101 protein-coding genes and 1 tRNA gene are annotated in these 105,886 nt (G+C 35.8%); 68 read left to right on the top strand and 34 right to left on the bottom strand.

Annotated features, from left to right (window positions below; all coding sequences use genetic code 11):
• Positions 1–250: 250 nt before the first annotated feature.
• From C8D70_RS19140 to C8D70_RS19130, 3 genes are all read right to left on the bottom strand, one after another.
• Positions 251–2,494, bottom strand: coding sequence for a CocE/NonD family hydrolase (locus tag C8D70_RS19140; protein ID WP_110368349.1), 2,244 nt, complete (start codon positions 2,492–2,494; stop codon positions 251–253).
• A 9-nt stretch (positions 2,495–2,503) separates the two neighbouring features.
• Positions 2,504–2,674 carry a hypothetical protein gene (locus C8D70_RS20945; RefSeq protein ID WP_168801995.1) on the bottom strand — a complete coding sequence of 57 codons (171 nt, stop codon included), beginning with the start codon at positions 2,672–2,674 and terminating at the stop codon, positions 2,504–2,506.
• Positions 2,675–2,800: 126 nt separating this feature from the next.
• Complete coding sequence (locus tag C8D70_RS19130) at positions 2,801–4,525, bottom strand: helix-turn-helix domain-containing protein (RefSeq protein ID WP_110368348.1); 1,725 nt, start codon at positions 4,523–4,525, stop codon at positions 2,801–2,803.
• A gap of 338 nt (positions 4,526–4,863) precedes the next feature.
• Here C8D70_RS19130 and C8D70_RS19125 point away from each other — a divergent pair, with 338 nt between their 5' ends.
• From C8D70_RS19125 to C8D70_RS19090, 8 genes are all read left to right on the top strand, one after another.
• Positions 4,864–5,136, top strand: coding sequence for a hypothetical protein (locus C8D70_RS19125; RefSeq protein ID WP_136521035.1), 273 nt, complete (start codon positions 4,864–4,866; stop codon positions 5,134–5,136).
• A gap of 162 nt (positions 5,137–5,298) precedes the next feature.
• A complete protein-coding gene (locus C8D70_RS19120; RefSeq protein WP_136521036.1) occupies positions 5,299–5,826 on the top strand; it encodes a hypothetical protein in 528 nt (175 codons plus the stop codon).
• Between the two features lies 1 nt (position 5,827).
• Positions 5,828–6,721: a hypothetical protein gene (locus tag C8D70_RS19115; protein ID WP_076597209.1), complete on the top strand. Its 894-nt coding sequence runs from the start codon at positions 5,828–5,830 to the stop codon at positions 6,719–6,721.
• A complete protein-coding gene (locus C8D70_RS19110; protein WP_110368347.1) occupies positions 6,636–7,613 on the top strand; it encodes a hypothetical protein in 978 nt (325 codons plus the stop codon). The genes C8D70_RS19115 and C8D70_RS19110 overlap by 86 nt, the downstream gene beginning before the upstream one ends.
• Complete coding sequence (locus C8D70_RS19105; protein WP_110368346.1) at positions 7,606–8,283, top strand: ATP-binding cassette domain-containing protein; 678 nt, start codon at positions 7,606–7,608, stop codon at positions 8,281–8,283. Before C8D70_RS19110 ends, C8D70_RS19105 begins: the two co-directional genes overlap by 8 nt.
• Before the next feature lie 19 nt (positions 8,284–8,302).
• Complete coding sequence (locus tag C8D70_RS19100) at positions 8,303–8,839, top strand: hypothetical protein (protein WP_110368345.1); 537 nt, start codon at positions 8,303–8,305, stop codon at positions 8,837–8,839.
• 11 nt (positions 8,840–8,850) lie between these two features.
• Complete coding sequence (locus C8D70_RS19095; protein ID WP_076597205.1) at positions 8,851–9,177, top strand: thiol-disulfide oxidoreductase DCC family protein; 327 nt, start codon at positions 8,851–8,853, stop codon at positions 9,175–9,177.
• Positions 9,152–10,045: a GLPGLI family protein gene (locus tag C8D70_RS19090; RefSeq protein WP_228408066.1), complete on the top strand. Its 894-nt coding sequence runs from the start codon at positions 9,152–9,154 to the stop codon at positions 10,043–10,045. Before C8D70_RS19095 ends, C8D70_RS19090 begins: the two co-directional genes overlap by 26 nt.
• Before the next feature lie 146 nt (positions 10,046–10,191).
• Here the strand turns inward: C8D70_RS19090 and C8D70_RS19085 are convergent.
• Together C8D70_RS19085 and mce are read right to left on the bottom strand one after the other, a co-directional pair.
• Positions 10,192–10,265 (bottom strand) — tRNA-Ile (locus C8D70_RS19085).
• Between the two features lie 62 nt (positions 10,266–10,327).
• Positions 10,328–10,726: a methylmalonyl-CoA epimerase gene (mce, locus tag C8D70_RS19080; RefSeq protein ID WP_110368344.1), complete on the bottom strand. Its 399-nt coding sequence runs from the start codon at positions 10,724–10,726 to the stop codon at positions 10,328–10,330.
• Positions 10,727–10,819: 93 nt separating this feature from the next.
• Between mce and rbfA the strand changes: the two genes are divergently transcribed.
• From rbfA to C8D70_RS19040, 8 genes are all read left to right on the top strand, one after another.
• A complete protein-coding gene (gene rbfA / locus C8D70_RS19075; protein WP_034693455.1) occupies positions 10,820–11,179 on the top strand; it encodes a 30S ribosome-binding factor RbfA in 360 nt (119 codons plus the stop codon).
• Positions 11,180–11,182: 3 nt separating this feature from the next.
• Positions 11,183–12,388: an ABC transporter permease gene (locus C8D70_RS19070; protein ID WP_076597203.1), complete on the top strand. Its 1,206-nt coding sequence runs from the start codon at positions 11,183–11,185 to the stop codon at positions 12,386–12,388.
• Between the two features lie 79 nt (positions 12,389–12,467).
• Positions 12,468–14,261, top strand: coding sequence for an endonuclease (locus C8D70_RS19065; protein WP_110368343.1), 1,794 nt, complete (start codon positions 12,468–12,470; stop codon positions 14,259–14,261).
• A gap of 61 nt (positions 14,262–14,322) precedes the next feature.
• Positions 14,323–15,060, top strand: coding sequence for a shikimate dehydrogenase family protein (locus C8D70_RS19060; RefSeq protein WP_076597201.1), 738 nt, complete (start codon positions 14,323–14,325; stop codon positions 15,058–15,060).
• Between the two features lie 74 nt (positions 15,061–15,134).
• Positions 15,135–16,934, top strand: coding sequence for a DUF349 domain-containing protein (locus tag C8D70_RS19055; protein WP_076597200.1), 1,800 nt, complete (start codon positions 15,135–15,137; stop codon positions 16,932–16,934).
• A gap of 63 nt (positions 16,935–16,997) precedes the next feature.
• Positions 16,998–18,047, top strand: a complete 1,050-nt coding sequence (ribD, locus tag C8D70_RS19050) for a bifunctional diaminohydroxyphosphoribosylaminopyrimidine deaminase/5-amino-6-(5-phosphoribosylamino)uracil reductase RibD (RefSeq protein ID WP_110368342.1) — start codon at positions 16,998–17,000, stop codon at positions 18,045–18,047.
• A gap of 40 nt (positions 18,048–18,087) precedes the next feature.
• Positions 18,088–18,270 carry a bacteriocin-like protein gene (locus C8D70_RS21350; protein WP_076597198.1) on the top strand — a complete coding sequence of 61 codons (183 nt, stop codon included), beginning with the start codon at positions 18,088–18,090 and terminating at the stop codon, positions 18,268–18,270.
• Positions 18,271–18,389: 119 nt separating this feature from the next.
• Entirely contained in the window at positions 18,390–18,995 is a 606-nt protein-coding gene (locus C8D70_RS19040; protein WP_110368341.1) for an IMPACT family protein, read from the top strand.
• Here the strand turns inward: C8D70_RS19040 and C8D70_RS19035 are convergent.
• Complete coding sequence (locus tag C8D70_RS19035; RefSeq protein WP_174525207.1) at positions 18,992–19,702, bottom strand: zinc metallopeptidase; 711 nt, start codon at positions 19,700–19,702, stop codon at positions 18,992–18,994. The genes C8D70_RS19040 and C8D70_RS19035 overlap by 4 nt on opposite strands.
• Positions 19,703–19,806: 104 nt before the next feature.
• On the opposite strand from C8D70_RS19035, the gene C8D70_RS19030 reads away from it, so the two are divergent.
• The 18 genes from C8D70_RS19030 (at position 19,807) to C8D70_RS18950 (ending at position 38,457) form a co-directional block, all read left to right on the top strand.
• Positions 19,807–20,934 (top strand): GNAT family N-acetyltransferase, encoded by a 1,128-nt coding sequence (locus C8D70_RS19030; protein WP_110368340.1) that lies wholly within the window; start codon positions 19,807–19,809, stop codon positions 20,932–20,934.
• Positions 20,935–20,985: 51 nt separating this feature from the next.
• The gene (locus tag C8D70_RS20940) at positions 20,986–21,162 is read left to right on the top strand and encodes a hypothetical protein (RefSeq protein WP_168801911.1); all 177 of its coding nucleotides are present in this window, start codon (positions 20,986–20,988) and stop codon (positions 21,160–21,162) included.
• A 272-nt stretch (positions 21,163–21,434) separates the two neighbouring features.
• Positions 21,435–21,806: an NADH-quinone oxidoreductase subunit A gene (locus tag C8D70_RS19025; protein ID WP_034693436.1), complete on the top strand. Its 372-nt coding sequence runs from the start codon at positions 21,435–21,437 to the stop codon at positions 21,804–21,806.
• Between the two features lie 104 nt (positions 21,807–21,910).
• Positions 21,911–22,471: an NADH-quinone oxidoreductase subunit B gene (locus C8D70_RS19020; protein WP_002983540.1), complete on the top strand. Its 561-nt coding sequence runs from the start codon at positions 21,911–21,913 to the stop codon at positions 22,469–22,471.
• Between the two features lie 6 nt (positions 22,472–22,477).
• On the top strand, positions 22,478–22,972 hold the full coding sequence (locus C8D70_RS19015; protein WP_076597194.1) for an NADH-quinone oxidoreductase subunit C: 495 nt from the start codon (positions 22,478–22,480) through the stop codon (positions 22,970–22,972).
• A gap of 75 nt (positions 22,973–23,047) precedes the next feature.
• Positions 23,048–24,271, top strand: a complete 1,224-nt coding sequence (gene nuoD / locus C8D70_RS19010) for an NADH dehydrogenase (quinone) subunit D (RefSeq protein ID WP_076597193.1) — start codon at positions 23,048–23,050, stop codon at positions 24,269–24,271.
• Positions 24,272–24,362: 91 nt separating this feature from the next.
• Positions 24,363–24,872 carry a complex I 24 kDa subunit family protein gene (gene nuoE, locus C8D70_RS19005; protein WP_076597192.1) on the top strand — a complete coding sequence of 170 codons (510 nt, stop codon included), beginning with the start codon at positions 24,363–24,365 and terminating at the stop codon, positions 24,870–24,872.
• Between the two features lie 102 nt (positions 24,873–24,974).
• Positions 24,975–26,333: an NADH-quinone oxidoreductase subunit NuoF gene (nuoF, locus tag C8D70_RS19000; RefSeq protein WP_002983547.1), complete on the top strand. Its 1,359-nt coding sequence runs from the start codon at positions 24,975–24,977 to the stop codon at positions 26,331–26,333.
• A 5-nt stretch (positions 26,334–26,338) separates the two neighbouring features.
• Positions 26,339–27,250: a hypothetical protein gene (locus C8D70_RS18995; RefSeq protein ID WP_110368339.1), complete on the top strand. Its 912-nt coding sequence runs from the start codon at positions 26,339–26,341 to the stop codon at positions 27,248–27,250.
• 41 nt (positions 27,251–27,291) lie between these two features.
• Positions 27,292–28,290 (top strand): 2Fe-2S iron-sulfur cluster-binding protein, encoded by a 999-nt coding sequence (locus C8D70_RS18990; RefSeq protein ID WP_076597191.1) that lies wholly within the window; start codon positions 27,292–27,294, stop codon positions 28,288–28,290.
• 177 nt (positions 28,291–28,467) lie between these two features.
• On the top strand, positions 28,468–29,532 hold the full coding sequence (gene nuoH, locus C8D70_RS18985) for an NADH-quinone oxidoreductase subunit NuoH (RefSeq protein ID WP_076597190.1): 1,065 nt from the start codon (positions 28,468–28,470) through the stop codon (positions 29,530–29,532).
• A gap of 124 nt (positions 29,533–29,656) precedes the next feature.
• The gene (locus C8D70_RS18980) at positions 29,657–30,214 is read left to right on the top strand and encodes a NuoI/complex I 23 kDa subunit family protein (RefSeq protein WP_040996950.1); all 558 of its coding nucleotides are present in this window, start codon (positions 29,657–29,659) and stop codon (positions 30,212–30,214) included.
• Positions 30,214–30,711 (top strand): NADH-quinone oxidoreductase subunit J, encoded by a 498-nt coding sequence (locus C8D70_RS18975; protein ID WP_034693417.1) that lies wholly within the window; start codon positions 30,214–30,216, stop codon positions 30,709–30,711. Before C8D70_RS18980 ends, C8D70_RS18975 begins: the two co-directional genes overlap by 1 nt.
• 4 nt (positions 30,712–30,715) lie before the next feature.
• A complete protein-coding gene (gene nuoK / locus C8D70_RS18970) occupies positions 30,716–31,045 on the top strand; it encodes an NADH-quinone oxidoreductase subunit NuoK (protein ID WP_002983557.1) in 330 nt (109 codons plus the stop codon).
• Positions 31,046–31,047: 2 nt separating this feature from the next.
• Positions 31,048–32,961 (top strand): NADH-quinone oxidoreductase subunit L, encoded by a 1,914-nt coding sequence (gene nuoL, locus C8D70_RS18965; RefSeq protein WP_110368338.1) that lies wholly within the window; start codon positions 31,048–31,050, stop codon positions 32,959–32,961.
• Between the two features lie 2 nt (positions 32,962–32,963).
• Positions 32,964–34,457, top strand: a complete 1,494-nt coding sequence (locus tag C8D70_RS18960) for a NuoM family protein (RefSeq protein ID WP_076597187.1) — start codon at positions 32,964–32,966, stop codon at positions 34,455–34,457.
• Positions 34,458–34,473: 16 nt separating this feature from the next.
• Positions 34,474–35,853, top strand: a complete 1,380-nt coding sequence (locus C8D70_RS18955) for an NADH-quinone oxidoreductase subunit N (protein WP_110368337.1) — start codon at positions 34,474–34,476, stop codon at positions 35,851–35,853.
• A gap of 291 nt (positions 35,854–36,144) precedes the next feature.
• Positions 36,145–38,457: a GAF domain-containing protein gene (locus tag C8D70_RS18950; protein ID WP_110368336.1), complete on the top strand. Its 2,313-nt coding sequence runs from the start codon at positions 36,145–36,147 to the stop codon at positions 38,455–38,457.
• 118 nt (positions 38,458–38,575) lie between these two features.
• Here C8D70_RS18950 and C8D70_RS18945 read toward each other — a convergent pair whose 3' ends face one another.
• The gene (locus C8D70_RS18945) at positions 38,576–39,751 is read right to left on the bottom strand and encodes a Pycsar system effector family protein (protein ID WP_076597184.1); all 1,176 of its coding nucleotides are present in this window, start codon (positions 39,749–39,751) and stop codon (positions 38,576–38,578) included.
• A 26-nt stretch (positions 39,752–39,777) separates the two neighbouring features.
• On the opposite strand from C8D70_RS18945, the gene C8D70_RS18940 reads away from it, so the two are divergent.
• Together C8D70_RS18940 and C8D70_RS18935 are read left to right on the top strand one after the other, a co-directional pair.
• Positions 39,778–43,494 carry a metallophosphoesterase gene (locus C8D70_RS18940; protein ID WP_110368335.1) on the top strand — a complete coding sequence of 1,239 codons (3,717 nt, stop codon included), beginning with the start codon at positions 39,778–39,780 and terminating at the stop codon, positions 43,492–43,494.
• A gap of 318 nt (positions 43,495–43,812) precedes the next feature.
• The gene (locus tag C8D70_RS18935) at positions 43,813–44,535 is read left to right on the top strand and encodes a hypothetical protein (RefSeq protein ID WP_076597182.1); all 723 of its coding nucleotides are present in this window, start codon (positions 43,813–43,815) and stop codon (positions 44,533–44,535) included.
• Between the two features lie 83 nt (positions 44,536–44,618).
• Here C8D70_RS18935 and C8D70_RS18930 read toward each other — a convergent pair whose 3' ends face one another.
• The 6 genes from C8D70_RS18930 to ruvX all read right to left on the bottom strand — a co-directional run bounded on the left by C8D70_RS18930 (position 44,619) and on the right by ruvX (position 49,013).
• Positions 44,619–45,434, bottom strand: a complete 816-nt coding sequence (locus C8D70_RS18930) for a hypothetical protein (RefSeq protein WP_110368334.1) — start codon at positions 45,432–45,434, stop codon at positions 44,619–44,621.
• A gap of 26 nt (positions 45,435–45,460) precedes the next feature.
• Positions 45,461–46,336 (bottom strand): SdiA-regulated domain-containing protein, encoded by an 876-nt coding sequence (locus C8D70_RS18925; RefSeq protein WP_110368333.1) that lies wholly within the window; start codon positions 46,334–46,336, stop codon positions 45,461–45,463.
• A 56-nt stretch (positions 46,337–46,392) separates the two neighbouring features.
• Positions 46,393–47,160: a nucleoside triphosphate pyrophosphohydrolase gene (mazG, locus tag C8D70_RS18920; protein WP_076597179.1), complete on the bottom strand. Its 768-nt coding sequence runs from the start codon at positions 47,158–47,160 to the stop codon at positions 46,393–46,395.
• A 232-nt stretch (positions 47,161–47,392) separates the two neighbouring features.
• Complete coding sequence (locus C8D70_RS18915) at positions 47,393–47,953, bottom strand: DUF5606 domain-containing protein (RefSeq protein WP_076597178.1); 561 nt, start codon at positions 47,951–47,953, stop codon at positions 47,393–47,395.
• Positions 47,954–48,027: 74 nt separating this feature from the next.
• Positions 48,028–48,600 carry a peptide deformylase gene (def, locus tag C8D70_RS18910; protein ID WP_076597177.1) on the bottom strand — a complete coding sequence of 191 codons (573 nt, stop codon included), beginning with the start codon at positions 48,598–48,600 and terminating at the stop codon, positions 48,028–48,030.
• Positions 48,597–49,013 carry a Holliday junction resolvase RuvX gene (ruvX, locus tag C8D70_RS18905; protein WP_076597176.1) on the bottom strand — a complete coding sequence of 139 codons (417 nt, stop codon included), beginning with the start codon at positions 49,011–49,013 and terminating at the stop codon, positions 48,597–48,599. The genes def and ruvX overlap by 4 nt, the downstream gene beginning before the upstream one ends.
• A 115-nt stretch (positions 49,014–49,128) precedes the next feature.
• Between ruvX and C8D70_RS18900 the strand changes: the two genes are divergently transcribed.
• Positions 49,129–49,605 (top strand): SixA phosphatase family protein, encoded by a 477-nt coding sequence (locus C8D70_RS18900; RefSeq protein WP_062675602.1) that lies wholly within the window; start codon positions 49,129–49,131, stop codon positions 49,603–49,605.
• Positions 49,586–50,479 (top strand): archaemetzincin, encoded by an 894-nt coding sequence (locus tag C8D70_RS18895; protein ID WP_110368332.1) that lies wholly within the window; start codon positions 49,586–49,588, stop codon positions 50,477–50,479. Before C8D70_RS18900 ends, C8D70_RS18895 begins: the two co-directional genes overlap by 20 nt.
• Positions 50,480–50,584: 105 nt before the next feature.
• On the opposite strand, the gene C8D70_RS18890 is transcribed toward C8D70_RS18895, so the two are convergent.
• A complete protein-coding gene (locus tag C8D70_RS18890) occupies positions 50,585–52,129 on the bottom strand; it encodes a serine hydrolase (protein WP_110368331.1) in 1,545 nt (514 codons plus the stop codon).
• A gap of 88 nt (positions 52,130–52,217) precedes the next feature.
• Here C8D70_RS18890 and C8D70_RS18885 point away from each other — a divergent pair, with 88 nt between their 5' ends.
• The 5 genes from C8D70_RS18885 to C8D70_RS18865 all read left to right on the top strand — a co-directional run bounded on the left by C8D70_RS18885 (position 52,218) and on the right by C8D70_RS18865 (position 55,232).
• The gene (locus C8D70_RS18885; protein WP_136521046.1) at positions 52,218–52,685 is read left to right on the top strand and encodes a hypothetical protein; all 468 of its coding nucleotides are present in this window, start codon (positions 52,218–52,220) and stop codon (positions 52,683–52,685) included.
• Between the two features lie 58 nt (positions 52,686–52,743).
• Positions 52,744–53,241 carry a metallophosphoesterase family protein gene (locus tag C8D70_RS18880; protein WP_110368329.1) on the top strand — a complete coding sequence of 166 codons (498 nt, stop codon included), beginning with the start codon at positions 52,744–52,746 and terminating at the stop codon, positions 53,239–53,241.
• Positions 53,242–53,344: 103 nt separating this feature from the next.
• Positions 53,345–53,839, top strand: a complete 495-nt coding sequence (locus C8D70_RS18875; RefSeq protein ID WP_076597171.1) for a Smr/MutS family protein — start codon at positions 53,345–53,347, stop codon at positions 53,837–53,839.
• Between the two features lie 18 nt (positions 53,840–53,857).
• On the top strand, positions 53,858–54,574 hold the full coding sequence (locus tag C8D70_RS18870; RefSeq protein ID WP_110368328.1) for a DUF3822 family protein: 717 nt from the start codon (positions 53,858–53,860) through the stop codon (positions 54,572–54,574).
• 85 nt (positions 54,575–54,659) lie between these two features.
• Positions 54,660–55,232: an RsmD family RNA methyltransferase gene (locus C8D70_RS18865; RefSeq protein WP_110368327.1), complete on the top strand. Its 573-nt coding sequence runs from the start codon at positions 54,660–54,662 to the stop codon at positions 55,230–55,232.
• Here the strand turns inward: C8D70_RS18865 and C8D70_RS18860 are convergent.
• Positions 55,229–55,576 (bottom strand): winged helix-turn-helix transcriptional regulator, encoded by a 348-nt coding sequence (locus C8D70_RS18860; RefSeq protein ID WP_076597168.1) that lies wholly within the window; start codon positions 55,574–55,576, stop codon positions 55,229–55,231. The two genes, C8D70_RS18865 and C8D70_RS18860, sit on opposite strands and share 4 nt — an antisense overlap.
• Positions 55,577–55,661: 85 nt before the next feature.
• Here C8D70_RS18860 and C8D70_RS18855 point away from each other — a divergent pair, with 85 nt between their 5' ends.
• Positions 55,662–56,261, top strand: coding sequence for a nitroreductase family protein (locus tag C8D70_RS18855; RefSeq protein WP_076597167.1), 600 nt, complete (start codon positions 55,662–55,664; stop codon positions 56,259–56,261).
• Between the two features lie 81 nt (positions 56,262–56,342).
• Here the strand turns inward: C8D70_RS18855 and murI are convergent, their stop codons facing one another.
• The 5 genes from murI to C8D70_RS18830 all read right to left on the bottom strand — a co-directional run bounded on the left by murI (position 56,343) and on the right by C8D70_RS18830 (position 61,700).
• The gene (gene murI, locus C8D70_RS18850; RefSeq protein WP_110368355.1) at positions 56,343–57,173 is read right to left on the bottom strand and encodes a glutamate racemase; all 831 of its coding nucleotides are present in this window, start codon (positions 57,171–57,173) and stop codon (positions 56,343–56,345) included.
• Positions 57,174–57,232: 59 nt separating this feature from the next.
• Positions 57,233–58,357, bottom strand: a complete 1,125-nt coding sequence (hemW, locus tag C8D70_RS18845) for a radical SAM family heme chaperone HemW (RefSeq protein ID WP_110368354.1) — start codon at positions 58,355–58,357, stop codon at positions 57,233–57,235.
• A gap of 99 nt (positions 58,358–58,456) precedes the next feature.
• Positions 58,457–59,407, bottom strand: a complete 951-nt coding sequence (locus tag C8D70_RS18840) for a PorP/SprF family type IX secretion system membrane protein (RefSeq protein WP_076597165.1) — start codon at positions 59,405–59,407, stop codon at positions 58,457–58,459.
• A 51-nt stretch (positions 59,408–59,458) separates the two neighbouring features.
• Positions 59,459–60,532 carry an RluA family pseudouridine synthase gene (locus C8D70_RS18835; RefSeq protein ID WP_170872093.1) on the bottom strand — a complete coding sequence of 358 codons (1,074 nt, stop codon included), beginning with the start codon at positions 60,530–60,532 and terminating at the stop codon, positions 59,459–59,461.
• A 76-nt stretch (positions 60,533–60,608) separates the two neighbouring features.
• Entirely contained in the window at positions 60,609–61,700 is a 1,092-nt protein-coding gene (locus tag C8D70_RS18830) for a PASTA domain-containing protein (protein ID WP_110368326.1), read from the bottom strand.
• 156 nt (positions 61,701–61,856) lie between these two features.
• Between C8D70_RS18830 and C8D70_RS18825 the strand changes: the two genes are divergently transcribed.
• From C8D70_RS18825 to C8D70_RS18810, 4 genes are all read left to right on the top strand, one after another.
• Positions 61,857–62,840: a D-alanine--D-alanine ligase gene (locus tag C8D70_RS18825; RefSeq protein WP_110368352.1), complete on the top strand. Its 984-nt coding sequence runs from the start codon at positions 61,857–61,859 to the stop codon at positions 62,838–62,840.
• 89 nt (positions 62,841–62,929) lie between these two features.
• Positions 62,930–63,394 carry a pantetheine-phosphate adenylyltransferase gene (coaD, locus tag C8D70_RS18820; RefSeq protein WP_076597162.1) on the top strand — a complete coding sequence of 155 codons (465 nt, stop codon included), beginning with the start codon at positions 62,930–62,932 and terminating at the stop codon, positions 63,392–63,394.
• A gap of 124 nt (positions 63,395–63,518) precedes the next feature.
• On the top strand, positions 63,519–64,151 hold the full coding sequence (locus tag C8D70_RS18815; protein ID WP_076597161.1) for a trimeric intracellular cation channel family protein: 633 nt from the start codon (positions 63,519–63,521) through the stop codon (positions 64,149–64,151).
• Between the two features lie 4 nt (positions 64,152–64,155).
• Positions 64,156–64,692 (top strand): hypothetical protein, encoded by a 537-nt coding sequence (locus C8D70_RS18810; RefSeq protein WP_146212903.1) that lies wholly within the window; start codon positions 64,156–64,158, stop codon positions 64,690–64,692.
• 35 nt (positions 64,693–64,727) lie between these two features.
• Here the strand turns inward: C8D70_RS18810 and C8D70_RS18805 are convergent, their stop codons facing one another.
• Complete coding sequence (locus tag C8D70_RS18805) at positions 64,728–65,297, bottom strand: hypothetical protein (RefSeq protein ID WP_076597159.1); 570 nt, start codon at positions 65,295–65,297, stop codon at positions 64,728–64,730.
• A gap of 148 nt (positions 65,298–65,445) precedes the next feature.
• Positions 65,446–65,943, bottom strand: coding sequence for a dihydrofolate reductase (locus tag C8D70_RS18800; protein ID WP_110368324.1), 498 nt, complete (start codon positions 65,941–65,943; stop codon positions 65,446–65,448).
• Positions 65,944–66,016: 73 nt separating this feature from the next.
• Here C8D70_RS18800 and C8D70_RS18795 point away from each other — a divergent pair, with 73 nt between their 5' ends.
• The 5 genes from C8D70_RS18795 (at position 66,017) to C8D70_RS18775 (ending at position 70,460) form a co-directional block, all read left to right on the top strand.
• Positions 66,017–66,622, top strand: a complete 606-nt coding sequence (locus C8D70_RS18795) for a LemA family protein (RefSeq protein ID WP_076597157.1) — start codon at positions 66,017–66,019, stop codon at positions 66,620–66,622.
• Between the two features lie 2 nt (positions 66,623–66,624).
• The gene (locus C8D70_RS18790) at positions 66,625–67,053 is read left to right on the top strand and encodes a TPM domain-containing protein (protein WP_170872092.1); all 429 of its coding nucleotides are present in this window, start codon (positions 66,625–66,627) and stop codon (positions 67,051–67,053) included.
• Positions 67,034–67,849, top strand: coding sequence for a TPM domain-containing protein (locus tag C8D70_RS18785; protein WP_110368323.1), 816 nt, complete (start codon positions 67,034–67,036; stop codon positions 67,847–67,849). The genes C8D70_RS18790 and C8D70_RS18785 overlap by 20 nt, the downstream gene beginning before the upstream one ends.
• Positions 67,850–68,045: 196 nt before the next feature.
• The gene (locus C8D70_RS18780) at positions 68,046–68,567 is read left to right on the top strand and encodes an NAD(P)H-dependent oxidoreductase (RefSeq protein ID WP_076597154.1); all 522 of its coding nucleotides are present in this window, start codon (positions 68,046–68,048) and stop codon (positions 68,565–68,567) included.
• Positions 68,568–68,570: 3 nt separating this feature from the next.
• Positions 68,571–70,460, top strand: coding sequence for a monovalent cation:proton antiporter-2 (CPA2) family protein (locus C8D70_RS18775; RefSeq protein WP_110368322.1), 1,890 nt, complete (start codon positions 68,571–68,573; stop codon positions 70,458–70,460).
• Position 70,461: 1 nt separating this feature from the next.
• Here C8D70_RS18775 and C8D70_RS18770 read toward each other — a convergent pair whose 3' ends face one another.
• Entirely contained in the window at positions 70,462–71,283 is an 822-nt protein-coding gene (locus C8D70_RS18770; RefSeq protein ID WP_110368321.1) for a GIN domain-containing protein, read from the bottom strand.
• A gap of 255 nt (positions 71,284–71,538) precedes the next feature.
• On the opposite strand from C8D70_RS18770, the gene C8D70_RS18765 reads away from it, so the two are divergent.
• Both C8D70_RS18765 and C8D70_RS18760 read left to right on the top strand, forming a co-directional pair.
• Positions 71,539–73,680 carry a M3 family metallopeptidase gene (locus tag C8D70_RS18765; protein WP_110368320.1) on the top strand — a complete coding sequence of 714 codons (2,142 nt, stop codon included), beginning with the start codon at positions 71,539–71,541 and terminating at the stop codon, positions 73,678–73,680.
• A gap of 147 nt (positions 73,681–73,827) precedes the next feature.
• Positions 73,828–74,205 (top strand): YchJ family protein, encoded by a 378-nt coding sequence (locus C8D70_RS18760; protein WP_076597150.1) that lies wholly within the window; start codon positions 73,828–73,830, stop codon positions 74,203–74,205.
• A 209-nt stretch (positions 74,206–74,414) separates the two neighbouring features.
• Here C8D70_RS18760 and C8D70_RS18755 read toward each other — a convergent pair whose 3' ends face one another.
• The gene (locus C8D70_RS18755) at positions 74,415–74,915 is read right to left on the bottom strand and encodes a peptidylprolyl isomerase (protein WP_076597149.1); all 501 of its coding nucleotides are present in this window, start codon (positions 74,913–74,915) and stop codon (positions 74,415–74,417) included.
• A gap of 138 nt (positions 74,916–75,053) precedes the next feature.
• Positions 75,054–75,308, bottom strand: coding sequence for a VF530 family DNA-binding protein (locus tag C8D70_RS18750; protein ID WP_110368319.1), 255 nt, complete (start codon positions 75,306–75,308; stop codon positions 75,054–75,056).
• 122 nt (positions 75,309–75,430) lie between these two features.
• Between C8D70_RS18750 and C8D70_RS20935 the strand changes: the two genes are divergently transcribed.
• From C8D70_RS20935 to C8D70_RS18740, 3 genes are all read left to right on the top strand, one after another.
• The gene (locus C8D70_RS20935; RefSeq protein WP_168801912.1) at positions 75,431–75,583 is read left to right on the top strand and encodes a hypothetical protein; all 153 of its coding nucleotides are present in this window, start codon (positions 75,431–75,433) and stop codon (positions 75,581–75,583) included.
• A 144-nt stretch (positions 75,584–75,727) separates the two neighbouring features.
• Positions 75,728–76,933 (top strand): exonuclease SbcCD subunit D, encoded by a 1,206-nt coding sequence (locus tag C8D70_RS18745; protein WP_110368318.1) that lies wholly within the window; start codon positions 75,728–75,730, stop codon positions 76,931–76,933.
• Positions 76,934–76,936: 3 nt separating this feature from the next.
• Positions 76,937–79,972, top strand: a complete 3,036-nt coding sequence (locus tag C8D70_RS18740) for an AAA family ATPase (RefSeq protein WP_110368317.1) — start codon at positions 76,937–76,939, stop codon at positions 79,970–79,972.
• A 73-nt stretch (positions 79,973–80,045) separates the two neighbouring features.
• Here the strand turns inward: C8D70_RS18740 and C8D70_RS18735 are convergent, their stop codons facing one another.
• Both C8D70_RS18735 and C8D70_RS18730 read right to left on the bottom strand, forming a co-directional pair.
• Positions 80,046–81,071, bottom strand: coding sequence for an LLM class flavin-dependent oxidoreductase (locus C8D70_RS18735; RefSeq protein ID WP_110368351.1), 1,026 nt, complete (start codon positions 81,069–81,071; stop codon positions 80,046–80,048).
• A 222-nt stretch (positions 81,072–81,293) separates the two neighbouring features.
• On the bottom strand, positions 81,294–83,432 hold the full coding sequence (locus C8D70_RS18730; RefSeq protein WP_110368316.1) for a S9 family peptidase: 2,139 nt from the start codon (positions 83,430–83,432) through the stop codon (positions 81,294–81,296).
• Between the two features lie 445 nt (positions 83,433–83,877).
• Between C8D70_RS18730 and C8D70_RS18725 the strand changes: the two genes are divergently transcribed.
• Together C8D70_RS18725 and ygiD are read left to right on the top strand one after the other, a co-directional pair.
• Positions 83,878–84,390 (top strand): YceI family protein, encoded by a 513-nt coding sequence (locus tag C8D70_RS18725; RefSeq protein ID WP_062675631.1) that lies wholly within the window; start codon positions 83,878–83,880, stop codon positions 84,388–84,390.
• Positions 84,391–84,469: 79 nt separating this feature from the next.
• On the top strand, positions 84,470–85,297 hold the full coding sequence (ygiD, locus tag C8D70_RS18720) for a 4,5-DOPA dioxygenase extradiol (protein WP_110368315.1): 828 nt from the start codon (positions 84,470–84,472) through the stop codon (positions 85,295–85,297).
• A 73-nt stretch (positions 85,298–85,370) separates the two neighbouring features.
• Here ygiD and C8D70_RS18715 read toward each other — a convergent pair whose 3' ends face one another.
• The 4 genes from C8D70_RS18715 to C8D70_RS18700 all read right to left on the bottom strand — a co-directional run bounded on the left by C8D70_RS18715 (position 85,371) and on the right by C8D70_RS18700 (position 90,078).
• Positions 85,371–86,852 (bottom strand): S8 family peptidase, encoded by a 1,482-nt coding sequence (locus C8D70_RS18715; protein WP_076597143.1) that lies wholly within the window; start codon positions 86,850–86,852, stop codon positions 85,371–85,373.
• 91 nt (positions 86,853–86,943) lie between these two features.
• The gene (locus tag C8D70_RS18710) at positions 86,944–87,390 is read right to left on the bottom strand and encodes a GNAT family N-acetyltransferase (protein WP_076597142.1); all 447 of its coding nucleotides are present in this window, start codon (positions 87,388–87,390) and stop codon (positions 86,944–86,946) included.
• Positions 87,391–87,458: 68 nt separating this feature from the next.
• Positions 87,459–88,946 carry a histidine ammonia-lyase gene (gene hutH, locus C8D70_RS18705; RefSeq protein WP_110368314.1) on the bottom strand — a complete coding sequence of 496 codons (1,488 nt, stop codon included), beginning with the start codon at positions 88,944–88,946 and terminating at the stop codon, positions 87,459–87,461.
• Between the two features lie 121 nt (positions 88,947–89,067).
• A complete protein-coding gene (locus tag C8D70_RS18700) occupies positions 89,068–90,078 on the bottom strand; it encodes a helix-turn-helix domain-containing protein (protein ID WP_110368313.1) in 1,011 nt (336 codons plus the stop codon).
• A 334-nt stretch (positions 90,079–90,412) separates the two neighbouring features.
• On the opposite strand from C8D70_RS18700, the gene C8D70_RS18695 reads away from it, so the two are divergent.
• From C8D70_RS18695 to uvrC, 5 genes are all read left to right on the top strand, one after another.
• The gene (locus tag C8D70_RS18695; RefSeq protein ID WP_317043160.1) at positions 90,413–90,850 is read left to right on the top strand and encodes a transposase; all 438 of its coding nucleotides are present in this window, start codon (positions 90,413–90,415) and stop codon (positions 90,848–90,850) included.
• Positions 90,814–91,167, top strand: coding sequence for a hypothetical protein (locus C8D70_RS18690; RefSeq protein ID WP_076597138.1), 354 nt, complete (start codon positions 90,814–90,816; stop codon positions 91,165–91,167). The genes C8D70_RS18695 and C8D70_RS18690 overlap by 37 nt, the downstream gene beginning before the upstream one ends.
• Before the next feature lie 27 nt (positions 91,168–91,194).
• The gene (locus tag C8D70_RS18685) at positions 91,195–91,785 is read left to right on the top strand and encodes a hypothetical protein (protein ID WP_110368312.1); all 591 of its coding nucleotides are present in this window, start codon (positions 91,195–91,197) and stop codon (positions 91,783–91,785) included.
• 40 nt (positions 91,786–91,825) lie between these two features.
• Positions 91,826–92,938, top strand: a complete 1,113-nt coding sequence (locus C8D70_RS18680) for a hypothetical protein (protein WP_136521066.1) — start codon at positions 91,826–91,828, stop codon at positions 92,936–92,938.
• 147 nt (positions 92,939–93,085) lie between these two features.
• On the top strand, positions 93,086–94,879 hold the full coding sequence (gene uvrC, locus C8D70_RS18675; RefSeq protein WP_076597135.1) for an excinuclease ABC subunit UvrC: 1,794 nt from the start codon (positions 93,086–93,088) through the stop codon (positions 94,877–94,879).
• A 412-nt stretch (positions 94,880–95,291) separates the two neighbouring features.
• Here the strand turns inward: uvrC and C8D70_RS18670 are convergent, their stop codons facing one another.
• From C8D70_RS18670 to C8D70_RS18660, 3 genes are read right to left on the bottom strand one after another with little or no spacing between them, the layout of a single operon-like run.
• Complete coding sequence (locus C8D70_RS18670; protein ID WP_110368311.1) at positions 95,292–96,038, bottom strand: hypothetical protein; 747 nt, start codon at positions 96,036–96,038, stop codon at positions 95,292–95,294.
• Positions 96,039–96,048: 10 nt separating this feature from the next.
• Positions 96,049–97,131, bottom strand: coding sequence for a PorV/PorQ family protein (locus C8D70_RS18665; RefSeq protein WP_076597133.1), 1,083 nt, complete (start codon positions 97,129–97,131; stop codon positions 96,049–96,051).
• 13 nt (positions 97,132–97,144) lie between these two features.
• Entirely contained in the window at positions 97,145–98,023 is an 879-nt protein-coding gene (locus C8D70_RS18660; RefSeq protein ID WP_076597132.1) for a DMT family transporter, read from the bottom strand.
• A gap of 387 nt (positions 98,024–98,410) precedes the next feature.
• Here C8D70_RS18660 and C8D70_RS18655 point away from each other — a divergent pair, with 387 nt between their 5' ends.
• The 3 genes from C8D70_RS18655 to C8D70_RS18645 all read left to right on the top strand — a co-directional run bounded on the left by C8D70_RS18655 (position 98,411) and on the right by C8D70_RS18645 (position 105,197).
• Positions 98,411–100,039 carry an acyl-CoA carboxylase subunit beta gene (locus tag C8D70_RS18655; protein ID WP_076597131.1) on the top strand — a complete coding sequence of 543 codons (1,629 nt, stop codon included), beginning with the start codon at positions 98,411–98,413 and terminating at the stop codon, positions 100,037–100,039.
• Between the two features lie 338 nt (positions 100,040–100,377).
• The gene (locus tag C8D70_RS18650; RefSeq protein WP_110368350.1) at positions 100,378–103,518 is read left to right on the top strand and encodes a SusC/RagA family TonB-linked outer membrane protein; all 3,141 of its coding nucleotides are present in this window, start codon (positions 100,378–100,380) and stop codon (positions 103,516–103,518) included.
• A gap of 23 nt (positions 103,519–103,541) precedes the next feature.
• A complete protein-coding gene (locus tag C8D70_RS18645) occupies positions 103,542–105,197 on the top strand; it encodes a SusD/RagB family nutrient-binding outer membrane lipoprotein (RefSeq protein ID WP_110368310.1) in 1,656 nt (551 codons plus the stop codon).
• The last annotated feature ends 689 nt before the right edge of the window (positions 105,198–105,886 follow it).

Raw genomic sequence — 105,886 nt, 5'->3', positions numbered from 1 at the left:
GGTTAAGTCTTCTCCATTTTTAAAGGACTTATAGAAATCCTTGTTGTTTAATAAGTCTTCTTTGTCTATCATAACTATGTAATGGTTAAAAATAATAAAAAGTTATTTCCGTAAAATTTTTTGAGCTATGAGGGCTCAAAATTTTCCAGAATAACTTTTTAACTTACACAGTTAGTGAGACACTACCTTTCTGTGAGACCTTCTGGTTGCAAATCATGTGCTCTAAAGGTATCTGTAATTTTTCAGATAATTATTCCTTAATAACAGGAACATCTATATAGCTATCATTATAAAATTTTATTTCCAGTGGTTCCTTTGCATCAAGAATAGTTTCATCACTTACATCTTTTCCCGAACCATAATTTATTTGATAATATGGGGTTTTCATAACGCCCACTATCGCAACGAGCTTACTTCCTTTTTCTATTTTTTTACTTATAAATTTATTATTTGATATAGATATTGTTTCCTTTTTATTAGGGGTAAGTAAATTTCGTTTTTCGTTATTTTTATTATAACTAGCTCTATCCATATAACTTGATAATAAAAAATATTTTCCGTCGGGCATTAGCTCATATAAATAAACATAGACATCTACATCTTTTTTGTTGATTGAAAATTTAAATTTTCCAGAAAAATTACCTGACAATTCAAAAGATTTATCAAGTGGATTAGTTGTGAATATTAGACTATTTTTAGTGTATATTTTATTTTCAACTATTTCATTCTTTAATTCTAATAATTCATCCGCATCAGAACGGTCTTTTAAATCTACTTTCAGTAATGAAAAACTTTTATCACTTATTTTTACATCTGATAGTAAACCATTATTCTCTAAATAAAATCTTAGGGTATTTTTACTAATGTTCTCTAAGGAATTTACATTTTTCCATTGATTAGTGCCCATAACCTGATAATTAATCTTATTCTTCAAGAAAGATGGTTTTTTACCATTTTTTAAAATATAATCAAACCATTCAATCCAAATCGTGTTAAAATCTATATTAGCCACAGAATCAATTGTATATCCTTTTAGTTCGTTCTTTATATATCCCTGCGCACCGGAATGGTCATAAGGGCCAATAATCAGATAGTGATCGGCATTTTTATTGTATTTATAATGATTTTTAAGATAATATAACGCTCCTAACTGGTCAGCATCAAAATACCCAGTAATAGTTAAAACAGGAATATTAATATTAGAAAAATCTTTTTTATAAGGAATCATATTTTTCCAGTAATCGTCAAAACTGGGATGATTAAGCCATCTCTGAAAGATGATATTAGATTTTCCACTGATAGAGTCTAGTTGTCTAAATGGTTTCCCTGTGATATACCATTGTTTGTAGGTGGAATTCCATTTTTTAACATCACTAAAATCTGCATAATCAGTCATTTTTGAATTCACTACATAATTTAACCACCTTATAGCATAGGACGTAAATATATTATTATTCATAGGAAAATCTTCTGTACCAATTCCTACCGCAGCTTGTGGTATTATGGTTTTTAATGCCGAATGGAGTTTTTTTGTAGCCGCCCATTGGCTGAATCCTAAATAGCTTCCTCCAATCATTCCCACTTTTCCGTTACTCCAAGGTTGCTTTATAATCCAATTAATCGCTTCATTGATATCTTCAACTTCATGTTCAAAAGGTTCTATACTATTATTGCTTAAATATTTTCCTCTTGTATTTAAAATAACTCCGGCATAATTATCCGAAGCTAACTTCTTAGCCTCATTAATATTTTTAAGATCTGAATATATGGTATTTAGAAGTATTGTACTTTGAGGTTTTGGAGCTTTATTATTTACTACAACACTTAATGTAAGAATTCCATTATCTTTTGTAGTAACTTTTATACTATCATATATTGTAAATACCTCTTTTTCGAAATTTTTAAGTAACTGTGCTCCTAATTTGAATGTTTTATTCCCTACATCATATATATTGTATTTTCTACATAATTTTATAGCATCTGAAATGTCAATACTATCATGTTTTATATTACTCGTAATGATTTCACTAATATCTTTTTTTAACGCTATTGGATCATAAGTAAAATATTGGGATAAAATAATTTGTGATTTTAAAGGTAATTTTTCATACTTTTTTTTGAATTCTTCTTCATATATTTTGTCAAAATTGTTCTTATTAGGTGCTCGTTTAATAGTATTAATATAAATTTCAAATTGACTTCCCATTGCGCCAGCTGTTACGGAATTATTTCTCATTGTAATATTTCTAAGAGAATCCAGCTGTGAAAGTGATAAATTATAATTTTCATTAATAATATTTATTCTGAAAATATCATCATAATAAGTACCTGTAGCTTTGTTTTTCATATATCTGTCTTTAAGCTGACTGGCTAGATATTTTACAATATTTTCTGTATTTGCCACATTTTTAGGAGCAATTTCCCGCAAACTTATTTTTTGGCAAAAAGCAAACTGTAAACAAAAGACAAAATATATAAAGAAGAATTTTTTCATTCAAAAAGGTTATCCGTTATTACTACCCAGAGTCTGTTCTACAATTGTTTGATTATCATCTCCTAACACTGCTACATGAGCAATATTTCCTCCCTTGATAGAATTCAAACCGTTTGTAATTTTAACCAATTGTAATTTCTTCAACGACATTTTTTTTTCTGCTTTTTGCTGTTTTTTCATCAGGTATAAATAATTAATAGTTAAGATTGCAAATAAACTATCTTTGTTTCTTTTATCAAAAATAATAATCTCGAAATTGATCAATTTCTTATACGAAATATCACAAAATACTTATTATCAGCTAACTTACTTTTCAGTTTGTCCTTGTAATAATTTAATATAATAAGAAGGTAAAGTTCCGGTGATTTTCTTAAAAGCATTTGCAAAAGACTCAGAATTATTATAACCTATCTCATTGGCAATAGATGAAATTGTATATCTTCTTAATTTTTCGTTATCCTTTAATTCCTGTACAATATAGTTAATTCTTAGCTCATTCAAATATTGCGAAAAATTCTTTCCTTTTAATTCATTTACTGATTTTGAAAGGTAATCCCGATTTGTTCCTAAATCTTTAGCTAAATTATCTACAGTAATATTTTTATGTAGAAATTTTTTATTTTTTTCAAACTGCTCTAATTTTGTTTTGAGGCTCTGTAATTTTTCATCAGATAATAAGCTTTTAGACTTTTCTTCTGAAGGAACTTTTGGATTTCTGATTACAGCAGGAGGAGTCGGTAAAACTTCGGAAGATTTTGATTTTTTAATTAATAAGTCTGCCTGTTTTTGATATTCTTTAATTCTTCTTTTATATACATATATTAAAGAAAAAATAAACAAAATACCACCTCCTAGAAACCAGTATAATATTGAATTTTTATTATTCAAATCAGATATTATTCTTTCTTTATCCTCTAGCAGAATAGGAGTATCGTATTTTTTATAAATCTCCTTGGATAAATATTGCTTGTTATTATTGATAATGCTGTCTGCATAAAAGAGTTTATTAATGAATTTTAGTTGCTTTTTTTCATCCCCGTTTTTTTTATAATAATCAATTAAAATTTCATATTGATCTCTCACTATTGGTACAAAGTCGTTTGACCTGAATGATAATGAATCCGATTTTATAAAATATTGTATTGCCTCTCTTTCTTTATCAAGCTCGTAATTAATCTTCCCTAAATAATAATATAAAACTGATAAATTAACATGATTTTTATTTTTTTGAAGGTCTTTTTCGATTCCTGCCAGATGCTTATAAGCAATAGCATAATTTTTAAGATAATATTCTGCTATACCTTCAGACATAATAAAATAAACATATTGGCTATAATCATTATATTTTTCACACTCGGAAAGACCTATTTTATTATAGAGTTTGCTTTGTTGGTATTTTTTATTTTTACTATAGGAATTTGATACAGAAAAAATTGAACCTATGTAACTTTTAATGTCTTTATCATTGGTTTGCATTTTTTTCTTTTCATATTGGTAATATTCTAAGAAAAGAGGAAGTGCTTCTTCATTTTCATCAGTAGCAGTCTTTAAAATGCCCACCAGTTTTTTCACATAATAAAATTGATCTAAATTTTTATTCCTGGATAAGTTCTGTGCTTTTATATAGTAATTTAGCGCCTCTTTATATTTAAATTCATTATTCAGTAAAATTCCTTTAATGATATATGCTTTTGCCGGATATTCTTTTGTATTAACTTTTTGTGTTATTTTTATTAAAGAGTCCGCATAAGGATGTCCATCTTCGGAATTCAGTCCTTTTGCATGAGCCAACTTATAATAGCCATCATATATATAGTCATTATTTTCTTCTTTTTTGGCTTTACTAAGAATACTATTTGCATACAATTCTGCCTTCTCATTATCTATTCTTAAGACTTTATTATAACAGCTGATCAATTGTTCAAAACTTTTTTTTCTTAAAGAATCTGGAATATGAAAACCTTTTATATTCTGAGAAAAGAATAAATTCTGACAAAGAAAAACGATAAATAAGAAATATTTTTTTTGCATTACATGTTTACTGTCACAAAAATACAAATTCTATTATTTATTTTTCATTACAAATGATTAAATACACATAATTAACTCATAATCAAAAAATTAACATTATTTCTATTTTACCAAATTTGACCAATTTCGTATAGTAGCATTGTTAAATTTGATCAATTCCGATATGCTTTTCTTGTATCAGCAAAAAAGCCACTGCATCTTTGCTACAGGTAAAAACACAATGATATTTTATTTTTTGTATGTGTACAGTACAAAAACTTAAATATAAAAGCTGATCGGCAAAACCCCATGCCAGGGATTATATGGCAAAATTAATTATCATAAAAAACAAAATTATCATGAACAAAAAAATCAGAAACTCAGTTTTCGCAGGTGGAATGGCATTCGTATTTGCATTAAATTTTTTAGTACCTAATGTAGTTAAAGCACAAGGTATCGCCTATGGAGATCAAGTACAGTCTTCTAACACTTCACGCCAGGCGCTACCTCCGGGTTCAAGTGTATCTGCTGTTGCCGCTAGCGTTCTTCTTGCTGTAATGGTTGTTTCAGCTATAGTAGATGGTCTTCACGCTACAGATGATGTTTCAGCAAACGTCCAGAACTTAGACTAATAATGATTTAATGGCTCATTGTATTAATGAGCCATTTTTTTCCTGCCAGTTATGAAAAAAGCAATTAAAATATTTATCGTTACCTGTGTATCAATTTATTGGCTTTTTACATTTTTATATAATTCACCCAATAATTTTATAAAGATTGAGTATCAAAAAGAAATGAAAATATTTTCTACTTTTTTTGCTCAGAAATGGAGTTTTTTTGCACCTCCGCCGCAATTTAACTACAAACTTTATTTTACTTATCTGGATGAGAATAAAAATGAAATTGCAGCTTTCGAAGTCTATTCTTCAATTATAGAATCAAAACGAAATACAAGGCCATTTAATGGCAGAGCCGAAATGGTAGATTATACAATTTATGGATCTATAGAAGGTATCGTTAATACAATAGTGAAAGAAAGAACTGAAATAAACACCCAACAACCCGAGCTAAGTCTTAACAATGCCAATCTTCTGGCAGTACAAAAACTCAATGAAGCTCCTGAACAAGTTCAGGGTTTTCTTCTCTTGAAAGACTATGCGAAGATTGTTGGAAAAGATAAAATGTCTGCAGATAAGTTAAAGTCAGTAAAATATGTAACAATAAATATAAATTCCGAGGAAATTAAAAAGTTTGCTAACAGAGAAAGTAAAAAGCCAAATGTTGAATCTAAAGTAATTGCTTTCAGCCCATATCCTTTTTAAAATGAAAAAACTATTCCATTCAAATCACTATATATATCTTTCGATTTTCAGGATACTGATATCAATACATGTATTTAAAAAATATTTACAATTATTTTTCAATAAGGATCTCATCACCGATGCTACATTTTTGAAAGCAGCACCTGTTAATCCCATATTTCAGATATTTGGAATTCAGCAATCCACTATTTTTCAAAACATTAACATTATTCTTAGTATTATAATGTTGCTAAGTATTTTATTTGCCTTTGGGATTTTCAGATATTTCACTCCCTTATTGTTATATATTTCCGTTGAAATTGTTCAAAGAGCATATCCTTTTATATTAAATGGTGGTGATAATTTATTGAAATTTCTCTTACTGTACATGATTTTTACGGATTGCTACCGATATTTCACATTAAATAACAGTACCGGGCAAAAAAAAGACAGTATCAGCTATTTTGTAAATCAAATATCTGTTTTATCTATAAAAATTCATTTATCTTTGATTTATTTCGTTTCTGCCATATTCAAACTCAATGCTAAAGTCTGGTTCAGTGGTGTTGCCACTTATTATACTTTACAATTAGAAAGATTTAAGGGAACTGAAATGAATAATATACTAGCAAAAAATGGAATTTTTGTGACACTCTCTACCTATATTACTTTAATCTGGGAGTTAGCATTTCCTTTTCTTGCATGGCATAAAACCGGCAAATATGTGGTGTTCGCTCTTGGAATAATGATTCATCTGGGGATATACATTTTTATGATGATCCATGATTTTGAGATCCTATTTATGATGTGTTATGGTTTTTTCATAAGTGATGAAGAATGGAAAAAGGCTGGAGCCTATTTTCAAAAAATTACATTGCTATTCAAAAGAAAAATATTTAGTAAAGAATATGCTTAAGAGATATCTGAAACTGAGATTAAAATTATTATTTAAAGCATCAAACCAGAGTATGGATATTGGTGTTTTAGTGAGTATAATGCTTTTATTTTTATTTTTATTTAAAACGAATCATAATGGCTATTATGCATTAATTTCATCAACAGTTTTATTTATCATTCATTTTACACGAAAGGATATTAATTTTTTAAAAAATATTTTAGGAAAGCAATTCTATATAAGCCTTGCATTAGAATATTTGATAATTTGGGTTTTTATAAATTTATTTTTCGTTTTCAAAGAAAATAACTTTCTCTTTTTAGGAAATGTTTTTATATGTTTTGTTTTACCTTTTATAAAGCTAAAAAAATACATCGCAAATCCAGGATTTATTAACAAAATCCCTAATGCATTATTAGAGTGGAAAGCCTATATACGAAAGAATATTATAATTTTCTTTTCCTTTGTATTACTTTCCGGTTTCTTAGGATATCATCCTGCAACTTTGATAATATTAGGATTATGCTGGTTACATATTCTTTTGCATGTTTATTCGCTACAGGAAAATAAAGAAATTCTCATTCTGCAATTTTCAAGATTAAGATTAGAAAAAAAAATCATATACTCTTTTCTGATGTGCCTGATGATCTCAATTCCTGCTGTAATCAACTTTGCGTTTTTAAATCCTTTGCAAAAAGATTATATAATTTATTTCATTCTTTATGTTTTTCTTTCAAATTATGTTATTGTTATTAATAAGTATGTAAATTATAATGAAAAAGTAAAGGTAATCCATGTTAATGATGCAGACTTTTTCAAATTTACACTTATTATTGGATTACTAATTCCAGCAATAATTTATATAATACACAACAGAAAATCAGCCTTAAAGAAAATTGCAAAGTATGTTTAGTATACAAAATATCACATTGAATTATAACTCCAAAAAAGTTTTAGACAACCTTAGTTTAAATATAAATGAAGGGAACATATTTGGTGTTCTAGGAAGAAATGGGGCAGGAAAAACAACTTTATTTGAATCTATTTTTCAAAATACAAAATACAATGGACAAATATTATTACAAAACCAACCTATAAATAAAAGAGATATTTCGTATTTGGAATCTGAAAATTACTTTTATCCTTATCTGTCAGTTAACGATATTTTAAATCTGTTCATTCATGAGAACGAAGATGAAAAGGTAACAAAACTTACAAGTTTCTTTAATATTCCAACAGACTCTATTGTTGAAAAACTTTCATTAGGAACAAAGAAGAAACTTGCCATCCTTTGTAATATTTTAATTGATAGACCCATATACTTATTTGACGAGCCATTTAACGGACTTGATTTTGAAAGTGTCGAAAAGTTCTATTTTATCATTGATGAACTAAAAAAAAGAAATAAGATCGTTTTAATAAGTTCTCATATTATGGAAACTCTTACAAATTGTTGTGATCATATCGGACATTTACAAAATGGAAAATTCGCTAAAATTTATCTTTCAGAAGAATACCATTTAATAAGAACGCATCTTACAGAAGATATTCAGAAAGATTGGGTCTCTTACATCAACATTTAGCATTTAAAAACTAATTTCTATGGACAACAACCTTCTTTCATTGGAGTATATTTTTATTACTTCAATAGTGATCGCTTTATCCTTTACAGGATGTATTTATGGCATTGCATACTCTATTTCTTATGATAATTTTAGTATGACTGCCGTTGCTTTTTTTCCTATTCTTTCAATGTTTATTGCCTTTGTGCTTGCTGCTACTATTTTGTTTCTGTCATTAAAGAAATATAAGAATGAAAAAAAAGTAAATCATATCGCCAATTTTTATTATGTGACTTGTACATTTATTCTTAGTGGCATCATGATTTTTTTGATCGATGTTTTCGTGTATGCTTTAATTGATAAAACTTTATCTTTAAAATATGCTGAAACTTTGCAAATGATATCCAGACAATATGCGGTAACCTCAAAAAATATTGATTACGTGAAAAAAATTCCATTTATTCTTCAAAGTGGAATCATGATATTTACAGGCCTGTTGGCAGGGTCATTTTCGTCGTTATTCATTTTATCACAATATAAAAGCCTAAAAAAACAGCCAGACTTACAATCCATTTAAAAATTCACAAAATGAAAGTTATTATTTATGATTCTGAATGTAAGTTTTGTACGAGGTTTTCTCAATGGAGCCAATCTCATGTTAAAACGCTGGAAATTATTTCTGTAAGAAGCAAAGAAGCAAGAAAAATTCTTCGTGATAAAGGAATAAAGTTTATAGATCTCCAAACAATCTATTTTGTGAATGATAATGAAGTTTGGGTACGGTCAAAGGCAATATTTGAAATATTTGCACACTTTACTTCTCCCTGGAAAATTATTTCTTTTTTCTCTTTTTTACCTAATTCTTTCACGGATTTCTGGTATAAAATTTTTGCAAAATACAGATACAACTTTTAAAAATAAACCTATGAAATACTTATTGATACTACCGTTATTCTTTTTAATAACTATCAAAACCAAAGCTCAGGAGATCAATCGTTTTTTCTATGAAGTACAATATAAACCTAAAAAAGATTCTACAAGAAATGAAACTGCAATGATGGTTTTAGATATTAAAAAAGATCAATCGATCTTTAAAGATTATCAATTAATCGTTTCAGATTCAATCTCCAACGAAGTATTTAAAAAAATGCAAAAAACAGGCATTTACGAAAATCAGTCAGCACCTCCGAATGTCAGATTTACCTATTCGGTAACAAAAAAATATCCTGATATGGAAGTTCAATATACTGAAGATATTATGAACGGATTAACTCCTCTTACCTTTGGTTATCAGGAAAAAATAAATTTTGATTGGAAAATTCAGAAAGAAAAGCAAAAAATCGGTGAATATAATGCCCAAAAAGCAATGTTAAATTTTGCGGGAAGAAAATGGATTGCCTGGTTTTGTCATGATCTTCCTTTTAATGATGGTCCCTATAAATTTAATGGTTTACCTGGACTAATTGTAAAAATAGAAGATGATCAAAACAATTATTCATTTACCTTAAAAGGAAATAAAAAAGCGAAAGATAACAGTGAAGATTCCCTTATTAAAAAGTTCACTAATGGTAATGTGAAAATAGTAGAAAAAGTAAAATTTACAAAAACATTCGAAAATTACAAACAAGACCCTTTAGCTGCTATGAGAAATGAGTTAACTCCTCAATTATTAAGTATGACAATGCCTGGAACTGATATGAAGGTAAAAGACTTCATTGAGAAACAAGGGAAAGAAATAAAAGAATCTTACAAGCTAAACAATAATCCTATTGAAAAAGAATAATAAAGTATTTAATAAAAATTATATGAAGGGCAGTATTGCCCTTCTTTTTTTAAAGAAGCTTTTATTAAACCTGATTCTATACTCAGTGCTATGATTTTTGGAAACAAAAAAGCACCTACATTTCTGTAAGTGCTTGATTTAAAAAGTGGTCCCACCTGGGCTCGAACCAGGGACCACCTGATTATGAGTCAGGTGCTCTAACCAACTGAGCTATAGGACCTCAAAACTTGGTTAAATTTTGTGTTTGCAAAAATAGTAAAATTTCTTTCACTACAAAACTTTTTATTGCTTTTCTTGGCAAAGTTCTACCAGCACGCCGTTGGTAGACTTAGGATGAAGAAATACAACTAATTTGTTATCAGCACCTTCTTTCGGTTCTTCGGAGATAAACTGAAATCCTTCTTTTTTTAATCTTTCTACTTCCTCAAGGATATTTTCAACCCCAAATGCGAGATGATGGATACCTTCTCCCTTTTTATCAATAAATTTAGAGATCGGACTTTCTGGATTACTGGCTTCTAGAAGCTCAATTTTACTTTCTCCTGTTTCATAAAAAGAAGTAACCACACCTTCCCTTTCTACGGATTCTTTTTTATAGAATTCTTTTCCTAATAATCTGGCAAAAAGCTCATCAGAAATACCTAAAGACTTTACAGCAATACCAATATGTTCTAGTTTCATAAATACTAATCAATATAATTAAATCGTAAATTTGATACTGTAGTTGAATTTCAAAGTATCAATTCAAACAAAAGTACTAAATTTGCAGAAATTATGGAAAGTAACAGACAAAGAAAAGTAGCACAGATCATTCAGGAAGACTTCGCGGAGCTTTTCCGCAAACAGGCTTCAGAAAGCAAACAGAGCATATTGGTATCTGTTTCAGATGTAAAAGTAACTGCCGACTTAGGAATTGCCAAGATTTATTTAAGCATTTTCCCACAGGAATTCCGTACCGCTGTGATGAAGGAGATTGAAGAAAACAAACCTCAATACAGAAACTTCATTGGCCAGAAAATGGCAAAGCAGGTTCGTATTATTCCACAACTTAACTTTTACCTGGATACCGCTCTTGATGATGTTGAAAGACTGGAAAGAGAATTAAGAGGCGAAGGCGACAATCCTGTTTTATAGATCTTGAAGAATATTGCATTTTACATAGCGTCCAGATACCTTTTGGCTAAAAAAGGGAGTACTGCCGTTACGTTCATTACGTGGCTGGCAGTAGGTGCCATGACGGTTGCTGTGGCTGCAATGTTCGTCATTATTTCGGTTTTTTCAGGACTTGAAGGCCTGAACAAAGACCTTATTTCCAATCTTCATGCTGACCTTACTTTAAAAAGCACTTCCGGAAAAACGATCAAAAATCTTGATAATGTTGCTAAAATTCTGACCAGCAATAAAGAAATCAGCAGCTTCTCCCGTGTTATTGAAGAAAAAGTATACATCAGTTTCAACGGAAAGGGTGACATTGCTTACTTAAGGGGGGTAGATTCTGCCTATGTGAAGGTAAATCCTATTAATAAAGAGGTATTCTATGGAACTTATCCAAGTTTCAAATACTCCAATGAGGTATTAATGGAGAATAGTCTTGACAACAGGCTTTCAATTCCTGTAGATTCTTCCAATCATTATGCAACAGTCTTCATGCCGAAACCGGGAACGGGGATTATCAGTAAGGAAGAAGACATCTATAATAAAAGAGATATTCTGGTAACAGGTGTATTCCCTGGGAAAGACCAGCTGGACAGTTATATTGTTTCTCCTATTGAGCTTACAGAAGAATTGCTTAATCTTCCTAAAAAGTCAGCTTACCAGATTGTTATTAAACTGAAAAATCCGGAAAATGCAGATGCAGTAAAACAAAGCCTGCTTTCTTCACTCGGAAAGAATATCGAAATCAAAACCAAGGAAGAGGAAAATGCCGCTTTCTGGAAAATGATTAACACAGAAAAACTTTTTATTTACCTGATCTTTGCATTGGTCATCTTTATTACCACCTTCAATCTTGCCGGAGCAATTATTATCCTTCAGCTTGATAAAAAAGAGCAGGCAAAATCATTGATATCACTTGGTTTTCCTTTAAGCCATTTGAGAATGACCTATTTCTATACCGGACTCCTGATTGTTATTTCAGGTGTGATTACCGGATTAATTCTCGGAACAGCACTTTGCTACTTCCAGCTTTACACAGAATTCTTCAGAGCCAATGAGGTTCTGCCATTCCCAGTGAAAATTGTAGGAAAAAACTATCTTATCGTAGCCCTTACAGCTTCCCTGTTTGGAATCACTATTTCATGGTTTTTTTCAAAAATCAGCAAGGAATATATTACTAAAAACTAATATACCGACTTTATATATTACATACAATTAACATACTTCAGTTTCATTTTTTCGTATCTTTACGCCCCAATTTTAAAAAATGAAACAACTTTTATCTTTCTTTCTTTTAAGCGTGACATTTATTGGCGCTTTGGCACAGGCTCCGGCAGGATATTATAATCAATCGCCAAGCTTAACAGGTGCAGCTCTTAAAACAGCCCTTAAAACCATTATCAGTAATGGACACATAGACAATGGTTATGGTGGCCTATGGACAGGATACGCTACCACAGACCGCGATTATTTCTATGAAAATGACGGAACAATTCTGGATATTTATTCTGAAAATCCAAATGGGCCGGATCAGTATAATTTCACATATGGCCCTACAGATCAATGTGGATCTGCAGGATATTCTAATGAAGGTGACTGCTACAACAGAGAGCACGTTATCCCTCAGAGTTTATTTAGCAGTGCTTCTCCTATGGTAGCTGATATTCATTTTATCCGGGCTACAGATGGAAAAGTAAACGGAATGAGATCCAACTACCCTTTCGGAATTGTTGGTAACACTTCTTTCACCTCTAAAAACGGATCAAAGCTAGGCACATCTGTATCTGCAGGATATGCAGGTACTGTATTTGAACCCATTGATGCTTTCAAAGGTGATATTGCAAGAATGATTCTTTATTTTGTAACAAGATATGAAGATAACCTTCCCGGTTTCTCTACGGGTGATATGCTTGGCAGCACAGCATTTCCAGGGCTACAGCCTTGGGCACTTAACCAGTATTTAATCTGGAATGCAATGGATCCGGTATCTCCGGAAGAAATTGCAAGAAACAATGCTTCTTATACTTATCAGGGAAACAGAAACCCTTTCATTGATCACCCTGAATATGTTACCCAGATCTGGGGCGCTCCGGTTGTTGATAACCAGGCTCCTACAGCAGCAACCAACCTTGTTGCCAGCAATCCAACTTCAAACTCTATTGCTTTAAGCTGGACAGCCGCTACGGATAACGTGGGAGTAACTTCGTACCAGATTTACGCCAACGGAACATTAAAAACTACAGTTTCAGGTACTACAACGTCTACTATTGTTTCAGGGTTATCACCACTTACTCAATATACATTCTATATAATTGCTAAAGATGCTTTCGCAAACTCTTCTCCACAAAGCACAACAGCTACAGAAACCACTCTTGACACACCTGCCGGAGGAGGAAGCTGCGGAACTGAAAATTTTGAAATGATCACCGGCCCTGTAAATACATACATGACAGTAAACTGGACCAACAATGGAATTTCATGGACTGCTACGGACGCAAGAGTTGACCAGACCATCAATAATAAAGCTATTACCATAAAAAATGGAACTTTAACAAGTTCAACTTTCTCAGGTGGAGTTCAGAGTTTAACATTAACAACTCAATTGAAATTCTCCGGAAGTGCAGGATACTTTAATGTTCTTGTAAATGACGTCAATGTAGGAACTATTCCTTACAGTAATGTTGTTACTACAACTACCATTAATAATATAAATGTAAGCGGAAATGCTGTCATTAAACTGACCAATTCTTCTCTTACCAACAGAGTTGCTCTGGATGATCTTAGCTGGACATGTGCTACAACATTAGCAACGGCAGAAACTAAAAATGACAAATCAGCATTTATTATTTACCCCAACCCGGTAAAAAATAATGAATTATCTGTAAAAGGAGAAAACCTTGGCAAAATTTCAAAAGCTGATATCTATGATCTTTCCGGGAAATTAATTGAAACAATTACCAACCCTTTCAGACATTCAAACAAGATCAACCTTAAAGGTTTGGCTAAAGGAATTTACATTCTGAAAACAGATAATTTCTCTACTAAATTTATCGTAGATTAATTATTAAAAAATATTTCAAACCAAGGCCGGATTTTTCCGGTCTTTTTTTTACTTTTGATCTATGGATTCCAATAAAAAATTAGGATTGATAGGCAGAAACATTTCCTATTCTTTTTCTAAAAAATTCTTCGAAAACAAGTTCCAGAAGCTCATGCTGAAGAACTTCTCCTATGATATTTTTGATCTGAACGAAATCAGTGAAGTAGAAAAACTTTTTGCTTCTCCGGATCTGTTAGGATTCAATGTAACCATTCCTTATAAAGAGAAAATAATTGATTATCTGGATGAATTAAGTGATGAAGCTGAGAAAATAGGTGCCGTAAACTGCGTTCTTATTCAGGATGGAAAAAAAACAGGTTACAATACGGATGCGTTCGGTTTTGAAAAGACGCTTCTTTTACACAAAAAACCCACACAGGATAAAGCTTTAATCTTAGGAAACGGAGGCGCTGCAAAGGCAGTAAAATATGCATTAGACAAACATAATATTCCATCTGTAACCATTTCCAGAAGTACAGAAATCAATTTTGAAAATCTTGATCACGAAACCGTTGCTGAGCATAAAATTATCATCCAGTGTACACCGGTAGGTACTTTCCCGAATGTGAAAGACTGTCTGAATTTTCCTTTTGACGGACTTTCTCCAGATCATCTGGTTATCGATCTGATTTACAATCCCAACTACACCCAATTCATCATCAATGCCTCTGAAAAAGGAGCAAAAACCGTGAATGGATACTATATGCTTGAACAGCAAGCAGAAAAAGCCTGGGAAATTTGGAATTTTCAAAAAAAATAACATAAATTAGTGCTTTAATTGGCCTTTCAGCTATATTTAAAGGATATTAACGCCACTCACATAAAAGATTTGCTATGACTACAGAAAACAATCTTTCTGAAAACGAAGAAAAGAAAAATCCAAACGAAGTATCTCAGGACCCATCAGAAAACACCGTTTCTCATGATGCAAACCAACATGAGGATGATGCTGAGCACCTGGATGAACATGAAGAAGAAATCTCCCTTGCCGATGCTTTAAAGGAAATGGAAAAAATCATCAACACTCCCAACGCCGGAGAGAATTTCAAAAGATTCAACCAACTGAGGGAAAAAGCAAGTCATTACATCCATGATGAAGTGGAGGACAAAAAGCATGAATATGTAGAAGCCGGAAATCCTGCCGAAAATTTCAGCTATGAACACCCTTCTCAGGCTAAGTATTCTGCACTGGTCAATATCTTCAGAGAAAAACATGACGACTTCCAGAAAGGACAGGAAGAAGAGCAAAAGAAAAATCTTGACCATCGTCAAAACATAATCGAAAGACTTAAAAATCTATACACCAGCTCTGAACCAGGAATTAATCTTTTCAGATCTATCCGTGAGATTAAAGAAGACTGGTCAAAAGCCGGACAGGTTGCCAAGTCTGAATTCAAAATTCTTAACAATAACTATTTCCACCACCTGAATCAGTTTTATCAGATGCTGGATCTGAATAAAGAGTTTTTGGAACAGGAATACAGCCACAACCTGGAAAAGAGAGAGCATATCATTGCCCGTGCTAAAGAACTGGAAAACGAACCGGTAATTCAGAAAGCGTTAAATGAGCTTCAGTATCTTCATAAACTATGGAAAGAAGAAGCGGAACCTGTGGCTGAAGAGTTCCGTGAAAAGACATGGGAAGAATTCAAAGAAATTTCCAATAAAATTCACGAAAGAAAATCTGAACTTTCTGCTTCTATTGAAAAAGAGCAGACGGTTAACCTTGAAAAGAAGAATGAAATCATCGCTGAAATCAGGAAACTGTCTGAACCTTCGGAAACACCTAACCACAATTACTGGCAGAACGCCATTAAAAGAGTGGAAGATCTGCGTTCTGAATTTCTGAAGACAGGAAGTGTTCCAAGAAAACTTTCCAACCAAAACTGGAATGATTTCAAAACAACTTTAAGAGGCTTTAATACAACGAAAAACAATTACTACAAATCGTTGAAAGGCTCTCAGCAGACCAACCTTGAAGAAAAATTAAAGCTGATCCAGACGGCACAGGACAATATGAATAATGAGGAATGGGATATTGCCGTTCCGTTATTCAAAAAACTTCAGGAAGACTGGAAAAAAATCGGCCACGTTCCCAAAAGCATGACCAATAAAATCTGGGATGAATTCCGTGATGCCTGTAATGCATTCTTCAACAACTACAGAGAGAAAAGCAATACTTCTACAGACAACTGGAAAGAAAACTATAAAAACAAAAAAGCACTTCTTGATGAATTGAAAGAGGTTTCCAATGAAGAAGGCAGCATCGAAAAAATCGAACAGATCAAGACTTCATGGAATAACATAGGAAAAGTTCCAAGAGATAAAATTTCAATCAACTCTGAATTCAACAAAACATTGAGAGAGAAATTGAAAATAAACAAGATCAACGAACTTGAACTGAAAGAAGAAGGCCTATCTGAAAATCAGCTAACCGATAAAGCAAGAAAGATCAAAAATCAAATCTCTGATCTTGAGGCAGAAATCGTCAAACTGGAAAACAACCTTTCTTTCTTCAACAAACCGTCCAGAGAAAATCCTCTGTTAAAAGACACTTACAATACCATTGATGAGAAAAAAGCTCATCTGGAAACGTTAAAACAAAATCTTCACAGCATTATCAGTGGAGATTAACAGATAACAAAATAAATAAAGGCGGAGCAAAGCAATTTGTCTTCGCTTTTTCTTTTTATACATATGAACAACGACGAATTTTATATTAAAAGATGCATCGAGCTGGCCCAAAAAGCTCTTGGCAACACCTACCCTAACCCTCTTGTTGGAAGTGTGATTGTTCACAACGGAGAGATCATTGGCGAGGGATATCATCACAAAGCAGGAGAAAATCATGCGGAAATCAATGCGATCAATTCCGTTAAAAATAAAAAACTAATCCCGGAATCAACAATTTATGTATCTCTGGAACCCTGTGCGCATTATGGAAAAACTCCGCCCTGTGCTTTAAAAATTAAAGAACTGGGATTTAAAAAAGTGGTGATTGGCGCTATGGACTCTCATGATAAAGTGAATGGCAAAGGGAAGAAAATCATTCAGGATGCAGGCATTGAAGCCGTTTCAGGAATGCTGGAAAAAGAATGTATTGAACTCAACAAGAGATTCTTCACTTATCATGAAAAGAAAAGACCTTATATCATTTTAAAATGGGCAGAATCCGGTGATGGCTTTCTTGATAAAGATTTTAAACCTACTGCCGTTTCCAATACACTGGTCAATCAGTTCGTTCATCAATTGAGAGCCGACGAACATGCTATTTTAGTGGGAACTCAAACTGCTTTAAATGACAACCCAAGCTTAACAGTCAGAAATATAGAAGGAACAAATCCAATCAGGATTTTAATTGATTTTGATCTGAAAGTTCCTGCCAGCTTTAATATTTATAACAATGAAGCAAGAACATTGGTTTTAAATTCTGTGAAAGAAGGCACTGAAGGACACGTTCAATTCATTCAAATCAATAAAGATCATTTTCTGCCAGAACTCATGGAAGCACTGTATAAAGAACAGATACAGTCTGTCATCATTGAAGGTGGCCGCTTTACTCTGCAGCAGTTTATCAATGCTAATCTTTGGGACGAAGCCATTGTAATTAAAAATGAGAATTTGATATTAGAAAATGGGACAAAAGCCCCGGAATTTAATTATAAAGTAACAAAAACAGAAGTATTCAGAGATAATATCGTTTCATTTTACAATTTAAAACAAAACTATTCTATCACCGATAAATGAAATAAATTCTTTACATTAGTTTTACCAAATTAAAACTACCATGAAAAATTTGAAAAAATTATCAAGAACCGGTTTAAAAACAATCCAGGGGGGAGTTTTTGTAATATGTACACTCCCTAATGGACAACCTACCAGATGCAGAGATCAATGTCCTCAGGATTTTTGCGGTACAACAAGTTATATGTGCCTGATCCCGATGGATCTTTGCGGAGATCAAATGTAAGACCGTAATTTTATATCAAAAAACAGATAAGCCGTCAAGATTTGACGGCTTAATTTATGATTATGGTGCAGAATAGTAAAGCATTTAATATTTTTGCATAAACAAAGCAGGAACCTCCAATGACGTTTGAATACAAAACCATAGAAAAGCCTATAGAAAATACTCTTTTAAAAGAAAAAGGAAGCAAATTCATCGGATTTGCTTACCCGGTAAATAATGAAAAAGAACTAAAAGCAGCCTTGGAAAAGATAAGAGAAGAACATCCGAAAGCTACTCATCACTGCTATGCTTTCAGAATGGGATTAAATGGTGAGAATTATCGCGCCAATGATGACGGTGAGCCTTCCGGAAGTGCGGGATTACCTATTTACAACCAGCTTCTGGCTCATGAAATTACAAATGTTCTTGTCATTGTTGTTCGTTATTATGGAGGAACTAAATTAGGTGTTTCAGGGTTGGTGAAAACCTATAAGGAATCTGCCAGGATCACATTGGAAGAGGGCAGTATTATCACCAGAGAACTGGAAACAGAAGTAGAGATTCAATTTAAATTCAATCAGCAGAATACGATTTTCACCCTGCTTTCAAAATTTGATGCTAAAGTTTTGAACTTCGATGCTCATGAAAACTGTATTCTTACTGCATCCCTGAAACTGGCTCAAAAAGAAAACATCTCAGAAAAACTTTCTGAGATGCAATATGTTTCATTTGAATTTAATGATTAATCCCTTCGTCCACCAAGAAGCAAAGATCCCCAGTAAAGAAGCTGTGCCAGAGAACCTAATGCGGCTACCACATAAGTTCTTGCTGCCCATTTCAAACTATCCTGTACTCCTACGAATTCTTCTGCAGTTACAGTTCCCGTATCCTTAAGCCACTTCATTGCTCTGTTACTCGCATCGTATTCCACGGGAAGTGTTACAAAAGCAAAAAGCGTGGTCATTGCAAACATCGCTACGCCAATGGCAAGAACAGTTGTATTTCCATTTGGATTCTCAATTGTTCTGGACGCAGCCATTACCGCGATACCCGCGATAAGAACAAACTGCATCAGATTAGAACTTATATTCACAATAGGAACCAACTTTGATCGTAAATTCAACATGGAATATCCTACTGCATGCTGCACTGCATGTCCGCACTCGTGAGCTGCTACTGCTGCCGCCGCCGCGTTTCTCTGCATATAAACTCCTTCAGAAAGGTTCACTGTTTTATCTGCCGGATTATAGTGGTCCGTCAATTGTCCGGGTACCGATATTACCTGAACATCATTTATTCCGTTATCTCTCAACATCTTTTCCGCCACCTCTTTGCCCGAAAGGCCATTTCGAAGGTGTACATTGGAATAATATTCAAATTTCGATTTCAATCTGGACGAAACCCACCAGCTCACCAACATCGAAATACCAATAATGATATAATAACCCACCATTTTATATAAATTTTGTGTTTAATTTTACCCATAATCATATAAAAACTGTGCCAAAGTATACAATATTATTATTTATATTTGTCCTTTAATTCCTCTCAAAAAACATGTCTACAGTTTCAATTATTGAAGTAAAAACAGCGGGTCAGCTCAAGCAATTCGTAAGATTTCCAATGGATTTGTATAAAAACAATCCCTACTATGTTCCGTCCTTTATCAATGACGAAATCAACATCTGGAATGCTGATGAAAATCCTGCGCTTCAATATTCTGAGGCAAAGCAGTATCTGGCCTATAAGAATGACAAGCTTGCAGGAAGAATTGCCGTTCTGATTAATCATAAGGAAGAAAGAGAATTAGGCATTAAAAAGGTACGTTTTGGATGGATCGACTTTATTGATGATGCTGAAGTTTCAAAGGCATTAATTCAAAAAGCAGTTGATTATGCCAAAGAAAAAAATATTGATAAAATTGAAGGACCTATGGGGTTCACCAATCTTGACAAAGCCGGGATGCTGGTAAAAGGTTTTGATCAGCTGGCAACTATGATTGGGATTTACAACCACGAGTACTATCCAAGACATCTTGAAAACCTGGGGTTAATCAAAGAAAAAGAATGGGTGGAGTTTGAAATCATTTTCCCTGAAACCTTGCCTGAAAAAATCCACAAGTTCAATCAGCTTATTTCTGAAAAGTATAAACTGAAGGTTTTAAAATTCAAAACAAAAGAAGAGATTATTCAGTATGTAGATCCGATGTTTGATCTTCTGGATGAAACGTACAAACACCTTTCTACCTACACGCCTATTTCAGATGAGCAGCGTAAGACCTACAAAGAGAAATATTTTAAGCTCATCGATAAAGATTTTATTGTATGTATCGCTGATGAACACAACAATTTGATCTCATTTGCTATTACCATGCCTTCTTATTCCAAAGCACTGCAGAAATCCGGTGGAAAGCTGCTTCCATTCGGCTGGTGGCATTTCCTGCAAGCAGGTAAGAAAAATGACAGGGCTAACTTCTACCTGATCGGCATCCATCCCGACTATCAAAGAAGAGGAGTTACTTCTATTATTTTCAAAGAAATCTGGAATATCTTCAGAAAAAAGGGCGTAAAATACCTGGAAACCAACCCGGAACTGGAAGAAAATAAAAGCATTCAGCTCTTATGGCAGGATTACCATCCGGTGAATCATAAAAGAAGAAGAACGTATTCAATGGAAATCAAATAATTGATACTGTAATTTGTACAACGTAAACTTAAAATCTAAACTTTGAATTTTATGAAACCACAACTTATCATATTTGCTGTTTTAATCGCTGGATTTATCAGTTACAATGTCTTTTTCCAGTCACCTGATGACAAAACAAACACCGTAATCAATATTCTTTTTGCGAGTATTCTTTTTGGATACATCTCCTTTATGGCCTACACTCTTCTTAGAAAAATGAAAAAATAAGACCATAAAACAGCATCAGTGCGTGGTTTGATATGAACCTCTATTCAGTTTCAATGAATTCAAAATATTCCAAATGCAGAGTATGAGGGCCCATTTTTCCACAGTTTCTATAAAAAAAGGGGAAAAAGACGCTAAAAAAATAATCATAAAAAGCTAATTTTTATTGATTCTAAATTACCGATTTAACTCATTTTCATCCGACTTTTAAGCTGATAAATTTCATGCTTTCTTGTTTATTCGCTAAATTTGCAAATTGAGATAATAATGCAAAAATGAATTTACCTGAAAGTTATATTCCAATCCTTATCCAGGCTGGTGTAGCAGTAGGATTTGTAGCTGTTTCTTTGCTTGGGGCACATTTCTTAGGCCCACAGCAGAAAAAAGGAAACTCTGTAAAAAACCAAAGCTGGGAATGTGGGGTTCCTGTAGAAGGAAATGCCAGAACACCGTTTTCTATCAAGTACTTCCTGACTGCGGTATTGTTCGTACTATTCGATATTGAAATCGTATTCTTTTATCCTTATGCTGTTAATTTCAGAGAGTTCGGTATGGAAGGATTCCTTGCCGTACTTACATTCGTTGCAATTTTCTTCGTAGCGTTTTTCTACGTCTGGAAACGCGGTGCGCTGGATTGGGATAAATAAAGTAATTATAAATTTTAAATTAAACATTTTAGATGGTGATTTTAAGTTATACCGGTAAGAATTAATTTAAAATCTAAAATTTAAAATCTAAAATCATCTACAAGATGTCAGATAAAAAACCAGTAATAAGAACAGATGCACCTGCTCCCGAAGGCTATGAAGGAGAAGGGTTTTTCGCAACAAAACTGAGCAGTGTAATCGGGATGGCAAGAAAGTTTTCGCTTTGGCCGTTACCATTTGCAACCTCTTGTTGTGGTATCGAGTTTATGGCTACCCTGAACCCTACATATGATGCTTCAAGATTTGGTATGGAAAGAAACTCTTTCTCTCCAAGACAGGCAGATATGCTGATGGTTTGCGGAACTATATCAAAGAAATTAGGACCTGTCCTGAAAGAAGTGTACACTCAGATGGCTGAGCCGAAATGGGTGGTAGCAGTGGGAGCTTGTGCTTCCAGCGGTGGTATTTTTGATACATATTCTGTACTCCAGGGAATTGATAAAATTATTCCGGTAGACGTTTACGTTCCCGGATGTCCTCCAAGACCTGAACAGATCATTGAGGGCGTAATGCAGGTACAGGCTCTTGCAGAAAGTGAAAGCATAAGAAGAAGAGACATGCCTGAATATCAGAAATTATTAGATTCTTACAACATAAGCAACTAAACGGAAATGACAAACGAATTTGTATTAGAAGCAATCACAAGAGAATTTCCGGAATCTGTTATTTCAAGTTCAGAACCTTATGGAATGCTGACCATTGAAGTGAAGAAAGAAGATATCAAGAAGATTATTCATTATCTGAAAGATTCATCACTGGAATTTAATTTCCTTACGGATATCTGCGGTATTCATTATCCTGAATTCCCTGAAAAGGAAATTGGTGTTGTCTACCATTTGCATAATATGATGGCCAATTTCAGATTACGTCTGAAAATCTTCATGTCCAGAGAAAATATTGAAGTAGATTCTCTTGTAGATCTTTATGTGGGAGCCAACTGGATGGAAAGAGAAACGTATGATTTTTATGGGATTAAATTTAAAGGACACCCGGATCTGAGACCTATTCTGAATATGGAAGACCTGGGATACCACCCAATGTTGAAGGAATATCGCCTTGAAGACGGTACAAGAACCGACAAGAACGATAGCATGTTCGGAAGATAAAAAATAATGCAATAAGCAGTAAGCAGTAAGCATTTAGCTTAAAGCCTATAGCCTATCGCCTAAAGCATTTAAATTATGAAAGATAACTCATTATCTAATATACTAAACCAGTACGAAAGTAAGGAACAGATTGACGGACAATTATATACCCTGAATCTGGGACCTACCCACCCTGCTACGCACGGGATTTTCCAGAATATCTTAACGATGGACGGAGAGAGAATCCTTCACGCTGAGCAAACAGTAGGATACATCCACAGAGCATTTGAGAAAATTTCCGAAAGAAGAAACTACTCTCAGATCACTACCCTTACGGACCGTATGAATTACTGTTCTGCACCCATCAATAACTTAGGTTGGCACATGACCGTAGAAAAACTGATTGGCGTAGAAGTTCCCAAGCGTGTAGACTATATGCGTGTTATCCTGATGGAGCTTGCCAGAATCGGTGACCACCTGATCTGTAACGGGGTAACCGGGATGGACTCAGGAGCAATTACAGGTCTTACTTATATGTTCATCGAAAGAGAACGTATTTATGATATGTATGAGCAGATCTGCGGAGCCAGAATGACTACCAATATGGGAAGAATCGGAGGATTTGAAAGAGATTTCACGCCTAAGTTTCATGAGTTGTTGAAAGACTTCTTAAAAACTTTCCCGCCAAGATTCAAAGAATTCTGTACTTTATTAGAAAGAAACAGAATTTTCATGGACAGAACCATCGGTACAGGAGCTATCTCTGCCGAACGAGCTTTAAGCTACGGTTTCACAGGTCCAAACTTACGTGCAGCAGGTGTAGATTACGATGTTAGAGTTGCACAGCCTTATTCTTCATACCAGGATTTCGACTTCATTATTCCGGTAGGAACTTCAGGAGACACTTACGACCGTTTCATGGTTCGTCAGCAGGAAGTCTGGGAATCCATCAAAATTATCAAACAAGCATACGAAAATCTTCCGGAAGGGCCATTCCATGCGGATGTTCCTGATTTTTATCTTCCTGAAAAGGCAGATGTATATCAGAAAATGGAAGCATTGATCTACCATTTCAAAATTGTAATGGGAGAAACCGATGTACCGAAAGGAGAAGTTTACCATGCTGTAGAAGGTGGAAACGGAGAATTAGGTTTCTATCTTGTGAGTGACGGAGGAAGAAGCCCTTACAGACTTCACTTCAGAAGACCATGCTTCATCTACTATCAGGCATACCCTGAAATGATTACAGGTTCTGTAATCTCAGATGCTATTGTAACGATGTGTAGTATGAATATTATTGCGGGAGAATTAGACGCATAACTGGAATTATAAATTTTGAATTATAAATTATAAATTGATTTTAGACCGTTATTCAGTTAGAATTTAAAATCTAAAATCTAAAATTTCAAAAATGAGCGAAACAATAGCTTTTAAACCGGAAAGTTTAGCACAGGTACACAAAATTATCGCAAGATATCCTGAAGGAAGACAGAAATCTGCTCTTCTTCCTGTACTTCACCTGGCACAGAAAGAATTCGGAGGATGGTTAGATGTTCCTGTGATGGATTATGTTGCCGGACTATTAAGTATCCAACCGATCGAAGTATATGAAGTGGCTACTTTCTATACGATGTTCAATATGAAGCCGGTAGGTAAATATGTTTTGGAAGTCTGCAGAACCGGACCTTGTATGGTTTGTGGAAGTGAAAAAATCCTGAATCATATCAGAACCAAACTGAACATTAAAGACGGAGAGACTACTGAGGACGGTATGTTCACTTTAAAACCAGCTGAATGTCTTGGAGCATGCGGGTACGCACCCATGATGCAGCTTGGAAAATTCTTTCATGAAAATTTAACGATAGAAAAAGTAGATGAAATCCTTGATCTTTGCAGACAGGGACAAGTTGCTTTAGACTAATAGAAATTTTAAATTCTAGATTTTAGATTTTAAATTATTCACTTAACGTTTAATCATAATTAATGCAAAAAGCCCAAAGCTAATTGCAATAAGCAAATAACAATGAGTAAAAAACTTTTACTTAAAGACGCACATATAGAAGGTATCCGCTACTTTGAAACCTACCGTAAACAGGGAGGTTACACAGCTGCTGAGAAAGCCTTGAAAATGACTCCTGACGAAATTCTTGAAGAAGTAAAAGCTTCAGGACTAAGAGGTCGTGGTGGAGCTGGATTCCCAACAGGAATGAAATGGAGCTTTTTGGCAAAGCCTGAAGGCGTTCCAAGACACCTTGTTGTGAATGCGGATGAATCTGAACCCGGAACATTCAAGGACAGATATCTGATGGAGTTCCTTCCTCATTTATTGATCGAGGGAATGCTGATTTCTTCTTACTGTTTAGGTTCCAATACTTCTTATATCTACATCCGTGGAGAATATTCATGGATTCCGGATATCCTTGAAGAAGCTATTGAAGAAGCCAAAGCAGCAGGATTTTTAGGTAAAAATATTTTAGGAACCGGTTTCGATCTTGAAATCTATGTACAGAGAGGTGGTGGAGCATATATCTGCGGTGAAGAAACTGCTTTGCTTGAATCCCTTGAAGGAAAAAGAGGTAACCCAAGATTAAAACCGCCATTCCCGGCTGTAAAAGGTCTTTGGGAAAGACCAACGGTGGTAAACAACGTTGAATCTATTGCAGCAGTAGTTCCGATCATTGATATTACAGGTGCTGAGTATGCTAAAATCGGAGTGGGAAGATCTACAGGAACGAAATTAATTTCTGCTTGTGGAAACATCAACAAACCGGGGGTATACGAAATCGATATGACGATCACTGTGGAAGAATTCATCTATTCTGATGAATATTGCGGTGGTATTAAAGACGGTAAAAGATTAAAGGCTTGTATTCCCGGAGGAAGTTCTGTTCCGATTGTTCCGGCAAACTTATTGTTGAGAACAGTAAACGGAGAGCCAAGATATATGAACTATGAATCATTGGCAGATGGTGGTTTTGCTACCGGAACCATGATGGGTTCAGGAGGTTTCATCGTTTTGGATGAAGACCAGTGTATTGTAGAACATACCATGACCTTGGCAAGATTCTACAACCACGAAAGCTGCGGACAATGTACTCCTTGCCGTGAAGGAACGGGATGGATGTACAAGATTTTAAAGAAAATCGAGAAAGGAGAAGGAAAAATGGAAGATATCGATCTGCTTTGGGATATCCAGAGAAAAATCGAAGGAAATACGATCTGTCCATTAGGTGATGCAGCGGCTTGGCCAGTTGCAGCAGCCATTCGTCACTTCAGAGATGAATTTGAGTGGCATGTGAAAAACCCGGAATTGTCTCAGACACAAAACTATGGATTGGCACATTATGCAGATCCTATCCCGGCTGTTGAAAAGAACGCATAGGTAAGATGAAAAAATTATTGGTTGTCGGCTTAATGATGTCGAATTTTGTATTTGCACAGAATAAGAAAACTGATACTGCAAATTATAACAGATCTGTTGAAGAGGATTTGTCATATTTAGTGAACGAGAAAGAGCAGATTAAAGCTGAGAGAAAGGAAAAGCCTTTACCATTAAGCAAAAAAGGTCAGGTTTTCGTATTTTACGGATGGAACAGAGCGGCTTACAGCAATTCTGATATCCACTTTAGCGGAAACGGATACGATTTTCAATTGAATAATGTAACCGCAAAAGACAGACCTACAAAATTTGGAATTGTCTATTTTGATCCAAGCTGGTTTACCGTAACACAGTATAATTTCAGAATAGGATATTTCATTAAAGACAATTTAGCATTGGTACTGGGGATAGACCATATGAAATATGTAATGGATCAGAACCAGACTGTAGGTTTCAAAGGTCATATTTCAGATCCAGAATATGCAGCAATGGTTCAGAATGGGCAGGTTAATCTTGCAGATGAGAAGTTCCTTACTTTCGAACATACTGATGGACTTAATTATGAAAACTTAGGTCTTGAGAAATACAAAAACCTTGTTCATAAGAAAAATATAGATTTAGTATGGTCTTATGGAGCCGGAATCGGGTTTATGTTTCCGAAAAGTAATGTAAAACTTTTTGGTAACGAAAGAAGTGACCGCTTTCACGTTGCTGGTATGGGAACCGATATCAGATCCAGTCTTAACTTGGTATTCTGGAAAAACTGGATGCTGAGATTAGAAGGAAAAGCAGGTTATATTAATATGTGGGACATTAAAACCACTTTGAATAACAAGCCGGACAAAGCACGTCAGGATTTTGTTTTCGGACAGGTTCTTGGAGGAATTGGATATACATTTAATACAAAGAAATATAAATAACAAAGCCTATTGCTTAACGCATAAAGCTTAAAGCATATCATATGAGCGAAGAAGTTAAAAAATTCAAAATAACTATAGACGGACAGACTACTGAAGTTTTGCCTGGTACTTCTATTCTGGAAGCTGCAAGACAAATCGGTGGTAAATCTGTACCTCCTGCAATGTGCTACTACAGCAAGTTGGAAACCAGTGGAGGAAGATGCAGAACTTGTCTGGTAGAAGTTTCTAAAGGATCTGAAGCAGACCCACGTCCTATGCCAAAATTAGTAGCAAGCTGCAGAACTAATGTAATGGACGGGATGGAAGTAAAAAATCTTACTTCTGAGAAAGCTCAGGAAGGAAGAAAAGCGGTTACCGAATTCCTTTTGGTAAATCACCCGCTGGACTGCCCTATCTGCGACCAGGCAGGAGAATGTCATCTTCAGGACTTAGGATATGAGCATGGTGTGGAAAACACAAGAACAGAATTCGAAAGAAACACTTACGAAGCTGATGATCTTGGACCGAACATCAAACTAAATATGAACCGTTGTATTCTTTGCGCAAGATGCGTACTGACAGCCAACCAGCTTACAGAAACACGAGAACACGGTATCCTTTTCAGAGGAGATCACGCTGAAATTTCAACGTATTTAAATAAAGCTTTAGACAATGACTTCATCGGAAACGTTATTGACGTTTGCCCTGTAGGAGCATTAACAGACAGAACAGCCCGTTTTGCAAGCAGAGTCTGGTTTACAAAACCTATGAATGCTACTTGTAAGTGTGATAAATGTTCCGGAAAAGCTGTAGTCTGGATGAAAGGTGACGAAATTGTAAGAGTTACCGCAAGAAAAGACCAATGGGGAGAAGTGGAAGAATTCATCTGTGATACATGTCGTTTTGAAAGAAAAGCTTTATCAGACTGGAACATCGAAGGTCCTAGACATATTGACAGACATTCTGTAATTTCATTGAATCACTACGAAAAGCCAAAAGATGAGCTAAGAGTTTTAGACAATCCGATGGCTAAAGAAATCAGTGAAAAAGACGAAAAATAGAATAGTTGGAAGTTAGGAAGCTGGAAGCTGGGAGTTTAATAAATCCCCTAAATTTCAGTTTTAATTTTAGCTGTTTTAATAAAATATAAAAAATTTGGTAATGTGATGAAGAGTTGATGCCACGACGTGATAAACTTCCAGCTTCCAGCTCCCATCTTCAAACATTTAAAATAAAAAATGGATTTACTTACATTTAAACTTATACTTGTACTAGCGCTTTTCCTGCTGTCACTTACGATTGCAGCCTACTCTACATGGGCAGAAAGAAAAGTTGCCTCTATCATGCAGGATAGAATTGGTCCCAACAGAGCCGGACCTTTCGGATTGCTGCAGCCTCTTGCTGACGGTGGAAAATTCTTCTTTAAAGAAGACTTTACGCCTGCCAATGCAGAAAAATTCCTTTTCGTATTAGGGCCGGCTTTGGTGATGTTTATTTCATTGATTACAGGAGCTGTGATTCCTTGGGGTAAAAGTTTAAATATTGCAGGTACTTCTTTTGATCTTCAGGTAGCTAATATTGACGTTGGTGTACTTTTCATCATCGGTATGGCTTCCATAGGGGTTTACGGAATTATGATCGGAGGTTGGGCTTCGAACAACAAGTATTCATTATTAGGTGCTATCCGTGCTTCTTCTCAGATGATTTCTTATGAACTGGCAATGGGACTAGCACTTCTTTCAATCATCATGATGGCTGGAAGTTTAGACTTGAAAGAAATTACTGAAAGTCAGACTACCGGAAAATTATGGGGCGTTATTCCTTGGGTTTCAGGATTGAACTGGAACATTTTCTACCAGCCGATCGCTTTCCTTGTTTTCTTTGTAGCAGCCTTAGCTGAAACCAACAGACACCCGTTCGATTTACCTGAGTGTGAATCTGAATTGGTAACAGGATACTCTACAGAATACTCTTCCATGAAGTTAGGTTTATATATGTTCGGAGAATATGTGAACATGTTTATCTCTAATGCTTTCATGGTCGTTCTTTTCTTCGGAGGGTACAACTATCCTGGTATTGAATGGGTAACTCAGAACTGGGGAGAAAACACAGCAGGAATTTTAAGTATCGTAGCATTCCTTACGAAAACAGTAATCGGAATTCTGATCTTTATGTGGATCAGATGGACACTTCCAAGATTCAGATATGATCAGTTAATGCACTTAGGATGGAAAACTTTAATCCCAATGGCATTGGTAAACCTATTAATTACAGGAGCTGTAATTTTAGCGTTTGGAAATTAAATTATCTAAACCTAACAGATTTTTGAAACCTGTTAGGTTTGTGTAAATATTGAATATTAAAAATTAAGATAACAGACAAGATTAGTCTAAAATCTGGTGTCTAACATCTAATATCTATAATTAAATGAAACTTACAAACAGATCAAAAGTTGTTTCCAATAAAGAAATGACCCTTGCTGAAAAAATCTACCTTCCTGCCATCTTTACAGGAATGGGGATTACATTTAAGCATGCTGTAAGAACCGTGATAAAGGGTGCTCCCGCAGTATATTCGTATCCGGAAGTACAGAAACCAAGAACGACTATCTGGAGAGGCCAGCACGTTTTGAAAAGAGACGAGGAAGGCAGAGAAAGATGTACAGCTTGCGGACTTTGTGCGGTAGCTTGTCCTGCAGAAGCCATTACAATGACTGCTGCTGAAAGAACTAAAGAGGAAAAAGGTCTTTACAGAGAAGAGAAATATGCATCAGTATATGAAATCAATATGCTAAGATGTATCTTTTGCGGTATGTGTGAAGAAGCCTGTCCTAAATCGGCCATCTATCTTACCGACAGATTGGTAGACGTGGAAACCAACAGAGGTTCTTTCATTTACGGAAAAGATAAATTAGTTGAAAAAATAAATGAAAGGATTGATATCACAACAAGACAATCCGAGAAACAAAAAAATGCGGTAAAATAATGGATCAGTTTTTATTTTTCTTGGTGGCGTTTTTAGCAGTGGCAAGTGCTGTTTACTTTGTATTTGCAAGAAATCCTCTTTATGCTATTTTGTCATTAATTGTTACGATGTTTTCAATTGCCGGAATGTACATTCTTCTCAATGCACAGTTCCTGGCAATCATCCAGATTATTGTTTACGCAGGTGCTATCATGGTACTTTTCCTTTATATCTTAATGATGCTTAACCTTAATAAACAAGACGAAAGTAAGAAGAACAATACTTTAAAATTTGTTGGAGTTTTTACGGCAGGTCTTCTTTTGGTAGGTGTATTGGGAGTTTTCAGAGGAGTAAAAGACAATCACATTGTTGTTGAAAATGTAGACAGAGGGGTTGGTCTTACCAAAAATCTGGGTAGACTTTTGTTTAATGAATATGTTTTACCGTTTGAGCTTGCTTCCATCCTAATTCTGGCAGGTATTGTAGGTGCGGTATTAATCGGTAAAAAAGATTTATAAAATTATGGGAGAAGTAAATACATTTATACAAAGCATCCCTTTGGACTACTTCATCATTCTTTCCTCAGTATTGTTCTGTCTGGGAGTAATGGGAGTATTGCTTAGAAAAAATGCTATTGTGATTCTGGGCTGTGTAGAGCTTATGCTGAATTCTGTAAACCTTTTATTGGCAGCTTTTTCAGCATACAAAGGCAACGGCGATGGACAACTTTTAGTTTTCTTCATTATGGTGGTAGCAGCTGCTGAAGTAGCAGTAGGTCTGGCAATTATTGCGATGCTATATAGAAACACCCGTTCTGTAGATGTGAGTATATTTAATAAATTAAGAGGATAAGAATGGAGAATCTAGTATATGCAATAGTACTTTTACCACTTTTAGGGTTTCTTATTAACGGGCTGTTCGGAAAAAATCTTCCCAAAATATTGGTAGGATCTTTGGCTACAGCTATGGTTTTCGGATCTTTCTGTATTGCGGTAAGTATTTTCATGAATTTCAATTCTGAAAGCCAGCCTGTTATTGTAAAAGCTTTTGAATGGTTTAGAGTAAACGGAGTTCAGATTAATTTTGGATTCCAGATAGATCAGCTTTCTTTAATGATGGTGATGATCATTACGGGTATCGGTTCACTGATCCACTTATACTCTATCGGATATATGAGTCATGATAAAGGATTCTACAAGTTTTTTACTTATCTGAATCTTTTCATCTTCTCGATGTTACTTTTAGTAATGGGAAGCAACTACCTTATCCTGTTCATCGGATGGGAAGGTGTAGGTCTGTGTTCTTACCTGTTGATCGGATTCTGGTATACCAATGAAGAATACGGTAAAGCGGCAAGAAAAGCTTTCATCATGAACAGAATTGGTGACCTTGCGTTATTGATCGGTATCTTCATGATCGCTTCTCAAACCAATGCTGTAGATTATCTTTCTGTAGCAGAAAATGCTTCAAAATTTGAATTGGACGGAACAGTGATCATCTTTATCACAGCGAGTTTATTCATCGGTGCTACCGGTAAATCTGCTCAGGTTCCATTATATACATGGTTACCGGATGCGATGGCCGGGCCAACACCAGTATCAGCGTTGATCCACGCAGCAACAATGGTAACAGCGGGTATCTATTTAGTAGTAAGATCCAACTTCTTATTTACTTTAGCACCTACTGTGCAGGGAGTAATTTTATTCATCGGATTCTTAACGGCTGCTTTAGCAGGATTCTATGCTCTTCGTCAGAACGACATCAAAAAAGTATTGGCATACTCTACCGTTTCACAGCTTGGATTTATGTTTATCGCTTTAGGTCTGGGAGCCTATACAACAGCTATGTTCCACGTAATGACACACGCATTCTTTAAGGCATTGTTATTCTTAGGTGCAGGTTCAGTAATCCACGCTATGAGCAACGAACAGGATATGCGTTTCATGGGAGGTCTTAAGAAATATATTCCTCTCACCCACGCTACATTCCTTATCGGAACATTAGCCATCTCAGGTTTCCCTTTATTATCAGGGATGATCTCTAAAGACGAAATTTTAGTAGCAGCTTTCGCTAAAAACCCTGTTTACTGGGTAATCTTATTTGTTTTAGCGGCAATGACTGCAACCTATATGTTCAGACTTTACTATTTGACATTCCACGGAGAATTCAGAGGTACTGAAGAACAGAAACACCACTTACACGAAAGCCCGTCTAATATGACATTACCATTGATCGTATTGGCTATTCTTTCTGTAATCGGAGGTTTTATCAACCTGCCACACTTCATCGGTCACGGGCATTATGCTAAACTGATGGAATGGTTAAAGCCAGTTCTTACAGAACAAAGCTACAGCCAGATGGAAGCTACTCTTTCAGGAGTACCTTTTAATACTGAAATGATATTATTAGCAGCAACAATCCTGATGTTCTTCACTGTATGGTTCATCGTTAGAAATACTTATATAAGTAAGAAAAAGATGGCTGTTGCAGAGGAAAACTATACCGGATGGGAAAAGCTTTCTGCTAAGAAATTATACGTTGACGAACTTTACAACGCATTGATTGTAAAAACTGTTGAAGGATTAGGACGCGGAGGAAAAATGTTTGATAAGGGTATCTTAGACCGTTTTGTAAACTTTGTAGGTGATGGTGCTGAAGACAGCGGAAAAGCTATGAAGCGTGTACAGAACGGAAATGTAGAGACATATATCCTTATCATGTCTTTAGCGGTGGGAATTATATTAATTGTTAACTTTTTATTACAATAATAATGTCTTGTTTGTTATTAACATTATTACTATTACCTCTAGTAGGTTCGGGATTAGTTTTTGCCTGGAAGAGTAATTCCAGCAAATATTTGGCGCTTGGAATCGCATTGGTACAAATGCTCCTTACGTTCTATATGCTTTCGGATTTTGATTTTACTCCGACAGTAGACAGCGTATTGCAGCATGAGATCAATTATCCATGGTCACAATTTATGAAGAGCTCTCTTCACTTCGGTGTTGACGGAATGAGCATGCTTCTTTTATTACTGACCAATATTCTGGCTCCAATCATTATTTTATCATCTTTCAACGAAAGTGTAAACTACAGAAATACATTCTACGGATTGATTCTGTTGATGCAGTTCGGTCTTGTAGGGGTATTTACTTCTTTAGACGGATTGTTGTTCTACATTTTCTGGGAAGTCACTTTGATTCCAATTTGGTTCATCGCCGGACTTTGGGGACAGGAGAATAAAAGGTTCGAGTTCACTACGAAATTCTTCGTATATACATTCGTGGGATCATTATTTATGTTAGCCGGATTGATCTATGTGTACAACCACTCTGCATCATTCGCTTTAACAGATTTATATAATGCCCAGCTTAACGAAGTACAGCAGACTGTGGTATTCTGGTTTATTTTCTTTGCTTTTGCAGTGAAATTACCGGTATTCCCTTTCCATACATGGCAGCCTGATACCTATACCTACTCTCCTACTCAAGGATCGATGTTATTATCAGGGATCATGCTGAAGATGGCAGTATATGGGGTAATGCGTTATTTACTTCCAATCACTCCGCTTCCGATAGCAGGAATTTCCGGGCAGATTGTGATTATTCTTGCCATTGTAGGAATTGTTCATGGTGCTTTGATCGCTATTATCCAAACGGATATGAAGAGAATCATTGCGTATTCATCTTTCTCTCACGTAGGATTGATGGTAGCAGGGATCTTCGCTTCTGCAGTAGTTACTCTTAGAGGAACTTTCAATGTGGAAGGAGCTGAAGGAGCATTGGTACAGACTTTTGCCCACGGTATCAACGTAGTAGGATTATTCTACTGTTGTGATATTTTATACAAGAGATTTAAATCAAGAGACATCAGACAGATGGGTGGTTTAGCTAAAGTAGCTCCTAAGTTTGCTGTATTGTTCCTGATCATTATATTAGGTTCAATGGGAGTTCCATTGACCAATGGATTCATCGGAGAATTTATTTTGTTGAAATCGGTTTATGATTTTAACGGAACAGCAGCAGTAATTGCTGGTCTTACGGTAATTCTTTGTGCAGTGTATTTATTGAGATTCTACGGAAAAGCAATGTTCGGAGAAGGAGATGAAGCCGTTTTAAGTACAGCAAAAGATTTATCGGGTGTAGAGTTTTCTGTATTGGCAAGTTTAGCGGTTTTTGTGATTTTACTAGGTATTTTCCCACAACCGGTAATTGACATGGTGAGTAGTTCAGTGAAGTTTATCTACCAATCAATGGTAAGTTAATTTGATATTTTAAGAAATGAGTGTTTTAATTATTGTTTTCCTAACGGCAGTTATTGCGTTATTTTCAGGAGTTTTTGAACAAGGAAAATTCGCAAGATACATTGGGATTTTGGGATTAATCATTGCATTGTATGTAAGTTTTATGCCGGAATGTTCGTTCTTCGACCATTACAAGCATATGTATGAGTACAGTGACAATACCGCATTATTCACTAAAATATCAATCGTAACAACTTTATTGTTATTCTTCCTTGGAGGTTTTGCATTCAGCAATCACAGAAGCCACCAGTCGGAATTATATGCATTGATGCTATTTGCATTATGTGGAGGGATCATCCTTTTCGGATACCAGAACCTGGTAACGATGTTCTTAGGAGTTGAGATCCTTTCTATTCCATTATATGTAATGGCTGGAGCTAACAAAACTGATTTGAGATCCAACGAAGCTTCTATTAAATATTTCCTTATGGGTGCCTTTGCAACAGGTTTCTTACTGTTCGGGATTGCGTTCATCTACGGAAGTGCAGGAAGTTTTGATCTTTACAAGATTCATGATTTTGGAGTAGCAAATGCTGGAAATGTAATGTTCATCTTAGGGGTATTACTGATTCTTTGTGCATTGGCATTCAAGGTAGCTCTGGCACCTTTCCACATGTGGAGTCCTGATGTATATGCAGGTTCACCTTCATTAATCACAGCATTCATGGCGAGTGTGGTAAAGATCTCAGGATTCTTTGCCCTGTTCAGATTGATGACGCTTGGTTTCGCTGGGGTAACCCACGAATGGATCAATGTTTTAGGAGTATTCCTAATCATTACTTTGCTTTTGGCCAACGTTATGGGTCTTGCTCAGACGAATGCAAAAAGAATGCTGGCATACTCTTCAGTTTCCCACGCAGGATATATCGGGTTGGTATTCTTCGGAATGACAAGCCTTTCTACTTATAACCTTGCATTCTATTTATTTGCTTATTCTTTATCTACAGTAGGGGTTTTCATGTGTCTGATCTGGGTAGAGAAATTAAAGAGAGAAACCTCTTTCGGAGCATTCAAAGGATTGGCAAAAACCGAACCTTTATTAGCCACTGTAGCAACGATCTCTATGCTTTCAATGGCAGGAGTTCCGTTAACAGCTGGTTTCATGGGGAAATTTGCTTTATTCTCCCAGGCTATGAACGGTGCTGCTTTCTTAGTACTGGTAGCTGTGTTAGGTTCTGCCCTATCTATTGCTTACTATTTAAGACTGATCATTGCGATGTTCTTCTTTAAAGAATCAACATTCAAATCGTCAGAAAAAGTAACCCTTACTTACAACATCATCGCAGTAGTTGTTATTGCTTTGATCATTATCCTTGGAGTTTTCCCGGATTTATTTGCAAGAATGTTCGGATTGTAAAACCTGAATTCTAACATATAAAAAAGCACAACTTCTCAGTTGTGCTTTTTTATGTTCATATCTGAATAATGAATATCACAAAATAGTATTTTTATTCAAATTATTCAAAAAAAAAAACACAATTTACTAATCAGTAACATTGATCATCATCCGTTCAAAAAAACAGCAAAGAATAGTAAAATACGTTATAAAATTTCCGAAATGCATAAATAAATTATGTACGATAAAATAAAAACATCCTCCTATTAATATTCTCCTTTTTTCATAACTTTACTCTAAATTTTTCAGCTCTTGGCTAATCTCTATAAAAAAGACTCTCCCTTTCAGGTTTATATATCATTCAAAAAATATTTGGATGTTCTGGAACATATCCGATATAATGACAGACTGGAATACAGAGTCAATTATGCAGAGTCTCTGATTGAGAGTACAAGAAATTTCAAAGAGCTCAGAGAAGGCTTTCAGGACACCGCCCTTCTTGAAAAATACGAAGACCTCATCAGACTGCTTCTTGCTGATCTTTTCCCAACAGGCCTTACCAGAAACGAAATAAAAGCGGCAAGCATTCCGCTTTCCAACATTACCTTCAACTATACTGAAAGGTTTAAAGATATTCTGAAAGATGCCGGAAAAGACTTCGAAATAGAACTCAGGAATATTTCAGATAATGAATTTTATGTGTTCTGCTGCTGTCTGATTCTTCAAAGCTATTTCAAAAAAGATATTAAAAGCATGCTTCCGTTTTATTATGACATTCCCAACAAACAGGGAATCATGAAGCATTATAAAATTACGGTCAATTCCGATTTTACGGAAATTATGCCTACAGAAGATGCCAAAATTCCATCGGATGATGTTCTGGATATGCTGCTGGAAAATCTGGATGACTTTAAACTGTGGAAAAAGTATTTTCCATCTCAGTCCTGGATATTGAAAGGATTTACTATTATTTCACTGGTAGACTGTACTTCTGAAGTAGCCCTTTCCGATCTGAAATCAAGCATGATTGAAATTGATCCGGAAGATATGAATCCCAACGAAAACCTGACCGAAATTTTCAAATCCTATTTTGATGTTCCTGAACTCAGCTTCGGGTTGATGACTTTCAACAAAAAGGAACAGAAACTCGATAAACTTCCGATTTACGAAAGCCTGCTCACGAATCATATCCTGGATTTCTGGATCAATGCATTTGATGAAGAGACGCGTAAAAGTACCTTTGATAATTTAAATCATAATTCAAAGCCTGTGGTTGTTTCCAATGTAAACAACCTGGACGAGAATGTCAAGCTGCTTCCTTCCTTCAGTATTCTAAAGGACAATAATATCAACAGTTTCATGGTAATTCCCATCATGAAAGACGGCGAACTCCTTGCGATCATGGAATTCACCTCTCCTATTGCCGGAAGTTTCAATGGCTTGAAACTGAAAAAACTGGAGTTTTTCACTGATATGGTTCTCTTCTCTCTGAACAGATTCTACTTTGAGAAAAATTATCAGATAGAAGCCATTATTCAACGTGAATATACAACCATCCACGACAGTGTGGTATGGAAGTTCAGAAATGAAGCTGAAAAATATTTTACGGCATCACTTGGAAAGAAAATATATACCTTAAAGCAGATCGCATTCAAAAATCTTACTCCGCTATTTGGAGTTTCGGATATCCGTTCTTCTTCGGAAAAACGTTTTAATCTGATGCTGCTGGATCTTAATCAACAAATTGAATGTCTGAATGAAATTTTAATACTCACGAATTCCGATTCGGAAAAATTTGTACTGGCTTTGGATGTTTTTGAAAATGAGATCAACAATGAGATCAAAGCAGATACGGAACAGCGTTTTCAGAGGTTATTAAGAGAAGAAATCCATCCTTTTTTACAAGGAAAACTGGAAATTAAAACATCCAGAGAAATAAAGGCAAAGATTAAAGACTATTTTTCGCACATTTTTACCTCTACGGATCTGTTTTATCATCACAGAAAAAAACTTGATGACTCTATAACGCTTGTAAACAGAAAGCTGGCCGATATGCTGGATGAAAGCCAGGAAAAGGCACAGGAAATTTTTCCACATTATTATGAAAGATTTAAGTCTGATGGTGTAGAACACAATCTGTATATTGGTTCTACCATCGCTCCTGAGCTTCATTATACTTCGAAAGTAGTCCACAAACTGAGATACTGGCAGCTGAAAACCATCTGTAAAATGGAACTTGAATTTCAGTCGTTCAAAAAGTATCTTCCTGTACAGCTGGATATTGCCTCACTGATCTTTGTATATAATGAAAAAATAGATATCCGCTTCAGAATGGATGAAAAACGCTTTGATGTAGACGGAGCTTACAATTCGTATTACGAAATCATCAAAAAACGTCTGGATAAAGCCCATATTAAAGATTCTTCAGAACGCATCACTGCTCCCGGAAAAATTACCATCGTCTATTTCGGAATGGAAAATCAGAAGGAATACCTGGACTATATTTCCAAACTCCAGAAGAAAGGAGTTTTACAAAATGATATAGAATTTTTAAGAGTGGAGGATCTTCAGGGTATTACGGGATTGCTGGCACTGAGAGTGTCTTTTACACTTCCGCAGGAGTAATGATTATCAACGCCGTAAGCATCATGCTCCTTTATTTCATCATGAAAAGCTTTAGTTTGGCATATCTTCAGTCAATCTTATAAAAATTCCGGGTGATTACTTTTTATCTATATTTTAATTAAAGACTCAGAAAAGCAGCCCCGAAAGATAAGACGGATATAATAATCCCTGCCATAAATATCTTATAGGTAATGGATAAAAGCCTGTATTTCCTGTTAAGAACTTTTCCCAGATAATACAGATCCTTCACCATAGAATCATAGATATAATCCCTGTCTTTAATAAGATCTTTCATGGCATTGTTATAATCGTCAAACAACATCTGCTGAAAGTTTCCAAAAAACAGCAGGTTTACTTTTCTGTTGGCAATATCCTGAGAAGTAAATGTTGATTTGGTTACATTCGGTTTTGTAGAGAGAATCGCAAATATAATCGTCAGTACGCTGGACAGCAATAATATGAAGCTTGGAAGAATCAGATGCGAATTCTTAGGAGCATCCAGTTTCGGAACCAGTACAGAAAGACAAACCGAAATAATAATTGCGTTCACAGATAAAAGAATATTGGCTTTACTGTCTGCAATATCACTTAATCTTGTATGATTGTTCAGTGTAACTCTGAATAAGGTATCCACACTTCTGTCCGATTTTTCTTTTTCTTTTTTGCCCTCCGAAGCTTCCTTTTTGTTTTCTTTTTTCTCTTCTTCTTTTTCCAGCTTCTTTTCGATCTTTTTGATATTTTTCTTTTTCAAAGGCTCCCAGTTTTCTTTGGCGTAATCTGTATAAAAAGTATGCTTGTTTTTCAGCATATCAAGATTTCCGGCATTCCATTCTTCATTGGAAAAGCATCTTACGTTGGTCAGTTCCCATTCTTTTCTCAAAGCATCAGAAATTTCACTGTAATCATGGCCTGCAAAATGGCTGAAGTCTGCGTCCTTTACAATTTTTTCCAGTAAGTTCTGAGGTTCGTAGTGTATTTTCGTAGCCAGAATCAGTTTTTCAACGTCTGCAATATAGTCTTCAGAATAATTTTCCTGGTGTAAAAAGGCTTTCATCACCTCTACACTCCTTTCCTCATGGTTCAGGGCACATTCTATATACCCTGTATCATGAAACCATAATGCTACAAGTACCTTCTCCTGATCTTCTTCAGAAACAGGGGTATTTTTCATGATTTCCTCAGCCTTATTGACTGTATAGGCAGTATGGATAAAATTATGATAAAAATATACCGAAGATAACTTATCTTTGAATAAGATTTCAACATAATTTTTAGCTTTGTGTAGAATGCTCATTCCTGAATTTTTGTTAATGTAAATTTATGAATTTATCCTTTAAAACTCATCTAAAAAATACTTCTATTGTTCTTCGGACGGTAATGTCCGCAGGAGCTCTTTATTCCTGTGCTACCTATAACGTACAAAAGGGCAAAAACTTATTTGAAGTTAAAGATTCCGAAATAAAATCTGAAAATGATTTTAAACTCTTTCTTATTGGAGATGCAGGAAACTCAGATGAACCTCAGGCACAAAAAACATTGAATTTACTGAAAGGCAAACTGGATTCTGCGGATAGTAATTCTATGCTGATCTTTCTGGGTGATAATATCTATCCTAATGGTATGCCCAAAGAAACAGACAAAGATTACTCCCTCGCAAAGCAAAAACTGGAAAACCAGCTTTCCATTACCAAAAATTTCAAAGGAAAAACATTAGTAATTCCCGGAAATCATGATTGGTATAGTGGATTGGAAGGGCTGAATACCCAGGAAGGACTGGTTAAAAAATATCTTGATGATAAAAAAGCTTTCCTACCCAAAAACGGCTGTCCTATTGATGATATCAATGTTTCTAAAGATATAAAGCTTATTGCCATCGATACAGAATGGGTGATTGCCAACTGGGATAATTATCCGGGAATCAACAAAAACTGTAATATCAAAACCCGTGAAGATTTTTTCACAGAGTTCAAAGATCTTATCATTAAAAATCAGGGAAAAAAAATAATTGTTGCTTTACACCATCCTATCATCAGCAGTGGAACCCACGCAGGTTTTAATTCTGTTAAATCCCATCTCTTTCCTTTAAAGAGTAAAGTTCCTGTTCCTGTAGTAGCAAGTGTAATCAATGTATTAAGAAGTTCCTCGGGAGCCAGCCCTGAAGATATTAATAATCAACATTATGCAGATCTGGCTAACAGACTGAAAAGTATTGTCCAAGATAAGGAAAACATCATTTTCGTATCTGGTCATGACCATAATCTGCAATATCACGAAGATGGAAACTTAAGACAAATCATTAGTGGAGCAGGCTCAAAAACAGATCCGTCTACCATCGTGGAACAAACAGACTTTTCTTACGGAGGTAGTGGTTTTGCGGTTTTAAATTTCAGAAAAGATGAAAGTACAGATGTGGAGTATTTCTCAACTAAAGATGCTCAGCTCCAAAAACTGACTCATATTTCCGTGATATCCAAACCGGATGTATTCATCAATAATTTTCCCAATTCTTTTCCTGCCACATTCTCTTCAACCATTTACCCGGTACAGCTTACTGAAAAAAGAAAGTTTTACCGCTGGCTTTGGGGAGATCATTACAGAAGATATTACGGAATTCCCATTGAAGCGCCAACCGCTAATCTTTCCGAATTAAACGGAGGGTATATTCCTTTCCGGGAAGGTGGAGGAAACCAATCCAATAGTTTGCGTCTGAAAGCTAAAGACGGACAGGAATTTGTTATGCGTGGAGTAAAAAAAAGTGCGATCCGTTTCCTGAACAATATGGCTTTTCAGAAAAGTACATTAGGAGAAGAACTCGCAGATACATTCCCTGAAAAGTTCCTGCTTGATTTTTATACCACCAATCATCCCTTTACTCCATTTACGATTGGAAATATGTCAGAAAAACTGGGTATTTTCCACAGTAATCCAAAACTGTATTATATTCCTAAGCAACAGGCTTTGGGAAGATATAATGAAAACTACGGGGATGAAATGTATATGATTGAAGAACGGTTTTCTTCTGATCCGAAAACATTAGCTGATCTTGACCATGCAAAAGATATCGTTTCCACGGATGATGTACTTAAAAATCTTAGCAAAAGCGATAAATATTCTGTGGACAGAGAATCTTATATCAGAGCAAGATTATTTGATATGCTTATCGGCGACTGGGACAGACATTCCGACCAGTGGAAATGGGCAGAATATGAAGCGGGTGATAAAATAATCTATAAACCTATTCCTAAAGACAGGGATCAGGCATTCAGTAAATATGACGGCGCAGCCTTTAAAATCATCATGAATGTTCCTGCCATCCGCCATATGAAAACCTTTACAGAAGATATCAGCAGTGTAAAATGGCTTGCCATGGAACCTTATCCGATGGATCTTGTTTTCTTAAAAGGTGCAGACCAGAATGAATGGGAAACCCAGGCAAAATATATTCAGGAACATCTTACTGATGCAGATATTGATGATGCTTTCCATAATCTTCCGAAAGAAGTACAGGATGACACCATTGCCGAAATCCAGAGAAAACTGAAAATAAGAAAGACAAAATTACAGACCTATGCCGCCCAATATTATGATGTACTGCTTAAAAAAGTTCCTTTGGCGGGAACGGTACATCCTGATAAGTTTGTCATCACCAAAAACGGACATTCCGTGCTTGTTCAGCAATATTATCTAGGCAAGAACAAAGACCAGAATGAACTTGTTTTTGAAAAGACTTATCATGATTCGAAAACAAAAGAATTGTGGATCTACGGATTGGAAGATGATGATACTTATGTAGTAACAGGAAGTGGAAATCCTAAAATGACGATCCGGCTGATTGGTGGATACAATCATGATACCTATAATGTTGCAGATGGCAGAAAAGTAAAGATTTATGATTTTAGATCTCAGAAAAACACTTATAACACAGGCAATGCAACCAGAAATATTACAGATGATTATGATATCAACAGCTATAATTATAAACACCCTAAATATAATTCTGTTGCAGGGTATCCAAACCTGGATTACAACCCGGATGATGGGGTGATTGTAGGAGTTCTGGCCAATTATACAGTGAATAATTTTATACGTGATCCTTTCACTCAGAGACACAGCTTAAAAGCTAATTTTTATACGGCAACTGCAGGATTTAGCCTTACGTACAAAGGTGTATTTAAAAAAGCAATCTCAGGCTGGGATATTAACCTTGATGCATTTTATACCACTCCAAGGTTCTCTCAGAACTTTTTTGGGCTTTCGAACGAAAGTGATTATGACAAGGAGGATACAGAAAGAGAATACAACAGAGCCAGAATATCTAAGTTTAACTTCGCTCCTTCCATTTCTCAAAAGAGCTGGATGAACCTCAGCCACCAGTTTCAACTGACTTTTGAAGATAATAAAGTACAGAGAAAAGCGGACCGTTTCATCAATCAGTCTCCGGATGTGAGACCTGGTGTATTTAATAGCCAACAGTTTGTGGGAGCCAATTATACCTTTGGCTATAAAAATGCAGATAATGCAGCCTTCCCTACTCTTGGACTGGAATTTATGCTGAATGCAGACTGGAAAGCAACTCTTTCTGATTTTAATAAGAATTTCGTAACGGTAAAAGGAAAACTTGCCATTGACCACAGGATTGATAAAAAAGGAAAATTTGTATTCGCCAATTCCAGCAATGTGATGTGGATCAATAATAATAATTTTGAATTCTATCAGGCCGCTGCTATCGGAGGAAATAATGGAATGAGAGCCTTCAGAAACGAAAGATTCTCCGGAAGATCCTATTTTACCAATAACTCAGAAATCCGGTGGGATTTTGGAAGGGTAAGAAATAATATTGTTCCTGCCAACATGGGAATTCTTATCGGATATGATATCGGCCGTGTATGGAATGACAATGAGAACTCCAGAAAATGGCATCAGTCTGCTGGTGCAGGTGTATGGCTGAGTATTGTGGAAATGATGTCTGCAAGGTTGAATTATTTCTATGGTTCAGATGGCGGAAGAATTTCTGCCGGAATAGGAATGAAATTTTAATTTGTGCCATTAAAAAGAAATTAATTCTAATTTCCGGGCTGAATACTGCTATTACAAATAAAACATAAAGCATTGTTTAACAATATATTAAATTAATTCAACCTGAATATTTAAAAAAACTTCAATTTTAATAAAATTTAATAATTCAAACTTTCAACTCACATTTTTTACTGATAAAATAAATATGGCTTTTAAATAAGAGTCATATTTTTCAGCTACATAAGTAAAAACAAGACATAGTTCAATATGTTTATGAATTCCTTAAAAAACAGACATTTTAAAAACATTTTATATTTGTGCCAATTAAAAAATCAACAAATGATGAAAAAAAAGCTATTGTATATGGCATTATTTTTTATGTTCATACATTTAAATGCACAGATAGGGATTGAAACATCAACTCCCCAAAATACTTTACATGTCAATGGCTCACTTCAGGTAGTTAAAGACCTGAATGTAGGCGGAGATGATAAAACAAGAGGTAATTCCGGAAACAAGGGCGAGGTCTTAATGTCAAATGGAGTGGGTAATGCTCCGGTATGGAAAACGATTGAATCTGAAAACTTCTTAAAGGTAATATATGTGGGAAACAAAACAAACATCAGTCCCGCAAGCGGAAGCTATACAGGTACTCATTCTACTCCGGTTAATACTCATGAAAGTTATTCGCAGACTTATGTTTTCAATGTAAGCAATAAGATTGATACTGCTTATTTAACGTATAATTCTACCACCGGACTTTTCACAGTAGTAAAACCGGGATTTTACAATATTGTTCCTTATGTGACGTATGATCTCAATTTAAATCCATCAGGGCAAACTGCAGGAACAGCCAATTCCTATATCCAAAAAGTATCGCCTACCCTTACAACTCTTGCAGGAATATCAACAGGTCATGGCGAACGTACAACAGGATTGAATCATAATCTTTCCTCTATTAATTTTTTCAATACAGGAGAAACCTTCAGAATACGCTGTCGTTATACTCAGGATTTCAGATTATCAAGCGGAAATATTCATATCTCTTACCTTACTCCGTAAACACTATAAACTTCAATCACTTCAATAACATTCATCTATTTAAAAACCCCACATATTTCTCTTGTGGGGTTTTATTTTATCTTTTATGGAAATGGAAAGTACAATAGTACTTGTCCGTTGACATCATATTTATAGGTCCAAGTTTTTTTCGATATTTTTGGGGGAATACTGCTATTAGGATTTAATCTTTCAACAACAGATTCTATTGTTCTGAAATTATTAGCAGATAAGCTTTTCTCATAGAAAACATCATTAATGAGATAAAGTTTTTTAAATGGATTTGCAGCATTATCAAAATCAGAATAAGTAGTAGTGGTTCGTTGATAAGTTACCCCATTTCCTGTTTCAAGCATCTCAGATTTGATAAGGTTATTTTTGTCATCGTAATAATATGTTGTAGCATATTCAGTATTGGCTGCATTATTAAATTTTATAGACGTCTTTTCTACTCTATCCTGCTCATAGGTGTAAGTTTTTGTATATACTATGGGAGAATTCCCTGTGTCTTTATTAACATAATAATATTCAGCTTTTTGGGGTCTGCTGTTTTCCATATAATACAGATATTCATCATGTTTGGAAATGCCAGCAAATTCTAAAACACTTACCTTTATTTTGTTACCATTATAAGATAATTGAGTAGTTAATTCGGAGAAAAATATGTTAAACATTTGAAAGAATACGGGCAAAAGTCGTCCTTTAACATTGACTAAATTTCCGTTTTCATAAGTAAACTCATAGTATTCTTTAGGGTTAGGTACTGTTCCTACACCATCCGTATTATATACATAAGCTTTTTCTGTATGTACAATTGGAGATGGAGTATCTTCGGTCGTGTCATCACTGTTGCTGCAGGAAAACAAACTCAGCACAAGTGAAATGTAAAGTAATTTTTTCATGGTTGGTTGGTTTATTTTATAAAAATTTAGTTTAAAGAAAAAGTATACACCATTCCACCTTCATTCTTCCCTTTCTCATCTGCAATCATTAATGTTTTATCATCAAAGAAAACAAGGGCTTCCTTCTGGGAATTATGATTTAATGGAATTTTCTGAATTTTAGCAGAATTAAAATCGTTAGCGGTAAATCCGGTAAGAACATGTATATTTTTATGCGTCAGCAATACAATTTTATCTTTTGTACTGTTGATGGTTGCAGATGTAATCGCGGCATCATTATATCCACCCTGAAGCTTCAGTGTTCCTATTAACTTCGCTTCAAAATAACCTTCTTTATTGGGTACCTGGAATACAAGGAAAGTTCCGTCAAAACCTTTGCTTCTGTTTTTGGTGAATAAGTAAAAATTCCCGTCCATTTCAACAAAAGCTTCACAGTCATACAGCAAATTTGATTTTTTTGGAGGAAACTCAGTCTGTCCCTGATAATGAAATTTTGTGGTCTGAACAACTTTAGTAACAATTTGTTTACTGTCTTTCAAATCTGTTTTTAAGATCGCCAGATCCTTTCTGTTATTATCATTATTACCAAAATCTCCGATATAAATATTTCCCTGAGAGTCAGATATAACATCTTCCCAGTCTGTGTTTTCAGCATTTTCTACCGGTATTTTTGCCAGCATATCACCTTTATCGCTCAGTCCGTATATTGCATTTTCATTTCCTCTGTCCTCTATTGCCCAGATTGTTTTCTTATCCTTTGATAAAGTAATTCCGGAAACTTCCTTCAACTTTTTAGGTAAGGTAAACTGAACTTTCAATTCATCCTCATTAGTGGGAGAATTCTGAGCTTTTGGATTGCAGCTTAATAAAAGCAAAGCAGGTAAAATAAGCAAACGTAACATATCTATTTTTATTATTTTAATTGAGTGTAAGAAGCATTAATTGTTCCCATCAGGAATTATGAAAGTTTTTTTGCTTTTTCCCAGAGAACGTCCATTTCTTCCAGAGACATATCTGCCAGTTTCAGATCCTGTTCCTCAGCCAGACTTTCCATCTTTTGAAATCTTGAAATAAATTTGAGATTGGTTCTTTCCAAGGCAGAATCAGGATTGATTCCTGAAATTCTTGCATAGTTAATCAAAGAGAAAAATACATCACCCAACTCCTGTTCTTTCTTATCCAGATCAGTCTCCGCATGAAACTCCTGAATCTCTTCATCTACCTTTTTCCATGCATCTTCTGCATCGTGAAACTCAAAACCTATTCCTTTCACTTTATCCTGAATTCTGTAGGCTTTTACCAAACTAGGCAGACTTTTCGGAACTCCGCCTAAAATAGACTTATTTCCTTCTTTCAGTTTCAATTTTTCCCAGTTCTGTTTCACTTCTTCTTCATCTTTCACTTCAGTATCACCATAGATATGAGGATGGCGGAAGATCAGCTTTTCATTAAGTGAATTGATGACATCTGCTATATCAAAACTTTCTTTTTCAGAACCAATTTTAGCATAAAAAACCAGATGAAGCAAAACATCACCCAGCTCTTTCTTTATTTCCTGTAAATCATTCTGCAAAATAGCATCTGAGAGTTCATAGGTCTCCTCAAGGGTAAGATGGCGAAGAGACTCTAACGTTTGTTTCTGATCCCACGGACATTTTTCACGCAAGTCATCCATAATATCCAGTAATCTTCCGAAGGCCTCCAGTTTCTCTTGTTTCGTATTCATTGTTTGAAAATTCAATCTTATACAAATGTAAGGGATATTCGGACATCATTACAAACGTTCGAAGTAAAAGTTGCGAAGTGCAGAATCCTGATAGATTCGATATGGAAACCTAACAGATTTTCAAAACCTGCTAGGTTTGGAATACTAGCATGTAATTATCTTTTGTTTGAAAAAACAAAAAACCTTGTCCGGAATTTCCGGACAAGGTTTTATATTTTAATTCAAAAATGAATTATCCTTGTTTTCTGTGTGTGCTTTTCGGAGCTGATTTTGCAGCTGAAGTAGCTTTTACTTTTGGAGCAGCAGGCTTTTCTGCTTTTGGAGCTGCTTTTTTAGTATCTTTTTCAATGCTTACTTCTTCTGCAGCAGGTTCACCTTCTAAAGTTTCAGGCTCTGCTTTTACAAAGCTATCAGGAGTGATGTATCCTGCTTTGTGAAGGATGTTGTACCATTGAGCCAATTTCTTGATATCAGAAGCGTATACTCTTTCTGTATCATAATTAGGAAGAGATGCCAACATGAAATCTTTCAAATCTGCCTCAGAAGATTTGTGAGAAATAGTTTCCTTATAATTGTTGTTTTTAGCAATATTTTCAAATACTTCAAATAACGGAACTTCTTTCTCAAATGTAAACATGGCAATATTGTCCAATAAACTTACCTGGCTTGAGTTTCCAATGCTTACTTTTTTCTTGTTGGTAACATCTTCAATGATGAATCCGTTTCTTAATTGAGAAACTAATTTGAAAAGTCCTGGTTTTCCAGAAATTGAAATTATTTTTTCTAACAGCATAATTTTATTTTTTGTAAATTCTGCAATCAGCACTGGCTTTTTGCTTTTTATTATTCGTTTTAATCCTTATTTAATTACTTTGGAAATCTCATTTTGTAACCGATGTTTACGTCACCCTGAGAGATTTTAGTCAGCTTACCTTTTACCAGTTTCTTCTTCAGAGCGCTAAGGTGATCGGTAAACAGAACTCCTTCAATGTGGTCATATTCATGCTGAATTACGCGGGCTCTAATATCGGAAAAAGTTTCTGTATGTTTCACAAAATTTTCGTCATAATATTCAATAACGATTGTTCCTTTTCTTTTTACATCTTCCCTTACATCCGGAATAGAAAGACAGCCCTCATTGAACTTCCATTCTTCACCTGATTCTTCAAGAATCTGAGCGTTGATGAATACTTTTTTAAACTCTGCCAACTCATCTTTAATATCTTCATAATCTTCATCTTCTGCAAGAGGTGTTACATCTATCACAAACAGACGGATATCCAAACCAATCTGTGGCGCTGCAAGACCTATGCCATTTGCGCTGTACATGGTTTCGAACATGTTATCTATCAGTTCCTGTAATTCGGGATAGTCTTTTTCTATATCTTTTCCTACTTTTCTCAAAACAGGATCCCCAAAAGCTCTTATCGGTAATATCATCTTAATCTTTGTTCTAAAAAATTCTGCAATATGATGGTTGCACTTACTTTATCTATTAACCCTTTTTCCTGCCTCTTCTTTTTGTTTTTTCCACTTTGGGAAATAAAGAATGAAGCCATTTTGGAAGTAAATCTTTCGTCAAAACGGTGAACCGCAATATCCGAAAATTCTTTTTTAAATTCTTCTATGAATTTTAAAATATCCGTTTCTATTTCTGAAACGTTTCCTTTCAAATCTATGGGAAGTCCAATTACGACTTCATCGACCTTGTTTTCATTGAAATATTTTTTCAAAAAATCCATTAGAGAACGGTTCTCTACAGTCTCCAGCCCACTGGCTATAATCTGCATATCATCCGTTGCAGCGATACCACAACGAGCCTTTCCGTAGTCTATTGCAAGGATTTGTCCCATAAGTCTGCAAATTTAGTAAAATTTACTGATTTTATTCATAACGCAGTTTTTTTATATAAATCATGTTTTATTCCATTATTTTTTTTATAATTTTAATCTTCCAAAAAACAATTATATGAAGAAACTCATCCTCGTAAGACATGCAAAAAGCGACTGGCCGGAAGAAACGGAGGACTTTGACAGACCTTTGGCAGACAAAGGTCTGGAGGATGCTATGCACATGTCCAGATTCCTGAAAAACAATAATATTTCCATTGATCATTTTGTGTCCAGCCCCGCGGTTCGTGCACTGAACACCTGTAAAATTTTTAATCAGGCGTATCAGTTAAATTGTTCAACTGATGAAAAATTATATAATCCTTCGGAAAGAAGTTTTGAATCTGTAATTTATGATCTGGATGATAACCTGAATTCGGTAGCTTTCTTCTCACACAATAATGGAATTTCCAATTTTGCCAATTCCATTTCTGAGGATATTTTCCATTTCCCCACCTGCGGAGTGGCTGGTTTTGAGGTAGACTGTGAATCCTGGTCTGAATTTGATGGGGCTAAAAAGAAACTGCTGTTCTTTTATGAGCCTGGGAAAATATAATTTTACATCCTTATTTTTTTATGTCACAATAATTACTCTTCTTTTCTCATGTCAGAAACAGAACAAAACTTACTATGAGTCTATCGTAAAGAATGACATAAAACTTTCCTCTTCCCCCAACCCCGGAAGCTGGAGGTACAATCATGATGAACATTTCCAAACATTTGAAGATTTTCAGAAATTAAAAAAAATAAAACCCGAACCTGGAAAAAACACCATCTATCTTCAGCCTATCGGAACTTTTGATGAACTTCAGAAAAAGGAAATAGCTCTCACAAAAGAATACTTAAAAATATATTACCAGCTGGAAACAAAAATACTGCCTGCTCTGCCTAACACCATCTTTCCTGAGAACGTCAAAAGAAGGACAAAAGAAGGACAGGAACAGTTACTGGCAGGATATATACTGGACAGCATTCTTATCAAAAGAAAACCAAAAGACGCTGTAGTACTGATGGGAATTACCGAAAAAGACCTTTTTCCAAAACCGGAATGGAATTATATTTTCGGACTGGCTTCTTATGAAGATGGTGTAGGAGTAACATCGATGTATAGATTTGCCAACGGTCATTTAACTGATTCAAATTTTAATGAAAGTCTTTTAAGATTAATAAAAATCAGTTCACACGAAATTGGCCATATGTTCGGAATCAGCCACTGCCTGAATGCCAACTGTGTGATGAACGGAACCAATTCATTATCGGAAACTGATTATCACCTGGCAAGAGCCTGCTCGTTATGTCAAAGAAAACTGAATTCAAGCATCCATTATGACAATAAAAAAAGACTTCTTGAATTAAAAAATTTCTTTGAAAAGCAACATTTTAACACAGATCTTTCCTTAGCACAGCAGGACCTTAACCTCCTTCAGTAAAATATTAGTGTTATTTGTGAACAATTAACGCAATTCGTGTTTGAGCAACAAAAAAGAACGGACCAATGCCCGTTCTTTATAGAATATCTTTTATGCTTTCGCTTTTTACTTCTTTTTCAAATCCAGATCATCAAAATCAAAACTGAAATCTGTTACGTCAGAAATTGCTTTTAATCTTGCAGATTCTGCTTTTCCGGTTTCATCATAATTGAAAATAATGTAGGCATCCGCATCATAGCTTCTGTCGTCCCATTTGATAATGAAAGAATTATTGGAATAAGGAAGCAGCTCTCCTTTTAACCTTGGAGAGTTTTTGCACGCAATTCTGTAGCTATTTCCCTGTTGTGTAATTTCTACATCACCAAACCATACATCATTGTAAGTTCCTGTAAACTGTTCTGCTTTTGGCTGTAAAGATTTTTCTTTTTTAAAGGCTTCAGATTTTGCAAAAGCATCTTTCTTCTGTTTATTGAATTCAGCTTCCATTTTAGACATTCTGTCGCTATAGGTTTTCAGCCAGTTTCTGTCTGCTATCCCAAGATAAGAATCTTTCACGGTATTCGTAATGGTATTGAAAGCGGCTCCGGACTGTTGGTTCGTCAATACTACAATTCCCAGTTTCATATCCGGAATTAAAGTAAATTGGGTAACCGTTCCGATCAATCCTCCGGTATGCTGTACCTGTTTGTGTCCTTTAACATCGCTCAAAAACCATCCTAAACCGTATCCATAGAAACTTGTGTCATAAGGGTTTTTTGCAGCCACTCTATCTGGAATCTGCAGACTCCAAAGTTGTTGAACATTCTTATCCGAAACCAGTTTTTTACCATCTTTTGTGGTGAAATTATTCAACAGACATTCTGCCCAGGTCGTCATATCTTTGATATTACTCATAATTCCTCCTGCTGCATTACCTGTTTCGTTCCAGTCGTGAGGAACAGCAATTGCTTTTCCATCTACCGGAGCGTGCGCATCAATTTTGTTTGCTATAGCTTTTGCTCTGTTATAACTTCCGAAACTTGAAGTCATTCCCGCCGGTTTCATAATTCTTTGCTCAATAAATTCTGCCCAGCTTAATCCGGAAACTCTGTGAATTACTTCTCCGGCAACAATAAACATGATATTGTTATAATCCAGTGTTGTTCTGAAAGGATTTTCAGGCTTCAGGTATCTCACGTTATGAACAATATCATTAACTGTTAAGCTTCCCCCTTCCGGAAAAAACATAAGATCTCCCTGCCCTAGTCCTAATCCCGCTCTGTGCGTGATAAGGTCTTTGATCGTTACATTTTGAGAAACGTAAGGATCATACATTTGAAATTCAGGAATATACTTTGAAACTTTATCATCCCAGTTCAGTTTTCCTTCATCCGCAAGAATTGCTAATGCCACACAGGTAAACCCTTTGGAGTTGGAAGCAATTCCCACTAATGTATTATCGTCCATAGGCTGCTTCGTAGTAAGAGAACGAACTCCAAAGCCTTTGGAATAGGTTACTTTTCCATCTTTTACAATTCCTACCGACATTCCGGGTACATCAAAGGTTTTCAGGGTGTTCCGGATCAGCTCATCCAGCTTTTTTTCTTCAACCTGCGCATTGGCCAATCCTACGGTCAAAAGAAAAATGAAAAAAGAAAGTTTCTGTTTCATTGTTTATTTTAATTTTCCCAAATTTACTAAATATTAAGCGATGCTAATTTTAGCCGTGCTAAAACTTTACGATAAATCAGCAGTATTCATGAAAAAGCCTATTTCTATCTGTATTTTCTCTCTTTTCACTATCAGTGGTATCAAAGCCCAGGACAGAACTTCCAATCCTTTGCTTTTACAAACCTGGAATTTAAGTAAAATGGATACTTATATCTATACTTATGAAAAGCAGGATGGTTTTGAGGCAAGAAGAGAAGGGATCAGATTTCAGAAAAACGGAAAAATTACAGGGAATCTGATTAAATCTACTTTAAGGTATGATACTTTGGAAGAACCTGTTACTAAAAAAAGTGAAAAACCAGACCGTTATATCGGGAGCTGGAAAAAAGCTTCAGATTCTACAGTGACTCTGGTCTTTCCTTCCAATACCAATATGACTGGTACTTTTGTTATTTCAAAGCTTACGGAAAATCAACTAAAACTAAAAAAGGTTTTCAGTGCAGCTATTGAAATGAAACTGGATTCTATCAGAAAAACAAAAAATATTACTGATTAGGATCTCCTGTGAATTGATAAAAGCTTCTTTATATTTGCAGTTTTAAAAATGGCAGTACATGACAAAAGTTCTTCTCCTTTCCGATTCTCATTCTTATATAGATGACCGGATCCTGGAATATGCTTCTCAGGCCGATGAAGTATGGCATTGCGGAGATTTCGGAAGTCTGGATGTGATTGAACAGCTTGAAAAAATAAAGCCTCTGAAAGGCGTTTACGGAAATATTGATAATGCCAAAATTCAGGCTGAGTTTCCGGAAGTCAACCGTTTCTTTTGTGAAAACCTGGAAGTGTTGATGATTCACATTGGGGGTTATCCTGGAAAATACGCTCCACTCACTAAAAAAGAAATTGCTGAAAAAGCACCGAAATTATTTATTTCAGGTCATTCTCATATTTTGAAAGCAATGTATGATGAAAAAAACAGTCTTCTCCATCTGAATCCCGGCGCGTGTGGAAAACAGGGATGGCATAAAGTAAGAACGATGATGCGTTTTGTGGTGGATGGTGAGGAAATCAAGGATCTGGAAGTTATTGAACTGGGATCAAGAGTGTGATAAGTGAGAGAGCTTGAGAGTTTGAAGAAAAAGGAGTTTGTGTTCATTCGTTTTACTTTCTACCTTTGCACAAATATTGGGTTCAGACAAGTCTTAAAAAAATATGAAGATCGGCGATAAGGTTTCGGTAGTGGACGAGGATTTAAGCGGGGTAATTACTTCCGTGAAGGGAAATATTGCCGTTTTTAAAGATGAATATGGCTTTACCCATCAATATCCCAAAGAAAAACTGGTTCCTAAAGATTCGGATCTCTATGAAAATATCAGAGTCGTAAGAAAAGCCGAGCCTAAAAAAATCATTTCTAAGAAACATCAGAAAAATCATTTGGTTTTAGACCTGCATTTTCATAATTTGGTAAAGAATCCCAATGACTATGACAGCTTCGAAAGACTATTTATACAAAAAGAAAGACTGATTGAAGTGATTGAGTTTTGCAGAAAGAACAACCTGAAAAGACTGGAAATTGTTCACGGCATTGGTGACGGGACGTTGCAGAGGATGGTTCGGGACGTACTGGAAAGCCAGGTTAATATTGATTTTTATAATAAGGAAATACTTCACCATCAATCGGGTGCGGTAATGGTAGAATTTCACTAAATTTGCAGGAATTGAAATATGAACGTACTTAATTTACTTTTTACCAAAGACGGATTGATCTATCAGATTGTTAAGAACAAAAACATTCTGGAGGAAAAGTCTTATTTCGTTACTGAAGAGACACCAGCCAATCTTATTGATCAAAAGCTGGATGAAGTTCTTATTAAGCAGCGCTATGAAGAAATCCATGTGATTTCAGCTTTTAATCATTTTACCCTGATGCCTGAAGGTTTTTCTGAGCATGAGGCAGGATTTGACCTGATCGCTTTCAACGCTCCGACTGACAGAGAAAAGGAAGAGCTGATGCTTTCTATCAACAAAAAATTCAATATTCAGTTTTATTATACTTTTCCGAAAAACTATTATAAGAAAATAAAAGAGCTGGCTATACCGGTTCATTTTAATTTTTCAGGGGAAAAGTTTCTAAGTTCGATCAATAACAAGGCAGGCAAGGAAATTCACATCAATCTTTATCATAACCAATGTGAGTTTTTTGCGATTGACAATAAAAAAATAATCCTTTATAATAACCTTGATGTCAACTCAGAAGTAGATTTCCTTTACTTCATTATGTTTACATTGAGTAAGATAGGTTTTGGAATCAATGAAACCAGCTTTTATGCTTATGGAGAAACTACGGAAAATGAAACCTTCATCTCCGAACTTCAGAAATTTGTTAAAAACCTGAAAATTGTTTTTGACAATATTCCCAATAAGAATTTTATACTTAACTAGGTTGCAGGCCGCAGGTAATAGGAATTGAATACTAGACACAGTCACCTGCTACCTATAATTTACCACCTAAACCCTAACAAAAAATATGTTCAGAATAATATCAGGCAAATGGAAAGCCAAAAAAATTGCCGCTCCAAAAAACTTTGAAGTAAGGCCTACCACCGATTTTGCGAAGGAGGCTTTATTCAGCATTCTGGAAAACAAATATGATATGCAGTCGGTTTCCGTGCTTGATCTTTTTGCAGGAATTGGCTCTATTACCTTTGAATTTGCTTCCAGAGGATGTCAAAATGTTACTTCTGTAGAATTGAATCCAAAGCATACCGCATTTATCAATTCTACTGCTTCTGAGCTTGATATGGCACTTCAGATCAATGTACAGAGAGGTGATGTATTTGACTGGCTTAAAAAATTCAGAAATAAAAAATCTTTTGAAATTGTTTTCTCTGATGCTCCTTTTGAAATGGAAGAAAAGAAGTATTATGAATTGATTTCTTTGGTTTTAAACAATAAATACCTGAAGGAAAATGGAGTTCTCATTGTAGAGCACCAAAGCCGTATGAAGCTTGACCATCCTAATTTAACAGATACCCGAAAATATGGAAACGTAAGTTTCAGTTTTTTTGAACCGAATAAAGAAGATAATCAGGAACTTTAATTCCTGATTATTTTTTTTGAAATTATCGGAGCAGCTTCGCCCCATTTTGTGATCGCTTCCAAAACAGGCAGAAGTGTCTTTCCAAAATCTGTCAATTCATATTCCACCACTAAAGGAGGTTTTTCCGTAAAAACTTTTCTCTCAACAATTCCGTCTTCTTCCAGCTGTTTTAGCTGCAAGCTTAATGTTCTTTCCGTAATGGTAGGAATAGACTTTCTTATCTCGTTATACCGTTTGGCTCCGCCAATAAGGTGATGTAAGATTACTGCTTTCCATTTCCCTCCTATAAATTTCATCGTAACGCTGGTACAGCAGGGATAGGATTTATTATCAATTGTATACATTTTTTATACTATCATTTTTTACCGTTATTGCAAAGTTAATAAACTTAAATTACTTTTGTAACTATAAAAATGATAGTATAAAATTATGAACTTTTTAGACCAAATGAAAAACAGGTATACTGTAAAAAAGTATAACCCACAGGGAAAAATCAGTGAAGAACAAATTGCAGCACTTCAGGAGATCTTACATTTAAGTCCTTCCTCCATTAACAGCCAGCCATGGAATTTTATTTTCGTTAATGATCCGGTACTGAAAAAGCAATTGGGGGATAAGTCTTATTTTAATAAAGAAAAAGTGTTGGACAGCAGCCATGTTATTGTCTTTCAGGTGATCAAAAATGTAGAAAACTTTGAAAAACAAATAGAGGAAAACCTTCCGGAAGGTGCTGTTAATTATTACCGCACCATGGTAAAACCTAAAGGAGAAGAAGCCATAAAATCATGGCTTGGGCATCAGGTATATTTGTCACTAGGGGTACTTTTATCTGCTTGTGCAGCAATGGGAATAGATTCTACTCCTATGGAAGGAATTGAACCTGAAGGATATGATGCTATTCTGAATAATGAAAAATATGAGACGTTATTTGCCGTAGCTATCGGGGAAAGAGATGAAGCAGATGCTAATCAGCCTCAATTCAATCCGAAGAAAAGGCTGAATGCTGAGAAAGTAATTGTGGAGGCTTAGTTTTAAACACAAACTTCACGATCTTTTTCACAAAGAACACTAATAAAAAAGTCTGCTTCAAGATGAGGCAGACTTTTCTATTTATAATACTTTCAATTCCAAATCAATTGATTTTCCGAAGAATTTCTTAGAGATTTTCTCAAAGTTCTTGGTAATATCCGAAAGATAGAAATGATAATTGGGCTTTGAGTTATGATCATTTAAGAGATTGTACTTATCCAGAATGATCTTCAGATGATTGGCTACAATATTCGGAGAGTCTATCACACGGACTCTGTTTCCGTAATACTGTTTGATTTCATCTATTAAAAGTGGATAATGGGTACAGCCCAGAATCAACGTTTCAATATTTTTTAATTTATTATTACTTAAATAATTATAAATAATAGCGTGCGTGATCGGATGATTTTTAAAACCTTCTTCAATAGCAGGAACCAATAATGGTGTAGCCAGTTCGTCTACTTTGATCCATTTATTATGTTTTCGGATGCTCTTTTTATACAATCCTGAATTCACAGTTGCTTTGGTGGCAATCACTCCTACATTAGTATGGATTTCATAAGATACCTTTTCAGCAACAGGATTAATAACGTCTATGACCGGAACTTTTCCTGCAACTGACTGCATAACCTCATTCAAAGCATTAGCCGTTGCCGTGTTACAGGCAATTACAATCGCTTTACAGTTCTGCTCCAGCAGAAAATTGGTAATCTTGGTAGAGTATTCAATAATCGCATCCTTGGACTTTTCTCCGTAAGGAAGGTGCTTTGTATCTCCAAAGTATATCAGATCTTCGTTAGGAAGAAGTCTTTTGATTTCTTTGGCAACGGTAAGACCTCCTACTCCACTGTCGAAAATTCCGATAGGCTGGTTGGATGAAAGATGTGAAAAATCTTGTTTTTTCGTTTTCAAATGAGCTGAAATTTTATACAAAAATAATGAATTTTTAGTATACCATATACAACAAACTGTTATACAATAAACAAATCCGAAGCAATTCCATCGGCCATAAACCAATGCTTTTCAGGAATTTTTAAATGGTCATTTTCAATAAGTAAAATTCCGTCTTCTATTTTCGGTTTGATTTCTGCTTGAAAATGCTCCAGTTCTCTATCTGAGAATTTATTTTTTAAACTTTCCAAATCTACGCCCCAAATAGTTCGTAAGCCGATCATGATCATTTCATTAAACTGATCTTCTTTGGAAAGAATTTCTTCTTCTTTGGCTAATAATTTATCATTAAGCTTTTTGATGTATTGCTGATTATTGGCTACATTCCAGCTTCTGACATCAAATCCGTTATAAGAATGTGCCGAAGGACCAATTCCAAGATATTCCTGGTATTTCCAATAAGCAGAATTGTGGCGTGAATAGAAGCCTGGTTTTGCAAAATTGGAAACTTCATAATGTTCAAAACCATTATCTTTTAAAAAGTCAGATAAATAATAGAATTCTTTGTTTTGTTCTTCCTCTTTAGGACTTTTTACTTTTCCTTTTGATATCCAGTTTTCCAAAGCAGTTTTGGGTTCAACAGTCAATGCATATGAGGAAATATGAGGAACTTCTAAGACAATGGTTTTATTCAGATTTTCTTTCCAGATTTCAAGATTGGAAGTGGGTGAACCGTAGATCAGATCAATACTCAGGTTTTCAAAGCCGAAATCCTGTGCTCGTTTGATAGAGCTTTCTGCTTCGGAAGCACTGTGAGCCCTGTTCATGAGTTTCAGATCTTCTTCAAAAAAACTTTGAGTACCAATGGACAGTCTATTCACTGGTGTTCCTGCCAGTTGTTTTAAGAAATCTTTATCCAGATCATCAGGGTTGGCTTCCAGTGTGATTTCAATATCTTTTTCAAAGCTGAAATTCCGCAATACTTCATCTATTAAAGAATTGATTTCATCCACAGAGAGAATAGAGGGAGTTCCGCCTCCAAAATACAGGGATTTCAGGTCTTTGTTCTGCAATTCATCCTTTCTCAGTAATATTTCAGTTTTCATGGCGTGAAGCATTTCATCCTTAAAATTCAGGGATGTTGAAAAATGAAAGTTACAGTAGCTGCATTTTTGTTTACAGAACGGAATGTGAATATATATCATAAAAAAGCTCTGAAAAATTTCAGAGCTCAAATTTATTTAAATTAAATTAATTTAAGCTCTGAAAAATTTCAGAGCTCAAATTTATTTAAATTAAATTAATTAGTATCTAAATCCTCTGGCATTAATGAAGTTGTCGAAGTTATATCCCAGACCAATCATGAAGCTGTTTCCACCATAGCTCTGAATATCGGATAATCCAAGGTTATAAGTAGCTCCAATCATGAATTTGTTGAATCTTACTTTTACAATTGGAGAGATGCTCAGGTTCTGATTGTCAAATCTGTTCTGAACCGTTCTGTAGCTTACCCCGAAAGAGAATGCATTAATATCATTGGAGAATGTCGCCATCAAATTCCAGTCGACCATTCTTGTTGAGTTTGTATTAAGGTTGATTAATGCTGACGGTGCAATGGTAATATTATCAGCAATGTTCCAGTTGTATCCTAAATTTAAGAAGAATTTAATTGGAGAAGGCTCATAGTTGTTTACGATAGAAGCATCATTACTTAATGCGATATCATTTACGGAAACACCCCCGAATAAGCCTCTGTAGGTAGCCGCCAAACCGAAGTTGGCATACACCATAAAGATGTTACTTTCTTCCCCTCTTAATAGTGGATCACCACCTTCTTCCGTATTGATTTTTGAATAGTCAAAATTCATATTATAGAAGTTAACACTTGTACCGAAAGAGAACTGGTCTTTTCTGTCTCCTTCACTACTTAGCGGAATAAAATATGAAGCACCAGCCGTGATACCACCCGCAGAGATCGGTCCGTTACTGTCTCTGAATACGGAAATACCAGCACCTACTCTATCAAAGATATTCGCATTAATCCCGATTGACTGAACATTAGGAGAATTACTGAATTTTGAAAATTGTTGTTGATAATTGGCGTTGAGCTGTACGTAATCTGTTTTTCCGTATTGAGCTGGGTTGAACAGGAACTCACCATCCAAAAGATATTGCTGATAGTATGGTAGTGATTCTTGTGCTTTGTATGCATTTGACAAAAGAGCTAAACATACGATAGCATATAGTTTTCTCATAACAAATCTTGATTTCAATTCAACAAATATAAAAAAATTCTCAATATATTTTTAGTTTTCTAAATAATTTCTCCATTTTTTTACAGCATCCGCCATATCTTTGGGCATTGGGCTTTCAAAATATAATTCCTTTTTTGTGGTTGGGTGTATAAATCCAAGGGTATGGGCATGAAGGGCATGTCTTGGCAAAATTTCAAAAACATTTTTAATAAATTGCTTGTATTTCGGAAGATTTATCCCTCTTAAAGGCGTATGTCCTTCATATCTTTCGTCATTAAACAAAGTATGCCCGATATGTCTGAAATGTGCCCTGATCTGATGTGTTCTTCCGGTCTCAAGTTTACATTCCACCCAGGTCATATATTTGAATCTTTCAAGGACTTTATAATGTGTCACTGCATGTTTCCCCTGGCTGCCATCTTCATAAACAGACATCTGCATTCTGTTTTTAGGATGCCTTCCGATATGACCTCTGATGGTTCCCTCTTCATCCTGCATATTTCCCCACACAAAAGCCCAGTACAGTCTTTTCGTAGTTCGGTTAAAGAACTGTTTTGCAAGGAAGCTCAATGCATATTCATTCTTGGCGATCACCAGTAGTCCTGAGGTATCTTTATCAATCCTGTGAACCAATCCTACCCTGTCAAGATCAGATTTCTCCCCGTTCTTTTCAAAATGAAAAGCCAGTGCATTCACCAATGTTCCGTCCCAGTTTCCGAATCCGGGGTGTACCACCATTCCAGCTTCCTTATCCACAACAACAAGGTCATCATCTTCATAAACGATATTCACCGGAATATCTTGTGGAATAATAACATTCTCTCTAGGAGGGTGGGTAAGCAGTACAGAAATCTGATCTCCCGGTTTTACCCGGTAATTCTGCTTTACTGCAGTTCCGTTCACTATCACATTTCCGGCTCTGCAGGTCTGTGAAATTTTATTTCTTGAAGAATTCTGCCTGTATATTAATAGGAACTTATCTATTCTTAAGGGTTCCTGCTTGCTGTCAACAGTGATATTAAGATGCTCATACAAACCTTTATTTTCCTCGTCAATATCGATATTTTCGATACTGTTGGAATCTAACAATTCTTCATCTAAAAAATCTTCGTTATCTTCTGACATTGTTTTATTTTTTTTTTACACAAAAGGCCTCAACATTTTGCAGTTGAAGCCTCTGTTTATTTATAATAATTTTATATTAATCTATTTGCACTTTAGCTTTTTTAGGCTTTTGAGCAGGCTGCTGTGTCGTTGCTGAAGCAGCCGGTTTCGCTGTACTTCCAGCTGAAGGAGTAGTGGTAGAAGTTTTAGGCTTCTCTGTATTTTGACCTGCAGGTTTAGAAGTTGTAGTCTGAGGCTTTGGAGTCTCAGTTTTCGGTACTTCTGGTTTTGGAGTTTCTCTTTTAGGAGCAGAAGCCGGTACAACCGGAGCGTCATAACTTGGCTCACTGTGTACTTCTTCATATCGGACCGGAGGAAGTGAAGTATCCACTTTCATACGATAGATAGAATTCAACTGCTCTACTTTTGCTCTTAATTCTGCCGGAGTTTTCTTACTTGCCCAAAGGTCGATCTGCATTCCCTGATCACGAACATCTCCGGAGGCAGGATCCTGATAATAGATAATATCAGACTCATCTTTGCCTCCGTCTTCATGATCTACCAATCCTACTTCAAACATACTCCTGGCAATTACAGCTCTCGCTTCTTTTACCGTAAGTCCAACTACATTAGGAATGGAAATATTTCTCATAGGCCCGGAACCAACCACTACATCAATCGTTGAGAATCTTGGTAAGCGGGTACCCGGATTTACAGCATTTCCTTTATATAATATTCTTAAAAGAGCGTCCTTCTGAATACTAGGTTCATAAATCGTATCACCAATTTTAAGACCTACCTGATCCAGTCTCTGGAATGCCAGTCCGGAATATTTATTGATTACATTAGGAACCGCAATAGGAGCCCATGTTCTTGGATTTACCTTAAGTGTTATCGTTCTTCCGTCTTTTACACGGGAACCTGGCGCAGGATATACCTGTAACACCTGGAATGGTCTGTATTTAGGATCGTAATTGGCACTGTCTACTTCATATTCCAGCCCTGTATCATCTAAAATTTTAACGGCATCATGTACCGATTTATTTACAATATTGGGAACAGGAATTTCCTGACCGTGATTCGTATGGTACTCCAACCAGCGAAACGTAAGCCATACAAGACCCACGAAAATACCGATGGCTACTACTAAATTCAGTAAAACTTTCCAATTGAAAAGTGATTTAAGCATACTTAAAAATACTTTAATTATAACCGCAAATATAGCTAATAATTTTAGAATGGACTTTTTATTTAACACAATTCATTTTTGATTTTAAAATTTGCTGATTTCCCATATTGCATTGCATAAAATGATTAAATTTGCCTTAATTGATACTATATGGTTATGAACAAAAAAAGTGTTGCCGTAGTTATGGGAGGCTATTCTGATGAATACGTCGTTTCCTTAAAAAGCGGACAATTGATTTATGATTCTTTAGACAGAAATCTCTATGACGTATATAAAGTAATAGTTCTTAAAGATGAGTGGTATTTTTTAGGTGAAAATGACAAAAAATATCCCATCAACAGAGGAGATTTTTCGGTGACTTTAGATAATGAAGAAGTCTTAAAATTTGATGTTTGTTTTAATATCATCCACGGAACTCCGGGAGAGAACGGAATTCTTCAGGCATACTGGGATGCCATTGGACAAAAATATACCGGGTGTGATTTTTACCAGAGCGCCCTTACTTTCAATAAAAAAGACACCCTTGCTGTATTATCAAAATACGGAATTCCATCTGCTAAAAGTATTTATTTAAGAAAAGGTGAAGACATCAATGTGGATGAAATTGTAGCAGAACTGAATCTTCCTTTATTTGTAAAACCCAACCAATCAGGATCTTCTCTCGGTATTTCCAAAGTAAAAGAAAAATCAGAACTCATTGCTGCTACTGAAATTGCATTCAAAGAAGATAATGAAATTCTGATTGAAAGCTTCCTTGACGGGATGGAAGTTTCCGTAGGCGTTATTGATTTCAAAGGTGAAACCATTGTTTTAGGAATTACAGAAATTGTTCCTACCAATGAGTTCTTCGATTATGAAGCAAAATACGAAGGGGCATCTGAAGAAATTACGCCTGCAAGAATTGACGAGGAAACTACAAAAAGAGTGGAAGAAATCGCCAAAAGAGCTTACAATTCATTAGGAATGAGTGGCTTTTCAAGAAGTGAATTCATACTCATGAACGGGATTCCTTATATGCTTGAAATGAATACCAATCCGGGATTCTCTCCTGCAAGTATTCTTCCTCAGCAGGCAAAACATTACGGAATTTCCATTATGGATCTTTGCGGAAATGAAGTTGAAAAAGCACTTAATAAATAAAATAGAAGTTAGAAATTAGAGGTTAGAAACGAAATAAACATAAAGCTTTTAACTGATAATTCAAAATTCAAAATCATAACTCGTACAACATGAAAATTGCTGTTTTCCCAGGGTCTTTTGACCCGATTACATTAGGACATTATGACATTATAGAAAGAGCGGCACCGCTTTTTGATAAATTAATCATTGCAATCGGACAGAATTCTCAGAAAAAATATATGTTTCCTCTTGAAAAAAGAAAGGAATTTATCCAAAACTCCTTAGCAGAATTCCCCAATGTGGAAGTAGATTCATTCGAAGGCTTAACAGTAGATTACTGCTTTGAAAAAAATGCTCAGTATATCATCAGAGGATTGAGAAACCCTGCCGATTTTGAATTCGAAAAAGCGATTGCCCATACCAACAGAACTTTAGCTCACAAAAAACTGGAAACAGTATTCTTACTGACTTCTTCAGGAAAATCTTTCATCAGCAGCAGCATTGTAAGGGAAATCATCACCCACGGCGGCGAATATGAACTGATGGTTCCGGACTCTGTGAGAGTGGAGAGATAAAAAAATATAATTAATGAGCGATAAATGATAATTGATATAATGGCCAAGAATTTGCTTAAGCAGAAATCATTCATCAATTATCATTCATCAATTATCATTTATCAACAATCATTTATAATTATATATGCACGAACAGTTCAATTTTGCCATAGAAGTCCTGGGGACCATTGCCTTTTCCATGTCCGGAAGTTTCGCAGCAATGCAGAAACGGCTTGATCCGTTCGGGGTGCTTATTATTGCATTTGTAACTTCTGTGGGAGGAGGAACGGTAAGAGATTTATTACTGGACATACCGGTATTCTGGATGCATGATATTCTGATGTGTACCTTGATTCTGGTGACCAGTATATTTTCAATGATATTCAAATCTCTTGAGAAAAACTTTAAAGTAACTTTATTTATCTTCGACAGCTTCGGGCTTGGCCTGTTCACCATAATCGGTGTACAGAAAGGACTAAACGCAGGAATCCATCCTATGATCTGTATTGCATTGGGAACCATTACAGGCTGTTTCGGAGGGATCATCCGGGATATACTGCTCAACAGAATTCCATTAATTTTCAGAAAGGAAATTTACGCCACAGCATGTATCGTAGGCGGAGCAGCATTTTTATTGATGACCAGATATACAATGCTTTCCTATACTTTTATACAGATCTTCACTATTTTACTCATCGTTGCTATTCGAACATTTGCGGTAAAATACCATTGGCAGATACCTAAGTTTTATGGGTATGATCAGAACTCGGAAATGTAACCTTGTGAAACGATTACCTCTTACCATTCTTTCATTTTCTTTATTCTCCTGCCAACACGAGAGTCAATTTGATCTGAATAAAGATCTTTATCACTTTTCCGAAAGAATGGAAAACGGAGATACTGTTAAGATCATGACTGATCTTTCAGCCTGCATGTTCTTCGCATCTGAAACTTATACTTTTACCAAGCAGCATGACACTCTCTTTCTGGAGAAATACTCTGAAATAACATCATATGGTAAAACGACCCAAACTTTACCTAAAATACCTTACAAAGTAAAAGCAAGCAATCCTTTGTCTTTTGAAAATTATCTTAAATTTCTGAACAAAGAAGATAAACCGCATGAGAAAGGAGATTTTCCTTTGGTTACTGTAACCTATAAAAAACAAAATCGGAAATTTTATGATGACGGACTCCAAGATAAATTTATGAAGCATGATAGTTTGTTTGCCGTTAAGGAAAACATTTACCCAAAAGACCCATTTTTTAAACAGGAAGCACCACCACCGCCTACAATCATAAAAAACAAAAAGTCCTGAAAAATCAGGACTTTTTATAGTATATGTTAGGTTGACTAGAAGAATTTTCCTCTGTTTCTCATATTCGGGTTATGCATATGCTTCTGCATGGTCGGCATTTTCAACTGATCTTTCATCATTTTGATCTGATCGGTCATCATTCCAGCACTGTCCAGTCTTTTTGCTTCTTCCAGTAATTTCTGCCCTTCCTGTTTTCTTCCTTTGGAAATAGCGGCTGCCGCAAGATTCAAAGTAGCCATTGCTCTGTCATGCTTCATATTCAAACCATACTCCAACGCTTTCTTCATGAAAGGTTCTACTTTAGCAGGGTGGTCCTGAGCTTGTGTCAATCCTGATAAATAGTGAAAATATCCGTATTGAGTTTTATGAAGCTGAGTTTTATAATCTGTAATTTTTGACAGCCATTCTCCGGCTTTCTCCATATTTTGCTTTCTCAATTGCCAGAATGCCAATAGAATATATTCATTTTTAAAGAATAGTAAAATCGGAAATGCAGCCAATAGGAAAACAACAATACCCCACCCAAGATTTCTCGTGAAGAACATCATATAAAGTCCCAGTAAAATAAGGACTGCTGCTACTGCAATTTTTATGTATTTATTCATTATTAAATTTTAGAAGTGCAAAGATAATAAATTTAAGGCTTAAAGTTCAAAAAGTCAATGGTGAATGGTCAATTCGCTGCGTTTGTTAATTTTGTAACTGCGGAAAATTCACGATTCCCTTTACGAAGCAAAAATTCACTATTGACCTCTATGCTTCTTTGTTAATTTTTTCAAACGTCTGGAAACAAAAATCATAACCATTCTTCTCATCTTTCTCATGGCAGATTTCATTGGTCATTTTCCAGATTTTCGGATCTATTTTAGGAAAGAAAGTATCAGCATGAAGGTCCGCTTTCACCAAAGTAACTTCAAGCCTGTCCACAACATCCATAGTCTGTTCGTAGATATTTCCGCCACCGATAATGAAAACTTCCTCATCAATCTTTTTAGCAAATTTCAACGCTTCTTTGATGCTTCCTACGATAAGAATTCCTTCTTCAAACCAGTCTTTCTTTCTTGACACAACAATATTGGTACGGTTCGGAAGAGCTTTTCCAATACTTTCATATGTTTTTCTGCCCATAATCACAGGATGCCCGGAAGTAATATCTTTAAAATGTTTCAAATCTTTGGGAAGATGCCAAAGCAACTGGTTTTCAAAACCAATTTCATTTTTCTCTCCCATTGCCACCACTATTGTTGTCATTCAAATAATTTTTTACAAAATTAGCACATAATTTGTATATTTGGTTAGCACAAAAAATTTAAAAAAATAAACTATGAAAAATAAAGGATGTCTGGGTGCAGGAACCATCGGTATTGCCCTTCTTATTATTGTTGCTGTTCTTTTCTTCTGGGGAAAAAGCGGATACAACAGATTTGTAGAAAAAGAACAGACTGTAAATGCAAAATGGTCTAATGTAGAGACCGTTTATCAGAAAAGAGCCAATCTTATTCCTAATCTGGAAAGAACCGTAAAATCCTATTCAAAATTTGAACAGGAAACTTTAACACAAGTTGTGGAAGCTCGTTCCAAAGCGACTTCTATCAATATTGACCCTACAAATATGACAGAAGCTGATCTGGCTAAATTCCAGGCAGCACAGGGAGAATTATCGGGTGCATTAAGCAGATTGATGGCCGTGGTAGAATCTTATCCTAACCTAAAAGCAGACCAGCAGTATATCAACTTCCAGAGAGAGTACACTGCTATTGAGAACAGCATCAGAACTGAGACGGTTTATTATAACGATGCTGCAAAGGATTACAATACTTCCATCAAGACTTTCCCGAATAATATTCTGGCGAATTTCACCAACTTTAAAGAAAAACCTTATTTCAAAGCTGACGCAGGTGCTCAGAAAGCCCCTGAAGTATTCAAATAATAATGGGTAATTTCCTAACAAATCAACAGATCGCTTCCCTTGTGGAAGCGATTCAGTCTGCGGAAGATCATTCTACAGGAGAGATCAGGGTACATATTGATTCCAATACGGAAACCCGTGATGCCAGAACAGCATTTGATGTTTTCAAGAAGCTTGATATGGATAAAACTGCTGAAAGAAACGCAGTGCTTTTCCATGTCAATTTTGAACAAAAATATCTTACCATTATCGGAGATATCGGAATTCATGAAAAAGTAAAACAGTCTTACTGGGATCATCTTCACGATTATATCACCGCTGAATTTGCCAAAGGAAATTATTATAAGGCGCTGAAAAGTGCCATCCTGGAAACGGGACTTGAACTCAAAAAACATTTTCCTGTAAAAGGAGAAAACCCAAACCAACTTCCAAATGAAATTACGTTCTCTTAAAATAGTATTTTCATTTTTACTACTTTGCTTTTACACTTTTGTATCAGCACAGTACACCATTCCCGAAAAACCCTCGGTACTTTACCCTGTTTTTGATGAAGCCGGATTACTTTCCCAGCAGGAAAAAGATGCACTTAACAATAAACTGATCAAGTTTGCAGATTCTACCTCAACGGAAATTGAAGTAGTGATCATCCGTTCCACCAAAGGAGAAGATGTGAATTTTCTGGCAACCATGTTTGGGGAAAAATGGAAAATCGGAAAAAAAGGTGTTGATAACGGAGTGGTTTTCCTTATCGCGACAGAAGACAGAACCATGTCTATCCAACAAGGACGCGCTGTAGAGCAATACCTTACCGCTTCAGTAGCAGGACAAATCTTAGATTACATCGTTACTCCAAAGTTCAAGAAAGGACTTTGGTATGAAGGCATCAACGGTGGAACCTCAGCGATTATGGAAGCTGTTGAGGGAAAATTCAAACCTGTAGCCACCACAGCTCCTTCCGGTAATGGAAGTGCTTTTAAAGTTCTTATCATTGCTTTTATTATTTTCATCATCATTGCTATCCTATTTGGTAGCAGAGGTGGCGGACGTGGTGGAAACAATGACGACGATGATGATGTCATCATTACCAGAAGAGGACGCAGAAACTATCCTGGAGGTTTTTTCCCATTCCCTGGAAGCTTCGGAGGCGGAGGATTTGGTGGTGGAAGTTCCGGAGGAGGCGGAGGCGGATTCGGAGGCTTCGGAGGTGGTGGAAGCTTTGGAGGCGGTGGCGCATCCGGAGGATGGTAAATAAAGAAACAATTTTAAATTATATAAAAATCAGATCATCACGATCTGATTTTTTTATTTAAAAACATAAAATAATGCCAATTCTTTAACTTTTATTAATATTAAATTGATATTTAGATAGTAAAAAATTAATAAAACCTCATAAAAACCACCTTTTATTCAATATTTTTTTATTATATTTACTGAAAACAGGATTATGAAGAAGACGCTGGTAGTATTTGCACACCCTTATCTGGAGCATTCCAATTCGAATGTAGAGCTCATCAATTTCTACGTTCGCCACCAGCATTATACCCTGAGAGATCTTTACGAAGAATATCCTGACTTTCATATCGCTGCTTTCCGGGAAAGAAAACGTCTTAAAAACTATGAACGTTTTGTTTTCCAGTTTCCCCTGATATGGTTCGGAATGCCACCGCTTCTCAGATTATGGATTGATGAAGTTTTCGACAGAGACTGGCTGAAAGAGGGCGAACATAATCCACTCGAAGGAAAAGAAGTCTATATTCTGGTAACCACAGGCGGAAAAGAAAGATCTTTCAGTAAAACCGGCACTTATCAATACACCATAGATGAACTGATCAGCGGGCTTATCGTTTCATTAAGGGTTTTCAAAGCAGATATTAAGCATATTAAAATTGTATACGAAGCCAACAAGCTCTCTAAAAAAGAAATCATTTTACATAAAAAAGAATTTACAGAACTACTCAATCAATAGCATATGGAATCCAGCTTAGCGATGAACACATTAATTTTCCTCGGTGTAGCCATCATCATGGTTCCTTTGGCAAGAAAACTAGGGTTAAGTTCTGTAATCGGCTATATTTTAGGAGGAATCATTATAGGTCCTTATGTCCTTAAACTTACAGGAAACAACGTCAATGATATTATGCATGCCAGCGAATTTGGCGTTATAATGCTTTTATTTTTGGTAGGTTTGGAACTGGAACCCCGCAAATTCTGGGAGATGCGAAAGAAAATAATGGGATTGGGACTTTCACAGATGGCACTTACGATTCTCTTGCTTTTCTTAGTATTCACAAGTGTAGGTTGGAGAGTAGACAAAGCGATTGCCATTGCCATGTGTTTCGCGCTATCTTCTACAGCAATTGTCCTCCAGACCTTACAGGAGAAGAATAATCTCAAGACTACTGCGGGAGAAGCTTCATTCTCCACCTTGTTATTTCAGGATATTTCTGTGATTCCTATTTTGGCGATATTGCCTATTCTGGCCAATTATAAAGCCAAGCATCATGATAATGAAATCCAGATTCTGATCCAAAAACTGCCGGAATGGCTTCAGGCCGGAACGGTAATTTTTGGAGTAGCATTATTGATTCTACTCGGAAGATATGTATTTGTTCCTTTTCTGCGCTATGTTTCAAAATCGGGAATGTCAGAGCTATTGACAGCTTCTTCATTATTTCTGGTTATTGGGGTTTCGGAACTGATGGTGGTGATCGGCCTTTCACCTGCTTTGGGAGCTTTCCTTGCAGGAGTAATGCTTGCCAACAGTGAATTCCGTCATGAGCTGGAAGCGCAGATTGATCCTTTCAAAGGACTGTTACTGGCTGTTTTCTTCGTGAGTGTGGGATCAACTATCAATTTTAATATTATCCAGAAAGATCCTTTATTTATCTTCAGTACTGTTTTTGCTGTGCTGGCTGTAAAATTTATTGTCTTATATGCTATTGGAAAGTTTTTCAGGATAGATACTTCCCAAAGTCTTTTTTATGCATTTGCCCTTTCACAGGTGGGAGAATTTGCATTTGTACTGCTTAACTATGCTTCGGATCTTTATCTTTTAGGGCCGGAGATGAATGCACAGATGATGGCTGTCACTGCCATTACAATGTGTATCACTCCTGTTCTCCTAATCATCAATGACAAGTTTATTACTCCCAAATTTATTACAGAAATCCCTGAGGAAGAACATGATTATAATATTCTCGACAGCAATGTTAGTCAAAAGAAAATTATCATTGTAGGTTTTGGGCACTTTGGAAGCACCGTTGGACGTCTTTTAAAAGCCAATAAAATACCCGCTACCGTTTTGGATCGTGATTCTGATCGTGTTAAATTGCTCAGAAGCTATGGTTTTAAAGTCTATTATGGAGATGCCACCCGAATACCTATTTTAAGAGCCGCAGGAATTGAAGATGCTGAAATTCTGGTTTTATGTCTGGATGATTCCGATGATAACAAATTCATTGCAGAACTTGTGCGGGAACATTATCCCAAAGTGAAAATTTTTGTAAGAGCGAAAAACAGGATCGATGCTTATGATTATCTAAACAATGGAGTTAATCATATCTACCGCGAAACATTGGGAACAGCGGTGGATATGGCGGTGGATGTACTTCATGAAACAGGAATGAGGAAATATGCCGCAAGACGTCTTGGGCAAAGATTTATGGCTATTGATAAAGCTTCTGTGAGAAAACTTGCAAAAATGAAGGAAAATAATGATGACATTACTCTATTTACCACAAAAGAAATGCTCCAAAGGGAGGAGGAATTGTTAGCGTATGATAATCTTAATTTTGATAATAAAAACTGGGAAGATTCCTCATCCGCCGATGAAGAAGATGAGGATGAATCCCAGAATTAGTTTATTGGATATTTACACTTCCACCACTGCTTTCCTCTTTGCTCACGCTCTTAAGCTCTCCTTTTTTAGAAATATCCACACTTCCACCGGATGAAGCGCCTGCTTTCACACTGGAAACAGCACTTATATGAATACTTGCTCCACTGGAAGCATCTGCTTCTACCTCATCAGCAATAACATTTTTAGCGGAAATACTGCTTCCTGAAGAGGCACTTACATCTGCTTTTTTTGCTTTTCCTGAAAGGTCAAGTGTTGATCCTGATGAAGATTCAATGTTAAGGTTTACTGCCCAGACTTTCCCATCGAAACTGCTGCTGCTGCTTACATTGATATCCATATCATTAGCCTCCAGATCTCCGGAAATACTTCCTGCACTGGATGCTTCGATCTCTGTTTTCTCCTGAGTAAATTTATCTTTCACAATGATTCTCGCAGCCGAATCCGCAACAAGTTTACTAAAATCTTTTGTATAAATTTTAGCTGTCACTTTGCTGATGTTCATCACTCTGATCCCCGGCTTATAATGAATGTGCAGTTTTCCGCCATCATTATCTACAAGAATTTCATTGATGATGCTTTGAGGTGCAGAAATTTCTACTTTTTCTGTTTCAGATTTTATAACTTCTGCTTCAATGGCCTGTGAAACCTTAATTTCATCAAAATCTCCATTAAATTCTTTATGCTGTATCGGGCCGCTTTCCTTGCTCACTACTTTCTCTACCCAATTACCATTGTCTCCTTCCCTGTTTCTGTTCTCATGTTTATCATTACACGAGGCTAAAGCCACTAAGGCTGAAAAAATAAATAAAGTACTTGTTTTCATGCTTATTCCTTTTGTTAATTTTTTTGTGGATATCTTTATTTAAATAACAACTAATTTATAAAAAATATTACATTACATTTGAAAATACTGTAATGGTCTTCAAGAGAGATTTTTTGGAAAGACTTTTCACCTCTGAAGGTACTTAACTGATTCATTGTGCAATACCCACAAAATGACGTAAAAAAATACGTTCGCCAAAATACATTCTATGATACAAGTTTTTAATATCTTTATGCTTTAATAACAACTATATTTATGAAGAATATTTCATCGGTATTATTAATTTCTGCCTTGGCGTTCAATCAATCTTGTACTACAATGAAACAGACCGATATTCAACAGGAGCTTCCTGCACCTGATCCCTCTTTATCTTCAAATCCTTTTATGAAGAAGAGCAAGCTTCAGTACGAAGCTCCGGAGTTTGACAAAATCAAAAATGAACACTTCAAACCTGCTTTTAACTATGGTTTAAAGCAACATGAAGCTGAAATTATGAAAATTGCCAACAATCCGGCTGCTCCTACTTTTGAAAATACCATCGTTGCATTGGAAAAAAGTGGTGAGGTACTGAGAAGAGCACAAATTGTATTTTCAAATCTTACAAGTGCTAATACCAACCCTACTTTGCAGGCTTTGGATGAAGAATATGCCCCTATTTTTGCCGCACATTCTGATAAACTGTACCTGAATGAAAATCTTTACAAAAGAATACAATCCATCAAAGAAGATGGTCTTGATTCTGAAAGCAAAAGACTGGTACAATATTATAAGCAGAATTTTGAAATCGCAGGTGCTAATCTTTCTGCAGCGGATAAAGAAAAATTAAAGCAGCTCAATCAGGAACTGGCTTCTCTGTCTACACAGTATTCCAATAAATTGCTGGAAGCAAGAAAACAGGGAGGTGTATTTTTCTCTGATGCGAAAGAGCTTGACGGACTTTCTGCAGATGAAATTGCAGCAGCAGCATCTGATGCCAAAACAGCAGGACAACCAGGAAAATATCTTCTGGCTTTACAAAATATAACCCAACAGCCTCTTTTACAAAATTTAAAGAACAGAGCTACCAGAGAAAAGCTATTTAAAGCTTCATGGACCAGAGCTGAGAAAGGAGATGCCAACGATACAAGATCTACCATAGAGCAGCTTGCTAAACTGAGATTGAAGAAAGCACAGATCTTGGGAAAGAAAAACTTCGCTGAGTGGAAACTTCAGGATCAGATGGCAAAAACCCCTGAAGCTGCTACTAAACTGATGAATCAAATCGCTACTCCTGCAGTGGAAACAGCAAGACGTGAAGCAAAAGATATACAGGATCTTATTGATCAGCAGAAAGGAGGTTTCAAAGTAGAGCCTTGGGACTGGAATTTTTATGCTGAACAGGTAAGAAAAGCGAAGTTTGATCTTGATGAAAGCGAAATAAAACCTTATTTTGAAATTACAACGGTTCTTGAAAAAGGAGTTTTCTTTGCCGCTGAAAAATTCTACGGACTGACTTTTAAAAAGAGAACTGATCTTCCTGTTTACCATCCTGATGTAGTAACCTATGAGGTTTTCGATCATGATGGAAAATCTATTGCCATCTACTATCTGGATTTCTATACAAGGGATTCTAAAAACGGTGGTGCATGGATGAGTAATTTTGTAGAACAGTCTTATTTATTGGGAACAAAACCTGTAATCGTTAACTGCTACAACTATCAAAAACCGGCTCCGGGGAAACCTTCATTAATCAGTTATGATGATGTTTCCACCATCTTCCATGAATTTGGTCACTCCATTCACGGAATGTTTGCCAGCCAGAAATACCCTTCACTTTCGGGAACGAATGTACCGAGAGACTTCGTGGAATTCCCATCCCAGATTAATGAACACTGGGCTTTAGATCCTGTTGTTCTGAAGAATTATGCAGTACATTATGAAACAAAACAGTCTATTCCGCAGGCTTTGGTAGACAAGATTAAAAAAGCATCTACTTTCAATCAGGGTTATATGACTACTGAATTGGTTTCTGCTGCTGAGCTTGATATGGATTGGCATACAGTAAGCAATGACAGTCAGTTTATTCCTGTTTTAGACTTTGAAAAGCAATCTTTGGCCAGCCATGGATTCAATCTGGCAACGGTTCCGCCAAGATATCACACTCCTTATTTTGCTCACATCTGGGGAGGTGGATATTCTGCAGGATATTATGCTTATTTATGGTCTGAAACTTTGGATAATGACGCATGGGAATGGATCAGTAAAAATGGAGGATTAACCAGAGAAAACGGTGACCGTTTCAGAAAATATATTCTTTCCGTAGGAAATTCTGTAGACCTGAACCAGGCATTCAGAGATTTTACGGGACACGATCCGGATATCAAGCCTTTATTGAGAAGCAGAGGGTTTATTAAATAAATTAACGGGAAGCATTCTTTAACTAGAGTGCTTCTTTTTTATGTTTCGGCTAAAGCCATGGATTTTTATTTGCTTATTTTTTAACGGGCTAAAGCCCGTTTCTATTGATATTCATTATTTTTGCATTTCAAATTTTAAATGTAATATATGAACTGTCCATGCTGTTCAGGAAAATCCTACGAGGAATGCTGTAAACCTTATCATACGGGAGAAAAATATGCTCCAACGGCTGAGGCTCTGATGCGTTCACGATTCTCTGCTTTTGCCATTCCGAATGGTGAATACCTGATGGAGACGACCCTTCCCGGAAAAAGAAAATACCATAATAAAAAAGACTTACAGGAATGGGGAGAAATTAACCAATGGACAAAACTGGAAATCATCCGTACTCCGGCTTTAAATCATGTAGAATTTAAGGCTTATTATACGGATCAGGAGGGTCATCAGCAGGTTCATCATGAGTTTTCTGTTTTTCAGAAAATGCATGAACGCTGGTATTATGTTTCCGGAGAATTTTTGGATTAACAAACAGGTTGAAGAAATGTAATGCAGACAATGCTTTGCGTAGAACCACCCCGTCAAAAATTCATAGAATTTTTGACACCCCTCCGGAAGAATGCCAAGCATTCAATAACTATTTGTACCTTAAATAAAAATAAGCCAAAGATAATTCTTTGGCTTATTTTGTATCATGTATATACTATATTATCCGACTTTTTCGGACATTTATTTTTTTAGTGAGCTTCGTTTCCGTCAACTCCGTGAGCGTGGCCATGTGCCAATTCTTCTTCTGTTGCAGGACGGGTGTTTAAAACTTCCACCTGGAAATCTAAGACTTTACCTGCCATTGGGTGGTTAAGGTCTGCTACTACAACTTCCGGAGTAATTTCTACTACAAAAGCCTGGAAGTTATTCCCTTGGTTATCTGATAAAGGTAAAATAGCTCCTACAGGTGGAAGTCCTGATTCGTTGAACATTTCCACAGGTAATTGTGCAATAGCATCCGGTTGTCTTTCACCATAAGCTTCCTCAGGCTGAATTGTAAAGGCAGCTGTATCTCCAGCTTTCAAACCAAGGATATTTTGTTCAAATTTTGGAATCATCATTCCCACACCATACAAAAATGTAAGCGGATTTTCTGTTGTTGTTTCTTCTACAAGAATCTTACTTCCATCTGGTTCGATAGTGTGAAGTATATACTTTACAGCTACAACGTGATTGTTTTCGATTGTCATATTTTTTCTTTTTTTCGTGATGTTGTTTCACGATTAATGGTACAAATATACTCTTTTTGAAATGATTCAGTGAACCTGGAAGCCGGGGGATGGAAGAAGGAAGCTATGAAAGGCATAAAGAAAGACAGATCTTCTTTTTTAGCCTTTATTTTTTTTACCCTCCTCTCTCTTTTTCTGTCTTAGGACAAAAAGATACAGGCTTTCTACTTTTGTTCTTGCCCACGGTGTTTTCCGCAGAAATTTCAGGGAAGAGTTTATACTTGGGTTGTCTGTAAAACATTTTATATTGATCTGTTCGCCAAGCCTTTCAAAACCTTGATAGTATTCTACAAGTTCTTCAAGGATAGCATCCAGTCTTTTTCCGTGTAAAGGATCTTTGGACTGTTGTTCCATCTTTTTTTTACAAAATTAATTTATTATAAGTTTATATAAAAATCCACATCCCTCTTCCCTTTTTGTTTCTTATTTTTGAAGAAGCTATTTTTTATCCATAAAAATTATCTGCTATACAAAACATGAGCAAAAATAACGAAGCAAACAGGAAGAAAAATAAAAAGAAAATTGATCAGAAAAAACGTAAAATTCAAAATGCAGAATCAGAACGGAAAGCAAGATTAAAACAGATCCGGGAAGATTTCAAAGCCAGAGAAGCTGACAATAAGCTATAAATTGTTTTTATCTGATTAAGGGAAACCTTATTTTTTAAAATGAAGTATTCTCTATATTTACATTGTAATACCTGCAAATAATTCTCTACCCAACAAGTTGAAAATTATGTTGCATATACTCTTTTTAATTCTCAAATTTAAATTATGAAAATCCTCCACACTGCCGACTGGCATTTGGGTAAACGCCTCGACCGTTTTTCAAGACTGGAAGAACAGGTTCTGGTGATGAATGAAATTGTTCAGATTGCTGACGAACAAAACGTGGATCTGGTTTTAATTGCCGGTGATCTCTTTGATAATTTCAATCCAGGTGTAGAGGCTGCTGAACTTTTTTATAAAACCTTAAAACGTTTATCCCTGAACGGAAAACGCCCTGTGATTGCTATTTCCGGTAATCATGATTCTCCCAGCTTAATCGATGCTCCTGATCCTCTGGCAAGGGAATGCGGAATTATTTTAATAGGCCATCCCAAAGCGGAAATCATACCTTTTGATACAGAATATTTCAACATCACCCATTCCAAAGAGGGTTTTATAGAGCTGAAAATTGAGGGGATAAATTTTCCGGTAAGAATTCTCCACACGCCTTTTGCGAATGAAATCCGGTTAAAGGAATATTTTGGTGAAAATAAAGAAGAAGAAATCAACAAGGTTCTTTCACAGACATGGAAAAATCTTGCGGATCAGTTCTGTGATGATACCGGAGTGAATCTTCTGACGGCTCATTTGTACATGAATAAAAGAGGTGCGGAAATTCTGGAAGAGCCGGAAGGAGAAAAACCGATTAAGATTGGGAATGCAGATCTGATTTTTTCTGACAGTATTCCTGAGCAGATTCAGTATACGGCATTAGGCCACCTTCACGGTTTTCAGAATATCGGAACCAAGGAAAAGCCTGTTATTTATTCATCTTCTCCTCTGTGCTACAGTTTCAGTGAAGCCGGACAAAAGAAGTATGTTTCCATTATTGATGCAGAACCTGGAAAAGCAGTTTCCTACGAGAAGAAACTCTTGCAAAGCGGCAGAGCTTTGGTCAGAAAAACATTTACCTCCATTGAAGATACCGTACAATGGCTGGGTGAAAATCCCAATACATTTATTGAACTTACGCTGGAAAGTGAAACTTTTTTAACAGCTGATGAAAGAAGGTTAATTTATCAGTCTCACAACGGAATTGTTCACCTTATTCCAAAAGTCAGAAATCTGGAATTGGGAGAAAACCCAACCCATGAAATCAATTTAAGTCAGGATATTGATATCCTGTTCAGAGATTATTTTAAATCTAAAAATGGCGGGCAGGAAGCCAATGAAGAACTGATGAATTTGTTTAACGAAATTTTAAATGCATAAGCTATGATCCCTGTACAATTAACGATCGAAGGACTTTACTCGTATCAGGAGCGCCAGACTATTGATTTCAGAAATCTTACCGAAGCAGGTCTGTTTGGGATTTTCGGGGCGGTGGGTTCCGGAAAATCTTCGGTTCTGGAAGCTATTTCGTTTGCTTTATATGGAGAAACGGAACGTCTGAACATGCGTGATAAAAGGGCTTATAACATGATGAATTTAAAATCAAACAGTTCTTATATAGAATTTGATTTTGTGAATTATGAGAATAAACTTTTCCGGGCTGCCCGTGATTTTAAGCGGAATTCCAAAAAATTCGAAGAAGTAAAGCCTAATGCGGTTACATTTTATGAAAATATCAATGGCAAATGGCTTCCTTTGGATCACTCCAATGCAGAATCTATTATTGGGTTGAGCTATTCCAACTTCAAAAGAACCATCATTATTCCGCAGGGACAGTTCAAAGAATTCCTTGAATTGGGTGCTGCAGAGAGAACAAATATGATGAAGGAGATCTTTAATCTTCAAAAATTTGACCTTCAGAACAACGTTTCTGCACTTAATGTAAGGAACAGATCTGAACTGGATCAGCTGGAAGGACAGTTAAAAGGGTTTGAAGAAATCAATGAAGAGAAAATTAAACTTCAGAAAGAACAGTTGGCTGAAGAGCAGAAACTCCTCTCAGAATCCAATGAAAAACTGGAGAAGGTTTCCCAAACGTATCAACAGCTGAAAAACTTAAAAAGCGACTTTGACAGTTTACAGCAGAATAAGGAAAAATTCAGCAAACTTTCTGAAGAAAAGCCCCAGATGGATGCTCTAGAAGCACAGGCAGAATTATACGACCGTACTTTCAGGCTTTTCAAGCCTTTAATTATTGAGAAAGATAAACTCTCAAAAGAGATTGCTGCGAAACAAAACGAAAAAGAACAGCAAATTAAAGCATGGCAGGAAACTGAAAAGACTTTTACGATCGTAAAGGAACAGCTTACGGCTCTTGAACCACAGTTTAAAGCATTAGAACAATCCAGAATTCAGGAAAATGATCTGAGCCTCATCATTCAGATCCTGAAATTTTCTGAAGAAATTAAAGTTCTGAATGAAAGAACTCAGAAAGGTTCTGAAAAAGTAAAAGAAGTGGATCTTCATAAAGAGAAAATTCAAAAAAAGATTGATGAACTTTCAGCACAAATAAAAACTTTAAAGGAACAAAAACTTGATTCTGTGCTGCTTTCTGAAGTAGGCAACTGGTTTATTCAGCAAAAGAGCCTAAAAAAATCACAGCAGGAACAAACCGAAAAGATTGAGAGACAGCAAAAACAGATCGGAGAAATTGCAGAAGAATTGAAACCTTTTGCTTACAACGAAAATTATAAAGAAGATTTCAAAAGCAGAAAAGAAACCTTAGAAACCCAAAAAAAGGAACTTTCCCAGAAACTGGATCATCTCAAAATTCAAAAAGAACTTTCCCGTTTTGCCAGTGAGCTTCATGATGGGGAAAACTGTCCTCTTTGTGGTTCTAAAGAGCATCCGCATATTGTGGAATTTCATGATGTGAATACTGAACTGCAGGAAATTCAGGAGAAAATAACATCTGTAGAACAGGAAATAACTGTTCTTCAAAAACAGGAAGCAGAAGTTGACAAAATTCTGGACCGTAAAAAAATCTTTGAGGAACAACTTCTTTCGGAACAAAAAATTGTCCTTCAGATTCAGAAGGATATTGAAAATCATCTGCTGAATTTCACCTGGAAGTCATTTTCACCTGACAAGGAAGAGGAGTTTGAGAAAAAACGCTCAGACTCGTTTACGCTGGAGAAAAAGATTGAAGAAACGGAACGTACTATAACAGTTGAAAGGGAGCATATTGACAGAGAAACCAAAACACTGGAAAAATATAAGCACGCCCTGGAAGCTTTCCGTCTGGAAGAAGTTTCGAAACAGGAGCAAATCAATATCAGCCGTTCCGGCCTTAAAATTCTCGACTGGAATCTGTATGCTCAAAAGGAAATAAAAGAGATTGAGGAATCTTATCAAAAACTTGTACAATCTAATAAAGAGACTGAAGAAAATTACCGGAAGGCGGTAGAACAGGAAAAAGTTCTTTCTCCAAAACTGGCAGAGCAAAAAGCAATTGTCAGCCAGTCTGAAAAACAAATTACAGAACTTGAGAAGGAAATTTCCGGTAATGAAGAGGCGATTGCCAAAGCTTTGACAAATCAAAATTTCACAGCATTTAAAGAAGTTGATAATATTTTACTGCAGGAGATCAATATTCAGCTGGTGAGAGCCAAAGTTCAGAATTTCAGAGTTGAATTCGAAGCTTTAAAGAAATTCATCACTGAGTTGGAAGTAAAACTGAAAGATCTTTCATTCGATAACGAACAGTTTTCTCTTGCTGAACAGCAGTTCGTTGAAGCACAGAATGAGCAGAAAAAAATCAGCGATTCCGTAGTCACAAAAACCGCAGAAATAGACAGGCTGGAAAAAGAGTTTGTGAAAAAAGAAACCCTTTTAAAAGAACTGGCAAAGCTTCAGAAGCGTTCAGAAAATTTAAAAATCATGATGAACCTGTTTAAAGGTGCAGGTTTTGTACAATATGTTTCGTCTATTTACCTGAGACAGCTTTGTGATCATGCCAATGTCCGTTTTCACCGGATGACAAGAAACCAGCTGAGTCTTCAGCTGAATGAAAATAACGATTTTGAAATCATTGACTACCTCAACGAAGGGAAAAGCAGAAGTGTAAAAACACTTTCCGGAGGACAGGCCTTTCAGGTATCCTTGAGTCTGGCGCTGGCACTGGCAGAAAGTGTTCAGGCCAATGCGCAGGCCGAAAAGAATTTCTTCTTTATTGATGAAGGTTTTGGAACGCAGGATACGGAATCGGTGAATATCGTTTTTGAAACCCTTACTCATCTGATGAAAGAAAACAGGATTGTGGGTATTATTTCGCACGTTGAAGAACTGAAAGAAAAGATTCCTACCGCTCTTAATATTATCAAGGATGAAGAAAGAGGAAGTCTGATTGAGATTGTTTAATACCAGATTTACAACTACAAAAGCCACAAAAGAGATGTTCTTATGTGGCTTTTGCTATCAATAAAGTTCCCAGTTACAGTCCTTTTACAACGGGTTTTACTTCTTTTCCAAACAATTCAATAGATTTCATCATCACATCATGAGCAGGATCTCCCACATCCATATGCCCGATAAATCTTGTAATTCCGAAAATTTCCTTCATATACGCAATCTTATCTGCTACTTCTGCGGGACTGCCGATAAACAATGCACCGTCTTTGCTTCTTCCCCCATCATACTGCTCTTTTGTATAAGGAGCCCATCCCCGGGAAGCGCCTATCCTATCCATCTGAGATTTATAATTATGGAAATATCCATCCGCTACTTTTTGATCGCCACTTACAAAAGTATGGGAGTGAATTGCAATCTGCATTTTTGAAACATCGTGTCCCGCTTTTTGGTATTCCTGCTTATAGAATTCAATCAGATTTTTAAACTGGATTGGCATTCCTCCGATGATGGCTACCACTAAAGGCATTCCAAGCTGCGCTGCGCTTAATACAGACTGCGGAGTTCCTCCAACAGCTCTCCAGATGGAAAGTTTTCCGTCATTTTTTGCTCTTGGATAAACAGTTTGGTTCTGCATAGGAGCACGAAGTTTTCCAGACCAGCTTACGTTTTCTTCAGCATTGATTTTCAGCAATAATTCTAATTTTTCATCAAATAACTGTTCATAATCATTCAATGAATAACCGTAGAGAGGAAATGATTCTATGAAACTTCCGCGTCCCACAAATATCTCTGCTCTTCCGTCTGAAATTAAATCCAGCGTTGAAAAATCTTCATATACCTTAACCGGTTCCGAAGAACTCAAAACAGTAACTCCACTGGCCAGTTTTATATTTTTTGTAACACTTGCTGCTGCTGCCAAAACGATTTCCGGAGAAGAAACAGCATAATCCGGACGGTGGTGTTCTCCCATTGCGAAAACATCTATTCCTACCTCATCCATGAATTTTACCTGATCCAGTATTTCGCGGATCTTAATCCCTGCATCTCTATATTTTCCGGTAGACTGGTCTAAGGCCAGATCTCCAAACATTCCTATTCCTAATTCCATATTGTTGATTTTAGTCATACAAAATTACCACTATGAAAAATCAAAAACATTGATGTTTGTTAAGATCGAAAAGTTACTTTTTTAAAACACAAATAACACTAATGTATCACCAATAAAACGAAAGTGTCATTGCAAACAAAGCGAAGCAATCTCAATCAAGTTATACAATAACATTAAGGTAATATCAAAAAAAAATCCAGCCGTTCCCGCTGGATTGTAATATTATTTTTTCAAATATAGATCAAAATAATCTGTTATTTTCTGCATCAGGTGAACCCTGTCTTTCCCGATCACATTATGGGGATGTCCCGGATAGGTAAAGTAATCAAGCTGAACTCCGTTATCAACCGCTGACTTGATGAATTTTATAGAATGCTGCCACACTACTACATCATCCTGTGCTCCATGGATCATCAATAACTTCCCTTTCAGATTTTGTACTTTATCCAAAAGATTGGCAGTAGCATATCCTTGTGGATTTTCCTGTGGAGTATCCATATATCTTTCTCCATACATGATTTCATACATACTCCAGTCAATTACAGGTCCGCCTGCTACTCCTACTTTGAATACATCCGGTTTACGAAGCATAAAACTTGTTGTCATAAATCCTCCGAAGCTCCATCCATGGATTCCCATTTTGTCTCCATCTACATAAGGAAGAGATTTTAAGTATTCCACCCCTTTCATCTGATCGTTCATTTCTGTAGTTCCCAGATTTCTGAATACAGCCTGCTCAAACTTCATTCCACGGTTAGAAGAACCTCTTCCGTCCATTGTGAAAATGATGTAACCGTTCTGAGCCATATATTCGTACCAAAGGTTTCCTGAAGCCGGGAAGCTGTTTGTGATCAGCTGTAAGTGTGGCCCGTTGTACAGATAAACAATAGTTGGGTATCTTTTATTAGGATCAAAATTGGTAGGAAGAATGATCTTTCCGTACAAAGGAGTTCCGTCGTCAGCCTTTAATGTTACATTTTTAATTTCCGGTCTCTGGTAATTCTTTAATGGATTTTCAGAAGTAAGGATATTTGTAGATTTTAAATTGGCTGTATTGATAATGTTGGCAACTCTTGGTGAATTGGCATTGCTGTAAGCGTCATAGAGATAATTTCCGTCACTGCTCAAAGTTCCGATGTGCATTCCTTCTGCATCGTCCAGCCTTTGCATCTTGAAGTTGGTCCAATTTATTCTGTACAAATGTCTTTCCAGAGGAGTTTCTTTAGTGGAGGCAAAATAGATTTCCTTTTTCTTTTCATTAAATCCTAAAATATCGGTTACCAGCCAGTCACCTTTTGTGATTTGTGCTATCAATCCTTTTTCAAGACTGTAATGGAACAAGTGGTTATATCCTGTTCTCTGGCTCTGCCAGATGAAGTCTGTGTTAGAGTTCGGGAAGAAAGTAAGCGGATGCTGTGGCTCCACATATTTACTGTCTGTTTCTTCGAATAAAGTTTTCACCAATTCTCCTGTAGCAGCATCATACTGATTCATTTTCATATGATTCTGGCCTCTGTTCAGCACCCCTACAAAGATGTATTTTGAATCCGGGCTCCATGTAACGGCCGTTAGATACTGATCTTTTTCACCTTCCACTTTTAAGAAAGTAGTAGATTGATTTTTAATATTGAAAACGCCTAATGTCACCTGATGAGAAGTCTGGCCAGCCATTGGGTATTTAATATTGTGGTTTACGGCAGGCGTTACAGACCAGTCGATGACCGGATAATCTGCTACCATACTCTGATCCATTTTATAGAAAGCTACGCTCTCCGAATTCGGAGCAGGGAAAATTCCGGTATCAATTCCGAATTCATTTCTGTGAACCGCCTGCCCGCTAATTATATTTTCATTGCTCTCATTGGTTACAGCAATCGTTTTTCCGTTCCTGTTTACAAATAAATTATTCTTTGTTGTGAAAGCAAAAGTCTGACCGTCACCAAACATTTTCACGTTTGCAGCATCCTGATCAATGGCAGCTGTGCTTTTTACTTTCCAGTCGTTTCCTGATTTTTCAATCCACGACATTTTACCACCAGTCGTAAAATATCCATTGGAATTTCCTGTAAATTTAATAGGTGGAACAGCTTTCAGCTTATTGTTGGAAAGATTTCTGTTCAGTTGGCTTAATGAAATCAGCGTATCCTGCTTATTCGTTTTCAAATCTGTAATCAGATAGCCGCCTTTCACTGCCTGAATGTAAGATTTTCCGTCTGCAGCCCATGAAAACTGGGAAATATTTTTTACGGCAAGGTTGGTTCTCATCCCATTGACAGCCTCCGCCATGGTAAATTTCTGGGTCTGGGCAAATGCTGAACTTCCTAAAACCAGCATTAATAAAGAAAATTTATGTAATTTCATTGGATAAAATTGAATCCTCCAAAAATAAGAAATAAAAACCATTCGTTAAGAAACGTTAAATTAAAACATTCATAAAATGGAATTCATACATTCAAAGGAATTATTTCTTAACTTAATAATAAATTTTGACCTATCCCTTTTAGTAATAATAGCTTCGACAGGCTCATCAATAAGAAAATCTTTGTTAATTATTAATTAAAGGGATAGGTCAATAAAATTTTTAAAGGCATTATTAGCATAGGCGAATGATGGATCGTGAATGGTCAATCTGCTTCGTTTGTCAATTTTTAAATTTTTGAACACCTATAATCATTCAATATTCACTTGCGAAGCAAAATTGACAATTGATCTTAAAAATCTGATTTCTTATCCTATATCAATGACTTGTATAGGTACGCTGTCCTAAATTTGCATTATTAATAACAAACAAAAAATACAAAATACAATGGCAACAAAATGGATTTTAGACCCTACGCATAGTGAAATTACTTTCAAAGTAAAACACATGATGATCTCTAACGTAAAAGGAAGTTTCAGAACTTTCACTGCTGAGATTGAATCTGAAGACGAATTCTTTGCAAATGCAAAAACTACCGCTACAATCCAGACGGATTCTGTGTTCACCAACAATACAGACAGAGACAACCACTTAAAGTCTGCAGAGTTCTTCAATGCTGAAGTACATCCTACAATTACTTTTGAATCTCAGGCATTAAACAATTCTATTGTTGGAAATCTTACCATCAACGGAATTACAAAACCTGTGAATCTTGATGTAGACTTCGGAGGAATTAATGTAGATCCATGGGGAAATACAAAAGCAGGTTTCTCTTTTGAAGGAAAAATCAGCAGAAAAGATTTCGGATTAAACTGGAATGCAGCTCTTGAAGCAGGAGGTGTAATGGTAAGCGATGATGTAAAAGTAGCTGGTGAATTACAGTTTGTAAAACAGGCATAGTAAATAACATATATCTTAAAAGGTTCAGGGATTTGTCTAAAAGCCTTGGACCTTTTATTTTTTATAATCTTCAATATTTATGAACCTCAGCGATCTTCAAAATATAAGCAACGGTTTTAAAAGCACACAGAGAATGCCTGTTTTATTTCTTGGACATGGTTCACCAATGAATGCCATTGAAGAGAATCAATTTGTACAGGGTTTCCGGAAAGCTGCTTCAGAAATTCCTAAACCTAATGCAATTCTCTGTATTTCTGCCCACTGGTATACAGACGGAACTTTTGTAACGGCTATGGATATGCCGAAAACCATTCATGATTTTTATGGCTTTCCAAAAGCCCTTTTTGATGTGCAGTATCCCGCTCCCGGCAGTCCGGAACTGGCCAAAGAAACCGCAGAGCTTCTTCTTCCTGTAAATGTGGAAGAAGACCACAGCTGGGGACTGGATCACGGTGCATGGTCGGTTATCAAACATATGTACCCCGAGGCAGATATTCCTGTTATCCAGCTGAGTATCGATCATACAAAACCTCCTCAGTATCATTATGATCTTGCAAAAAAGCTGAATAAACTTCGTGAAAAGGGCATCCTGATTATCGGAAGCGGAAATATTGTTCATAATCTCCGCCTTATCGACTGGAAAAATATAAATACAGTGGGAGCCGGCTGGGACTGGGCAGTGGAAGCCAGAGAAAAAACCAACAACTGGCTTCTGGATGGAAATTTTCAGAATATTATTGATTATCAGAAACAGGGAACTTTCTTACAATATGCTGTTCCTACGCCTGATCATTATCTTCCTTTACTGTATACTTTAGGGTTAAAAGATCAATCCGAAGACCTTGCGTTATTTAACGATGAGCTTATCGGTGGATCATTAAGTATGACAAGTGTAAGGATCGGATAGCCATCTCTATATTAAAAACAAAAAAGGAAATACCTCAGCTGAGATATTTCCTTTTCTTTTATAAGGCTATTATTTATTGCACGGCTTTTAAAACATTGATGTTTCCATAACCATAGCTTGAATTCACATTAGGATAATAGGTTGCAGACTGTCTCATTTTAGTAAGAACCTGATCTCTTGTCCATGATGGATTTTTAGCCCAAACCAGCGCTGCAATTCCCGCCGTAGCTGCAGTAGCTACCGAAGAACCACCCACATAATCTGCCTGGCCGTTGTAATAGCTCAGAACCGGAACAGTATTTCCTGAAGCTCTTTCCATCTGGAAGGTAAAATCAATCTGGCTTCCTGAATGGCACACATCACATTTCTGATTGGAAGTATTCTCTTTTACACCGGTTATCGCCTGAGTTTCCGGCATTGATGCAGGAAAAATTACTCCGACAAAGCTGGTAAAGCTGGTTGAAGTACCTCCGGCACAGAAAATCAGTTTCCCTTTAGAATAAGCATACTTGACACCGTCCTCAATTTTTCCAACGGAGAAGATGTGCCCCATTGACATTGAAATGATCTTCACATTGGTATTGTTACCCAGTTCCGTGAAAGCTGTTTTTACAGCAGTCTGCTCACTGGATGTTTCAAGAACAACATTTTCTGCTGCTCTGTAGGCGATCAGATTGGCATTATAAGCTACTCCTACAGGTAATCCTGCATTATTTCTGGGAGCTGCCATTACCGAAGCCATTTTCGTTCCGTGCCCGCACTGATCTCCGGATCCGTCTGAGTTATACACTCCGTATTTACTGATTGTTCTTCCCGAAGAAGCTCCACTATTAAAACTTCCTCCCAATAAAGACTGTTCTGGTGAAACTCCCGTGTCAATAAGGCCTATTGTAACACCTGCTCCGGTACTGTAGCTCCATGCATCAGGAATATTGTGCTTAGCAAAAGCCCAGGGTATCTTTGCACTTGGCGCCGTTGAAGTATAATCTGCAGTGCTTAATGTAGATGATGAAAATCCGCATCCCGACGAACCGCTTCCTGAAGATTTTGCAGCTGCATTATATTGAGCTTCAAATTCAAAATAATGATAATCTGCAGGTTCTACATATCGGATGTTTTTCATTTGTCGAAGAGCGGAAACAGTTTCTTCATTTTCTATCACAACATCCATCTGATTAAGATACTGATCTGAAAGAAGAAGGAAATTTCTTTCTTCTTTTCCTTCATATTTTTTGATTACAGAAAGAACTTCTTTTTCGATATCATTACTGTTTGGAGATTTACTTCTGTCGAAATCATCTTTTGAAGTTCCAAAACCGATAGATACCATTTTATTTCCACGGAAAATAGCACTCCATACGAAATGATCAGATTCATTCTTCCAATTAAAAGTACCGTCCGTTTTAATTGCCTGATTGATCCTTTCATTGATCTGTTTTGCTGTCAGCGGATCTTTCTGAGACATTTCAGTTCTTACATTTTCGTTCTGAAGATCTTCTCTGGAACACGAGTTTAGGGCAAAAAATATTGCCAGTAGGAATACAGTTTTTTTCATATGTTATAATTTTGATTAGAACCACAATATAACACTTTAATGAGAATTAAAAATTTAAAAAAAATGAATTTAGCATGACATGAATATTAAATTATAATACTTTTTCGTAGCAGACACTTTGCTCTATTCCAACATATTGCCCATAATTGGATATTTTGTAAAAACCGTTTTTCTCATACACAGAGATGGCGCTTTTAAGGTCCCGGGAAGTTTCCAATATGGCTTTTTTAAAGTTCAATTCTGCTGCCCAGCCTGCCAGTTCTTTTACAATAGTGGAACCTAATCCTTTTTTTCTGAACTCCGGATGGGTAAACATCCTTTTTATTTCTACGCTATCTTCTGAAAAGGGCTTGAATGCTCCACACGCTGCAGGAATACCATCTATATAAGCTACGAGACAGTTTTTAATGGTATCAATTGTATTGAACTGAGCAAAGAAACCGTCATCTTCTCCATTATGCTCAGCTAAAGTAGCATCAAGGGATTTTACAAGGTTTTGAAAATCTGTGTTGGTGGAATCTGTTCTGAGTATATGCATTTAGTTTGATTAAAATATTAATGAAAACAAAAAAAGCTCCCATTTCGGAAGCTTTGATTTTATTTGAGTTAATTGACAATGAATTTTCTTTCATTGATCAACTCTGCAATTGCTAACATATCTTTCCCAATCAACCTGTCATCTTCCAGCTTGGCAACTTTGGAACGAAGAATAGTGAAGTTTTCTTCAATTACTTTAGAACATTTTGCAGGTCTTCTGAATTCAAGTCCCTGAGCGGCAAACATCAGCTCAACAGATAAAATATTCACAAGATTTCCAAGCACCTGATTGAATTTTCTTCCTGAAATACTTCCCATAGAAACATGATCTTCCTGTCCTAAACTTGTAGGAATAGAGTCTGCCGATGCAGGGAAACATAATGTCTTATTCTCTGTAACCAAGGCTGCTGAAGTATATTGAGGGATCATAAATCCGGAATTCAATCCTGAGCTTTCTGTTAATAATCTTGGAAGTCCATACTTTCCTTCTAGCAATAAGTAGCTTCTTCTGTCTGAAATATTCCCCAATTCTGCGGCGGCTAAGGTAGCATAGTCTAAAGGAAGTGCCATCAGCTGTCCGTGGAAGTTTCCGCCTGAAATAGATTCTTCAGCACTTAATACAATCGGGTTATCAGTAACGGAATTCAATTCTGTTTCTGCCATTCCTTTAAGGTGCTCAAAAGCATTTCTGCTGGCTCCGTGAACCTGTGGTACACATCTCATGGAATAAGGATCCTGAACTCTTTCACAATCTTCGTGAGCTTTTAAATTTTCTGATCCCTTTAAGAACTTAAGCATTCTTGCAGCTACTTTTTTACTGCCTTCAAAAGGTCTGATCTCGTGAAGCTCTTTTTTGAAAGGGCTTGCAGAACCTCTGTACGCTTCAATACTCATGGCAGCAGTCATATCCGCCAGGTCCAGTAAATATTCAAATTTCTCAAGTCCCTTGATTGCATGAGCAAGGATAAACTGCGTACCATTGATCAATCCTAATCCTTCTTTGGGACCTAAAGGTAATGGTTCAAGGTCGTGTTTTTTAAGAATATCTATTGTTTCGAAAACCTGATTTCCTTCCCAAACCTGTCCTAAACCAAGCAAAGGCAGTACAAGATGTGCTAATGGAGCAAGATCTCCTGAGGCTCCTACAGATCCCTGTTCAGGAACCACCGGAATGATATCTTTCTCAAGCATCAGAATCATTCTTTCAATTACTTCCAGGGAAACGCCTGAAAATCCTTTCGAAAGAGCATGTACTTTGGCAATCATCATAATCTTGGAAAGCTCTTTATCAATAGGCTTCCCTACACCCACTGCATGAGAAATGATCAGGTTATATTGTAACTGAGCGGTTTCGTCCGCTGAAATTTTAGTATCACATAATGGTCCGAATCCTGTATTGATTCCATATACACATCTGTCAGACTCTACTATTTTCTGTACGTTTTTCTGAGATTTTAAGATTTGTTCTTTTGAAGCTTTATTAAGCTTTGCTTTATTTGGTTTTTTACAGATTTCCAGAACATCATGGAAAGTAAAAACATCTACTCCGTATATCATTTCTAAAAAATTTTCTTAAAATTACGCATTTCACCATTACTGTTAAAACTAAATTCAGAAGAAGCTTATTTTTATGTAAAAAATCTGAAAGGCATCTTCATTTTCTATATTTCATACTACATTATTCGTACAAAGCATATGATTCCGGCTCAATGGATTTAATAAACTCAGAAGGAGTTTTGTTTTCTATCTGTTTAAAAGCTCTGTTGAATGTTGACTGATGCTTAAAGCCTGCTGTCATATAAATATACATCAAAGTATATTTGGGATAATTTACCTTTATTTCCTCCTTGATGTAGTTAATACGGTATGAATTGATCAGGTTTTTAAAATTCATTCCGGTATTAATGCTTATGGCTCTTGAAATGTAGGTGGTGTTGATCCCAAAATTGTAAGAAAGATCCTGAATGCTGTAATCATGCTTTTTCCAAGGCATCTGATGATCGAGATAATCAATGATTTTTTTGTAAATTTCATTATACATTTCTGTGTTTTTCTCCAGTACATCATTTGTATCTTCCGCTACTGAGGTAAATCCATATTGCGGACCATCAGTAAAACTATTCCGAACGATAAACTTTTTCTCCGTAATCTTGCTATTGTAAAAAATAAAAAACAACGCGACTACAAGGAAAGTAAATAATATTTTAAACTTACTGAACTCTAAAGCACTTTCATTTATAAGCACAGGAAAAAAAGACTGTGGTATTATAGTAAAAAAAATAAGAAAGACTCCAATAATAAGTGTACTTAATACTAAAGCGCGGAATGTGTATAAATTATACGTCCCCAAAGGCAGTAATGCAAAAAACAGAATGATTTCCGGGGCTTTTTTCCAGAATAAAAACAAAATCCCATATAAAAAAATGGTCTTTACAATCATATAATAATTTAGAAAATATTTCAGCACATGATATTCCAATCTGTAAATAATCATAGTTAGCATAGACAAAAAAAGCAGAATACCCAGCATGATGAAAGCAACAAGATTTTGTCCTTCACAATAAAAAACAACTGTGTGAACAGACAGCACAACAAGAAGCAGAAGATTGTAATGAAAATAGTACATCTTAAGCAACTGATCCAGGGATGAGGGACCCGAATCAAGGAACTCTTTTACATTTAATTTCATAGGTTTTATGTTTCAGAGGTTATCATTTTCATAAAGGTAGAGATTTCATTTCACAAGCACGAAATAATTGCCAACGAAAACGACAATAGCAATCAATTTATAAATTAACTAATTTAAAAATTTAAAAATCAGTCATTTACAATTTATTAAGTTAAATAATAAAACTATAAAATTTACATAAAATGGTTTATATAACCACCTAAATTTGCAATACTATTAATGAATCTCTAATCATATTCTATTATTTTCCTGAAAAATGATTATTAAAGTCAAGTGAAAATATGTGTTCAGGTTGGGATAAATACCACAAGTGTTGAATTAAAATTTATTGATGATGTCTTTTGATATAAAAAATATCCACATCGGAAAAATCATCCGGCAAAAAGCAGAGGAAAAAGGAATTGAAACCAAACGGATACAAAATTTTCTCAACTGTTCAGAAAACGAAATACAGAAGATGTATGAAAATCCAAGCATTGAGACCGATCTCCTATTGAGATGGAGCAAACTGCTTAAGTACGATTTTTTCAGGATTTATGTGCAGCACATCATATTATTTTCACCACCTGAAAAAATACAAACGGTAAAGAAGCAAAAACAGTCTGTCCCTGTTTACAGGAAAAATATTTACACAAAAGAAATTATAGATTTTATCCTGGAACTGCTGAATGAGAAAAAGAAGACCAGAACACAGATTATCGGAGAGTATAGAATTCCTAAAACAACATTATACAAATGGATAGAAAAATACAATCACTCAAAAAAAATCTAGCCGCTCCTGATTACAGGAAGATTTATACCGATATGATTGAAATGAAATACCAGGAAAAGAAAGAAAGCTGTAAAGCTCTGCTGGATAGACCTAATATTTCTTTTCTGGAAATTATAGAGATTGAAAGAAAATTAATGGGTGTAAATATCTCTGGTCCGGAGGACAATGGAAAATTCAGGGCGTATGATGACAAAGCTATTATTCAGATCTTAAAATATCAGAAAAAGAACAGATTAACGAACATCGATCTTTCCAGAGAATTTAAAATCAGCAGAAACTCTATTGCAAAGTGGAAAAAGATGTTTGTTGAAATATAACCTTCCATAATAACGAAATTTTTCGTCATGATAAAAATAAAATCACCAGATCGCAAATGGATCGCAAGCTTTTCGAAAAGCCTGCTGGTGATTATATTCTTATTCCTATGCCAGAAGGCAAAAACACAAATTTATATTGGTGAAGGAACCTGCGTTTATGTACTGGATGATACTGCACTCGACGCTGCAGCCATTTCTGTGGAAGGAAAGGGAAAATTGATATCCAATAAAACAGCAAATGATGAAAAGGCTGTAAAAGTTGCTTTACAGGTTAAAAAAAACAGGCCAGACGAGCAAATAAAGAAAAGCGGGACCAAATCAAAAAAAGAAAAGCAATATGAAAAGATTGTAAAAAATTCATATATCTTTCAACAAAAGAGAAATAATTCGCAAATTAGTGTTCAAACCTCTTCTTCATGCTGTTTTGTTATTCCATCTCCTTTAACTATAAAAAAAATAATACATCCCGTTTATTTTGCAAAAAATTCTCTTGAGTTATATGTCTATACCAATCATGCTGTAAATCCAAATTTCAATAACTCAAAGATAGGCTCTTCAGATCATAAAAAAAGATTTGATATAAGACCTCCCCCACTATATTTTGTTTACCCTCGATAATAATAACAAAATAATTTATCTTCAATTAAAAAAAATAAAAATGAAAAAAATATATTTAGCTTTACTAATGGCTATAGTTTCCCCTTCTTTTGTTTTAGCACAAGTAGGCATTAACACTCCTACTCCGGAAGCCACACTAGATATCCGCGCAAAAAACCACACCAGTTCAGGGCCGGGTGCTGTTACTGCAAACGATGGTATTTTAGTTCCAAGAGTGAATGACCTTGCCGTTAATGGAACAGTTAACGGACAGCTCGTGTATCTTATCACGAATGCAGGCACTTTTTCACAGGGATTTCACTATTGGAATGGTACGGTATGGAGTCCTCTCGACATGACCAATGATGCTTGGACCAACGATATAACTTCATCTAGCGTTAAGATCGGTACAAAATCGGACGGCACTGCAAGAACTGCCGGAACTGAATTTGTTGCGACAGACACAGGAAGAGTAGGAATTGGAACTACCGATCCTAAGGTAACATTACAGGTAAATGGTCTGGCTTCTACAGCAACTGTTCCTGACGGATTTACAACACCAAGATTAACCCGCTCTCAACTTTCCGCAAAAGACGCTTCTTACGGAACAGACCAAAACGGAACTCTTGTTTTTGTAACTTCATTAGACGGATCTGCCATCAATAAAGTTTCTAATGTAACTTCTGTAGGTTTGTATTTTTACGATTCTCCAACAAACAAATGGTATAATGTGCGAAATTCGTCTTCCGGCCATGTAGAAGGATTCAAAATCATTACCGGAACATACAGCCCTGCAACACCTTATACCATTCAGCCAGATGATTACATCCTTATTCTGAGATTCAACACAGCGTCTACCGGAGGAGCTTCATCTGGCAATATCGGGAACACGAGCCCTTTTATTAATACAACGGCGAATATGATTTTGCCGGATCCTACCACGTGTCCGGGAAGAATCCTGCATTTCATTAATGACAGCGACAGGCTTGGTTCCAGCACAGGAGAAAGCGCGTTTACAAATTATCCTATGCTTGGTGCTATTACCGAGACCAACAGTTACAATACCAAAAGTTCATCATTGAATTATGAAGTCCAGACCGGGCAGAATTATTCGCAATGGAGAATTATCAGCGATGGTACAAGATGGATTTCTTTACAGGTTGTAATTGTATAACACAAATATCAACAACACAAATCTATGATTAAAAGAGAGAGGCTGTCTTTAAAAAGCAGTCTCTTTTTTTATGGGAAATCAACACTTCCGAAAAGCATTTGTTTTCTGCTGTTTTTTTTCTGAAACTAAATTCCTTAATTTTGTTATATGAATCCTTCTTTAGAACTACAGCTCAAAACTTTACCATCCGAACCCGGCGTTTATCGTTATTATGATAAAAACGAACAGCTTTTGTATGTTGGGAAAGCTAAAAATCTTAAAAAGAGGGTTCTATCTTACTTCAATAAAAACCTTTCCGGATACAGGATCAAAATAATGGTCAGCAAAATCCAGAGACTGGAAACCACGATTGTCAACAGTGAATATGATGCTTTGCTATTGGAAAATAATCTGATCAAGGAGTATCAGCCGTTTTATAATGTCATGTTGAAGGATGACAAGACCTATCCATGGATTTGTATCAAAAATGAAGATTTTCCTCGAATTTTTCTGACCCGAAATATGATTAAAGACGGATCAGAATATTACGGTCCGTATGCAAAAGTACGTCCTGCAAAAATATTGCTGGATACTATAAAACACATTTATAAGCTTAGAACATGTAACCTGAATCTTTCTCCAGCCAAGATTGCGGATGGAAAATATAAAGTCTGTCTGGAATATCACATCAAAAACTGCGAAGGGCCATGTGAAGATCTTGAAAGCAAAGAAGATTATGACGAAAAAATAGATGCCATCCGCGGAATTATTAAAGGAGATTTCCGGAAAGCAAAAGATTATCTGGTGAATCAGATGATGAAACTGGCTTCCAGTCTTAAATTTGAAGAGGCTCAGATTATTAAGGAAAGACTGGATATTCTTGAGGATTATCAGGCCAAAAACACCGTAGTAAATCCCAATATTGATGATGTAGATGTTTTCGGAATGACGAGTGATGAGACCGCTGCTTATGTCAATTTCTTTAAAATCAGAAACGGGAATATCATCCAGAGTTTTACTACTGAGATCAAAAAGATTCTTGAAGAAACCGATGAAGATATTATGGAGGAAGCTCTGATTGAGATTCGCCAGAAGTTTTCTTCCGATTCTAAAGAAGTTCTTTTACCATTTCATCTTTCTGTAGAAATCCCAAATGTAAAGCTGATTGTTCCTAAGGTAGGAGACAAAAAGAGAATTGTAGAGCTTTCTGAAAAAAATGCTAAAGAATACCGTCTTGAAAAACTGAAACAGGTTCAGATTGTAGATCCTGAAAGGCATACCAACAGAATCATGGCCGAAATGCAGAAATTGTTGAGAATGCCTGTAGAGCCAAGACATATTGAAGGTTTTGATAACTCAAATATTCAGGGAACGAATCCTGTGTCTGCATGTGTTGTTTTTAAAGACGGAAAACCGAGTAAAGCAGATTACAGAATTTTCCATCCTAAAACAGTGGAAGGACCAAACGATTTTGCAACAATGGAAGAAGTTATCTACCGCCGTTACAAAAGAATGCTTGATGAAGGAGAAAGTCTTCCTCAGCTGATTCTTATTGATGGCGGAAAAGGGCAACTGTCTTCTGCTGTAAAAAGCCTGAGATTACTAGGTCTTTATGGAAAAATTACTATTGTAGGGATCGCTAAGAGACTTGAAGAAATTTTCTTCCCGGAAGATCCTATTCCTTTATATCTGGATAAAAAATCTGAAACATTAAAAATCCTTCAGCGTGTCCGTGACGAAGCTCACCGGTTTGGGGTAAAACATCACAGAACGAGAAGAAAAAATTCTACTATAAAATCTGAACTGGAAGAAATTCCTGGGGTGGGGGAAAAAACTATTGAACTGCTTCTGTCTAAATTAAAGTCCGTAAAACGTATCAAAGAGGCCAATCTGGAGACTCTGGAAGAAATTTTAGGGAAAAGTAAGGCGAAAGTAATCTGGGAATTTTTTAATACTAATTAATTATTGCGTGGTACCTACTGTTAAATTTTCTTAATAAAAATCCTCTCTTCATAGGATTTTACGGATATTTGCTATTTCATTAACAGGGGATAAAAAATCAATTATTTTTCAACATAAAATGAAATAAATCAATAAAAAATACATATTAATAAATATTTTACTAAATAATAGCATTATTTATATTTTATTCATAAATTAGTATTATCAACTAATGACGATAATACTATGAAAATGATCTCTAATTTATCAATCTTTTAAATTTAACATTATACATCTTTATGATAATCGTTTTTTCTAAAAAAGATAAAACCACTTTCAAATTTCCGGAACTATGAAAAACACATCAGCATATATATTATAAAAGGCTCTTTTTTTCAAGAGCCTTTTATGTTTTTATTTCTGCTTGTGAAAATTATTTTGCCACAAATACTTCTTTGGAGTACCTTCCGTCTGCCTGCGGAATATCTATCACAATATTCCTATTTTCAAAATATCCGATGGTGGTATTCCCATCAGCCATTTTTACAAGGAAAACAGAGCTCTTTGAAGTTGCTTTGAAAACAGCAAACGGTACTGAGCTTCCGGATTTTGCCAGAATAAACTGATTAGGCTCAATCTGTATTTTCTGAAGATCCAGTTTTCCGTTTGAGTAATCGCTCCCCTCCTGATTTGTTGTTGATACCACAGGCTCAGACTGTGAGGAATTCTGAGCAGCATTACTATTGTTAGCAGCAGGCAGCATTTCTACCGGGTTGGAGAATGCTACATATGTTAAAGCCTGCTTCAATGCATCAGGAAACCCCTCTTCAAATTCTTTTATATCTGAACGTCCTTTAGATTCAAAAATCACCTTTTTGTTGCAGTCTCTGAACTGTAGAATTACTTTATTTGTAAACAAGCTCTTATCATTCAATACTTCAGCATTAGCTACATTACATGAATTATTTTTAGCCTCAGATGGCCATTTATCCATAGCCTCAGTTAAAATTTCATATTTCTTTTCCTGTAACACTTTAGCAAGATAAGCTTCCAATCCGAAACTGCTATTCTTAAAGGTTTTAAATTTTTCAGGAATCACCACATATCTATAGTCGGTAATCTTTTGGGTAAAAGCCAATGTTGAGCTTACTACCAACATCAGCATTAATAACTTTTTCATTTCTATAGTTTTAATCGTTTCTGAATGCTCCCATATCCAGTTTTAAAGAGAAGAAATTGGAATAGAAATTAGATCCGCCAATCCCCGAATTCGTAATGGCATAATCCAGCGTTAGTCCTCTATATCTGATCCCAAGACCCGCACTTGGCTGGAAAGAAACTTTTCTTTTAAGATCCTCTATATCTGTAATAGACTGGAATCTGTTGATCCCCAATCTTACAAAAATCATTTTCTGATAGCCTAATTCAGCTCCGGCATATGGACTGATACTGGCAAAGTCGGTAGAAATTAATGACGCTGTTTTAGCAAAATCCACATTGATCCCGGCTTCCGGTAATACATAAACACTGCTATTGATTTCGAATAATTTGCTGGCACCTACATTGAGTTTAGGCATTGTAAGTTCCAGTTTATCTTTAGGAGCAGGGTTGAATTCCTCACCGTTTACAACAGTAGAAAGTTCTTTCTGATTGATCGTCCAGAAGTTTACGGTAGTGGTGATATCTCTCACCATTCCTCCAAACTTCCAGCCGTTATCTGCCTTATAAATTGCTCCAACATCGAAACCAAAACCATAACCACTCGCAAATTTACCCACATTTCTATAGACAATTTTAGCATTCACCCCAACATCAAGTTTAGGATTCCCTCCCGGTCTGAATGCATAAGAAAGAATAGCTGCATAATCGGATTGGGAAAACTTGGTAATTTTATCATAATCAATGTTCCCTTCAGAATCGATCATCTGAGTTGTATTCAAAATATTATCTACCCCAAGTCTTACTACGGAAACTCCAAATACGCCTTCTTCAAGTACTTTTGCATAAGCCAGATAATCATACTTTGCGATAGACTCAAAGTATTCAGCATGCATTGCTGCTCCCTGCCAGTCTCTTTCAACAGACATCAAGCCTGCCGGGTTCCACATAGGAGAATATACATCATCCTGGTTGCTAATTACCGCCCCTCCCATAGCAAGCCCTCTTGCTCCAGCTCCGATATTTAAGAACTCATTGGAATATTTCCTGATAATCTGAGATTGAGAAAGCCCAAACAACAGTGAAAATGCAAGTAAAAAATATTTTTTCATCATATAAATTTGATGCTTAGTTTAAGTTTTTAGTTTTTCTGGCTTTTATTAATCCATTTGCAATGATTGCCAGTATCATAACACCTGAAGCGACATAAAATATCGGGCTCATATGTTCTGATTCCCCAAAGATAAAAAAAGCTAGTATAATTCCGTAGACCGGCTCTAAATTAACTGTTAAAATTAACGTAAAAGGTGATATATATTTCATTAAATTAACAGATTCCAGCATTGGAAAAGCAGTAAAAACACTGGCTAACAAGCATATTAACGCCAGATCACTATAGTTTATTTCGTTCATCTGAAAAATTTGCCCCGAAAGCAAATAAAATATCATTAAAATAAACCAACCACAGAAGATTTCATAAAAAATTATGTTTCCAGAACTTGTTTTACCAAACATCTTACCATTAAAAACAGAAAAAACAGTACCGAATACGGCACTCAGAATTCCATAAATAATGCCTTCTTTAAAATGAAACTCTGTCTTAAAGATCAATAATATACAAGCTACGATAACACTTCCCATTACCACTTCAGATACATCAATCTTTCTTTTAAAAATAACGGGTTCCAGAATGGAGGCAAAAAGTGTAGATAAGGAAAGACAACTTAGCGCAATAGAAACATTGGAAACTTTAATAGAATAAAAAAAGCAATACCAATGGAGTGCCATGGCAAAACCTATTGCCGCCAGCTGAAAAAATATTTTTTTAGAAACCTTTATGCTTTCTTTTTTAAAAAACCTGATAAATACATACAGAAAGATAGAAGCAAACAACATTCTGTAAAATACAAGGATCTGGGCATTGGCTTGAATCAATTTTCCTAAAATTGCAGTGAACCCCCATAAAAAAACTATTAAATGCAACCTGAAAAGTGCCAATTTATGCATAACCTAACCCCTTTAAATTTTTAACGTGCAAATTTACAAATAGCAAACGCAAAATATTGATAAAAAGATAATTTTAATCTAAAAAAAGTTAAAAGAAATTAAAATAATAACTACACTGCCCAAAAAAACCCTGAAAATTTGTTAAACTTTCAGGGCCTTCAAATAATAAACTATTAAAAAAATAAACTAGGAACTTAGAGTATTTTGCAGAGAATTCCATCTCTGTTACTCTAGTGTAAAGTTAGAAAAAATATAAATTATTTAAAAATATTTTTTAGTTAAAAATTTCACAATTTACTAGAAACCAAATAATTAAACACCTGTTTTACTTCCAATTTATATTCCTCATAAAAATAGTATCTTTAAGCGTAAAAAATTGAAAATTTTATGGACATCGAATTCAATAAACGAGAAGATCAGAACAGATTAAAATTATCTGAAATAAATCGCTTACTCACCGAAATTAAAAAAGGTGGTGGTGAGAAGAGGCTTCAAAAGCTTCGTGATGAAGGAAAAATGACAGCAAGAGAAAGAATAGATTATCTTCTCGATAAAGATTCAGATTCCATAGAAATTGGAGCATTTGCAGGATACGAAATGTATCAGGAGCATGGAGGATGCCCTAGTGGAGGTGTTGTAGTGGTTATTGGCTACGTTTCCGGAAGACAGTGTATTATTGTTGCTAATGATGCTTCTGTAAAAGCCGGTGCCTGGTTTCCTATCACAGGAAAGAAAAACCTGAGAGCACAGGAAATTGCTATGGAAAACAAACTTCCAATCATTTATCTGGTAGACTCTGCAGGAGTTTATCTACCTATGCAGGATGAGATATTTCCGGATAAAGAGCATTTTGGAAGAATTTTCAGAAACAATGCTAAAATGAGTTCCATGGGAATCATCCAGATATCAGCTGTTATGGGAAGTTGTGTAGCCGGCGGCGCCTATCTTCCCATCATGAGCGACGAAGCTATGATTGTGGATAAAACAGGCTCTATTTTCCTTGCAGGAAGTTATCTGGTAAAGGCCGCTATCGGAGAAAGTATTGATAATGAAACATTGGGTGGAGCAACTACCCACTGCTCTATTTCAGGTGTTACGGATTATAAAGCCAAAGATGATAAAGATGCCCTGAACAGAATCAAAACCATCATGAAATCTGTAGGAACTACTGAAAAAGCAGGTTTTGACAGAATAGAAAGTTTCCCGCCAAGAGAAAATCCTGAAAATATTTTCGGAATTATGCCGGTTTCAAGAGCTGAACAGTATGATACCTATGAAATTATCAAGTGTATTGTGGATAACTCCGAGTATGATGAATATAAACCAGACTATGGTAAAAGTATTATCTGCGCAACAGCAAGAGTGGACGGCTGGTCTGTAGGAATTGTAGCCAATCAGAGAAAGCTTGTTAAAAGCGGTAAAGGAGAAATGCAGTTCGGAGGAGTGATCTACTCTGATTCCGCAGATAAAGCAACCCGATTTATTGCAAATTGTAATCAAAGAAAAATCCCTTTAATTTTCTTACAGGATGTTACCGGATTTATGGTAGGTTCAAAATCAGAACATGGCGGTATTATTAAAGACGGAGCTAAAATGGTAAATGCGGTTTCCAACTCTGTAGTTCCTAAATTTACGATCATTACAGGCAACTCTTATGGAGCAGGAAACTATGCAATGTGCGGAAAAGCTTATGACCCAAGATTAATTGTTGCATGGCCGTGGGCAGATTTAGCGGTAATGGGAGGTGCACAGGCTGCCAAAGTACTGGCTCAGATTCAGGAATCTACCTTAAAAAAGCAAGGAAAAGAAATCTCAGAAGAAGAGCACAACGAAATTCTGGATACCATTTCAAAGAAATATCAGAAACAGACTGAATCCACCTACGCAGCAGCAAGATTATGGACAGATGCAATCATCAATCCTGCCGACACAAGAAAATGGATTTCTATGGGAATTGAAGCTGCTAATCATTCTCCTATTACTGAGAAGTTCAATCTTGGAGTCATACAGGTATGATATAATTGTTATCCTTTTCAATAAATTAATCCCTTATCATATTGGTAAGGGATTTTTCATACGTATTAAATAAATTGACAATAAATAATTTACAGCCTCATTTCTAATAGACAAAAGCTTATATCATATAAAAAGTAAAAAAATAAAATTTACAGATAATAGTATATGATCATTTTTTATATTTTTAATATTGATAATTACAGAAAATTATACATTAAAATCAGCATTGAAAAGAAAAACACAACTCAATAAATACTGACAATCAATACGTTACATTCGAATTTGTGCTATTGTACTATATTTTTTTTATATATTGCAATAAGCAAATGATGAACAAAATGAAACAATTAAATACAAGACATCCCTTGGCTGTTGGCGTTTTTTGTTTTCTATTGAGTACAAACCACCTAAGCGGTCAAAATGCGAAGAAAGATTCTATAAAGAATAAACAAATTGATGAAGTTGTTGTTACTGCACTTGGGATCAAAAGAGATCAGAGAAAACTAGGCTACGCCATTACCAAAGTAGAAACCAAAGACATTACCCAGGCTGGTGTCGTTAATCCTATGGAAGCCCTTCAGGGTAAACTTCCGGGTGTAGAAATTACGGCAGGCTCCGGAGGCCCGCAGTCCAGTGCCAGGATTCAGATCCGGGGAAATACATCATTAGGCAACAATAATCAGCCTCTGATAGTAGTTGATGGAGTAGTTATTGACAATGGAGTAACGGGTGCGGACTCCTGGGGTGCGGGTTATGATTTCGGTAATGAAATGAAAAACCTGAACTCAGATGTTTTTGAATCCGTTTCCGTATTAAGAGGAGCTGCTGCATCTGCTCTTTATGGCTCACGGGCTGCTAACGGGGTTATTGTCATTACAACCAAGAAAGGAAAAGGAACAAATGGATTGAGTGTCAGGATAAATTCTTCTCTTACTACACAGCATGTCTATGGCGGTCCCAGGTTTCAGAATGAATTTGGCGCCGGTATTGGACCCAGTTTTTCAACGGATGCTGACGGAAACCGTTTTATCGATCCTAACAATTTTTTTTATAGCTACGGGCCAAAATTTGACGGAAAACCAGTACAGGATATTGATGGCAGGACCATTCTGTGGAATCCCCAGCCGAATAATTATAAGGATATTTATCAGGTAGGGTTTGATCGTAAAAACTCATTTGAACTCTCAGGAGGAAATAAAAAATCTACTATTTTATTCAATTATACCAATCAGGAAGCGGACGGTATTCTTCCCCGTAATAAGTTTATCAAAAATGCCTATTTTATCCGTGGAACCCATCAGTTCAGTAAATATTTGCAGGTAGATGCAAGTTTCAACTATAACCGGTCTTTCGGGCAGAACCCCGTACCTCAGGGAGGAAATGAAAGTCCGCTCTTCAGCTTTATCTATGGCACTCCCAGAAGTTTTGATGCGGTTTATTGGAAAAGCAATTATATGGATCCTGTAAATGGAGGAATGAAACTAGACAATGCAGATCCTTACGGTATGGCATCTACTTATTTTAATATTTTCCAGAATACAAGAACCCAGAAAGAAAACAATTATATAGGCAGGATCGAACTAAAATCCCAGCTAACAGACTGGTTAAACTTAATGATAAACGGCAACTTCAATAATTATAATTTTCTGAATGAATCTAAAATACTTGGAGAAAGCCCAGGATTTAATGGCGGTGGCTATAGTATTTTGGAAGGAAGAAAAGAACAGTATACTACGAAATTTTTATTGAATGCCAACTTCAAATTGTCGGAAAATCTTACCCTTAATGCATCTGTTGGTGGAGAAGATTTCAGATCCAAATACAAAGCCACAAGGCAATGGACTAATGGAGGACTTAATTCTCCGGGCGTTTTCCAGCTCCAGAACTCAATAGATCCGGCAGAAAGTGAGGTCTATTATACTGATGGTAATCAGTCCCCAAAAAGAATTCAGGGCCTGTACGCTTTTGCTAATTTCGGATGGAAAGACCAGCTGTTCATTGATATCACAGGCCGTAATGACTGGTCTTCCACACTGGCATATCCTGATGGACATGGAAGTATAAGCTATTTTTATCCTTCGTTTGTGGGAAACTGGATATTTTCCAATTCTTTTAAACTTCCAAATTGGATAAATTCCGGAAGCCTTAGAGGAAGTCTGGCATGGGTTGGAAGAGATACTTCACCATACAACACAAGCTCCGGCCTTTACTACAGACCTGATCCTTTAGCTTACAATTCCCCCGATGGAACCCGCATTCCGTTAGTTGGCTTCAATAGTAACTCGCTTGCGAATTTAAATTTAAAAAATGAATTGAGCAGATCTGTAGAATTTGGATTAAATATGTCTTTCTTCAGTAACCGGCTGGATTTTGATGTTTCCTTTTATAAAACCAATACAACCAATCAGCTGTTAACTCTTTCCTTACCCCAAGAATCAGGACTCCGCCAGCAGCAGATTAACGCCGGAAATCTGCAAAACCAAGGTATAGAGGTAGTTGTGAACGCCATTCCGGTAAAACTTCCCAACTTCAAATGGAATACCACAGTTACATTCTCTCAAAACAGGGATAAACTTATTGAGCTGTATCCCGGTGTTACTGAATATGTATTAAACTGGGGTATGGGTACTGATGTAAAAAGTATAGCAATACCTGGCCAACAATATGGTTTGATACAAACCCAATATGCCTATGCCAGATATCAGGCTCTGGATGCGAATGGTAATAAAATTGATGATCCCAGAAACGGAATGAAAGTTCTTAAAGCTGATGGTTCTTATCTGAGGTCAAATTCCTACCAAAATCAGGAATATACTACAGTAGGGAAATTAACTCCTGATTTTTTAGCCAGCTTCAGAAACACTTTCAAATATAAAAACTTATCTTTAAGTGTACTGATAGATGCAAGAGTAGGTGGTGATATTCTTTCTGCAACCTACAATTATGGTGTTCAGTTTGGCAACCTTTCATCCACATTAAAGTACAGGGATGAGGAAAGAGGAGGAATCAAATATATTGATTCCCAGGGCAACACTCAATATGGGGTAATTCCTGATGGAGTATTTGCCCAAAATTCTATCATAAAGGATAAACAAGGAGTCACCAGAGATGTAAGCGGTATGACTTATCAGGAAGCTTATGAAAAAGGGTGGATCAACCCAGTAAAAACATCTTCCTACTACAACAGATTAGCCTCATGGGGAAATGGCATAAGGGAGCAGGCTATATTTGAAAATACATGGGTCTCCCTACGTGAAGCACGCCTTACCTATTCCTTTAAACCTGACATGATCAAATCTCTTGGAGTAAATACCCTGAACCTATCCCTTATAGGCAGGAACCTATTTTATATTTATAATAAATTACCGGATGGAATAAACCCAGAAGGAAAATATTCCAACAGTGCAGGCAGCTTTGCGGAATATGGAGGCTCTCCTATGTCCAGATATTTTGGATTTAATCTGGATTTCTCATTCTAAATATTATAAAAAATAATCAAAAAATGAAAAAAATACTTATACTTATTTTACCACTTCTCTTTTTCATATCCTGTACACGCGATTTTGCTGAGATTAATACCAATCCTGTAGATCAAATAAATGCTACCCCTGAAGAACTTCTTCCTTTAGCCATTATGAAAGGATATAATGCGAGTTTCGAATACTATTACGATTATTACCGTAGAATTATGCCATGGACCCAGACCCTGGTTCCCAGTACGGGTAATTCTTCACAGTTTATGATTGACGGTTCCAACATGAATCAGAGGAAAGATATCTTTTATGGAGATCATGGTGCTTTACTTACAGACATCATTTATAAAATAGATCATATGCCCGCTGAAGAACAAAAAAAATACGTGAACATCAAAAGCATTGCCACAATTTTAAAAGTTTATTATGCATGGTATGTAACAGATGTGAATGGAAGCATGGCCTATACAGAAGCTTTTCAGGCACGCTATGGAGGTACACAGACTCCGGTATTTGAAACACAGGAACAATTATATGATGTTTTTGACAAACAGCTGAATGATGTTTATACGGCCATACAAAGCGCAGATCAATCTGTACAGATAAACCCCGGAGAAAAAGATCTGTTTTTTAACGGAGATATAAGCAAATGGAAAAGGGTTGGCAATTCGTTAAGATTGAAAATTGCATCAAGGCTTATGAAAAGAAATCCAGCTAAACTGACCGCCATTGCTGCACAGGTTTTATCAAGGGATGAGATTAGCAGTACAGCATCAAGCTTCCTTTTACGCGCCAGAAGATTTACAGAGCATGGTAATTTTAATCCTGTAGGAATGTCTGCCTCAAAGCCTATGGTTGATTTCATGAACGAAAATAAAGATCCCAGAATATCTATCTTTTTTCAGCAGAATGATTATTCCCAAGAAAATATAAATAAACTTGTAGCTGCCGGTAAAATGAAAGCCACTATGGAAAATCAGCGTTATGTTGGCGGCCCAGTAAGCCCCAATATGGTTTCAGCCGATATGAGCCGTTATTATACTTCAGCAAAAAGATTATTAAATGGAGTAAATTATGATACGATTTCCAGATTGCAATATAGAATCTGGAGGCCGGAAAATACTTCAAAAGGTATTATTGGAACAGGAAATGCTATATTCCCAATTCTTACCTACGCAGATTATTCTCTGTTGAAAGCAGAACTTACAGCAAGAAATCTTATTCCGGGTAATACAAAAGATCTTTACGAACAAGGAATCAGAGCGTCTATTGAAACCTATAACTATATTGCCAAAGAAGCACTGGTAGATGATTACAAAATAGCGAGTGATGCTGATATTATAGCTTATCTCAATGAAGCACAGATTAAATTTACACCGTCATTGGCATTGGAACAGATTATCATTCAGGAATATTTAAATTATTTTAAACAACCTAATGAAGTATGGTCCTTGATCAAAAGAACCGGAATACCTAATATTTCAACTGCTCTTAAGCTGGAAAATCCAATCAGTGAAGCCGGAATTCTATTGATAATGCCTAGAAGAATTGTTCTTCCCACTCCTTCAAAAGATAATCTGAATTATCAAAATCAAAAGAAAGCATTGGAGCAAATGAAACAGGATCCTGAATTTGGAGCCAGTGAAAGTGATATACAAGGCCGTATATGGTGGGATAAGAAATAAATGTACTGCCAACAATTAGAGAAAAGTTAATTTAAAAAACTTTTTCTATTTGTACTCTATAAAAAACACATTATACAATCTTCATAACTATTTAACTAATTGAAAGACCACCTAAACCAATAAAATTTATTGATTAGCAATAGGATCTTTACAATTTATTGTCGTACTAAGGATCTGATCCGCCATAACTTACAATCTTCATAATCTTAGGCTATTGGATCCTTATACGACTATAACTTTGGAGTTGGGTAATGAATAATGAATTTTAAGGATTCCAAAGGGTATGTATAAATTCTTTATTTAATTGTTTCACTTGCGCCGCTTCTTTCTACTGTGTCATTCCGCAGGAATCCAGCCTCCTTTATTATAGTCTTTAAAGGATTTAAAAGGTAAAAGTAATACTTGAGTTATGTGATAATACTTTGTTCAGACTCCTACGGAGTGACAACTGGAGTGTGTACTGTCCATCATAAGGATGAGTGATTAATGATAGTTGATAATGGATAATGGATAATGGATAATGGATAATGGATAAGTGATAAGTGATCGTTGATGATTGATGGTTCATGAATAATCGATGTATTGTTTATCATCTATTACTCATTATGTATGAGTTTAGGGTTCCCTGCTTGGGTATAAAGCAAAAAAAATCCTTTATCAATAAGATAAAGGATTTTAAAAATAAAATA

Source organism: Chryseobacterium sp. CBTAP 102 (assembly GCF_003201365.1).
Taxonomy (GTDB): domain Bacteria; phylum Bacteroidota; class Bacteroidia; order Flavobacteriales; family Weeksellaceae; genus Chryseobacterium; species Chryseobacterium candidae.
This window is presented reverse-complemented; position numbering and strand designations above follow the sequence as displayed.

Bases quoted from the DNA above. Each gene is read 5' to 3' on its own strand.
- C8D70_RS18865 (WP_110368327.1), top strand. From the start codon at position 54,660: ATGTTCAGAATAATATCAGGCAAATGGAAAGCCAAAAAAATTGCCGCT.
- C8D70_RS18785 (WP_110368323.1), top strand. From the start codon at position 67,034: ATGAAATTACGTTCTCTTAAAATAGTATTTTCATTTTTACTACTTTGC.
- C8D70_RS18710 (WP_076597142.1), bottom strand. From the start codon at position 87,390: ATGCATATACTCAGAACAGATTCCACCAACACAGATTTTCAAAACCTT.
- C8D70_RS20945 (WP_168801995.1), bottom strand. From the start codon at position 2,674: ATGAAAAAACAGCAAAAAGCAGAAAAAAAAATGTCGTTGAAGAAATTA.
- C8D70_RS18875 (WP_076597171.1), top strand. From the start codon at position 53,345: ATGAAGATCGGCGATAAGGTTTCGGTAGTGGACGAGGATTTAAGCGGG.
- C8D70_RS18765 (WP_110368320.1), top strand. From the start codon at position 71,539: ATGAAGAATATTTCATCGGTATTATTAATTTCTGCCTTGGCGTTCAAT.
- C8D70_RS18860 (WP_076597168.1), bottom strand. From the start codon at position 55,576: ATGTATACAATTGATAATAAATCCTATCCCTGCTGTACCAGCGTTACG.
- C8D70_RS18945 (WP_076597184.1), bottom strand. From the start codon at position 39,751: ATGAGCATTCTACACAAAGCTAAAAATTATGTTGAAATCTTATTCAAA.
- mazG (WP_076597179.1), bottom strand. From the start codon at position 47,160: ATGAATACGAAACAAGAGAAACTGGAGGCCTTCGGAAGATTACTGGAT.
- ruvX (WP_076597176.1), bottom strand. From the start codon at position 49,013: ATGGGACAAATCCTTGCAATAGACTACGGAAAGGCTCGTTGTGGTATC.
- C8D70_RS18995 (WP_110368339.1), top strand. From the start codon at position 26,339: ATGAAAAAATTATTGGTTGTCGGCTTAATGATGTCGAATTTTGTATTT.
- C8D70_RS19020 (WP_002983540.1), top strand. From the start codon at position 21,911: ATGTCAGATAAAAAACCAGTAATAAGAACAGATGCACCTGCTCCCGAA.
- C8D70_RS20940 (WP_168801911.1), top strand. From the start codon at position 20,986: ATGAAACCACAACTTATCATATTTGCTGTTTTAATCGCTGGATTTATC.
- C8D70_RS18715 (WP_076597143.1), bottom strand. From the start codon at position 86,852: ATGAAAAAAACTGTATTCCTACTGGCAATATTTTTTGCCCTAAACTCG.
- C8D70_RS21350 (WP_076597198.1), top strand. From the start codon at position 18,088: ATGAAAAATTTGAAAAAATTATCAAGAACCGGTTTAAAAACAATCCAG.
- C8D70_RS18740 (WP_110368317.1), top strand. From the start codon at position 76,937: ATGATCCCTGTACAATTAACGATCGAAGGACTTTACTCGTATCAGGAG.
- C8D70_RS18825 (WP_110368352.1), top strand. From the start codon at position 61,857: ATGAACAAAAAAAGTGTTGCCGTAGTTATGGGAGGCTATTCTGATGAA.
- C8D70_RS18880 (WP_110368329.1), top strand. From the start codon at position 52,744: ATGACAAAAGTTCTTCTCCTTTCCGATTCTCATTCTTATATAGATGAC.
- C8D70_RS19040 (WP_110368341.1), top strand. From the start codon at position 18,390: ATGACGTTTGAATACAAAACCATAGAAAAGCCTATAGAAAATACTCTT.
- C8D70_RS18735 (WP_110368351.1), bottom strand. From the start codon at position 81,071: ATGGAATTAGGAATAGGAATGTTTGGAGATCTGGCCTTAGACCAGTCT.
- C8D70_RS18660 (WP_076597132.1), bottom strand. From the start codon at position 98,023: ATGCATAAATTGGCACTTTTCAGGTTGCATTTAATAGTTTTTTTATGG.
- C8D70_RS18750 (WP_110368319.1), bottom strand. From the start codon at position 75,308: ATGGAACAACAGTCCAAAGATCCTTTACACGGAAAAAGACTGGATGCT.
- C8D70_RS18800 (WP_110368324.1), bottom strand. From the start codon at position 65,943: ATGACAACAATAGTGGTGGCAATGGGAGAGAAAAATGAAATTGGTTTT.
- C8D70_RS18805 (WP_076597159.1), bottom strand. From the start codon at position 65,297: ATGAATAAATACATAAAAATTGCAGTAGCAGCAGTCCTTATTTTACTG.
- C8D70_RS19015 (WP_076597194.1), top strand. From the start codon at position 22,478: ATGACAAACGAATTTGTATTAGAAGCAATCACAAGAGAATTTCCGGAA.
- uvrC (WP_076597135.1), top strand. From the start codon at position 93,086: ATGAATCCTTCTTTAGAACTACAGCTCAAAACTTTACCATCCGAACCC.
- C8D70_RS18775 (WP_110368322.1), top strand. From the start codon at position 68,571: ATGGAATCCAGCTTAGCGATGAACACATTAATTTTCCTCGGTGTAGCC.
- C8D70_RS18930 (WP_110368334.1), bottom strand. From the start codon at position 45,434: ATGAAAAAATTACTTTACATTTCACTTGTGCTGAGTTTGTTTTCCTGC.
- C8D70_RS18690 (WP_076597138.1), top strand. From the start codon at position 90,814: ATGGATAGAAAAATACAATCACTCAAAAAAAATCTAGCCGCTCCTGAT.
- mce (WP_110368344.1), bottom strand. From the start codon at position 10,726: ATGAAACTAGAACATATTGGTATTGCTGTAAAGTCTTTAGGTATTTCT.
- C8D70_RS18695 (WP_317043160.1), top strand. From the start codon at position 90,413: ATGTCTTTTGATATAAAAAATATCCACATCGGAAAAATCATCCGGCAA.
- C8D70_RS18935 (WP_076597182.1), top strand. From the start codon at position 43,813: ATGATGAAAAAAAAGCTATTGTATATGGCATTATTTTTTATGTTCATA.
- C8D70_RS18665 (WP_076597133.1), bottom strand. From the start codon at position 97,131: ATGATGAAAAAATATTTTTTACTTGCATTTTCACTGTTGTTTGGGCTT.
- C8D70_RS19035 (WP_174525207.1), bottom strand. From the start codon at position 19,702: ATGGTGGGTTATTATATCATTATTGGTATTTCGATGTTGGTGAGCTGG.
- C8D70_RS18870 (WP_110368328.1), top strand. From the start codon at position 53,858: ATGAACGTACTTAATTTACTTTTTACCAAAGACGGATTGATCTATCAG.
- C8D70_RS19120 (WP_136521036.1), top strand. From the start codon at position 5,299: ATGAAAATATTTTCTACTTTTTTTGCTCAGAAATGGAGTTTTTTTGCA.
- C8D70_RS19105 (WP_110368346.1), top strand. From the start codon at position 7,606: ATGTTTAGTATACAAAATATCACATTGAATTATAACTCCAAAAAAGTT.
- C8D70_RS18680 (WP_136521066.1), top strand. From the start codon at position 91,826: ATGAAAAAAATATATTTAGCTTTACTAATGGCTATAGTTTCCCCTTCT.
- C8D70_RS19065 (WP_110368343.1), top strand. From the start codon at position 12,468: ATGAAACAACTTTTATCTTTCTTTCTTTTAAGCGTGACATTTATTGGC.
- def (WP_076597177.1), bottom strand. From the start codon at position 48,600: ATGATATTACCGATAAGAGCTTTTGGGGATCCTGTTTTGAGAAAAGTA.
- C8D70_RS18835 (WP_170872093.1), bottom strand. From the start codon at position 60,532: ATGTCAGAAGATAACGAAGATTTTTTAGATGAAGAATTGTTAGATTCC.
- ygiD (WP_110368315.1), top strand. From the start codon at position 84,470: ATGAACCTCAGCGATCTTCAAAATATAAGCAACGGTTTTAAAAGCACA.
- rbfA (WP_034693455.1), top strand. From the start codon at position 10,820: ATGGAAAGTAACAGACAAAGAAAAGTAGCACAGATCATTCAGGAAGAC.
- C8D70_RS18725 (WP_062675631.1), top strand. From the start codon at position 83,878: ATGGCAACAAAATGGATTTTAGACCCTACGCATAGTGAAATTACTTTC.
- C8D70_RS18925 (WP_110368333.1), bottom strand. From the start codon at position 46,336: ATGTTACGTTTGCTTATTTTACCTGCTTTGCTTTTATTAAGCTGCAAT.
- C8D70_RS18685 (WP_110368312.1), top strand. From the start codon at position 91,195: ATGATAAAAATAAAATCACCAGATCGCAAATGGATCGCAAGCTTTTCG.
- C8D70_RS18895 (WP_110368332.1), top strand. From the start codon at position 49,586: ATGAGCCTGGGAAAATATAATTTTACATCCTTATTTTTTTATGTCACA.
- C8D70_RS18975 (WP_034693417.1), top strand. From the start codon at position 30,214: ATGGATCAGTTTTTATTTTTCTTGGTGGCGTTTTTAGCAGTGGCAAGT.
- C8D70_RS19095 (WP_076597205.1), top strand. From the start codon at position 8,851: ATGAAAGTTATTATTTATGATTCTGAATGTAAGTTTTGTACGAGGTTT.
- C8D70_RS18890 (WP_110368331.1), bottom strand. From the start codon at position 52,129: ATGAAACAGAAACTTTCTTTTTTCATTTTTCTTTTGACCGTAGGATTG.
- C8D70_RS18980 (WP_040996950.1), top strand. From the start codon at position 29,657: ATGAAACTTACAAACAGATCAAAAGTTGTTTCCAATAAAGAAATGACC.
- C8D70_RS18795 (WP_076597157.1), top strand. From the start codon at position 66,017: ATGAAAAATAAAGGATGTCTGGGTGCAGGAACCATCGGTATTGCCCTT.
- hutH (WP_110368314.1), bottom strand. From the start codon at position 88,946: ATGATATACGGAGTAGATGTTTTTACTTTCCATGATGTTCTGGAAATC.
- C8D70_RS19140 (WP_110368349.1), bottom strand. From the start codon at position 2,494: ATGAAAAAATTCTTCTTTATATATTTTGTCTTTTGTTTACAGTTTGCT.
- C8D70_RS18940 (WP_110368335.1), top strand. From the start codon at position 39,778: ATGAATTTATCCTTTAAAACTCATCTAAAAAATACTTCTATTGTTCTT.
- C8D70_RS18645 (WP_110368310.1), top strand. From the start codon at position 103,542: ATGAAAAAAATACTTATACTTATTTTACCACTTCTCTTTTTCATATCC.
- hemW (WP_110368354.1), bottom strand. From the start codon at position 58,357: ATGATATATATTCACATTCCGTTCTGTAAACAAAAATGCAGCTACTGT.
- C8D70_RS18790 (WP_170872092.1), top strand. From the start codon at position 66,625: ATGGGTAATTTCCTAACAAATCAACAGATCGCTTCCCTTGTGGAAGCG.
- C8D70_RS18770 (WP_110368321.1), bottom strand. From the start codon at position 71,283: ATGAAAACAAGTACTTTATTTATTTTTTCAGCCTTAGTGGCTTTAGCC.
- C8D70_RS18830 (WP_110368326.1), bottom strand. From the start codon at position 61,700: ATGCTTAAATCACTTTTCAATTGGAAAGTTTTACTGAATTTAGTAGTA.
- C8D70_RS18955 (WP_110368337.1), top strand. From the start codon at position 34,474: ATGAGTGTTTTAATTATTGTTTTCCTAACGGCAGTTATTGCGTTATTT.
- C8D70_RS19110 (WP_110368347.1), top strand. From the start codon at position 6,636: ATGAAGAATGGAAAAAGGCTGGAGCCTATTTTCAAAAAATTACATTGC.
- C8D70_RS18840 (WP_076597165.1), bottom strand. From the start codon at position 59,407: ATGAGAAAACTATATGCTATCGTATGTTTAGCTCTTTTGTCAAATGCA.
- C8D70_RS18990 (WP_076597191.1), top strand. From the start codon at position 27,292: ATGAGCGAAGAAGTTAAAAAATTCAAAATAACTATAGACGGACAGACT.
- C8D70_RS18780 (WP_076597154.1), top strand. From the start codon at position 68,046: ATGAAGAAGACGCTGGTAGTATTTGCACACCCTTATCTGGAGCATTCC.
- C8D70_RS18760 (WP_076597150.1), top strand. From the start codon at position 73,828: ATGAACTGTCCATGCTGTTCAGGAAAATCCTACGAGGAATGCTGTAAA.
- nuoK (WP_002983557.1), top strand. From the start codon at position 30,716: ATGGGAGAAGTAAATACATTTATACAAAGCATCCCTTTGGACTACTTC.
- C8D70_RS19130 (WP_110368348.1), bottom strand. From the start codon at position 4,525: ATGCAAAAAAAATATTTCTTATTTATCGTTTTTCTTTGTCAGAATTTA.
- C8D70_RS18700 (WP_110368313.1), bottom strand. From the start codon at position 90,078: ATGAAATTAAATGTAAAAGAGTTCCTTGATTCGGGTCCCTCATCCCTG.
- C8D70_RS19055 (WP_076597200.1), top strand. From the start codon at position 15,135: ATGACTACAGAAAACAATCTTTCTGAAAACGAAGAAAAGAAAAATCCA.
- coaD (WP_076597162.1), top strand. From the start codon at position 62,930: ATGAAAATTGCTGTTTTCCCAGGGTCTTTTGACCCGATTACATTAGGA.
- C8D70_RS19030 (WP_110368340.1), top strand. From the start codon at position 19,807: ATGTCTACAGTTTCAATTATTGAAGTAAAAACAGCGGGTCAGCTCAAG.
- C8D70_RS18815 (WP_076597161.1), top strand. From the start codon at position 63,519: ATGCACGAACAGTTCAATTTTGCCATAGAAGTCCTGGGGACCATTGCC.
- C8D70_RS19025 (WP_034693436.1), top strand. From the start codon at position 21,435: ATGAATTTACCTGAAAGTTATATTCCAATCCTTATCCAGGCTGGTGTA.
- C8D70_RS19060 (WP_076597201.1), top strand. From the start codon at position 14,323: ATGGATTCCAATAAAAAATTAGGATTGATAGGCAGAAACATTTCCTAT.
- C8D70_RS20935 (WP_168801912.1), top strand. From the start codon at position 75,431: ATGAGCAAAAATAACGAAGCAAACAGGAAGAAAAATAAAAAGAAAATT.
- C8D70_RS18900 (WP_062675602.1), top strand. From the start codon at position 49,129: ATGAAGAAACTCATCCTCGTAAGACATGCAAAAAGCGACTGGCCGGAA.
- ribD (WP_110368342.1), top strand. From the start codon at position 16,998: ATGAACAACGACGAATTTTATATTAAAAGATGCATCGAGCTGGCCCAA.
- nuoH (WP_076597190.1), top strand. From the start codon at position 28,468: ATGGATTTACTTACATTTAAACTTATACTTGTACTAGCGCTTTTCCTG.
- C8D70_RS18885 (WP_136521046.1), top strand. From the start codon at position 52,218: ATGAAAAAGCCTATTTCTATCTGTATTTTCTCTCTTTTCACTATCAGT.
- nuoF (WP_002983547.1), top strand. From the start codon at position 24,975: ATGAGTAAAAAACTTTTACTTAAAGACGCACATATAGAAGGTATCCGC.
- nuoD (WP_076597193.1), top strand. From the start codon at position 23,048: ATGAAAGATAACTCATTATCTAATATACTAAACCAGTACGAAAGTAAG.
- C8D70_RS18755 (WP_076597149.1), bottom strand. From the start codon at position 74,915: ATGACAATCGAAAACAATCACGTTGTAGCTGTAAAGTATATACTTCAC.
- C8D70_RS18650 (WP_110368350.1), top strand. From the start codon at position 100,378: ATGAAACAATTAAATACAAGACATCCCTTGGCTGTTGGCGTTTTTTGT.
- nuoL (WP_110368338.1), top strand. From the start codon at position 31,048: ATGGAGAATCTAGTATATGCAATAGTACTTTTACCACTTTTAGGGTTT.
- C8D70_RS18670 (WP_110368311.1), bottom strand. From the start codon at position 96,038: ATGAAAAAGTTATTAATGCTGATGTTGGTAGTAAGCTCAACATTGGCT.
- nuoE (WP_076597192.1), top strand. From the start codon at position 24,363: ATGAGCGAAACAATAGCTTTTAAACCGGAAAGTTTAGCACAGGTACAC.
- C8D70_RS18855 (WP_076597167.1), top strand. From the start codon at position 55,662: ATGAACTTTTTAGACCAAATGAAAAACAGGTATACTGTAAAAAAGTAT.
- C8D70_RS19100 (WP_110368345.1), top strand. From the start codon at position 8,303: ATGGACAACAACCTTCTTTCATTGGAGTATATTTTTATTACTTCAATA.
- C8D70_RS18730 (WP_110368316.1), bottom strand. From the start codon at position 83,432: ATGAAATTACATAAATTTTCTTTATTAATGCTGGTTTTAGGAAGTTCA.
- C8D70_RS18655 (WP_076597131.1), top strand. From the start codon at position 98,411: ATGGACATCGAATTCAATAAACGAGAAGATCAGAACAGATTAAAATTA.
- C8D70_RS18960 (WP_076597187.1), top strand. From the start codon at position 32,964: ATGTCTTGTTTGTTATTAACATTATTACTATTACCTCTAGTAGGTTCG.
- C8D70_RS18745 (WP_110368318.1), top strand. From the start codon at position 75,728: ATGAAAATCCTCCACACTGCCGACTGGCATTTGGGTAAACGCCTCGAC.
- C8D70_RS18915 (WP_076597178.1), bottom strand. From the start codon at position 47,953: ATGCTGTTAGAAAAAATAATTTCAATTTCTGGAAAACCAGGACTTTTC.
- C8D70_RS19125 (WP_136521035.1), top strand. From the start codon at position 4,864: ATGAACAAAAAAATCAGAAACTCAGTTTTCGCAGGTGGAATGGCATTC.
- C8D70_RS19115 (WP_076597209.1), top strand. From the start codon at position 5,828: ATGAAAAAACTATTCCATTCAAATCACTATATATATCTTTCGATTTTC.